Raw genomic sequence first — 112,344 nt, 5'->3', positions numbered from 1 at the left:
ATCATCATGCCCCCCACCGCCGTCCAGTCCGCCATCCATGGCAGTTGCAGGACCTGGCGCATGACCAGCCAGGCGGCCGATGCGCCCAGCAGGATGGCCGAGATGCCGGCCACCAGCCCCAGCAGCGTGAATTCGATCAGCCAGATCGTGCGGATCTGGCGCGGCCCCGCGCCCACGGCCTGAAGGATGGCGGCATTGGCGACCCGCTGGCGCCAGCCGGCGGCCAGCGTCGCCGCAAGGACCAGCGCACCCGACGCCATGATGATCGAGGCCGCGACGCTCAGCGCCGTGGCGATCTGCCCGGCCAGTGCGGTCAGCCGGGCCAGCACATCGGCGACACGGATACCGGTCACGCCGGGCAGCGTATCCGTGATGGCGGCCAGCGTGGCCGCATCCTGATCGGCGCGGCCGTCGGTGGCCAGCGTGGCCACGAATGTATGGGGCGCGTGCGACAGCAGGCCTGGCGAGACGACGAACGCGAAATTGAGCTGGAGTGATCGCCAGGCGACATTGCGCAGGTTCGCAACCCGGACGTCGATCGCGCGGCCCAGCACGTTCAGCCGGATGGTGGAACCGACCTGCACGCCCCACCCCTGCGCCAGCCCGGCATCCAGCGACAGCAGGGGTGGCCCGTCATAATCGGCCGGCCACCATGTGCCTTCGGCCAGTCTGGTGCCGGGTGGCGGCGTTGCCGCCACGGTCAGCCCGTGATCGCCGCGCAGGGCCCAGCGCGCCTGCGGCGTGGCGTTGACCCGTTCGGCCGGCACGCCGTCGACCGCGACGACACGCGTGCGCATCGAAGGCAGTTGCCGGACCGCGCGAACCGATGGCTGGGCCTTGGCCAGCCTGTCGAACCGGTCCAGGTCGCCGGGCTGGATATCGATGAAATAGAAGGCGGGGGCGTTATGCGACATCTGGTCGCGCAACTGTGCCATCATCGCGCCCTCGGTCAGCAGGATGGCGGCCATGGCCGCCAGTCCGGCCCCCAGTGCGGTCACCATGCGCGTGGTCGTCGCATTGCGATGGGCAGACAGCGCCAGCGCCAGCCTCGGCACGCCCCGCGCCGTATCCAGTCGCGCCAGCAGGGCGGACACACCCCAGCGCAGTATCGTGCCGGCCAGGACCAGGATGCCGGCGGCGAACAGGACGACGGCAAGGAAGCCTGCGGCGAAGAGCGGGCTGTCCGCCAGCCGGACCGTCAGTACCCCTGCCAGGATCACGCACAGGATCAATGCCGTACCGACGCGCCAGGACAGCACGCGCATTGTTCCCAAGGTCTGCTCGCGGAACAGGGAGGCCGGGCTGACGGCGCAGGCGCGGGCCAGCGGCACGATCACCGACAGCAGGGCGACCAGCATGCCGAACAGGCCGGCCGTCAGCACGGGCGGAAGCGGCGGCACCATTGTCGTTTCGATCGGCAGCAGGCCGCTCAGCATGCGTGCGGCCAACGGCGGCAGCAACAGGGCGGGCACCATGCCGGCACCGATGCCGATACCGCACAGGGCGGCGATCTGAAGGCCGAATGTGCGCCGGATCAGCGGCCCCGAGGCGCCCAGGCAGCGCAGGATGGCAATCGTCCGTCCCCGTCCCTCCAGCCAGGCGGTGACGCCGGTCGAAACCCCCAGGCCGCCCAGCAGCAGGGCGCATAATCCGATCAGCGCCAGGAAGCGGGCCATCTGGTCCACGGTGCGGGTCAAGGCGGGGGCCGCATCGGCCTCGCCGCGAATACGCCAGCCCTGGTCCGGGAAGCGGGCGGTGATCGCAGCGGCCAGTGCGTGGGCGCGGGCCGGCCGCCCTGCCGCCGGCCCATCCAGCGCCAGGCGCAGCGCGTGGTTGACCAGGGCGCCCGGCTGCATCAGTCCGGCTTCGTCCAGGGCCGAGCGGGTGGTCATGACCGTGGGCGCCAGCGTCACCGTGCCGGCACCGTCCGGGATGCGGTCCAGGCTGCCGGCGACATGGAAGCGGGCGGTGCCGATCCGCACGAGCGTGCCGACCTTCAGCGCCAGCCGGTCGATCACCAGCGGGTCGGCGAGCAGGGCGGGCAGGCCGTGATCCGGCGCCAGGGCTCGATTGAGAGGAGCCTGCGGCGTGAGCGCGATTGTGCCGACCAGCGGATAGGAATCATCGACCGCCGAGAGTTCGACCAGCATCCGGGCATCGGCCTGACCCGCACCGCGCGGCGCGTAGAGCATCGAGCGCATGCGTAGCACGCGCGACACCCGGGCCCCGTGCGCGGTCGCGAAATCGGCCAGTTCGGTGGGCAGCGGATCGCTGCTTTCGATCGACAGGTCGCCGCCCAGCAGGGTGCGCTGCTCGCCGGCGATGCCGTCGCGGATCATGTCGCGCAGGCCGCCCACCCCGCCGATGGTGGCCACCCCCAGCGCCAGGCAGGCCAGCACGATACGCATTCCGCCGATGCCGCCGCGCAGGTCGCGCCATGCCAGCCGGGCGGCCAGGTGCCACTGGCTCACGAGGTGGGCTCCCGCATCGGGTGGTCGGTGGTGACGTGTCCATCATCCACGCGCAGGCGGCGGTCGCAGCGTGCCGCCAGGGCCGGATCATGGGTGATCAGGACGAGCGTGGTGCCGTATCGCCGTTGCAGGCTGAACAGCAGGTCCATCACCGCCGCACCGGTGCGGCGGTCCAGATTGCCGGTCGGCTCGTCGGCCAGCAGCAGGCGCGGCCGGGCGACGAAGGCGCGGGCCAGCGCCACGCGCTGCTGTTCGCCGCCCGAGAGTTCGGCCGGCAGGTGATCCAGCCGGTGCCCCAGCCCCACCGCATCCAGTGCCGTGCGGGCGGCGGTGGCGCCGTCGGGGCGGCCGGCCAGTTCGAGCGGCACCAGCACGTTTTCCAGCGCCGTCATGGTGGGGATCAACTGGAAGGACTGGAAGACGATGCCCATCGTCTCGCGCCGGAAACGGGCCAATGCGTCTTCGTCCAAGTCGCCCAGCGTGGTGGCGGCGATGCGGATCGTGCCACGTGTCGGGCGCGCCAGCCCCGCCAGCAGCATCAGCAAGGATGTCTTGCCCGATCCGGAAGGCCCGATGATGCCCAGTGCCTCGCCTTCTGCCACGCGCAGGTTGACCCCGTGCAGGATCGTCAATGCCCCCTGCCCGGGCTCGCCGTTCCGGCGTGGATTGACCGCACTGGCACGGGCCGGCACTGTCAGCCACAGATCCTGTGCCTCGACCAGCGTCGTCCGTCCATTCGGGAGCCCGTCGCCGTCCATGCGTTTTCCTTCCCACAGGGTATGGTCCTGCCTGCACGCTACACGGCGCCGGCATGGGGCCCGAACGGTTTTTCCGCTTCTGCTGGCCTGCCTGTGGGCCGTCTCCGCCCCTCCCGGCCATGCGGCTGACCGCCCGGTGCGGATTCTGGCGCTGGGTGATTCCCTGACTGCCGGCTACGGGCTGGCGCATGCGGACGGCTTCGTGCCGCGTCTTCAGGCGGCGCTGGATGCGCGCGGCGATGCGATCACGATCCTGGATGGCGGCGTGTCGGGCGATACCAGCACCGATGCCCTGGCGCGGCTGGACTGGGCGCTGGGCGATAACCCTGACGCGGTGATCGTGGAACTGGGCGGCAATGACGGACTGCGCGGGCTGGACCCGGCACGGATGGAACAGAACCTGACGACGATCCTGGACCGGCTGCAGCAGGCCCATCTGCCGGTGCTGCTGTCGGGCATGTACGCGCCGCCCAATATGGGGGCGGGTTACAGCCAGTCCTTCCGCGCCGTGTTCGAGCGCCTGTCGCACCGGCCGGGTATACTGTGGGACCCGTTCTTCCTCGATGGCGTGGCGGCACATCCGGAGCTGGAACAGGCGGATCATATCCATCCCAACCCCGCCGGGGTTGCCGTTATCGTGGCGCGGATGGTGCCTTTGGTGGAGCGGCTGGCGCGTCGGCCGTGAGGGGTTTCTGTTCTTTTTTGCAAAAAAGAACCAAAAAACTCTGATTCATTCAGGAGTTTTGTGCTGGGGACAGACGATGGCCAGAACGACTCAAAGTCTTTTTTCTTCTTTTTCTGAAGAAAAAGAAGGGAAGACGCTTCGTTTTGTCCGGGATTTCCGAAGGCTCCATGGTGGGCGCACAAGGACTCGAACCTTGGACCCGCTGATTAAGAGTCAGCTGCTCTACCAACTGAGCTATGCGCCCATGGAGTGTCCCTCTCGGGTGACGCGCTTCTAACAGCGTCAGGGGATGAGGGCAAGCGGTTTTATCGAAAAAATGTCCTGCATTCTCAGCCGTTCAGACGTGCAAGCACGGTATCGAACTGATCCAGCGACTGATAGAGGATGCGGATGGCCCCGCCGCGCCCGTCAAACGAGATCTGGACCTTCAGGCCCAGCCGGGCCGTGAGGTCGCGTTCCAGAACCTGGATTTCGGGGTTCTTGCGTTCGGTATTCTCGGCCGGAGCGGGCTTTGCGGACTGGCGGACGGCTTTCTGGACCAGGGCTTCGGTCTGGCGGACATTCAGCCCCTGCTCCAGCACCGTCTTCAGGGCCGCGACTGGGTCGGGGTGGCCCAGCAGCGCGCGGGCGTGGCCGGCTGTCAGCCGGCCGTCGCGCAGGGCGGCGCGCACCGGCTGCGGCAGGTTGAGAAGCCGCACCATGTTGGCGACATGCGAGCGCGACTTGCCCAGCGCGCCCGCCAGTTCTTCCTGCGTCAGGCCGTAATCCTGCAGCAGCCGTTGCAGGCCCTCGGCCTCCTCCACGGCGTTCAGGTCGGCGCGTTGCAGGTTCTCGACCAGGGCGGCAGCCATGGCGTCGCCGTCATCCAGCGCGCGGATATGGACCGGCACCTCGTGCAGGGCCGCCATCTGCGCCGCGCGCCAGCGGCGTTCGCCGGCGATGATCTGGTAATGGCCTGCGCGCTCGGGATGCGGGCGGACCAGGATCGGTTGCAGGATGCCGCGCGTGCGGATGGAATCCGCCAGCTCGGCCAGGGCCTCGGGCTCCATCACCTGGCGCGGCTGGAACGGTCCGGGCGCCAGCTGGTCCACCCCCAGCGTGCCGGTGCGGTCCTGCTCCGTCCGGCCCGAAACGCGGGCGATGGCGGCGGGGGCCTGGTCGCCCAGCAGGGCCGCGAGGCCCCGGCCGAGGCGCGGACGTGTCTGGTCTTTCTTGGTGCTCATGCCCGCGCCTTTTTCTTTCTGGGGGTCTTCAGGCCATTCCGGGCGATCACCTCGTCCGCCAGGGCCTGATAGGCCATGGCACCGCTGGACCGGCCATCATAGGCCATGACCGAGCGCCCGTGGCTCTGGGCCTCGGAGATGCGGATATTGCGCGGAATCAGCGTTTCCATCACCTGTTCGCCGAAGAAGCTGCGCGCGTCGGCGGCGACCAGTTCCGACAGGTTGTTGCGCCGGTCGTACATCGTCAGCACGATGCCCGCGACATGCAGGTCGGAATTGAAGGCCCGGCGCACCCGGTCGACGGTGCGGACCAGTTGGCTGATGCCTTCGAGCGCAAAGAATTCGCATTGCAGCGGCACGATCACACCGTCGGACGCCACCAGCGCGTTCAGCGTCAGCAACCCCAGGCTGGGGGGACAGTCGATCAGGATCACGTCGAAACCGCTGGCGGCACGGGTGATGGCGTCGCGCAGGCGGAACTCGCGCCGGTCCATCATCACCAGTTCCAGCTCGGCGCCAGCCAGTTCGGTATCGGCGGCGATGATCTTCAGGCCGGGAATTTCGGTGTCCTGGGCCAGGTCGGCCATCGCGACATCGTCCATCAGCAGGGCATAGGTGCCCTGTCGCCTTGCGTCGTAACCGACGCCCAGGCCAGTCGAGGCATTGCCCTGCGGATCGAGATCGACCAGCAGGACGGACAGGCCGCGTTCGGCCAGCCCGGCGGCCAGATTGATGGCCGTGGTTGTTTTACCCACGCCGCCTTTCTGGTTGGCGAGGGCAAGAATGCAGGAAGCGCGCGCGGCGTCAGGGGCCCGTTGCGCGTTCTGAGTGTCTGGCACGCGTGATTTCACCCAGTTTGAGAATGGTACCGTCCGCGTTGGTGCGGCTTGGCAATCGGGATATTGCCATGTGCCAGTCGGCGGCGGCCGAGGTCAACTCATCGTCGACATTTCTGCCTTTCAGGAACAGGCAAAACCCGTCGGGCGCCAGCAGGCGGCTGCTCCATTCCAGCAATTGCGGCAGGGCCGCCAGCGCGCGGGCGGTCACGACCTGCACCGGCGGGATGTCGACCTCTTCGATCCGTCGCGCCAGCACGGTGACGCGAGCACCCGCTGCCCGCGCGGCCTCGCGCAGGAAGGCCGCCTTGCGCTGGTCGGATTCGATGAGCGTGACGTCGGCGTCGGTCGCGATTGCGATGATCAGGCCGGGGAACCCCCCGCCCGATCCCAGATCGGCCAGGCGTGCGCCGGGCGGGATCAGCGATGCCAGTTGCAGCGAGTCCGCGATATGGCGGTCCCACAGATGCGGCAGATCGCGGGGCGAGACCAGATTGATGCGGCCATTCCAGCGGGTCAGGATCTCGGCGAAACAGTCGAGCCGCGGGCCGAGATCGCCCGGCAGTTCGGTGACGGTTTCGGGTTTCACGTGAAACATCATGCCACCTGCCTGATATGGGCCAGCAGTGCCATCAGTGCCGACGGCGTGACACCGGGAATGCGCTGGGCGGCGCTGAAGCTGGCGGGTTTGGCCGAGGCCAGACGTTCCTGCATCTCACTGCTCAGGCCACCGATATGGCGGTAATCGAGATCGGGCGGCAGGGCGATGCGGGTTTCGGCTTCCAATTGCCGGATCTCGCGTGCCTGCCGGGTCAGATAGCCGCTATAGCGGGCTTCGGTTTCGACATGGCGGCGGACACGTGGGGAAAGGTCCGCGAACCATGGGGCGATCCGCGCCACCTGATCCGGCGTGGCGGCTGTGGCCAGCACGTCCAGCAATGTGCGCCGCCGCCCGTCGGCGGAGACCGCAATGCCTGCTTGCTGCAACCCGTCGGGCAGGAAGCTCTCCTGCCCCGCGCGCTGCATTGCCGCATCGATGGCAGTGCGGTCGGCCTCGAACAGGCGCGTGCGCTGGGCACCCACGCAGCCCCAGTCGATACCCAGGCCGGTCAGGCGCAGATCGGCATTGTCGGCCCGCAGGCTGAGTCGATATTCCGAGCGCGAGGTGAACATCCGATAGGGTTCGGACACGCCCTGGGTGGTCAGATCGTCGATCATCACGCCCAGATAGGCGGTGCCGCGATCGATGGTCACCCCCTGCCCGCCCCCGGCGCGGCGTGCCGCATTCAGCCCGGCCAGGATTCCCTGTGCGCCGGCTTCCTCATATCCGGTCGTGCCGTTGATCTGGCCGGCCAGGAACAGGCGCGGGAGTGCCGTCAGTTCCAGCGTCGGGCTCAGGGCGCGCGGATCGACATAATCATATTCCACCGCATAGCCGGGCCGCACGATGCGGCAATGTTCCAGGCCGGGGATGGAATGGATCATCCGCTCCTGGATGTCGGCCGGCAGGCTGGTCGAGATGCCGTTGGGATAGACCAGATCGCCGCCCGCATTCCCCGGCAGGGCCTCGGGTTCGAGGAAGATCTGGTGGCTGTCGCGTTCGGCGAACCGGACCACCTTGTCTTCGATCGAGGGACAGTAACGCGGGCCGCGCCCGGCAATGGCGCCGCCATAGACGGCCGAGAGGTGCAGATGTTCGCGGATCAGCGCATGGGTCTGCGCCGTGGTGGCGGTGATCCGGCATGAGAGTTGCGGGTTGTCGATCGCGCCGGTCAGGCGGCTGAACGGTTCGGGTTCGGCATCGCCCTTGTCTTCGGCCAGGCTGTCCCAGTCGATCGTGCTGCGGTCCAGCCGCGCCGGCGTGCCGGTCTTCAGCCGGCCCATCGGCAGGCCCAGCGCCTGCAACCGTTCGCCCAGTGCCTGGGCCGGCGCCTCGCCGACCCGGCCGGCCGGATGGCTGTCATGGCCGATATGGATCACGCCGCGCAGGAAGGTGCCGGCTGTCAGCACCACCGCGCCGGCCGCAATGCGGCGCCCGTCTTCGCACACCACGCCGGCCACCTGGCCAGCCTCATCGACGATCAGATCGCCTGCCCCGCCTTCCGCGATGTCGAGATTCGCGGTCTCGGCCAGCAGGTCCTGGATGGCGCGCCGATAGAGCGAGCGGTCGGCCTGTGCGCGCGGGCCATGGACGGCCGGCCCCTTGGAGCGGTTCAGCAGCTTGAAATGAATCCCCGCCTGGTCGGCGGCGCGGCCCATCAGCCCGTCCAGCGCATCGATCTCGCGCACCAGGTGGCCCTTGCCGATGCCGCCGATCGCGGGGTTGCAGGACATGGCGCCGATCGTGTCCCGCCGATGCGTCAGCAACAGCGTGCGCGCGCCGCACCGGGCCGAAGCCGCTGCGGCCTCGCACCCCGCATGCCCCCCGCCAATGACGATGACGTCATATTCGCCAGCCACCCTGCCCTGCTCCCTCACTTGCCGATGCAGAACTGGCCGAAGACGGTATCGAGCAGGTCCTCGACCCCGACCGCGCCCGTCAGGCGCCCCAGGGCGCGCATCGCCAGCCGCATTTCTTCGCCCCGCATCTCTGGCCAGTGCATATCCAGTGCGGCGGCCAGATGGCCAGCGCTTTCTTCAATCGCGGCCCGATGGCGTGCCCGCGTCAGCGGCGGCCCGGCTTGTGCCGCCGTCAGGGCACGGGCCCGATCGGCCAGTGAATTGGTCAGACTCTCGATCCCGATCCCTTCACGCACGCTGATGGCGATGGCGTCGGGTGGACCTTCGGCCAGAGGGTTCAGGTCGATCTTGTTGCGGACCAGGATGGCATTGGCGGGTAGATCGTCGGGCGGCGTGTCGCCGTCGAACATGCCGACTACGCAGTCCGCCTGTTTCACGTGAAACAGGGCGCGGCGCACGCCCTCGGCTTCGATCTCGTCCTTGGTCTCGCGCAGGCCGGCAGTGTCGATCAGGGTCACGGGCACATCGCCCAATACCACCCGCACCTCGATCGCATCGCGGGTGGTGCCGGCGCGGGGCGAGACGATGGCCACATCCCGTTCGGCCAGCCTGTTCAGCAGGCTGGACTTGCCGACATTGGGCGCGCCGACAATGGCAAACAGCAGGCCCCGCCGCAGGCGTTCGCCTCGCCCGCCATCGTCAAGATGGGCGCGCATTTCACCGGCCAGGTTGCGCAGTTCGTCCAGCAGCGCCTGTTCGATTTCGGGCGGTAGATCTTCGTCCGGGAAGTCGATCAGTGCTTCCTGATGGGCGAGCATCGTGCGCAGCCGTGTCGCCCATCCGTCATACAGGCGGCTCAGCGTGCCGTCGGCCTGCTCCAGCGCCTGGCGGCGCTGGGCTTCGGTTTCGGCGTCGATCAGGTCCGCAATGCCTTCCGCCTCGATCAGGTCGAGCCGGCCGCGCATGAAGGCCCGGCGGGTGAATTCGCCCGGTTCGGCCGGCCGGGCGCCGAGCGCCACCAGCGCGTCGGCTACGGCGGCGATCACGGCCGGACCGGCATGCAGGTGCAGCTCCGCGCTGTCCTCACCGGTATAGCTGTGCGGGCCGGGGAACCACAGCACCAGCGCCCGGTCCAGCAGGATGGGTGCGGCATCGCCCGCCCCGTGCCGCAATCCGCGCAGCCTGGCCCGGCGCGGTGCGGGCAGCGTGCCGCAGAGCCGGCGCAGGATCTCGCCGCATCCCGCACCGGTCAGGCGCATGACCGCGATGGCCGCGCGCCCTGCCCCGCTGGCCAGGGCGAAGATCGGCGCATCGGGTTCTGTCCGTGCCGGGAGCCGTTCGGAGGGCATCGTGTCTGTTCCTGTCGTCATGGGGCGTCTGCTGGCCGCTCTTGCATGTCGCAACCTGTGGCGGAAGAGTACAAAATACCAGACAGTCCCGATATGGTGCGGGATACAGGATCAAAGGGACGGACGACCGGTATGCCGCAGCTTTCGATGCACTCGCCCATCGGGGATCTGACCCTGACCGAGGAAGATGGCGCGATCGTCGCCCTGGATTGGGGCTGGGGGCGCGATCAGGACGAAACTCCGTTGCTGCGGCAGGCCTGCGATCGGCTCGACGCCTATTTCGACGGCGCGGCCGACGATTTCGCCGACCTGCCGCTGGCCCCGTATGGCACGCCATACCGTCAGGCCGTGTGGCAGGCGCTGCGTGCGATCCCGTTGGGCGAAACCCGCACCTATCGCGACCTGGCCCAGCAGGTCGGCGGTTCGCCCCGTTCCATCGGTCAGGCCAACGGGGCCAATCCGATTCCGATCCTGATCCCCTGCCATCGCGTTGTCTCCACCCAGGGGCTGGGCGGCTATTCCGGCGATGGCGGGTTGGCGGACAAGATCTATCTGCTGGAACTGGAGCGGGCCCCCATCCCCGCCCTGGCGGATGCGCATGCCTGATACGGCCGGACAGAACAGGAAGAGGGATACAGGCGATGTACAGGGCAATCCGCATCCACGGCTATGGTGGCCCCGAGGTTCTGCAACTGGAGACTCTGCCCACGCCCGTGCCCAGCCGGGGTGAGATCCTGATCCGGCAGGAGGCGATCGGCGTCAATTACATCGACATCTATTTCCGCACCGGCCTGTACAAGGTGCCCTCCCTGCCGGCCATCCTGGGGATGGAGGGTGCTGGTGTCGTCATGGCCACCGGCGCGGGGGTGACCGATTTCGTGCCCGGTGACCGGGTGGCCTATCCCACGGCCCTGGGCGGTTATGGCGAATGCCGCACCATCGCCGCCGATCGTGTCGTGCCGTTGCCGTCGGATATCCCGTTCGATATCGCGGCAGGTTGCATGTTGCGCGGCCTGACTGCCCATATGCTGTTGCGCGAGGTCCATGCCGTCCAACCTGGCGAGACGATTCTAGTTCATGCGGCAGCCGGTGGTGTGGGGCTGCTGGTATGCCAATGGGCGCGGCATATCGGCGCACGGGTGATCGGCGTGGTGTCGACCGAGGAAAAGGGCGAACTGGCGCGGCAGAACGGTGCGGCGGATATTCTGATCGGGCATGACGATCTGGCCGCGCGCGTGCGCAAGCTGACGGACGGCGCCATGGTGCCCGTGGTCTATGACAGCGTGGGCAAGGATACGTTCGTCGCCAGTCTCGATTGCCTCGCGCCGCGTGGGCTGATGGTCAGTTACGGCAATGCGTCCGGCGAGGTCACGGGCATTTCGGTCGGCATGCTGGCCACGCGCGGTAGCCTGTATCTGACGCGGCCGGGGTTGACGACTTATTTTGCCCAGCGTTCCGCGTTGCTGGCAGGGGCCAAGGAATTGTTCGATTTGATCATTCAGGGAGTGCTGACGGTGCGGATCGGGCAGCGTTTCGCTCTGGCTGATGCCGGGGCTGCGCAGACGGCGCTGGAATCGCGGGCGACGATCGGGAGTACGATCCTGTTGCCTTGATGGGGGAAGAGTTCTTTTTTTTCTGAAGAAAAAGAAGCAAAAAGACTTTTATTCGTTTGAGGTCCGTTGTGGTGGACGGTCTTCGCCTCAGAACGAGATCTAAAAGTTCAAAAGTTTTTTGGTTCTTTTTTTTAAAAAAGAACAGAAACATCCTCACCAACAAAAAACAGGGGTCGGATCGCTCCGGCCCCTGCTTCCTGGTCTTCAGGTATTCATCGCGTCGAAGAAATCCCTGTTGGTCTTGCTGTATTTCAGCTTGTCCAGCAGGAAGTCCATCGCATCCATGGTGCCCATCGGCGCAAGGATGCGGCGCAGGACCCACATTTTCGACAGTTCCGAGCGTTCGACCAGCAGCTCTTCCTTGCGGGTGCCGCTCTTGGTGATGTCGATGGCCGGGAAGGTGCGCTTGTCGGCCAGCTTGCGGTCGAGGATGAGTTCCGAGTTACCGGTGCCCTTGAATTCCTCGAAGATCACCTCGTCCATGCGGCTGCCGGTATCGATCAGCGCGGTGGCGATGATGGTCAGCGACCCGCCTTCCTCGATGTTGCGCGCCGCGCCGAAGAAACGCTTGGGGCGCTGCAGGGCGTTGGCGTCCACACCGCCGGTCAATACCTTGCCCGATGACGGGACCACGGTGTTGTAGGCGCGCGCCAGGCGGGTGATGGAATCCAGCAGGATGACCACGTCGCGCTTGTGCTCGACCAGCCGCTTGGCCTTCTCCAGCACCATTTCCGTCACCTGGACGTGCCGGGTCGCGGGCTCGTCGAAGGTCGAGGACACGACCTCGCCGCGCACCGAACGCGCCATGTCGGTCACTTCCTCGGGCCGCTCGTCGATCAGCAGCACGATCAGGAACACTTCCGGATGGTTGGCCGAAATGGATGAGGCGATGCTCTGCAGCATCACGGTCTTGCCAGTGCGCGGCGGGGCGACGATCAGGGCGCGCTGGCCCATGCCGATCGGCGAGACCAGGTCGATCACCCTGGGGGTGAAATCCTTGGTCTGGCCCTTGCCGCCTTTGCCGCCCTTGGTGCCCTTTTCGGGCTCGCCGCCCACCGCGTCGCTCTCGACTTCCATCTTCAGCCGGCGCTCGGGGTAGAGCGGCGTCAGATTGTCGAAATTGATGCGATGACGGACCGCCTCGGGCGGCTCGAAATTGATGGTGTTGACCTTCAGCAGCGCGAAATAGCGCTCACCGTCGCGCGGGGCGCGGATCTGCCCCTCGACCGTGTCGCCGGTCCGCAGGCCGAAGCGCCGCACCTGGCTGGGCGAGATATAGATATCGTCCGGCCCGGGCAGGTAATTGGCCTCGGGCGAGCGCAGGAAACCAAACCCGTCGGGCAGGATTTCCAGCGTCCCCTCGCCATGAATGGCCTGGTCGTTATCGGCGAGGGTCTTGAGGATGGCGAACATCATGTCCTGCTTGCGCAGGGACGATGCGTTCTCGATCTGCAGGCTTTCGGCGTACGCCAGAAGGTCCGCGGGGGTTTTGGCCTTGAGTTCGGCGAGATGCATTCAGGTTGCCTTGGATGGGCAGGTCATAGACGGGGGGGAAACGATCGGCCTGGAAGTGGCGCATCGGTGCGCCTGCCAGAAAAAACCGGACAAACCGGAAAAGTGGCCAGCAACGTTCCATACGGAGGGATCGTCCGGCAGACGAAAGCCCGCCGGCGACGGCCAAATCATAAGGAAATCGTCCCGAACGGTCAAGGCCGGGCGTCGGATCGCCGCCGGCAGGCATTGACGGGCAGGCTCTAGCGGCCTCGGGCCAGCCAGCCCCTCTGCCAGAACCACAGCAGCGGGATGATGATCGTCGCTGCCATCAGCGCCAGCGAATACCAGTAGCCGTATTTCCAGTTCAGCTCCGGAATATCGTGGAAATTCATGCCGTAGATCCCGGCAACCAGCGTGGGTGCGACCCCGATGAAGCTGACCACGGTCAGGATCTTCATGCCGTTGTTCTGCTCGATACTGATGAAGCCGAGCGTGGCATCCAGCAGGAATTGGACCTTGTTGGAGATCTGCGACACGAAATCGTTCAGCGACACGATGTCGCGCGCGACCGTGCTCATCCGGTCGCGCAGCTTTTCCGACAGATCGTGCTTCTTGTTCTCGCTGACGAAGATCGCGATCCGCTCCATGCCCAGCAGGCTGTCGCGCACCGACGATGCCAGGTCGCCCGACCGCCCCACCCGGCGCAGCAGCGACCGCAGCATCTGGTCGGCCCGGCCGGCCCGGCGCGGCTGGTCCGCCTGGAACACGTCGCGCGACAGCGTATCCAGCGCCTGGCCCAGATGCTCCAGAATATCAGCCATGCGGTCGACCACCGCCTCCAGCAGCAGCACCGAGACCTCGTCCCCGCTATAGGTCTCCTTGCTGGCGGTGATCTGCTTTGCGATGAGGTCGAACGACGAGAATTCGGTGAAGCGGATGGTCAGCAGCCGGTCACGCATCAGTACGAAGCCGACCGGCGAGACGAAGAAATCGTCCTGGATGCGCCGGACCAGCGGTGTCGACAGATAGACGGCATCGTCTTCCATGAACAGGCGCGAGGAACTCTCGATTTCCTCCAGGTCGGCGCGGGTCGGGATGCGCTGGCCGGTAATCCTGGCCGCCAGGGCCTGTTCATCCGGCGTCGGGTCCAGCAGATCCAGCCAGGCAACGCCAGTGGCGTCGGCATCGGTGACGATCGGCCGAGGTACCTGACCGGGACAATGGGCAACAAACATGGATGTTGTCTTTCTCCGCTTCCCCGCCTGGCCCCCGTATCGGGGGGCCTACGCTGCCTGTCAATTCACCCGGGCGTCGTCTGCCGGGTGGAGACGAGGCTGGTAATTTTCCGCCATGCGGTCCAGAACACCCGATATCCTGCATCTATATCGGGTCCGGAGAACGACGTGAGCGCAGCAGATACCAGCGGAGCGGAACGCGGCGTGGCAGAGGCGCTGCCCAACAGCCTGCGTGCCGGGCCGGACCCGCGCGGCCGCTTCGGCATCTTCGGCGGCCGGTTCGTGGCCGAGACGCTGATGCCTCTGGTCCTGGAACTGGATGCGGCCTATGCGGCGGCCAAGGCCGATCCCGCATTCCGCACGGAACTGGACTATTACCTGAAGGATTATGTGGGCCGCCCCAGTCCGCTCTGGTTCGCCCGCCGCCTGACCGAGGAACTGGGCGGCGCGCGCATCTACATGAAGCGCGAGGAACTGAACCATACCGGCTCGCACAAGCTCAACAATGTCATGGGCCAGATCCTGCTGGCCCGCCGCATGGGCCGCAGCCGCATCGTGGCCGAGACCGGGGCTGGCCAGCATGGCGTTGCCACAGCCACGGTGTGTGCGCTGTTCGGGCTGAAATGCACCATTTACATGGGTGCCACCGACGTCGAGCGGCAGAAGCCCAACGTGTTCCGCATGCGCCTGCTGGGTGCCGAGGTCGTGCCCGTGACCTCCGGCGCCGGCACGCTGAAGGATGCGATGAACGAGGCGATGCGCGACTGGGTGACCAATGTCCGCGACACCTATTTCCTCGTCGGCACCGTGGCCGGACCCCACCCTTACCCACAGATGGTCCGTGATTTCCAGTCCGTGATCGGGGAGGAAACCCGCACCCAGATGCAGGAGGCCGAAGGGCGCCTGCCGGATGTGATCGTGGCTGCCATCGGTGGCGGGTCGAACGCGATGGGCATCTTCCATCCTTTCCTCGATGATCCGTCAGTGCGTCTGATCGGGGTCGAGGCCGCAGGCCGGGGGCTGGACAGCGGCGAGACCGCGGCATCGATCCTGCGCGGGCGGCCGGGCGTGCTGCATGGCAACCGTACTTACCTGTTGCAGAACGAAGACGGGCAGATCGACGAGGCCCATTCGATCAGCGCCGGACTGGACTATCCCGGCATCGGGCCGGAACATTCCTGGCTGGCCGATATCGGGCGCGTGGAGTATGTCGGCGCGACCGATGACCAGGCGCTCGACGCCTTCCAGCTCTGCACGCGGACCGAGGGCATCATCCCGGCGCTGGAATCCGCCCATGCCCTGGCGCATGCGGCCGTCATCGCCCCCACGCTCAGCCCGGAGACGCTGCTGGTGGTAAATATCTCCGGCCGCGGGGACAAGGACATCTTCACCGTCGCCGCACATCTGGGAGTGACATTGTGAGCCGCATCGCCCGCCGCTTCGCGGCCCTGAAGGAACAGGGGCGCGGTGCCCTGATCCCGTACCTGCAGGCCTGCGATCCGGACTACGACACGTCTCTGGCGCTGCTGCGTGCCATGCCGGGAGCGGGGGCCGACCTGATCGAGATCGGCGTGCCGTTCAGCGATCCCAGCGCCGACGGCCCGACCATCCAGTTGGCGGCACGGCGGGGGCTGAAGGCGGGGTCCAGCATGGTGCGCGTGCTGGAGATGGTGGCCCGCTTTCGCGAGGACGATGCCGACACGCCGATCATCCTGATGGGCTATCTGAACCCGATCGAGGCCTACGGCCATGCCCGCTTCTGTGCCGATGCTGCGCGTGCCGGGGTGGACGGGCTGATCGTGGTCGACATGCCGCCCGAGGAAGCCGACCTGCTGGACGGGCCGGCGGTAGAAGCCGGGCTGGACATCATCCGCCTGGTGGCGCCTACCACCGACGATGTGCGCCTGCCCGTGGTCTGCGGCCATGCCTCTGGCTTTATCTATTATGTCAGCATTACCGGTGTGACCGGCACGCGCACCGCCAGCAGCGACGAACTGGCGGCGGCCCTGCCGCGCCTGCGCGCCGCGACCGACCTGCCGGTGGCGATCGGCTTCGGTATCCGCTCGCCCGAACAGGCCGCCGCTGCCGTCCGTGCTGCCGATGCCGCCGTGGTGGCCTCGGCCCTGATCGCTACGCTGGAAGATTCGCTGGACGAACAGGGCCGTGCGACGCCCGACACCCTGCCGCGTGTGCTGGCACAGCTTTCGGCGCTGGCTGAGGCCGTGCGCTCGGTACGGAAGGCGTGAAGAGTTTCTTGAGGATCGCACGATGACCCAGCCCTACGCCGCACAGCATTACGGCACCCGCGCCCCGGATTACGTGACCAGCGCCGTCCATGCCGAGGGAGCGGACCTGGAGGCGATCGAGCGGCTGGTCGCGGGCAAGGGATTGCGCCGCGTGCTGGATCTTGGCTGCGGCGGTGGCCATGTCAGTTACCGGCTGGCCCCGCATGTGGCGGAGGTCGTGGCCTGCGACCTGACCCAGCAGATGCTGGATGCCGTGACGCAGGAGGCGGCCCGGCGGGGCCTGTCGAATATCTCGACGGTGCGTGCCCCCGCCGAACGTCTGCCGTTCGAGGATGGCGGGTTCGACGCGGTGTTCTGCCGGTTCACGACCCATCACTGGATCGACGCGGCTGCCGGACTGTGCGAGGCGCGGCGTGTGCTGGCACCCTCGGGTGTCGCCCTGTTCATCGACGTGACGGCCCCTGCATCGGCGCGGGCTGATAGCTGGTTGCAGACACTGGAACTGCTGCGCGACGTGTCGCATGTGCGTGACTATGCAGTCGCGGAATGGGCGGCCTTGCTGGCCGGGGCGGGATTCGCCGTCCGGGAACTGGGCACGCATCGCCTGCGTATGGAATTCGCAAGCTGGGTGGCGCGGACGAAGACGCCGCCAGAGCGGGTCGCGGCCATCCGCTCGCTGCAGCAGGCGGCGCCGGAAGAGGTGATCCGGCAGTTCGGGGTGGAAGAAGACGGCAGCTTCATGCTGGATGTCGCGCGCTTCCTGGCTGAGCCGGCCTGAATTCTCCTCTTCACGCTTGCCTTGCTGTAACCAGAGAACCATCTGGCCTTTCCGGGACCCTGATTGTAAGAAGGCGGGTTTCCGGGGGCCCATGTGCGCCTCGTGTGATGGAGTGATGTGATGAGCTGGCTGACCGATTACGTCCGCCCCAAGATCCGCGGTCTGCTCAAGCGCGAGGTGCCGGACAATCTGTGGACCAACTGCGAATCCTGCAGCCAGATGATCCTGGTGAAGGACCTGCGGAAGGGCCTGAATGTCTGCCCGCATTGCGGCCATCATATGCGTGCGACGGTGGCCGAGCGGTTTGCCTGGACGTTCGACGAGGGTGCCTGCACGCGCATCGACCTGCCCAAGGTGGTGGTCGATCCGCTCTCGTTCCGCGACCGCAAGCGCTATACCGACCGGCTGAAGGACGAGCGCGCGAAGTCGCAGCTGGACGAGTCCATGGCCGTGGCCCACGGCAAGATCGGCGGGCATGACGCGGTGGTGGCTGTGATGGCATTCGAATTCATCGCCGGCACCATGGGGGCGGCGCTGGGCGAGGCTTTCGTGGCGGCGGCGCGGCTGGCGATCCTGCAGAAAGCGCCGCTGATCGTCTTCACCGCCTCGGGCGGCGCGCGCATGCAGGAGGGCATGATCAGCCTGATGCAGATGCCGCGCACCACGGTGGCGGTGCAGATGCTGCGCGATGCCGGCTTGCCCTACATCGTCGTGCTGACCAACCCCACCACGGGCGGCGTCACCGCCTCGTTCGCCATGCTGGGCGATGTTCAGATCAGCGAGCCCAATGCCCTGATCGGCTTCGCCGGCCCGCGCGTGATCGAGGATACGGTGCGCGAGAAGCTGCCCGAGGGCTTCCAGCGGGCGGAATATCTGCTGGATCACGGCATGATCGATATGGTGACCAAGCGCGCCGACCTGCCGGCCATGCTGGGCCGCCTGATCGGCCTGCTGAATCATCGGCAGGGTGCTACGCCGCTCCGTCCGGCGGCCTGATCCACGCCGATGACGACCTCGCCCACGGCGTTGGGGCCGGAATTCGTCGGTCGTGCCGGCGCGGTGCTGGAGCGGCTCAACCAGCTCTATCCGGCCCTGATCGACCTGTCGCTGGGCCGGCTGGAAGCCTTGCTCGCGCGGCTGGGCCATCCGGAACTGCATCTGCCGCCGGTGATCCATGTCGCCGGCACTAATGGCAAGGGCAGCACCTGCGCCAATCTGCGCGCCATCGGCGAGGCGGCCGGCTGGCCGGTGCATGTCATGACCTCGCCGCATCTGGTGGATGTGACGGAACGCTTCCGTGTTGCCGGCCGTATCGTCTCGACCGACGAACTGGTGGCGGTGCTGGAGGAGGTCGAGCGTGTCAATGACGGCGCGCCGATCACGGTATTCGAGGTTCTGACCGCCGCCGGCTTTGTTCTGTTCGCCCGCCACCCTGCCCGTCTGGCCGTGATCGAGGTCGGACTGGGTGGCCGTTTCGATGCCACCAATGTTCTCGCCCGGCCCGCCGCCTGCGCGATTGCGTCGATTTCGATGGATCACGAGGCTTTCCTGGGCAACAGCCTGGCTGCGATCGCTGCGGAGAAGGCCGGGATCATGAAGCCCGGCGTGCCGGCGGTGACCGGCTATCAGGCATCCGAGGCCATGGCGGTTCTGTGCGACCGGGCAACGGAATGTGGTGCGCGCCTGCTGGTGCGTGACGTGGACTGGGAGATCGCGCCGGCACCAGGCGGCCTGCGTTATGCGGACGCGCAGGGCATGCTGGACCTGCCGATTCCCGGTCTGCCGGGGCCGCATCAGGTAGATAATGCCGGGCTGGCGGTGGCGGCGCTGCGGGCCAGCGGGCTGGTGGTGCCGGATGCTGCCTGGGCAGGCATCGCCCGCACCGAATGGCCGGCCCGCCTGCAACGGCTGGACGGCGCGCTGGCTGCCCTGCTGCCGCCCGGCTGGGAACTGTGGCTGGATGGCGGGCATAATCCCGGTGCCGGCCATGCGCTGGCCGACATGCTGGCCGGCTGGTCCGATCGTCCGGTCCATCTGGTGGTTGGCATGAAGCAGACCAAGGATGCCACGGGCTTTCTCGCCCCCCTGCTGGAGCGGGCCGCCAGCGTCCAGGCGGTGGCCGAGCCCAGTCAGCATCTGGCATTGCCGGTCGAGGCGATCGTGTCGGCGTCTTCGGGCCGCGCCATTCCCGGCCCCACCGTGCGGGCCGCGCTGGCGCGTCTGGCCGAAGGGGCGGATGGTCCGGGGCGGGTGGTGATCTGCGGCAGCCTGTATCTGGCGGGGGTTGTCCTGGCGCAGGACGGTTGGGTCGCGCGTTGAGTTAAGGTCTTCTTTTTCTGGAGAAAAAGAAGCAAAAAGACTCTTATCCGTTCAGGAGCCTCGTGCTGGGCACATATGATGTCCCTGAACGAATCAGAGTTTTTTGGTTCTTTTTTGCAAAAAAGAACCTCCTTGAGGGGCTCCCCATGACACATCGGTACAAAGTCATCTTCGACACCGACCCTGGCGTGGACGACGCGATGGCGCTGTGTTTCCTGACGCGGCGGCAGGAATTCGACCTGCTGGGCGTGACCACGGTGCATGGCAATCTGGATATCGACACCGTCACGCGCAACGCGCTGTGGCTGGCCGAGCGGCTGGGGCTGGATGTGCCGGTGGGCAAGGGCGCGGCCACACCGCTGGTACGGCCGGCGGGGGCCGGGGTGCCGCATGTGCATGGACCGGGCGGGCTGGGCGACCTGATGCCGCCGGCGCAACTGGCCCGCGCGGTTGATCCGCGTCCTGCCTGGCAGGTGATCGTCGATCTGGTACGTGCCCATCCGCACGAGGTGACGCTGATCGCTATCGGGCCGCTGACCAATCTGGCGCTGGCCCTGCGGCACGATCCCGCCATTGCCGGGCTGGTGGCTGGCGTGAGTCTGATGGGCGGCGCGTTTGGCACACATGGTCATGGCGGCAATGTGTCTCCAGTGGCCGAAGCCAATATCCTGTCGGACCCGGAGGCGGCGGATCTGGTGATGACCGCGCCATGGAAGGTCACTGTCCTGGGGCTGGACGTGACGCAGCAGGTGGTGATGGACGCCGCCTATCTGGATCGGCTGGCGGAACGGGGCGGGCCGGATGGCGCTTTCCTGCGCGCTGTGTCGCGTTTTTATCAGGGTTTCCACGAACGTTCCCGCGGGCTGGCCGGCATTTTTGCCCATGACAGCCTGGCGGTGATCCAGGTTCTGGCGCCGCATCTGTTCACCCTGCGGCATGGGCCGGTCCGGGTGGTGTGCGGGGGGCTGGCCGATGGGCAGACGATCCAGAAGCCGGCCGGCCTGCCCGGACCACCCGCCCCGGCCTGGGATGACGCGCCGTCACGCGCGGTTGCGGTGGATGTCGATGTGGGCGGTGTGCTGGCGCTGTATGCGGAGACGTTCATCACATAAGGGTCCACGGTGGCATGTCACAAACCCGTCTCCTGTTTCGTCTTATGGCAAACAGCTTACAGGATGACGATCATGACCCCCCGACTGGACTATTTGGCGACCGCTCCCGCTCTTCTGGGCAAGATGCTGGAGCTTGAAGAGGCTCTCACATCCTCGGGTCTCGACCTCATGTTGATCGAACTGGTCAAGATGCGGGTTTCGCAGATCAATGGCTGTGCCTTCTGCCTCGATATGCATGCCGCGATCATGAAAAGCGGGCGAAGACACGCGGCGGGTCGCCCTGCTGCTGGCCTGGCGTGAAACGGCCTTCTATACGCGCCGGGAACGCGCGGCGCTGGGATGGGCCGAGGCTCTGATCCTGGTGGCCGAAACCCATGCGCCGGATGCGGATTTCGATGCTCTGTGCGGCCATTTTACGGATCAGGAGGTCGTCCAGCTTACGCTCGTCATCGGCATGATCAATCACTGGAACCGCATCGCCATCGGGTTCCGCTGGTTCTGTATCGGGGGCCCTTGGAGGATGATGGTCTGCCGCAGGTGACGAGCCTGACATGTCGTGAGGGGCACGTTATTGCCGTTTATGTCGTGCGCAATCCTGACAAGTTGCGGGGGATTCGCGCGGGATTATGATCTTCGTTCTTTTTTGGAAAAAAGAACCAAAAAACTTTTGATCTGTTCGGGAGTTTTTTGCCGGGCCATACGATGGCCCAAAATGAACGAAAGTCTTTTTGCTTCTTTTTCGGAAGACAAAAGAAGATCTTCTTTACCGCCTTTGTCCTGTGGCGCGCCGGATCTTCTCATAACGTGCCACCAGCCGATTGCGGCGCAGGGCGGAGAGGCGCTGGATCCAGAATATCCCGTCGAGCTGGTCGATTTCGTGCTGGTGGCAGATCGCGCGCAGGCCTTCGGACTCTTCGATATGCTCCTGGCCATCGAGATCCCGGTACCGTACGCGCACTTTGGCCGGGCGCTCGATCTGTTCGATGACGCCCGGCATGGAAACGCTGCCTTCTTCATGCCGGATCATCTCGTCGGACGTCGAGATGATCTCCGGATTGATATAGGTCCGGGGCCCCGATGTGTCGCGCAGGTCCAGTGCCACGACGCGCAGTGCCACGCCGATATGCGGCGCCGTGATGCCGATACCGGGGGCGGCGCGCATCGTGTCGAGCAGGTCGGCGGCCAGTGTGCGCAGCGCCGCGTCGAAGAGTGTAACCGGCTCCGCCGCCTGGCGCAGGCGCTGGTCCGGAAACATGACGATCGGGCGCGCGGTCATTCGGACGCCTCTTGGGATCAGATGAAGGCGGCAGCACGGACGCGGCCGACCGTCATTCCGTTCCAGTTGCGGATATCGTGGGTCGCCAGATCGCGCAGCACCGTGTGGTCGCGGGTCTCCGGGCCCAGGAAGCGCGTCAGCAGGGCGGCCATTGCGACTTCGGCCGCGCGGGGGGCGCCGTCATGGCATTTCACCGCGATGCCCAGCCCCTGCTCCGGCAGGCTGGCGGCCATGATGCCCTCCGCCCCCATCTTGCTGAACACGGCTGATCCCAGCGCCTGCATCAGCACGGTGTCGAAGCGCCCGCTGCCGCCGACCATGAAGGGGGCGCGGGCCACGGCGGTGCGCAGCCGTGCCGCCGCGCGCGCGCGTTCCGGGCCCAGACCGTGGCCGGTGCCGAAGCGTGCGAAGCCATGGGCCAGGGCGCGTAGCGGGATGGCGTAGGTGGGGATCGAACAGCCATCGATGCCGCGATTGTCCTCTCCATGGGCGGCATCCGTCACGTCGGCCAGCGCCGCCGTGACCTCGCGCATGATCGGGTGGGCCGGCTGGATGTAGCCTGCCAGATCCTCATCCCGGTCGCAGGCCAGACAGACGAAGCCGGCATGCTTGCCGGAGCAATTATTATGCAGGGCGTTGGGCGTGCCGCCCGAGCGGGCCAGCGCGTGCGCGGCATCGGCATGGGTCGGCCAGTGGGTGCCGCATTCCAGGCAGGCGACGTCGCGGCCCACCCGGCCCAGCATCCGCGCCGCGACTGCGACATGGGCCGGCTCGCCGTTATGCGAGGCACAGGCCAGCGCCAGTTCCTCGTTATCCAGGCCCAGCCGGTCGGCGGCGCCGCTCTCGACCAGCGGCAGGGCGAGGAAGGCCTTGACCGCCGAGCGCGGATAGGTCGGCTGCGCGATGTCGCCCAGCGCGAACAGCACGTCGCCATCGGCATCCACCACCACGGCGGTACCGGCATGGCGGGATTCGACGCGGCCGCCGCGTTCGATCTCGGCGATTGCTGTTTCCATGAGTGGGTGTCGTCCTTGGAGGTCAGGTGTTGCCGGTCAGGAAGTAGCTCGGGCTGCCCGAGCTGCGCGTCGAGTCCGGATCGTCCTCGATCAGATCGTCGATCATGAAGCGCTTCATGCGCAGCACGGCGATATCGGCTTCGCGGGCATCGTCGTCGTCAGCCACCAGGGACAGCCAGTAGGGCACGCCGCCCCGCTCGGTCAGCAGCAGAGGATGGCGGCGGCTCATGGCCAGGCCGTCGCGCAGCATGGCGTCGGCATTCTCTTCCGTCGTGATGTGGTACAGATAGCTGTCGGCGGGGTCGGACGCCTGAAGCCCGCGAAAATGGACGCGCGCCAGTTGCAGGGTCTCGGCATCCAGATGCGTGACCTGCCGCCGGGGTGGCGCAGGTTCGGCCCTTGGCGGGGCGGCAGGCGGCGGGCTGGTGGCGGCCGATGCGAACAAATCGTTCTGTCCGGCGTCTGCCGTGTCGCGTACCGGGCGCGGGGTGCGGGGCCGGCGGGTCGCGGGCTGTGTGGCGGCGCGGGGTGCTGGTGCGGGCAGCGGCAGTTCGGCGGTATCCGGGAGGATGCGTGCCATGTCGAAATTCCGTCGCAGGGTGGCTACGGGGTCAGGGTCGGGCAGGGCTTCGGCCATGATCTGCCGGCCGCGCCGTTGCCAGAACAGCATCAGGGCCTGGGCACCATCTTTCGCCGCGATCCGCGCGCGCGCCCGGCCCTGCATATCGTCTATCCGGAAGATCATGCGTTCCGAATTCCGGGTTGCCAGGCCGGTCGGCCTGACCCTGTAACCGTTTCTCACCATAATCCTCAGTCGTGCCGTTCGCCGTGAAGTCTGAAGTCGGCCGTCATTGGTGGCCGGTCCGCGCCTTATGCCGTTGCTGCGTCGCGGCAGGCGGCGCACAGGCCCTCTGCCTCGACGGTCGAATGGCGCACCGTGAAGCCGATATGCCGTGTGGCATCGACCAGCGCATGCAGGATGCCGTGATCGTCCAGTTCGGTCACCTGGCCGCAGCCGGTACAGATCAGAAATTGCGCCGCATGAGGATGGCCTGCCTCGGTATGGCTGCCATCCAGCGCATGCGTGCAGCCCACGAAAGCCGACAGGCGCTCGATCTTGTGGATCAGCCCCTCTTCCAGCAGAAAATCCAGTGCGCGGTAAACCGTGGGCGGGGCGGCGCCCTTCTTGTCGGCGCGCAATCCGTCCAGCAGGTCATAGGCGCCGACCGGGCGCGCGGCCTCCAGCACCAGGCCCAGCACCTGGCGCCGCAGATCGGTCAGCCGCGAACCATGCGCGGCGCACAAGCGCTCGGCATTATCCAGCCGTGTCTCGGTCTTTTCGGCGAAACTCGTCCCCGCCATACCTGCCGCGCCATGCCCCCCCGATCTGTTCAGAGATGCCGCCGAGCGGCTCCCTGGTTTCCATACGCCGGAAAGCGCGTTATATGAAGGCTTCAAATATGTTACATTATAACGTATTTTGACCTGCCAACCCTCCTGCTGACGGCCTGTCGCGTGTCTGCTGACCTTATATTGCCCCTTCGTCTCGCCCGGTCGGGCCTGGTTCGCCTGGTCTGCGCCTGGCTGATGGCTGTCATGCTGGCGGCATCGGTGGGGCGGCCGGCCCGTGCCGACAGTCCGATTGCCGTTGTTGCCGCCGAAGCGGTCTGGGGCGATATCGCGCGCCAGGTCGGGGGGGCCGATGTCGCCGTGAGCAGCATCCTGACCAATCCCGCCACCGACCCGCATGCGTTCGAGGCCAGTCCGATGGATGGGCGGCGGCTGGGCATGGCGCGGATCGTGATCGCCAATGGCGGGGGATATGACGGCTGGATCGATCGGCTGATGGAGGGGGGCGGTAGCGCCGACCGGCCGGTCGTGCTGACCGTCGCGGCACTGGTCGGGTGGCGGGACGGCGACAACGCCCATTTCTGGTACGACCTGTCGATGGTGCGCGTCGTCGCGACGGCATTCGCCGCCGATTGCGGCGCGATCCGCCCCGATCGCCGTGCGGCATTACAGGCCCGCCTGCAACGGTTTCTGGACACGCTGGTACCGCTTCAGCAGCGGATCGCGCAGTTGAGGGAGCGGTATCATGGGGTGCCGGTGGCCGCGTCCGAGCCGATCTTCGGCCTGATGACGCGGCAGATCGGTCTGACGATGCACGATACGGACTTCCAGCGCGCGGTCATGAACGGCACCGATCCCGGTCCCGCGGAGGTTGCCGGGTTCGAACAGGACCTGGCGGCGCGGCGGGTGCGGGTCCTGATCCTGAACGAACAGACGACCGGCCCGGCCACCGAACGGCTGGACCGTCTGGCGCGGGGGACGGGCATTGCCGTGCTGCGGGTCGGCGAAAGCCTGCCGCCGGGCACGCGCTATCAGGACTGGATCGGTGGGGTGCTGGACCGTCTGGAACAGGCCTTCGCCCAAGGATCGGCCCGGGGGCCCGCATGAGCGGTCATGATGGCCATGGGTGCTGCGGCGGACCGCCCGCGCCGGCGTCCCCTGCCATGCCGCCGGTCGACATGGCGCATGTCACGCTGCGCATCGGCGACCGCATTATCCTGTCCGATGTCGGGCTGACGGTGCCCGCCGGGGCCTTCGTCGGCATGCTGGGGCCCAACGGCGCGGGCAAGAGCAGCCTGATTCGCGCCATTCTGGGCGTGGTGCCGGCGGCGGCCGGGCGGATTTCGGTCTTCGGCCGGCCGGTGGGGCGGGGCAACCACGATATCGGCTATCTGCCGCAATTCCCGGCCCGCTCGGCGCCGCGCCTGGACGGGCGCAGCTTCATCGCCGCCGCCCTGCATGGCGAACGCTGGGGCCTGCCCTGCGACTGGCGCCCCGGCCGGCACCGCCGCCACGATGCGATGGAAATCGACCGGGTGCTGGATCTGGTGGGGGCCATGCATCTGGCACGCCGGCCGATCGACCATCTTTCGGGCGGCGAACGCCAGCGGCTGCTGCTGGCGCAGGCCCTGCTGGGGCGGCCCCGTCTGCTGCTGCTGGACGAACCGCTGGCCAGCCTCGACCCCCATCGCGCGCGGGAAGTCGTGGCGCTGGTGGATACGATCCGCCGCCAACTGGGCATTGCGGTGCTGTTTTCCACCCATGACCTCAACCCGCTGCTGGGGGTGATGGACCAGGTGCTGTATGTGGGGCGCGGGGCGGCGCGGCTGGGCACGGTGGACGAGGTCGTGACCGGCCCGGTGCTGAGCGCCCTGTATGGCATGCCGGTCGAGGTGATCCGGGCGAACGGGCGCATCTTCGTCGTTGCCGACGGGGTGGTGCAGTCGTGAGCGGGCGGGGGTAGCATCCGATCATGTTCGCCTTCGAATTCATGCGCCATGCCTTTGCCGCGACGGGTATCGTTGCGATCCTCTCCGGGCTGGTCGGTTATTTCATGGTGCTGCGGGGCGAGAGCTTTGCCGGCCACGCGCTGTCGCATGTCGGCTTTGCGGGGGCGACCGGTGCGCTGCTGGTGGGCATGCCGCCCTTCTGGGGGCTGATGGGCGCCACGGTCCTGGCCGGGGTGGCCATGGGGCTGGGTGGGCGCGGCACCACCCAGGGGCGGGATGTCACCATCGGGCTGGTCCTGTCCTGCATGCTGGGTTGTGGCCTTCTGTTCCTGCACTTCCTGACCACATCGGCCACCCGCGCCACGGCGTTGCTGTTCGGCAACGTGCTGGGGGTGGACCGGTCGATGCTGGGGTGGCTGCTGGTGCTGGGTGTGGGCTGCGTGCTGGCCATGGCGGCGCTGTCGCGGCCGCTGCTGTTCGCCAGCCTCCAGCCCGAGACGGCGGAGGCCCGCGGCGTAAAGCTGCGCATGGTATCCACCATCTTCCTGGCCATCGTCGCGGTCGTGACGGCGGAATGCGTGCAGATTACCGGTGTGCTGCTGGTCTTCGCGCTGATGGTCGGGCCGGCGGCGACGGCGCAGCGCCTGACGGCCACGCCGGGATGGGGGATCGTACTGTCGGTCCTGTGTGCGATCGGGGCGGGCTGGGGCGGGCTGGCCCTGTCCTGGTGGACCGATTGCCCGGCCTCGTTCTGGATCAGCGCGCTGAGTACGGGTTTTTACCTGGTCGCCGGCGCCTGGCGCTTCACCGGGCGGCGTGAACGCATCGATGCGGCCTGATGATCCTGCACGACGGGCCGAGGAACGGGCGGTTCAGGACGGCAGGGACCAGCACCACCATGCCATCAGGACCAGCACGGTGCCCAGCCCGGCATGCAGGGCAAGCAGCATCCGGCCGTCAATGACCGGCGGGTGTTCCAGGCGGCGGCGTGAAGGCATCGCGCGTATCTCCGGACAAGTGGAATCGGTAATCGGGGTCAGTGGTCGTGGCCGCCATGCGGCACGACGTGATAGGTGCGGTTGAAATAGACCAGGCCCCCCATCGGCGCGCCGATGCGGATGGCCTCGACCACACCGAACATGACGCTGTGGGTGCCGACCTCGACAATCCGGTCGATCCGGCAGTCGAAGGAAGCCACGGCCTCTTCCAATGCCGGCGCGCCGGTCACCATCGTCGTCCAGTGGCCGACCGTGAACCGTTCGTACATGTCCAGCGGCCCGGCGAAGGTGCCTGAAATGTCGCGCTGGCCGGCGGACAGGACATTGATGCAGATCGGCCCGCCGGTATGAAAGGCATCGCGCGCGCGTGACGCGCGGTTCATGCACACCAGCAGCGTGGGCGGGGCGTCGCTGACGGAACAGACGGCCGAAGCGGTGAAGCCCACCGGGTCGTCCAGCGTGCCGGTCGTGACCACATTCACTGCCGCGCCCAGCCGCGCCATCGCGTCCCGATAGGTCTGGGAGTCCACACTCATGCCCGCGCCCTTCCTGCCGTCGTCCATTCCTGTAGGGGCGGCATCTGCATCATCGATCATTCTGGCATAGTATCACGACAGGGAAAACGGAAGGAACTCATCATCATGCAGGCCGACGCGACGGACGATACGCTGCTGGTATCCCGCCAGGGCCGCCTGGGGCGGCTGACGGTCAATCGCCCCAAGGCGCTGAACGCGCTGGATATTACGCTCTATCGCGGGATCGCCGCGGTGCTCGCCGCATGGCGGGACGACCCGGCGGTCGAGACGGTGCTGATCGACAGTACCAGCCCCCGGGCGTTTTCGGCCGGCGGGGACCTGCGGGCCCTTTATACCCTGGCACGCGACGCGGGGCCCGATGCGGCGGCGCAGGTGTTCCGTGCGGGCTACCGGCTGGTCTCGGTCCTGGCGGGGTATCCCAAGCCGGTGGTGTCGTTCATGGACGGGATCACGATGGGGGGTGGGGTCGGGCTGGGTGCGCATGTCCGTCACCGGATCGTGACCGAACGCAGCGTGCTGGCCATGCCCGAGGTCGCGATCGGGCTGACGCCCGATGCGGGCGGGTCGTACCTGCTGTCCCGCGCGCCGGGGCTGTATGGGCTGCGCCTGGCCCTGACCGGCGGCCGGATGCAGGGCGGGCAGGCCGTGGTCGCGGGCTTTGCCGACCGGATGCTGGCGGCGTCGGACCTGCCGGAGCTTGCGGCCGCCCTCGCCCGGCGGCCGGCGGGTGAAGTGGTGGATCTGGCCCCTGCCGTCCCGCGCCCGGTTCAGGAGGAACTGGCGGCGATCAACGCGCTCTATGACGCGCCGGACCTGGAGACGATCCGCGACCGGCTGGCGTGCAGCGCCGAGCCGTGGGCGGCCGAAGACCGCGAGGCGATGGAGCAGGCCTCGCCCCTGTCGCTGCTTGTCACGTTCCGCGCCTGGCATGCCGCGCGCCGCCTGCCGGATCTGAACACGGTGCTGGAGCAGGAATATCGCCTGGTCGGCAACCTGATCCGCCTGCCCGATTTCACCGAGGGCGTGCGGGCCAAGATCGTCGACAAGGACAACGCGCCACGCTGGCTGGCGGGCGAGGCGCTGGGCGATGCGGCGATCGAAGCCTGTTTCGCCCCCCGCCCCGATACGCTGGGCCTGCCGGTCTTTCCCGAACCGGCGTGACCGCGCGCCGTTTCCCTCCACGCCCTTCGGGCCATCGCCCCACGCCCTCGATCCGAGGTTCCGATCCATGCCGTTCTCCGCCGCCTATCATCCCGCCCGTGAGCATCTGACGCTGGGCGATGCGTTCTACGACCCGGTGGAAGCGGCACGCTTTCCCGAACATATCCTGCGCTTCCGCAACCAGGACGCGGCGGCGCGGATCGGGCTGGATACGCTGACCGACGCGGAATGGATCGATCATCTGGGGCGCTTCGTCCCGCTGCCCGACGGGCTGCCGACGCCGCTGGCGCTGCGCTATCACGGGCATCAGTTCCGCCAGTACAATCCCGACCTGGGCGATGGGCGGGGCTTCCTGTTCGCGCAGATGCGGGACGCGCGCGACGGCAGGCTGCTGGACATTGGTACCAAGGGCAGCGGCCGCACGCCGTGGTCGCGCGGCGGGGACGGGCGCCTGACCCTGAAGGGCGGGGTGCGCGAGATCCTGGCCAGTGAAATGCTGGATGCGCTGGGCGTGAACACCTCGCGGACGCTGAGCGTGATCGAGACCGGAGAGCGGCTGCAGCGCGGGGACGAGCCGTCGCCCACCCGGTCGTGCGTGCTGGCGCGGCTGAGCCATTCGCACATCCGTGTGGGAACTTTCCAGCGCCTTGCCGCGCTGGAAGACCGGGCCAGCCTGACGCGGCTGGTGGACTATGTCATGGCCGCCTACTTCCCCGACACTCATGGCGGGGACAATGCGGCGACGTCGCTGTTCGACATTGCCTGCACCCGCATCGCGCGCCTGGCGGCCCAGTGGATGGGGGCGGGATTCGTGCATGGTGTGCTGAATACGGACAATATCAACATCACGGGCGAAAGCTTCGATTACGGCCCGTGGCGCTTCCTGCCCCGATACGACCCTGCGTTCGTCGCCGCCTATTTCGACCAGTCGGGCCTGTATGCGTTCGGGCGCCAGCCCGAGGCCGCGCTGTGGACCCTGGCGCGCCTGGCGGAATGCCTGATTCCCCAGACGGAAATCGAAGATCTTCAGAAGATCTTCGACGATTTCCCAAATCGTTATGAAGTGGAGATGAACTGCGTCATCGTGAAACGCCTTGGCTTGTCACCACTTTCCAGAAATGATGACCGTGAACTGTCGGCGGAGACATGGACGTTTCTGGAACGATCGGGAATAGGATTTGAAAATTTGTTCTTCGACTGGTATGGTGGAACGCAGAGCAGGCATCGGGCGCTCAACGGGCCCAATGCCCATTTCTATGCGGGTGCGGAGTTCGAGCCGCTGCGTCGGCGGATCGATGCCTATTCCCCGCGACCGGATCTGGATCTTTCCAGTCCGTATTTTTCCCGATCCGTCCCCTGCACCATGCTGATCGACGTAGTGGAGCGGATATGGCAGCCGATTGCGGACCAGGATGACTGGAGCATGCTCAATGACACGCTCGCGTCGATCCGGGACATGAAGGCCGCCCTCTCGCCCGCCGCCTGACGGCGGTACGGTTCGGGATACCGGCATGGCAATCCGGCCATCCGGTGGCGTCTGTGGAGCAAGGAGTTCCAGGACAGATCTTTCCGAACAGGGAGAACGGAATGCAGAATTTCTCACCGCAAGCGACAAGCCTGGCCCATGTGTCCGAATACGAGATTTCGGATAACGCGCGGCTGACCCTCTGGCTCGCAGCCGCCGTGGCCGCCATATGCGGCGGCCTCTACGGCTACGACACCGGCATCATTTCGGGTGCCCTGCTGCTGATCACGCGGGATTTTCATCTGGGCAGTACGGCGCAGGAGTTCGTGGCCTCGGCGATCCTGGCCGGCGCCGTGATCGGCGCGGTGGGCACCGGCTGGCTGTCCGAACGGTTCGGCCGCCGCACCACCGTCATGATCGTCACCGCCATCTTCGTGACGGGGGCGCTCGCCTGTTCGATGGCGCCCGATGTCGGCACGCTGATCGCGGCCCGTATCTATCTGGGCCTCGGCGTCGGCGGATCGACGCAGGTGGTGCCGATGTATATCTCGGAACTGGCGCCGGCGGCTAAGCGCGGGCGGCTGGTCACGCTGTTCAACGTGGCGATCGGGATCGGCATCTTCCTTGCCAATATCGTCGGTTTTGCGATGCGCGATGCATGGGGCTGGCGGCCGATGATCGCGATCGCGGCCGGGCCGGCGCTGTTCGTGTTCATTGCCATGTTCTTCCTGCCGCGCAGCCCGCGCTGGACGGCGGAGAACCGGGGGTTGAAGGCTGCGATCCGCGAACTGATCAAGGTTCGCACGAGTCATCGTGAAATCCATAAGGAAATCAAGAAGATTCACGCGGCTGCCGAAAATGTTTCCGACGATCAGCGGGGATGGCGCGGTCTTTCCCAGCCCTGGGTGCGGCCGGCCCTGATCGCGGCGTTCGGCGTGGCGTTCTTCACCCAGTGCGGCGGATTGGAGATGATGATCTATTACGCCCCCACCTTCCTGTCGGATGCCGGGTTCGGCCATTCGGCGGCGCTGCTGGCCAGCGTGGGCGTGGCGGTCGTCTATCTGGCGATGACGCTGACCGGCTCGCTGGTCGTCGATCGGGTCGGCCGTCGGCGGCTGATGCTGATCATGGGGCCGGGTTCGGTCCTCAGCCTGATCGGGCTGGGGCTGATGTTCATGCTCCATCCCGACAAGGGCAGTGTCGGCAGTTGGATGATCATTGCCTTCCTGCTGCTGTTCATGATGTTCAACTCGGGCGGCATTCAGGTCGTCGGCTGGCTGCTGGGGGCCGAGATGTTCCCGCTGCCGATGCGCGGCACCGCCACCAGCCTGCATGCCGCCACCCTGTGGGGCAGCAACCTGCTGGTGACCAGCACGGCGCTGACGCTAGTGCAGACGATCTCGCTGGGCGGGACGATGTGGTTCTATGCCGGGGTCAACCTGGCATCGGTCCTGTTCGTCTATTTCCTGGTTCCGGAAACGCGCGGTGCCTCGCTTGAGGATATCGAGAAGGCGCTGCGGGAAGGGCGTTTCCGGCCGCGTCGGGGACAGACGGCCATCGTGGCGCAATAGGGCGGCATCCTGCCCTGACGCCACGGCGGCCGGGTGGGATGGAGCGGGGTGTTATGCCTAGCGGCCATTCCACCCCGTCTCCGTAGGGCATCGGCGCAGACTCGCCGGTAGCAGGGCCGGCGTTGCGTTCGATCGATGGCCGGGTCGAGCGACTTCCTCAGCGTTGGAATAGCCGTCATCGGTCAAAACGTGGAGTTCGTCGACACTGAGGACGTGCCGCGTGCCCTTCGACATCGACGACGCGCACCAAAGCCTCGGGCGCCACATAGTCGTCAATGCAAGGGGGCAGGAGAGCGGCCTGCCCACGGTCCATGCCTTCCATAAAGCCCATTCGCGCCCCTCCCGCCGGAGCAGGAATAGTCATTTCAGTCGCATAGGAGTCGCATAGGAACAGTTCCGTACGCCTAAAACCCGGCGGGTTGGTGCATACCTGAGTCAGGATGTGCCAGGTGGACAATGGCTGCAAACGGAGAGATTTCCGCTCCGAGCTCTATCGAGAGCCCAAGCGCATGACTGCCGCCGGATTCCTGAAAACGATGATAAATCGGGGAACGCAGCGTTTTATGTGGCCAGCCCGCCAACGGGCCGGGCGAAGAGTATTGTGCGCTGGCCGTTTTGCCTTCAGCCAGAATATCCCCCCTCCGAATTCGGTGATGGCGTGAATCGCCATTCGGTTGGCGCATTATGCAAGTGAAAAGAACGCCGTGTGCTTTACGCTCTGGCGAGATGCACGAAAGGTTGGTCATGTTCACCAAAGGAAAGAAGACAGCCCTCGTCACCGGAGCCTCGTCCGGAATGGGAAAGGATATCGCCAAAAAGCTCATCCAAGACGGCTTCCAGGTCTATGTAGCCGCGCGAAGCGTCGAGAAGATGAACGATCTCGCCGCCCTCGGCGCGCAGCCGTTGCGGCTCGACGTGTCGAAGGACGATGAGATCAGGGCCGCCGTGGATACGATCCTCGCCCAAACCGGCGGCGTCGATGTGCTGGTCAACAATGCAGGCTTCGGCCTCTATGGCCCCGTCGAGGATGTCACGCTCGACGAGGCCCGCTATCAGTTCGAGGTGAACCTGTTCGGCGCCGCGCGGCTGACGCAGCTCCTGCTGCCGTCGATGCGGGCGAGGCGCGCCGGCACGATCGTCAACGTGACCTCCATGGGCGGCAAAATCTATTCGGTGCTGGGCGCGTGGTATCATGCGACGAAGCACGCCCTCGAAGGCTGGTCCGACTGCCTCCGGCTCGAGGTCGCCCAGTTCGGCATTCGCGTGGTCATCATCGAGCCCGGCGTGATCGAAACCGGCTTCGGCGATGCGGCGTCCAATAATCTTCTGAGGCGTTCGTCGGGTACACCCTATGCCGGTCTGGCACAGAAGGTCGCGAACTCCATCGCCAACACCTATGACAAGGGCACCGGAAGCCCCGGCACGGTCGTTGCCGATGCCGTTTCGCAGGCAGTGAAGGCCAAAAAGCCGAAGACGCGCTACGCCGTCGGCAAATACGCGAAGATGCTGCTCGGCATGCGCAAGTGGCTCAGTGACCGGGCTTTCGACAGCATCATCCTGAGCCAGACGAAATAGGCGCCGACCATGTCCGCTGAACAAGGTGATACCATACGATGAGTGGAATGCCGGCCGACCGCTGCAAGGTGCCGCAAGCTTTCTGGGGCGCGATCGAGCGGGCCGGCCTGCGGCCGCCTGCGGTTCTGCGCCAGGCCGGGCTTCCCGCGACCCTGCATTTGAACGGCCAGGGCCTCGTCACCACGGCGCAGTTCTTTGCGCTCTGGAAGGCGATCGAAGCCTTGGCCGATGATCCCGGCCTTGCCTTCCGGCTGGTGACGGATACCGAAACCGCCGTCCATCCCCCGTCGAGTCTCGCGGCTTTCCATGCCCGCGATTATCGCGACGGACTTTTCCGGCTGGCCCGGTTCAAGCGACTCTGCACGCCTGAGAAGCTGCATATCGTCGAGACGGACGGTGAATGCGCGATCAGCACCGAATGGCTGCACGCAACCGGAGCCGTTCCCGATATTGCCGTGGATGTGGACTTCGCCTCTCTGGTCGAGCTTGGCCGGCGCGGCACGGGGCAGCCCGTCACACCGCTGCGCGTCGAACTCGCGCGTCCTGCTGCCAAGGCGGAGGCGCACAGGGCGTTTTTCGGATGCCCTATCCGTTTCAATACAGCCAGCAACCTGCTGGTCCTGCGTTCGGCTGACCTCGACCGTCCCTTTCCCGGCCACAATCCGGAATTGCTCGACATGCTGACGCCGGTGCTCGCTTCGGCGCTGGGTGAGCTTCAGGCACGAAGCTCGCTGCGCGATCAGGTCAAGGTCATCGTGAAGCGAGGCCTGGCCAGCGGGCGGCCGGAGCTCGCCGATGTGGCCTACGACCTCGCCATGAGTGAGCGCAGCCTGCAGCGGCGCATCACCGAGGAAGGAACGACCTTTCGCGAGCTGGTGATGGAAGCGCGCCAGGAACTCGGCCGAACGCTGCTGTCCGACCCGCCGCCGATATCGACGAAGTTGCCTGTCTGCTCGGCTATCAGGACACCAGCTCGTTCTATCGCGCCTTCCGGGAATGGGAGGGCCTCACGCCGAACCAATGGCGCGAGAAACGGGCCGAACGGCTGCATTGAGGTTGGACGATGGCCCATCGCATTTTTCTCGCTGGCGGCACCGGACTGATCGGCAGAATGGTCGCCGAACGATTGTCGGCGCGCGATGACGTGCATCTCGCCGCTCCGTCGCGCAGGGACGCGAACGGGATCGACTATGAACGGCTGTGTAGCGATCCGGCCGACGAGATGCGCCGGTTCATCCCCGATGGCGTAGAGGTGGCGATCTCCTGTCTTGGCACCACCATTCGTCAGGCGCGATCGCAGGCGGCGATGTACCGGGTTGATCATGATTATGTCCTGGCCGTCGCGCGGGGCGCGCGGGCCCTCGGAGCGAAACGCTTCATCCTGATGACCGCGGCCGGCGCAGGCGGTCCCGGTTTCTACCTGCGCACCAAGGGCGAGATCGAGCGCGCCGTGGAAGCCCTGCGCTTCGAGCGGGTTGATCTGATCCGCCCCGGCTTCCTGCTGGGCGAGCGCACCGAGCACCGCCCGGTCGAAGCGATCGGACAGCGTCTTTTCGCGGCGCTGACGCCGCTGCTGCGCGGTCCATTATCACGCTGGGGTGCAATCCCGGCGGATACCGTCGCTGACGCCATCGCAACGCTGGCGCTCAAGGAAGCTTCGGGATGCTTTGTTCAGGAAAACCGCGATCTGCGGATGATCGCGCCGGCATGGACGCAGGCGGGGAACGACAGCCATATCGGTCGATCATAGTTCACCGCACGCGGCCAAGCACATCGTTGCCGTCGCCGCTTTTGGCGCGTTCCGCTACTTCATTGGCGCCTTGAGCAACAGATGAAAGCATCGGTGCCCGCTATGTTGGAATCAACAGAAGTTGCTTATCGCCGTTGTTTGGAGGCTCCCCATGTCAGGCAAGATTTGGTTCATTACGGGCGCGTCGCGTGGCTTCGGGCGTGTCTGGGTGGAAGCCGCGCTCGATCGCGGCGATAAGGTCGTGGCGACCGCGCGCAATCTCGCCAGCCTCGATTCCCTTGTCGAACGTTACGGCGAGGCCGTACTGCCGCTGGCCCTGGATGTGACGGTTCCCGATCAAACCGCGAAAGTCATTGCCGCCGCGCATGAGCATTTCGGCCGTCTGGATATCGTCATCAACAACGCCGGCTATGCCCTCGTCGGCGCGATCGAGGAAGCGGCGGAAGCCGATGTCCGGCAGGAATTCGACACCAACTTCTTCGGCGCGCTTCGCGTGATCCAGGCCGTTTTGCCATACCTGCGCGAGCAGGGAAGCGGCCATATTCTCGGCGTATCGAGCGTCGCTGGCATCGTCGCCCATCCAATCTCCGGTTTCTACAATGCCTCCAAATGGGCTTTCGAGGCACTGCATGAGAGCCTTGCACAGGAGATCGCGCCGTTCGGGATCAAGGTGACGCTGCTCGAACCGGGCGCCTATGCGACCGATTTCGCCAGCCAGGCCTCGCTGAAGATTTCGGCCGGCCTCGATGCCTATGCCACGCTGCGGCAGCAGGCCTTCGCGGCCGGGGCGCAGATGGAATTCGGCGATCCGCAGGCGACCGCAGCGGCCATCCTGAAGCTGGTGGACGTGGAGATGCCGCCGTTGCGCTTCTTCGTGGGCACGGAAGGGCTGCCGGTGGCACGCGCGGCCTATGCTGCGCGTCTCGCCACCTGGGAAGCATGGGAGGCTGATTCCAACGCCGCCCAAGGCACCGGCAAGAAGCACGCCATTGCGTCGCTGTAAGGGGCGCCTGCCTCAGTCGGCGATCGATGGCTGGCAAATATGCTTTCCGGACATCGGCTGTCGAAGCCCCTGATAGGGTGTAGCGGATAGTTTTCGCATAGCCTGAAGGGCGACGCCCGTGGCTTGTTCACATGCCGGACAGCACCACCCGCTCCGTTACATCCGGTACGGTAAACCCGAAGATCCGGCCGTAAAAATCCAGTTCCAGTTCCAGCGCGCGGCGTACCGTCTCCTCGCGCCGGAAGCCGTGGGCTTCGCCTTCGAACGTATAATGCGCGCAAGGCACCCCGCCGGAGGCCAGTGCATCGACCATGGCCTGGGCTTGGGCGGGGGGGACGACCGCGTCGGCGAGGCCGTGCAGGAACAGGACCGGCGTGCGGATGGCGTCGGCCCGGGTCAGGGGCGAGCGGGCCAGATAGGTGGCCTCGGCCTCGGGCCAGGGGCCGACCAGGCTGTCGAGATAGCGGGATTCGAATTTATGGGTTTCCTGCGCCAGGGCGCGCAGGTCGGTGACGCCGTACAGGCTGGCGCCGGCGGCGAACAGGTCGGACCCCGCCAGGGCCAGCAGCACGGTCAGGCCGCCGGCGCTGCTGCCGCGAATGGCGATGCGGGCGGGGTCGACGCGGCCGGTCGCGACCAGATGGCGGCAGGCGGCGATGCAGTCTTCCACGTCCGCCACGCCCCACTGCCCTTCCAACTGGCGGCGATAGGCGCGGCCGAAGCCGGTCGAGCCGCGATAATTGACGTCGACCACCGCGAAGCCCCTACTGGTCCACCATTGGACCTTGAAGGCGAAGGCGCTGGCGGCGCGGCCGGTTGGGCCGCCATGGGCCATGACGATCAGCGGCGGCTTTTCATCCGCGGGGCCGCGGAAGCGGCTGTTGGCGGGAGGATAGAAGAAGGCGTGGCCGGTATGCCGCCCGTCGGACGAGGGAAAGTCGGGCAAGGGGAAGCGGATCGTTTCGGCGCGGGCGATGTCGCCGGGGGCAAGGTCCAGCGTGGTGGCGGCGCGCAGCACGCGTGACGGCGCGCCCATGCGGCCATGGCGTACGGCGGGTGCGCCGTCCGGTGGGGTGTCGAGCCATGCCAGCGAGCCGTCGGCCAGCATGGTCGGGCATTGGGCGGGATGGCCCAGCGCCACCGGGCGGGCGACCGGTCCGGTGAGATGCAGGGTGCGGGCCTCGCCATGTTCGATGGCGATGGCCAGGATGGTGCCGTCGGGGAGAGGCTGGTAGCTGCGCAGGCCGAAGACCCAGTGCGGCAGGCCGATTTCGGCTTCCATCGGCGCGATGGCCTCCGGCTTTCCGTTCGGTACGGCCCAGCGTGTCAGGTTCCACCAGCCGTCACGGTCGGAGGCGGCCAGCAGCGTCGCGGGGCCGGCCCAGGCCGGTTCGATGACGGAGGCGCCGTCATCGGCCAGTGTGCGGATGTCGGCCAGTGCGGTGCCGGCATCGTCCGATGCCAGCCGGCCCAGGCGCAGCCGGGTGGCATCCCACGGCATGGCGGGGTGGTCCCATTCGATCCAGGCCAGCCAGGCGCCGTCGGGCGACGGACGGGGGGAACTGAGGAAATCGGGGCCGGAGACCAGCACCCGGCCGGCCTGCGTCGCCGGGTCGGCGTCGCCGTCGGTGGCGAAGGCGACCAGGGTGGAGACCGGTTCGCCGGGCGCGCGATGGTCCTCGCGCACGCAGAACAGCGTGGTGCCGTCGGGCGAGAAGGCGAAATCGGCGAAGCGCAGGCCGGGCACCGTGCCGAGGGCGCGGGGAGCCGCGCCGGGCGTGACGATCCAGACGCTGCCGTCCGGCCGGTGGCTGAAGGCGATGCGGCCGCCGGCCGCGACATAGGCGCCGCCGCCATATTCATGGGCGCGCGTGCCGATATCGAACGGCGCGGGCGTGATGTCGCGGATACCGTCGGCGCCGGTCCAGTGCACCAGAACGGTTCGCCCGGCTTCGGCCGGGCGTGTCTCCAGCCAGTAGACCGCCTCGCCGTCGGCCTGCACGCTGCCCAGCCCCAGGGTCTTGCCGGCCACCAATGCCGCCGTCACGGGGGATGGCCATGTGCCGTAGGGACGGATGGCGGGTTCGGGGCCGGTCCCGGCGGTCGGGTCGGTCATGCGGTACTCCTGTTCCGGGTGCCGGTGGCCGGCAGGCTTTCTCTTCCCGCCACACACCCATAAGTTGACGACACGGAACCCCAAGAGAACACGAGCGACAATGACGCAGCAACGGCACATCGGCGGACGAGCGAAGAACGGTACGGACGGGTCCTCGGCCGGTCCGGGATGGCTGGACGAGCAACTCTCCGAAGTGCAGGACGAGGCGATCCGCTGTCTCGCGCCCGGCAGGATCGACGACCTGATCGAGGACTGGATTCCCGACGCACGATCGGCCACCGACCTGCCGCCCGACGCCGCGCTGGCGCGCATGACGCTGGCCCTGGCCATGGCCACGACGCTGGCGCTGTTCACCCGATCGGGTAGCGGCCAGACCGCGTTCGATCGTCTCGCCCGGCAGCGCCGCGTCGCCGCGCCTCATCTGCCCGTACTGGACGCCCTGCGCCGGACGCGCTTTCGCGTCGTCAGGGTGGAGGTGCCGCACGGGGAGAACGCGGCGGATGTCCGGGACGTGGCGTCCGGCGAGGTGTTGCGGATCGTGGACGAGGGCATCATGCCGGAGACGGCCGGTCTTCGCCTTGCCGTATGGGTCGTTCCGGACAATGGCGGAGGAAATCGGTTCACCGGCCCCGTGGTTCCGCTCGACGATGACGCGTTCGCCGTCGTCGAGGGCTTTATCCGTCCCGGCCGTTCCGGCCTGGTCAATCCCCTGCGCTGCGCGGAGGCCGTCTATCGTCATGTCGTCCGCAATGGTCCCATGCATGTGCCGGGCTTCGATGGCGAGGTGGACGCTCTCTTCGCGGACGACGACGATCTCGCCATCCTCGCAGGGGAATGGTCGCGTGCCGACGGGGCGCGCGATCCGGAGGACGTCCTGTTCGTGCGCGCGCAAAGCGATCCCGATACGGTCGTCGGCGTGATGATCGCGATCGTCGGGGCCCGGTCGGCGGGCCGCGACCGGCTGGCTGGCGCGTGGGAGGAGATCGGCCGCCTCCAGATCGAGACGATCGACCGGCGTGCGCGGATTTCGCCTTCCGCCCTCACGCTCGAAGCCCTGGACAGCTTCGTGGCGCGGCTGATGGCGACGGGTGAGATTCCATCGTCGGTCCGGCAGGTTTTCATCGAGATGCGGCATGTCGTCGCCCGGCCGGGAAAAGACCGCCCCGCGGATGGTCGCGCCGATCCGGATGCCCTGATCGCCCGTATCCAGGCGCTGCGCGTCCGGACCGTGGAACGGGGCTGCACCGAGGAGGAGGCCCTGGCCGCCGCCGCGAAGGTCGCGGAATTGCTGGACCGCCATGGTCTCAGCCTGAGCGAGCTGGATGTCCGCAACCAGGCCTGCGAGAGCGCGATCGTGGAGACGACGCGCAAGCGCGCGGGGCCGCTCGACGACTGCATCCCCTCGATCGCGGCGTTCTTCGATTCCCGCGTCTGGGGCGAGACGAACGAACGGGGCATGTTGCGCTATGTGTTCTTCGGCCTGCCCGCCGATGTCGCGGCCGCCTGTTATCTTTACGAACTCGTGGAACGGGCGTTCGAGACGGAGGGCGCGCTGTTCAAGGCTGGTGAGACCTACCGTGCCATGCCGTCGACGCTGCGGCGTACGGCCACGCATTCGTTCCAGCACGGCCTGGCCCACGGCATCATGGAAAAGCTGCGCATACTCCGCGAATCCAGGGAAACCGCCCTGCGGGGAGGCGCGTCGGGGCGCGATCTCGTCGTCCTGAAAGCCGGTGTCGTTGATGAGGAAATGGCGGCGCTCGGACTGCGCCTGCGTGCGCGGACGCGCTCGGGAGGCCGGCGCGTGCTGCGGGACGTCTATGATCACGGCCACCAGACGGGGCTGGATTTCGACTATCGGCCCGGCCTCGGCAGAGCCGGGTGAGGGTCCTGTCGCCGATGGAGCGCCGGCGTAGCTCGGGCGGCATGTGGAAGAAGGAGCGATGGCGCGGCGCGGGGGCTCTTCCGCTTCTTGACTTGACAGCGCGCCGACCAGGCGGTTCCTCACCCTCTTGGCCTCACTGGACGGGTCTGGTCCGCTGCTTCATTCCTTCGAATCTCTTTTCGTGCAGTATGGTTATGGCGTGATCGCGGTCATCGTCATGCTGGAGAGCATGGGGCTGCCCCTGCCGGCCGAGACGCTGATCATTTCCTCGGCGCTCTATTGTGCCACGACGCATCGGCTGGAGATCGGCTGGGTGGCGGCGGCGGCGATCGCCGGGGCCATCATGGGCGACAATTTCGGCTATCTGATCGGCCATAGTTTCGGCCATCGGTTGCTGGAGCGCCATGGCGGCAAGGTGGGGCTGAACGAGCGGCGCCTGTTGCTGGGGCATTATCTGTTCCGCCGCCATGGCGGCAAGGTGGTGTTCTTCGGCCGCTTCATCGCCATCCTGCGCGTCTTCGTCGCCCTGCTGGCGGGGGCGAACCGGATGCCGTGGCATACGTTCCTGTTTTTCAATGCGTTGGGCGGTATCGGCTGGGCCGGCGGCTATGCGCTGGGGGCGTATTATCTGGGGCATGAGGTGCTCAACCTCTCCGGCCCGGTCGGTCTGGCGCTGGGAGGCGTCGCCACGCTCGTCCTGGGGGGCAGCTTCCTTTTCCTGAAGAAGAACGAACTGCGCCTGACCGAGGAAGCGACCCGTGCCGCCGAGCGGGAACAGAAAGGGGAATCCGTGCCATGAGCGCGAAATGGACCATCGATCGGGCACCGGACCTGACGGGCCGTACCGCCGTCGTGACCGGGGCGACGGGTGGCCTGGGCTACGAGACCGCGCTGGGCCTGGCGTCGCGCGGGGCAACCGTGCTGCTGACGGGGCGCGATCCGGCGCGCGGTGCGCGGGCGGTGGCGTCCCTGCGTGAGCAGGTGGCGGATGCGCGGGCGGAGTTCCTGCCGCTTGACCTGGCCTGCCTGCGGTCGGTCGCCGATTTCGCGCGGGACCTGACGCAACGGACCGATGCGCTCGACATCCTGGTGAACAATGCCGGGGTGATGGCCGCGCCCCGCCGGCAGGAGACGGCGGATGGGTTCGAAATGCAGTTCGGTACCAATTACCTGGGCCATTTCGCCCTGACCGGCCGTCTGCGTCCCCTGCTGCTGCGCGCGGCGGGCGGCGGACGGGTGGTCAGCGTCGCCAGCCTGGCGGCATGGCAGGGGCATATGGTCTTCGACGATCTTCAGGGCCGGCATCGCTACACGCCCTTCGGCGCCTATCAGCAGAGCAAGCTGGCCAACCTGATCTTCGCGCTGGAACTCAACCGCGTGGCGCAATCCGCCGGCTGGCGCCTGCATTCCATCGCCGCCCATCCCGGCTGGGCGCGGACCGACATCGCCGTCAGCCGTTCCTCGGCGCCGCAGGGGGTCGCCGAACGGCTGATGCGCCGCGTCGTCCGCCTGGGGTTCCGTTATCTGGGCCAGTCGGCCGCGGCCGGGGCGCGGCCGATCCTGTTCGCCGCCATGGCGCCCGAGGCGCGGGATGGCGGCTATTACGGCCCCGGCGGACGGGGCGAGCGGCGCGGCCGGGTGACGGAGGCGCGCATTCCGCCGCAGGCCCTCAGCCTGTCGGTGGCGCGGCGTCTGTGGAGTGTTTCGGAGCGCCTGACAGGGGTGGCGCTGTCCTGATCTCGGGGGCTTTGCCCCCGAACCCCCACCAAAGGGCAGTCGCCCTTTGGAAACCCGATCATGCGGTGCGTTTCCAAAGGCTCAGCCTTTGGCGGGGTGCGGGGCAGAGCCCCGCTCCTACCGGCGGATGAAGGTCCAGTACAGCGGCTGGCGGCCCGCTTTCAGCGCCTTGGCCTCGTAGCGCGTGGGCGGCCAGCCCTCGGGGCGGGTCGTGGCCGGCGGTGCGGTGTCGAACAGGTCCTGCGCGCCCATGACCTCTTCGACCCAGGCCTGGTAGGTCGGGTCGTCGCTGGCGACGCGCCAGATCGCGCCCTGTTTCAGCGCGCGGGCGACCAGGGCGATATTGGCCGGATGGACGAAGCGCCGCTTGGCGTGCCGGGCCTTGGGCCAGGGATCGGGGAACATCAGGAACATGCGGTCGAGCGACCGTTCGGGCAGCGCGCGCAGGAGGATGCGCGCGTCTTCGTCCCAGATCCGCAGCAGGTCGGGGACCGGGGCCGTGGCCTCCTGATCGTCGGGCACCAGGCGCGACAGCAGGGAACACAGGCCGTTTTCGAAGACTTCGCTGGCGATGTAGCCGACGTCGGGATGGGCTTGATGCTGCGCCAGCGAATGTTCGCCGCCGCCGAAACCGACCTCCAGCCAGATTTCGGCCGGTACGCGGCCGAAGGCGCGCGCGGGATCGTCCAGAAGGGTCTGGTCGAGGCGCAGGCGGGGCAGGGTTTCGTCCAGCAGGCGCTGCTGGCGCGGCCGCAGCGGGTGGCCGCGCTGGCGGCCATAGAGCCGGTCGGGGGACGCCTTGACGGCAATCGTGGGCGTCCCTGCCTCGTCAGCCGAGGCAGGGGTTTTCGTTTCGGATACCGTCACGGGGTCCCCGGTGTGATCAGCGGTTGAACGCACCACGCAGCGCGTCCACCAGATCGGTCTGTTCCCACGTGAAATTGTCGCGGGCGGCGTCGGGCGTGCGGCCGAAATGACCGTAGGCCGAGGTTTCGGTGTAGATCGGGCGGTTCAGGCGCAGATGCTTGCGGATGCCGCGCGGCGTCAGGTTCATGACCTCGCGCAGCACGCGGCCCAGCTTTTCCTCGTCCACGTCGCGGCCGGTGCCGTCCAGGTCCACATAGACCGAGAGCGGGTGCGACACGCCGATGGCGTAGGAAATCTGCAGCGTGCAGCGATCGGCCAGGCCGGCCGCGACCACGTTCTTGGCCAGGTAGCGGCAGGCATAGGCCGCCGAACGGTCCACCTTGGTCGGGTCCTTGCCCGAGAACGCGCCGCCGCCATGCGGGGCCGCGCCGCCGTATGTGTCGACGATGATCTTGCGGCCGGTCAGGCCGCAATCGCCATCGGGACCGCCGACGACGAAGACGCCGGTCGGGTTGGCGTAGAATTCGTCATCCGGGCACATCCAGCCTTCCGGCAGCACGTCCACCACGATCTCGCGCAGCGCCTCGCGGATCGCGGTCTGGCTGGCGCCTTCGTCATGCTGGGTCGAAATGACGACCGAGGTGGCACCCACCGGGCGGCCGTCGACATAGCGCAGCGTGACCTGGCTCTTGGCGTCGGGCTGCAGGTTGGCCACGCGCGCGTCGCCCGCCTTACGCAGGTCGCGGATGCGATGCAGAATGGCATGGGAATAGAACAGCGGCGCCGGCATCAGCGTCTCGGTCTCGCGGGTGGCGAAGCCGAACATGATGCCCTGGTCGCCCGCGCCTTCGTCCTTGTCGCCGGCGCTGTCGACGCCGACGGCGATGTCGGCGGACTGCGCGTGCAGGTAGGATTCGATCGTCGCGTTCTTCCACGAGAAGCCGGACTGGTCATAGCCGATGTCGCGGATCGCGGCGCGCGCGCCTTCGATCAGCGCCTCGGTGGTGACGGAGGCCGGGCCACGGACTTCGCCGGCCAGGATCACGCGATTGGTGGTGACCAGGGTCTCGCACGCAACACGGGATTCGCCATCGGCCGCCAGATAGGCGTCCAGCACCGTATCGCTGATCCGGTCGGCAACCTTGTCGGGATGGCCTTCGGATACCGATTCCGATGTGAACAGAAAATCACCTTTGTTACGCATGATGGTCCTGTCTGTCTCGTACGGGGATAGGGAATGACACCGCCACGCATGCGGGGTCCGGGCGGGTCCGTTTGGCGGAGTACCTACAAATCGTCAAGTATTTTTGCGGGATACCACGTTCCCGCAAGGGAATTGCCGTGACGGATCGTTTCGGGCCGCGAAACTGTTCAGCGAAGTCCCAGAACGTCTTCCATGGTGTACAGGCCCGGCGGGCGGCCCCGCAGCCACAGCGCGGCCCGCACCGCGCCGGTGGCGAAGACGCGCCGGTCGAACGCGCGATGCGTCAGGGCGATCTGTTCGCTGGCCGAGGTGAAGGTCAGCGTATGTTCCCCCACGATCTGCCCGCCGCGCAGGGATGCGAAACCGATCGCGTCGGCCTGGCGCGGACCGGTATGGCCGGTGCGCCCGGATTCCATATGGCTGGACAGGTCGATGCCCCGCCCGTCGGCCACCGCCTGGCCGATCGCAAGCGCGGTGCCGGATGGTGCGTCGACTTTCTGCCGGTGATGCATTTCCAGGATTTCGGCATCGTAGACCGCAGCGGGCAGCACTTCGGCCATCTGGCGTGCCAGGCGCGTGACCAGGGTGACGCCCGGTGAGTAATTCGCGGCCTGGACCACGGGGATGGTGCGGGCGGCCGTGGCGACGGCTTCCTGGTCGATGTCCGACAGGCCGGTCGTGCCCAGCACCCAGGCCACGCCTGCTTTCGCCAGGGCGGCGGCGTGCGCGCGGACGGTGACGGCATGGGTGAAGTCGATCACCGCATCGCACAGCGGGGCCAGATCGTCGAGCGTGGCGAACAGGCCCTCGGACCTGTCGGCATGCGGATCGCGGCTGGTACCGCCGGCCAGGGTGGCGCCGGCCGCCGTGACCTCTTCGCGCAGAAGGCGCCCGACGCGCCCGTTGATGCCGGCGATGCCGATCCGCATCCTGTCTGTCGTCATGTTCTGGGTCCGGAAAACGGGTGGCGGCGCGACCGGGGGATCGCGCCGCCTGGATTATCCATGGTGCGAGTTGGGGGGATCACCATGGATAAGCGGATTTTCTACCCCCAACCAAAAGGGCGTTCAACAGCGCGTATCGTCGGCGGCGGCGCCGATCGTCAGAGCTTGCCTTCGAAGAAATCGCGGACCTTGCTGAAGAAGCCCGTATTCTCCGGATTGGCGCGCGCATGGTCGTCGGCCTCGGCTTCGAACTCCTCCAGCAATTCGCGCTGACGCTTGGTCAGGTGGTGCGGTGTCTCGACCGAGACCTGGATATACATGTCGCCCCGCGCGGAGGAGCGCAGGACCGAGAATCCCTTGCCGCGCAGGCGGAAATTCTCGCCGGTCTGGGTGCCGGCGGGCACCTTCACCTTGGCGCGGGACCCGTCGACGACCGGGACCTCGACCTCGGTGCCCAGGGCGGCCTGGGTCATGCGCAGCGGCACCCGGCAATAGATGTTCGCCCCGTCGCGCTGGAAGATCGGGTGCGGTTCGACCGCGATATGGACATAGAGGTCGCCCGGCTGGGCGCCCTTGCCGCCGGCCTCGCCCTCGCCCGACAGGCGGATGCGGGTGCCGTCCTCGACCCCGGCCGGGATCGCGATTTCCAGCGTCCGGTCGCGCTCGACCGTGCCGGTGCCGCGGCAGGCGGTGCAGGGGTTGCGCACCACCTTGCCCGCGCCATGGCAGGTCGGGCAGGCGCGCTCGACCAGGAAGAAGCCCTGCTGCGCGCGCACCTTGCCCGCGCCGTGGCAGGTCGGGCAGGTCTCGGCCCCCTGGTCGCGGTCGGCCGAGCCGGTGCCGTCGCAGGATTCACATGCCACGCGCGTCGGCACCGTGATGGGCTTCTTGACGCCCGAAAATGCCTCGGTGAAGGAAATCGAGACCTGGACCTGGATGTCGCTGCCCGACCGGCGGCCACCGCGACGCCCGCCCATCATGTCGCCGAACATCTGCTCGAAGATGTCGCCCAGCCCGCCGCCGAAATCGAAGCCGCCGGCACCGGGGCCGCCGCCTTCGAACGCCGCGTGGCCGAACCGGTCGTAGGCGGCGCGCTTCTGCTCGTCCTTCAGGACATCATAGGCTTCGTTGATGTCCTTGAACCGGGACTCGGCCGACGCGTCGCCGGGATTGCGGTCCGGATGGTACTGCATGGCCAGCCTGCGATACGCCTTCTTCAGCTCGTCGCCATTCGCATCGCGGGAGACTTCAAGTACGGCGTAGTAATCAAGCTTGGTGGCCATCATGGTCCTCATTGGCGGGACCGCTTCGCGACAGACCGGAGCATCGTTGCACCGGCCGGAATGCGGCCCTGTCAGTCATGCAATGGAAAAGCGCCCACCTTCAGGGAAGGGGGCGCCTCGCTTGGGGCAAGGCACCGGCCCGAAGACCGGTGCGTGCCGCGCGGTAAACGCCGGCCTGTCTGGCCGACTGCTTACTTCTTGTCGTCCACGTCTTCGAAATCGGCGTCGACGACCTTCTCGCCATTCGGGCCGGTGGCACCGGTGCCGGCGGCACCCGCCCCGGCGGCGCCGGCCTGCTCGGCCTTGTAGACGGCCTCGCCGATCTTCATCGCGGCCTTCGACAGCGTCTCGGAGGCGCTGTTCAGCGCGGCCGCATCGCTGCCTTCCAGGGCCTTGCGCACCGAAGCGATCGCGGCTTCGGCCTCGGCCTTGTCGGCGGCGGGAACCTTGTCACCGGCTTCGGCCAGCGACTTCTCGACCTGATGCGCCAGGCTTTCGGCCTGGTTGCGGGCCTCGACCAGTTCCTTCTTGGCCTTGTCGGCCGTGGCATTCGCCTCGGCGTCCTTGACCATCTTCTCGATGTCGGACTCGGACAGACCGCCCGAGGCCTGGATCTTGATCTGCTGTTCCTTGCCGTTCGCCTTGTCCTTGGCCGACACGGAGACGATGCCGTTGGCGTCGATGTCGAACGTCACCTCGATCTGCGGCACGCCGCGCGGGGCGGGGGCGATGCCGGTCAGGTCGAAATTGCCCAGCAGCTTGTTGTCGGCCGCCATTTCGCGTTCGCCCTGATAGACCTTGATGGTCACGGCGCCCTGATTGTCCTCGGCGGTCGAGAAGGTCTGGCTCTTCTTGGTCGGGATCGTGGTGTTGCGGTCGATCAGGCGGGTGAACACGCCACCCAGCGTCTCGATGCCCAGCGACAGCGGGGTCACGTCCAGCAGCAGCACGTCCTTGACGTCGCCCTTCAGCACCGCGCCCTGCACCGCGGCGCCGATGGCCACGACTTCGTCAGGGTTCACGTTGCGGGCCGGTTCCTTGCCGAAGAACTGCTTCACCGCCTCGATGACCTTGGGCATGCGGGTCATGCCGCCGACCAGGATCACTTCCTCGATTTCCGCGGCCGAGACCGACGCGTCCTTCAGGGCGGCGCGGCAGGGCTCCAGCGTACGCTGGATCAGGTCGTCGACCAGGCTTTCCAGCTTGGCGCGGCTCAGCTTCAGCACCAGATGCTTCGGGCCCGAGGCATCGGCGGTGATGAAGGGCAGGTTGATCTCGGTCTCCTTGGAGGAGGACAGCTCGATCTTCGCCTTTTCCGCCGCTTCCTTCAGGCGCTGCAGGGCCAGCTTGTCGGCGCGCAGGTCGATGCCCTGCTCGCGCTTGAACTCGTCGGCCAGGTAGCTGATGATCCGCGCGTCGAAATCCTCGCCGCCCAGGAAGGTGTCGCCGTTGGTCGACTTCACCTCGATCACGCCGTCGGAGATTTCCAGCACCGACACGTCGAACGTGCCGCCGCCGAGGTCATAGACCGCGATCGTGCCGCTATTCTTCTTCTGCAGGCCGTAAGCCAGGGCCGCGGCCGTCGGCTCGTTGATGATGCGCAGCACTTCCAGGCCCGCGATGCGGCCGGCATCCTTGGTCGCCTGGCGCTGCGCGTCGTTGAAGTAGGCCGGAACCGTGATCACGGCCTGCGTCACCGTCTCGCCCAGATAGGACTCGGCGGTTTCCTTCATCTTGCCCAGCACGAAGGCGGCGATCTGCGAGGGGGCGTATTTCTTGCCCTGTGCCTCGACCCACGCGTCGCCATTGTCGCCGGGGACGATGTTGTAGGGGACCAGCCCCTTGTCCTTGGTGACGGTCGGGTCGTCATAGCGGCGGCCGATCAGGCGCTTGACCGCGTACAGCGTGTTGGACGGGTTGGTCACCGCCTGGCGCTTCGCGGCCTGGCCGACCAGCATTTCGCCGCTGTCGGTAAAGGCGACCATCGACGGGGTGGTGCGTGCGCCTTCGCTGTTCTCGATGACGCGGGTCTCGTCCCCTTCGCGGATCGCGACGCACGAATTGGTCGTGCCGAGGTCGATGCCGATAACCTTGCTCATGTATCTTCTCTCCTGTCAGCGGCCCGGACCGGCCCGAAGCACCGGAATGGACCCTAGAAAATCTGCCGTGTGGCGGAATGACTGGACTGTTTTACCACATCCGCCCGTGCCGCCATGGCCGTGTTCAGCATGTATTCAGCCATGGCGTTCGTTTCAAGAGGGCGCTATCGCCGAGCGGCGACGGCCCTCCTGCCTGACGGTTTCAGACCGCCGGCTTGTCCGCCGCCGGGGTGGCGCCCTTGGAGACGACGACCATCGCCGGCTTCAGCAGGCGGCCATGCAGCGTCCAGGCCGGTGTCCAGGCCTGGATCACGGTGCCATGCGCGTGCTCGTCGCTATGCTGTTCGGCCATCGCCTGGTGATGGTTGGCGTCGAACGGATGCCCGGCCGGATCGGTGGCGGAAATGCCGTTGCGCTCCAGGATGCCGAGGAACGACCGCTCGGTGCTCTCGATCCCCTCGCGCATGCGGGTGATCAGCGCGTCCTCGCCTTCGGTGGCCGGGGGCAGGCTGCCCAGGGCGCGCTTCAGGTTTTCCGCCGCCTCGACGACATCGCGGGCGAATTTCTGCGTGGCATATTGCCGCGCATCCTCCACCTCGCGCTTGGTGCGGGTGCGCAGGTTCTGCATCTCCGCCTCGGAGCGCAGCCATTTCTCGCGCATGTCCTCCAGCGCCGTTTCCAGCTCCTGGATGCGGGGGTGAGTGGCCTCGGCCTGGCCGCTTTCCGGCTGGACCGTGTCCTGATCGTTACCGGGGTGTTGGCCCGGCGCGGACGCCCCGGTCTCTCCGCTCGGAGAGTCGGCGACGTGGGTGGGGTCTGTATCGTGGCTCATGCCCTCTGAAGTAGGTGAGCCCGCGCCCTTGGACAAGGCGTAACGACCAGCATCAACGTGATGTTCATGCGGCGTTCCGGTCCGTGCGGGGCAGGAATGCGTGAGGCGAAGATGGATGGATCGTCATGAGCAGGCAGTCATGACATCGGCACATGGCCGGGTCTAAGATGTTGCCCGGACTGTGAGGGGCCGCACCACAGCCCCGGCCGGACATGAGGAAGGCCGACCCCGGCCTGGAAGGGAGCGAGAACGCCGCGATGGAGCCGACGAAACATACGATTGCCCTGGTCGATGACGACCGGAATATCCTGGCGTCGGTCCAGATGACGCTGGAGGCCGAAGGGTTCAACGTCCGCACCTATACCGACGGCGAAAGCGCGCTGCACGGGCTGATGAGCCGCCCGGTCGACCTGGCGGTGCTGGACATCAAGATGCCACGCATGGATGGCATGGAACTGTTGCAGCGCCTGCGGGCGCGCTCGCAACTGCCGGTCATCTTCCTGTCCTCGAAGGACGAGGAGGTGGACCAGCTGATGGGCCTGCGCCTGGGGGCCGACGATTACATCACCAAGCCGTTCTCGCAGCGGCTGCTGCTGGAGCGCATCCGCGCGCTGCTGCGCCGCAACGAGGTCAACCGGGTCGAGGCCGGTGGCCCGGCCGCCGGCGGCAGCCTGGTGCGCGGCGACCTGTCGCTGGATGAAACCCGGCATCAGTGCCTGTGGCGTGGCAAGGATATCCAGTTGACGGTGACGGAGTTCCTGCTGGTCAAGGCGCTTGCGGCGCGGCCCGGACTGGTCAAGTCGCGCGACCAGTTGATCGACGCCGCCTATGGCGAGAACATCTATGTCGACGACCGGACCATCGACAGCCACATCAAGCGCGTGCGCAAGAAGTTCCGCCAGGTGGATGAGGATTTCAACCAGATCGAGACGCTCTACGGCATCGGCTACCGGTACAAGGAAGACTGATGCCGGTGCGCGGCGGGGCGGAAAGAGTGCCGCCGTCCGGGCTGCTGGCGCAGGCCCGGCGGGCGATGACGTCATGGGCCGAGATCCAGACCCATGATGCCGCATCGGCCTTCCATGAGTATCGGACGCGCCTCGTCTCGCCGCTGATGCGGCGCATCCTGCTGGTCAACGCGCTGCCGCTGATGCTGCTGGCGCTGACCCTGGTCTATCTGAACCAGTTCCAGAACAGCCTGCTGGAAGCCGAGGTCATGGCGCTGCGCGAACAGGCGCGCATCTATGCCGGCGCGCTGGGGCAGAATGCCGTGACTTCCGGTCGCGCGGCGGACCCGGTGCTGGATGCCGGCCAGGCGCGGCCGCTGCTGCTGCGCCTGACCGAGCCCAGCCCCAGCGCCCATGCGCGGCTGTTCGCCCCTGACGGGCAATTGGTGGCGGACAGCCGGGTCGAGGCGGCGGCGGTCCGGCATCGCCGGGTGCGCGGCCAGATCGATGCCCAGCCCCTGCCCTCGCCCGTCGCGGGTGATGACGGCGATGACCGGGTTGTCGACAGCGCGGCCAAATTGGGGTTTGTCGAGCGGTTCTACGACCGGCTGCTGTCGATGCTGCCGACCCTGTCGGGCACGCGGATCATCACGCTGGACACGCCCGATACCGACCCTTCCGTGCAGCCCGTGGCGGGCGGCGGGCAGGCCGCGCCGGAAATGCCGCCCTATATCCGCCGCACCGCCAACCGCCACCTGATCGTGACCGTGGCCGAGCCGGTGATGCATGAGGGCCAGACGGTCGGCATCATCCAGTTGACGCGCCAGGCGCGCGATGTCGACCGATCGCTGTTCGCGGTGCGGTCGTCGATCCTGTCGCTGGTGCTGGTGGCGCTGGCCCTGACCGTGCTGCTGTCGTGGTACCTGTCGCTGACCATCGCCCGGCCGCTGCTGCGGCTGGCGGCGTCGGCCCATGTCATCCGCGAAGCGTCGGGCCGGTCGGACAGCGTGCCGCCGCGCCTGCTGGCCCGCCGGGATGAGATCGGCGAGGTGGCGCGGGCCCTGCAGGACAGCGCCCGGGCGCTGTGGGCGCGCATGGATGCGATCGAACGCTTCGCCGCCGATGTCAGCCACGAGATCAAGAACCCCCTGTCCTCGATCCGCTCGGCGATCGAAACCCTGCTGCGGATCGAGGACCTGAACCGCCAGCGCCGGCTGCTGTCGATCATCAATGACGATGTGCGCCGGCTGGACCGGCTGATCACCGATATTTCCGATGCCAGCCGGGTGGATGCCGAACTGTCGCGCGCGCGGGCCGAGCCGGTGGCGGTGGTGCCGATGCTGTCGGTGCTGGCCGAAATCCATCAGGCGACGCGCAATCCCGGCCAGCCGATCCTCAGCGTCAGCAGTGCGGCCTCGCCCGACAGGCCGCTGACCGTGATGGCGGTCGAGGACCGGCTGGTGCAGGTGCTGCGCAACCTGATCGGCAATGCGATCTCGTTTTCTCCGCCGGATGGCCAGATCGTGCTCAGTGCGGCATCGGTGCCGGGCGGGATGGTCGAAATCGCGGTGACCGACCAGGGGCCGGGCATTCCGGCCGCCAAGCTGGGCAGCATTTTCGACCGGTTCTATTCCGAACGGCCGACCAGCGAGAATTTCGGCCAGCATTCGGGCCTGGGCCTGTCCATCAGCCGCCAGATCGTCGAGGCGCTGCGCGGCACGATCCGTGCCGAGAACCGCCTGGGGCCGGACGGGCAGGTGCTGGGCGCGCGCTTCGTCGTCACCCTGCCGCGCGGCGGTGGGGAGGGAGCGGCGCCCGCCACGCGGCGTCCGGTCCAGAAATGACGGGCCGCGCTATGGCGCGTGCCCGACCTGGAGATGGGCGTCGAGAAAGCGCAGGGTCCACAGATAGGCGGTGAGCCAGTCCTGCGTGCGGAGAAAGGCGTGGCGCTCGCCAGGGAAGGCGTGATCCTCGAACGGCACGCCGCGCGCCGTCAGCAGGCTTGCCAGCAGGACGGATTGTTCGAATTCCACATTATGGTCGTCATCCCCGTGGATCAGCAGCACGGGCGCGCGCCAGTGCGCGATATCGGCGGCCGGTGACGATCGCCATTCGGACTCCAGCGCCTGCCGCTTTTCCACGGGCGACAGGCCGGGATGGTCGGGTTCGGTCAGGTCGTGCACGCCGTGGAAATCGGCGCCGGCCGCGAACAGGCTGCTGTCGCGGGCCAGGGCCAGCGCCGTGAGGTAGCCGCCCCAGCTTCCGCCCCAGATGCCGATCCGGTCCGGTATCACGTCGGGGCGTGCGCGCAGGTAAAGGCCGGTCGCACGCACATCGCCATATTCGCTGGCTCCGGCCCGCCCGATGCCGGGCGCGTCGCGGAAGGCCAGGCCATAGCCGGTTCCGCTGCGATAATTCACCGACAGGACGACGTAGCCGCGTGCCGCCAGCACCTGGTTCATGATGTAGGCGTTGGAATAATAGCCCATCGGGTGGAAGGCCGGCAGCATCTGCCGCTCCGGCCCGCCATGGACGAAGACGAGTGCCGGGTGCGGACCGGGTGTCGTGGCGGGCGGCAGGAACAATTGCCCATGGATGTCCCGTCCGTCCTCGCTGCGAACATGGACGATCCGGGGGGTGGTGAATGTGAACCCGGTGGGGGGGAGCGGGGCGGCCGGCACGCGGGGTGCGCCATTCTGCAGCACCACCGGATGGGCGGGTCTGTCGACGCTTGTGGCCATGACCGCGACGGCCGGGCCGGCGGTCGTCACGTCCATGACCTGCGCGTCCTCGCCCGTCAGGGGGCTGGCGGGGCCGCCGTCGAGCGGCTGCGACCAGGCGCGCCAATGGTCCACGTCGCCGGCATTCGCCGTATAGAGCAGGCGCGTGCCGTCCGCCGATAGGCGATAGGACGCGATTTCGGCGCCGTCCGGCGTCAGGCAGCGTGGTTCCGCCGGCGCGGCGGCGATCGTGAGCGCGCACAGGCGCAGCCAGCCGCTGCCCTCCCACGGGAAGAGCAGCCGCCCGTCGCCGGTCCATGCCAGTCCAACGCCTTCCGGCGCCCAGAAGCGGCTCCCCGCCCCTTCCGGCGCTGTCCAGAGCGTGCGTTCCGCGCCGGTCGCGATGTCATAGACCTGTATCGACCAGAAGCTCCCTTTTCCGCGTTCCGCCGTCGGCAGGGGCTTGCGTACCCGCAGGAAGGCGATGGAGCGCCCGTCCGGGGAGAAGGCCGGCATCTGGTCATGAGCCAGGGCGGCGGGCAGGAAGACGGGCGCGCCATCGCCGGACTTCTCCTGCCACAAGGCGATCACATCATGCGATCCGCGATCGATTTCGATCGCCAGCCGCGCGCCGTCCGGCGACCAGTGCAGGGCGGTGATCGCGCCCCGCGTCGTCAGCACCGCCCTGGCGACGCCGCCGGCCCTGCCGACCAGCAATGTGCCGCCATGCGCGAAGGCCAGCAGGCGGCCGTCCGGCGAGAAGGCGGGCGCATGCCCTTCTCCCGCCGCGACGATCCGCCCGTCGGGCAGGACGACGCGCACCGTCTGCTTTCCGGGGATCGGCGCATTGCCGGCATTGGGTGGTGCATCGTCGGGATATTCCGCGTCGCCTCCCTCGACGAAGGCGAGCATCCGTCCGTCGGGGCTGAGGGAGAGCCCCCACAGGTCGGTCCCGTCATCCTTCGTGTACGCCGTCACCCGGCGGGGCGCCGCGCCGCCGTCCGAGACCAGGATATTGCGCACGCCGTCCCGGCGCTCCACCCAGGCGATGCGCGGCGTGCCGGCGGCGCCGGTCAGGCCGTTGGCATAGGGCATCGCCAGCAGGCCGGCCAGGCGGGTTCCGTCCTCTGCTGGTGCTGCGCGTGCCGGGAAGATGGTGGCGGCGAGCAGTATCGTGCCGGCAAGAAGGGGGGCGGCCAGAAGAGAGGATCGGACGGTCATGCGGGCGCGCGGCGGGTTCATCGCTGTTGCTCCGGTTGAAGGGTCAGGCGCCGGACGGCGGCGGCGTCGACGCTGTGCGGGCTGAAGGCCAGTGTCTGCATCGCGCCCCGCAGCCAGACGGGCAGGAAATCGGCGTAATGCGGCGAATGCGGGTCGGCCGACTGGCCGGGGAAATTGAGGAACAGGGACCGGTCCCACTCCCCGACATCGCACACCATCAGATAGCTTGCCCCGCCGGTTGCGGCATAGGCGTGTGCCCCGCCCGCCATCGGGCTGTACCAGCGGGCCATGACGGTGTAAGGGTCGCCGCCGCTTTCGGCGGCCGGGCCGCCAATGGCGGGGAAGGCCGCTGCCACGGCCGGGACGCTGGCCAGCGGATGGCGCAGGGTGATGGTGTGCAGCGCGCCCCATCGCCAGGCGGCCGGCAGGGGACCCAGCCGCTCACGCAGTTCGGCCACCGCCGCGCCGAACGTCTCGGCCAGCATCCTGTCCCGTGCCTGCACCGGGTCTGCCCCGAACCGGGAATCGGGCGACTGGAACAGGGCAAGCTGCACCGTGGCGCCGACCGGGCCGGGCAGCAGGTCGTGCAGGGACGGAGGGATGATCAAGGCGTGCAGCGCGCGTTCCAGCCGCGTCCACCAGACTTCGTACAGCGCCGCCGCCGCGCTGCCGGCGTCGATGCGGCCGTTCCATGCGCGCAGCAGCGCGGCCTCGGCGGCCAAGGCGGGCGGCATGTCGGGCAGCAGCCGCACCATCTGCAATGCCAGCACCGACAGCGTGTCATGTTGCAGCGCCACGCTGTCCGCCAGGGTCGCGCGGGGTGTGGCGTCCAGCATCTGGGCCACGCGCTCGTGGCGGAACCGGTCGCGCCATTCGAAGCTGACGCGCCGTTCCTCCGCCGGGTAATCGGGGGGCAGGTTCATCTCGTTCGAGGTGCCGAACCAGCCCAGCGCGGGGTTGAAGCTGCTGGGCAGCGCCTCCAGCGGTTGCAGCCCCTGCCAGTCGTACCGCCCGTCGCCCGGCGCGGGCATCAGCCCGTCATGGCCGTCGGCGCGATGGGGCAGGCCGCCGGCGGCCTGCCAGCCGATATTTCCGTCGATATCGGCATAGGTGAAGTTGGTGGGGCTGGTATGGACCCGCAGCGCCTCGCGGAAGCTCGCCCAGTCATGGGCGAGGTTGATCCCGATATTGGCCAGCAGGCCGTTGGCGCCGGGGGCCAGCCAGGTGGCCGAAACCGCCGTTGCGCGATGGTGTGCCGCGTCCCGCGCCACCACCGGCCCCTGCACGGAATAGAACAGGCTCACCACCCGATCGGCCTCGCCGCGCACCGCGATCCGCGTTTCGACCTGCTCCATCCGCTTCCAGCCGCCCTGGTGGGCGTAGCGCAGCGGATCGTCCGGATCGGTGCGCAGGATGAACAGATCTTCCTGGTCGATATGGAAGTTGGTGCGGCCGAAGGCGATCCGTGCATTGTGGCCCTGCATGACGCCCGGCATGCCCGCCGAGCCGCCGCCGATCACATCCAGCCCCGGTGCCGTGAGATGCACGACATGGCGCGGGCCCGGCGCGCCGAATTCCAGATGCGGATCGTTCGCCAGGATCGGCCGCCGGGTCGCGGTGCGGGTGGGGGCGATGACCCAGGCATTGCTGCCCTCGTTCCGCCGCCTTGTCTCGTCATTGGCCACCGCATGCAGGCCGTGCAGCGGCAATGGCGCCTGCAACACGCCGAACAGTCCGAGATCGGCCTCGGTCACCGCCGCCACATCCAGCCCGTCCGGCACATGCAGCGCATGGGCGGGTTCCAGCGGCGTCATGATCGTGTCGTAGGCCAGCGCGCCCCGTGCCGCCAGGCGGGCCCGGCGGATCTCGGCGCGGGTATTGCCCGTCACTTCGGCGCGCATGCGGATCAGGTCCAGCACATCCCATTTCAGCGGCATACAGGCGAAGATCGCGAATTCCGGCGGGAGCAGCGACGGCGTGGCCGCCACTTCGGCGATCCGTGCGTTGATCCCGGCGACATAGGCGCGGGCGCAGTCCTGTACCAGCGGTGGGAAGGCGGCCAGTTCCCGGCCGGCATCACCCCGGAACAGCACCAGCCGGTTGGCGGTGTCGGAGGGCACGAACGCCGCGCCGAAAATTTCGGCCAGCCGGCCCAGCGACCGGCGATGGCCGAAATCCAGCTCCCACAGCCGATCCCGCGCCGCCAGATACCCGTCCGCGAAGAAGGCATCCGGAATGGTCCGGGCCCGTACATGCGGCACGCCCCAGCGATCTTCCAGAATCTCGACCGGCTCAGCGAGTCCGGCGAGGCTCGTCGGCACGGGGGAGGCCCCGGCCCGGCGCATCGGAAGGGACAGGGTCGCGGCGACGCCGCCAAGAAGAACCGCGCGACGGGTCGCCTGCATCAAGACCGCTCCTTCCTTACCCGATGGCCCGGGCATCGGCCCCGGCCACGATCTGTTTCAGCCGCAGTGCCGAACCGACCGACAATGTGAAGCCGAGGGCACCATGCCCGACATTGAGCAGCAGATTGGCATACCGGGTGCGCCCGATGACCGGAACACCGGTTGGCGTCGCGGGGCGCAGCCCGGCCCAGGGCGCGTCCTCGCCGCCTCCGAAGGCGCCCGGCAGCGTTTCCGCCACCAATGCGCGCAGTGCGGCCAGGCGTCGGGGGGCTGGCACCGTGTCTTCCGCCCCGATATCGACCATCGCGGCCACTCGCAGCCGGTCGCCCAGCCCGGCATAGACCACGCGATTGTCGTAATCCGTCACGCTGACCGAAGGCAGGATGCCGGGTTGCGGCCGCGTGGTGAGGCTGTAGCCCTTCAGGCCGTAAAGCGGCAGGTCGATCCCCAGCGGACGTGCCAGCGCGCGGGAGGCGATGCCCGCCGCGAGGATGACGAGATCGGCCTCGAACGGCCTGCCATCGACAGCGAGGGCGCAGCGGTCGCCCGGGCCGGGACGGAGTTCGGCCTGCCCGCGCACCAGGCGGAAATCCGGTTCCGCCGCCAGTGCCTTGTGCAGCGCCGTGCAGAACAGGAAACAGTCTCCGACCTCGTCCTCTGGCGAGAAGATCCCGCCCGCGAGGCGCGATTGCAGGCTGGCGAATGCGGGTTCGATCGCCGTGCATTCGGCGGGCGACAGCGTGCGTTGCCGCTCCGGGTCGGTGACGGCATGCGCCGCTTTGCGGAATTTGGAAGGATTGCGATACAGAACCAGCTTTCCGGGACGGCGCCACAGGAAATCGTCCAGTCCGGCAGCGCGCCATGTCTGGAGTGCCGCCTGGCCGCTCAGGGCAAGATCGAGCAGGATGGCGGCATTTTTGCGATTCGTGCGCCGGTTGCATGCGCCCAGAAAGCCGAGCAGCCAGCGCCACTGATGCGGATCGGCCCGCAGCCGCAGCGAAATCGGCGCGTGCGGGCGCAACAGCCAGCCCAGGGCGTCGCGCGCTACGCCGGCATCGGCCAGCGGGCTGACATAATGGTAGCTGAGCTGCCCGCCATTCGCGAAACTGGCTTCCTGCCCGATATCCTCGCGGCGTTCGATCAGCGTGACGCCGTGCCCCTCCCGGACCAGGGCATAGGCGGCGGCGAGACCGATGACGCCCCCGCCGATGATGGTGATGCTCCGTCTGCCGGCCATGGGGTTCCCGCGTCTCGATAGGCAATGGAGCAAGCCTAGAAGTGGGGGACCGTTCCAGCCAATGCAAAGAGGCCATCCTTTCATAACCTGTGGTTAAGGTTTTGTTCTTTTATCATAATGAACTTGTGAGTGGCGGGGCGGTGGTTTCTGTTCTTTTTTGAAAAAAAGAACCAAAAAACTTTTGATTCGTTCGGGAGCCTTGTGTTGGGGCGTGTGATGTCCCTGAATGGGCTAACGTCCTTTTGCTTCTTTTTCTCCGGAAAAAGAAGAACTCACTTTCTTCGGATGCAGGTCCTGTGCATCGAAGCTGAAATCGGACCCGATCAGGCGCATGCTCATCCCGACCACCTTGCCCGAGACATCGCGTTCGAACTGCACATAGGCATCGTCGGAGCCGTCCTGCCCGCGATCGTCCCATCGGACCACGAACAGATCGTGCGGCAGGGCCGAGAGTGTTCCACTCAGGCCGTCGGCGTGGCTGAACGCCATCCGCAGGTCCTGCCCCCGCCGGCTTATGGTGATCGGGCCGCGCCAATCGTCGCGATAGGTGCCGACATAATCCTGCTGCGCGCTTTCGGACAGTGTGATGAAGGGACGCGCGGGGGAGCCGGGGCCGGTGCTGGCGGCTGCCTTTGCCTCTGCCGCGTGTTCGACGTTCTCGGCGTCGCGCCAGTGGGCGATCCAGTCCGCGCTGGTGCCGGTCGCGGCATAGGCGCTCAGCGTGGTCGCGATGGAATAGGTCGCGTTGTGGTCGTCATGATTGGTCAGGATGACGATGCCGGTCTTCAGCTCCGGCAGGAAGGTCATGTAGCTGACCATCCCGTCGATGGTCCCGGTATGCCAGACGCGCTTGTAGCCGAAGAAATCTTCCATGAACCAGCCATAGCCATAGGCGCGGAAATGGGTCCTGGTCGCCTCCGCCGTATCGGGCAGGGGCAGCAGCGCGTGCGGTGCCCATAGCGCGTCGCGGCTGGCCTGGCTGAAGACCTGTCTGCCGTCCGGCGTGCGGCCGCCATCGAGATAGGTCTGGGCCCAGCGGGCCATGCCGTCCACGCTGCACCAGATGCCGCCGGCGGGGGCCACGCCGGGCAGCAGGCGCGATGCCCTGTCGGGCAGGATGCCGCTTTCGCCCTCGCCGGTGGCCACGTTCGCCTGGCCCTTGACGGGCGGCGTGCTCTGGCAGGCGGGGAGGCCCGCCGCGTCGATCAGGCGCTTCTGGACCACATCTTCCCAGCTTTGCCCCGTCAGCCGTTCGACCAGCGCGCCGGCCACGACATAGAGCAGGTTGTTATAGGCGTACCGGGTGCGGAAGGGCGCGGTGAAGGGCATGAAGGGCAGGCCGGCGAGGATTTCCGGCCGCGTCAGCGTGCTGTGCGAGAACAGCATCAGGTCGCCGGCGCCCAGACCCATGCCGCTATGATGGGTCAGCAGGTCCGACACGCGGAAATCCCGGGTGATCGACGGGTCGGCGACGCGAAAATCCGGCATATGGTCGATGACGCGGTCATCCCAGCCCAGCTTGCCCTGCTCGACCAGAAGCGCCAGCGCCGTCGCGGTGAATTCCTTGGTGTTGGAGCCGATGGCGAACAGGGTGCGTCCGTCGACCGGCGCGCTGGCCTTGTCCTCTGCCCGGCGTCCATAGCCGTGGCTGAATACGATCTGGCCGTCATGCACCACCGCCACCGCGATGCCGGGCACGTCGAAGGCCTGCCGGGCGCGTTCGACCGTCGTGTCGATGGCCTGCTCCGTCAGCCCCGGCGGCAACGATGCCGCGTGGGTGGCGTACGGCGCGGACAGAAGAGCGATCGCCGAGGCGGCCATCATGCATGAATGTCGGAAGCGCTGGATCATCGATGGTCCTGAATGCGAAGTTCCGGCCCCGGATGATGGACGGGCCGCGAGGGAAATCGTTCCATTAAGAGCACGAAACGTTCGGCTCGTCCCCTCCTCAGATGCACGTCTCCCTTAACCTGGGGTAATCGCCCCGACGCGTCATGCCGCCAGGGCGGCCAGATCGATTTCCAGTTCGCTCCGCAACAAGGCAAGAATACTCTGCGAGATATGCGACAGCGCGTGGTCGGCACGGAAGAGGACGGTGCAGGTCACGCTCAGCGGCGGAGACAGCGGGCGCGGCCGGGGCAGGCCCGGGTGATGCAGCGCGGTCAGGGCGTCCACGATGGCGCAGCCCCCGCCGAGGCGCACGAGTTCGGCCGCCATGAAATGGGTGCGTACCCGCACCGGCGCCGCGGTCGGAATCCCTGCCTCGTCCAGCGCCATGTCGAGCAGGCGGGCCGTGGGATCGTTCTCGCTCAGGCCGATATAGCGCGTCGGATCGATCGCGGCGAGGTTGACGGGACCCTCCCCGCCCTGGCCGTCGATCATCAGCAGCGGAATATCGGCGATATGCAGCGCGGTCAGCCCGTCGCGCGTGTAATCGCCGAACACGATCCCGAGGTCGAGATCATGGTTGAGGATACGCGACACGATTTCGGTGCCGTGCAGCGCGTCGATCGTCAGTTCCATGCCCGGGTGGTCGGTGCGGTAGCGTTGCACCACGCGCGGCACCAGGCTCAACCCCAGGCTCGGCACGCAGCCGATGCTGATCGAATGCCCGTCGCGCGCATAGCGCAGATTGTCGGTCAGGCGTTTGAGGTCCGACAGTTTTTCGAAAATGGCATTCACATGCGGCAGCATGATCCGCGCCTCGCGCGTCGGCACCAGCCGGCCGCCTGCCCGCTCGAACAGCGCAAACCCCAGCGATTGTTCGGCGTAGCGCAGCACCTTGCTCGCGGCTGGCTGCGAGACATGCAGAACTTCGGCGGCACGTCGTAGCGAGCCCGTCGTCATGATCGCGTAGAAGACTTCGATCTGGCGCAGGCGCATGGCGGTCTGGACTCCCTTGGGTGGGTTTCTGTTCTTTTTTGAAAAAAAGAAGAGAACATAAAACCCGGCTCTACGATGGACAGGCCAGCGCCTTCCTCGGCCCCACGCGCACGGTCCTGCCCTGCGGGAGGTTGTTCGCCTCCAGCAGGAACGCGACGATCGCCCGTGTATCGTCCGGCGACAATGTGCCCGGCGCCATCAGCGGCATGGCCCGATGGACATAGGCCTCAAGCGCCGAGACCGGTGCGCCGGCCCAGTTGGCGACAAAGCGGCCGGTCAGTGCCGGGGTTTGGAAATTCCCATCCAGATGTGCGCCATGGCACATCGCGCAGGCTGCGCGATAGAGGTCCGCGCCGTGCGCCAGTTCGGTGCAGGCCGTGCTGGCGGCAGGCGGCCGTGCCGGGGCCGGGCCGGGCAGAAGGGCGAGGCCGAGCGCGCATGTGGCGATGCCGCGGGTTATCATGTCTTTGGTCCGCATCATCAGGTTATCCGCCCACTATTGGCATGCGCGCGAACAGGTCGGCGAATATGCCGATGGCGCGTGCGGCCTCCGTCGGGTCGGGATGTTCGAAGGAATTGCCCACGCCCGTCATCTCGCCCAGCCCGTCGAGATCGACGGCCTGGATCATCACGCCGTCGGTCTTCGACAGCAGGGCCGCGCCCCGGTAATCGAGGCCGTAGGGTGCCTCAGGGCGCGGCGGCAGCCACGCCGTCTGGCCCCGGACGGGGATCAGGCTGTCATCGCGCCACCAGTCCCGCGCCGCGTAGCCGGGGCAGTTGATGATCACCTTCTCCGGCAGCGATGTCAGGTCCTGCGGGCTGTGGAATTCGCGGATGACGATGCGGCCGCCGGCCTGATGGAACTCCGACAGCAGCAGATGGCCATAGGCGCCGAAATTGTAGATCATCAGCGACTGGCGCCGCGCGTGCGGCGCGGCGAACGGGTTTTCCGCTTCGGGAATATCCTCGACCGCCGGGACGATGTCGCGGATCCTGCTTTCATAGGTTGCGAAATCTTCCGTTGCGCGCGGCATCCTTCCGGGTGCGCCGGCGGGCGGGGCTGGTGGCGGCTTGTCGTCGAAGGGTTTGTCCGAGAGGATGTAATTATCCTGGAACATGATCGGCGCGCCGGACAGGCCGAGATAGGTCCGGTAGGTGGCCCATGAAAACCGCGCCATCTGCTCCCACTGGTCGGCGAAGGCGGGACCGGCGGTCTGGGTCAGCGCGATCCGGGAATCCGGCGTCCAGCTTCCGTTGGCGCGGACCGAGCGTGTGTGCGGCAGCAGGTCGCGCGTATAGATCGTCACGTCGAAGCCCGCGCGCTGCGCCGTCAGCGCGGCCGTCAGCCCGACGATGCCGCAGCCGATGACGGCGACCCTGCGATTCAGCGTGGCCGCCACCTTGCCGACCACCAGATTGGCCGAACCCCAGGACAGGGACCAGCCGCTGCCGCCATGGCCGTAATTATGGAAGATCGTCCTGTCTCCGATCCGCTCGACATCCAGCCTTGGGCCGGCGGCGCGAAACGGCCGGATACAGACCTTGATGTCGGTGATCTGATCCACGCGCGGATGCAGCGATGCCAGCCGGGGCCGGTGCTGTGGGGCCAGGGCATCCCCCGCCGATGCGGCATGCGGCAGCAGCACGCGTTCGCCCGCCATCATCGTGACCGCGCCCAGGGCGGCTCCGCCTGCGAACACGCCTCGGCGCGAAAGAATCCTGCCTGTATCCATGACCGCGCCGCACCGCCCTGCTGCTTTATCGACCGCTCCATCCTCCTTCGCCGATCGCGGCTCGCTTAGGAAGGCCAAATTTTTCCACAGGTCATAACCCAAGGCTAACCCGCAGGAACCTCGATGAATTGGTATGGTAGGGAAACGAAGATTATAACCTTTTCATAACGAGGCGAATTTGCCGGCGAGGAGATCGAGCATGCCGCTATCCGGAATGCGTTTTCTGACATGCGGTGGCGCCGCCCTGTGCGCGCTGGCTTTTCTGGTCGCGGCGGCCCGGCCGGCCGGCGCGGAGGCTCTGGCGGATTCGGTCGCGCGGATTGCGGCGGGTCAGCCGGGGACATTTGCCGTCTATGCCGCGCCGTCGGGGCAGGCGCCGGATGTGTGCCTGCGCTGTGACGAACCCATCAATGCCGCCAGCACCATCAAGCTCCTTGTCCTCGATGCCGCCTATGCTGCCTTCCGCGACGGTACGCTGAAGCCGGACGAAGCGGTTACCGTCCATAACCGCTTCCATTCGCTGGTCGGTACGCGCAGCTTTTCGCTGGACCAGAAGGAGGATTCCTACGATCCGCTTTATGCCCAGGCCGGCAGGCCCGTCACCGTGACCGAACTGCTGCGGGTGATGATCCAGTACAGCAGCAACCTCGCCACCAATCTGATGATCGAGCGGCTGGGGGTGATGCCGATCCGTGCCGTCGTCGCGCGGCAGGGGCTGGAGGGCATTGTCTTCGGCCGCATGATCGAGGATTTCGATGCCGACGCGGAGGGGATTCGCAATCGGGTCACCGCGCGCGGGCTGGGTGGGTTCCTGCAGAAGCTCGACCATGGTGCCATCGTCGGCCCTGCCGAGAGCCGGGAGATGATCGGCGTCATGCTCGGCCAGACCTTCAACGACATCATCCCGCCCGGCCTGCCCGCAGGCACGCCGGTGGCCCACAAGACCGGGTGGGTCCATGGCGTGCGCAACGATGCCGCGATCGTCTTCCTGCCGAACGGGGCGCACTATATCCTGGTGGAGCTGAGCCGCGACCTGCCTGACGAAGCGGCGGGCATCAAGGTGCTGAACGCCATTTCGGAGACCGTCTTCGCGGCCTATCATCGCCGGGCCGCGCCTTATCCCGACCGCAACGGCGTCAATCGGGCTGCGAGGTAGAGCCGGTTCATCAGGCGCAGTTCGGCCGGCGCGCCCGGCGATGTCGGCACGGTCTTCCGGACCATGCCCAGCATCGTCTTCATGTTGTTGAGCACGACGGTCGCGATATCGTCGGCCTCCTGCCGGTCCAGCTTCGGCGCGCAGGCGACCAGCGCGGCGGAAATGCCGGCCAGCGCCTTGGTCCGCGACTGCCGGCTGAGTTCGGTCCGGTCGGTGCGGACATCCATCAGGGCGGGAAGCGATTTCACGCGCGGGTAGAGCGTGGTCAGCAGATCGATCAGGAGATCGGCCAGTTCCTCGGGCGTGGCGCCGGCCGCGCGCTGGCCGAGCGCGTCATATGCTGCGCGCAGTATGTCGAGATGCTGGTGCAGCAGGGTATCGGCGATCGCCTCCTTGTTCGGGAAAAAGCGATAGAGCGACCCGATCCGGGCGCCCGCCCGTTTCGCGATCGCGGCCATGGTCGTTGCCTCGTATCCGTGTTCGGCGATCAGGTCGGATGCCGCTGCCAGCAGGTCCGCCACCCGCTGGCGGCCGACCGCGCGCTGGGGCTGCAACGCGGTGCGATGGGTCCTTGACGAAGTTGAGCACATGCTCAAATAATGCCTCTGCTTGAGTTTATCCTCAAATTCTACCGACTCCCGCCCGAGCCGGCAACGCGCCGGGGAGGGGAACGAGCGCAACGATATCGGAGCCGCATCATGATATCCCTTCCCGCTTCCCGGACCGCCCTGGTGTTGATCGACCTCCAGAAAGGCATCGTCGGCCGCGCCCTGGCGCCTTACGCGGGGGACGACGTGGTGGCGCGCGGCAGGCGCCTGGCTGGTCGTTTCCGTGCGGCCGGTGCGCCGGTGGTGCTGGTCAATGTCGCCTTCGCGCCCGATTTCGCCGATGCGCTACGTACACCGGTCGATCGGCCGTTTTCCCCGCCGCCGGGTGGCTTTGCCGAGGATTGGACCGAACTGGTGGACGGTCTGGCCGAACCGGGCGACCTGATGGTCACGAAGCGCCAATGGGGCGCCTTCTACGGCACGGATCTGGACCTGCAACTGCGCCGGCGCGGTATCACGACGATCGTACTCGGCGGGATTGCGACCAATATGGGCGTGGAATCCACCGCCCGGGCGGCGCATGAGCATGGTTATGCGGTGGTGGTGGCGGAGGACGCGACGTCCGGCCTGTCGGTGGAGATGCATCGTTTTGCCTTCGACCATATCTTTCCGATGCTCGGCCGGGTGACGGCCACCGATGCCGTCGAACTGACGGCCTGAACCGCCGCCGCATGTCCAGCCCCGGCTTTTCAGCATGAGCCGCGTCCCGGAGACGGACGCGCCCGCCTCGCCGGGGGAAAGCGACCGCCTGCCGCCCGGCATCTGGAAAATTGCCAGTGTCGCGGCCATCGGTTCGTTCATGTCGCAGCTCGACGCCACGATCGTGAACGTCTCGCTGCCGGGGCTGGCGGGCACGCTGCATGCGACGTTTCCGACCATCCAGTGGATCATGAGCGGGTATCTCCTGGCGCTGGCGCTCACATTGCCGCTCAATGGCTGGCTGGTCGATCGCATCGGTGCCAGGGCGCTGTATCTGTGGTGTTTCGCCGCATTCACCCTGGCATCGGGCCTGTGCGGACTGGCATGGTCGGCACCATCGCTGATCGGTTTTCGCGTGTTGCAGGGCATGGCGGGCGGCCTGCTGGCGCCCATGGCGCAGATGCTGGTCGCGCGCGCCGCCGGCCGGCATATGCCGCGCGTGGCCAGCATGGTGGTGATGCCGGTCCTGCTGGCGCCGCTTCTGGGGCCGGTCGTCGCGGGCGGGATTCTGACATTTGCCTCCTGGCGTTGGATCTTTCTCTTCAACCTGCCGGTCGGCCTCCTGGCTTTTGTACTCGCGTGGCATTTCCTGCCCGATGACAGGCAGCAGACGCGCCCGCGCGTGCTCGACCTGACCGGTCTGGCGCTGCTTTCGCCGGCTCTTGTGTTCTTTCTTTATGGCATCGATCGTCTTGGCCAGCGCATGGGCGGCGCGCTGGCCTGCTGTGGGCTGTTGCTCTTCGCGCTGTATGGCGCGTGGGCGCATCGGAAGGGTGATGGGGCCCTGATCGACCTGCGGCTGTTCGGGGGGCGGGTCTTTTCCGCTTCGGTGATCACCCTGTTCCTGCTGAACGGCGCCCTGTTCGCGGGGCAGATGCTCGTGCCGGTCTGGCTGATCCATGGATGTGGCCTGTCGCCCGACCGGGTTGGCTGGCTGATGACGCCGATGGGGCTGGGCATGATGTGCGCCTATCCGCTGATGGGGCGGCTCACGGACCGGTTCGGTATCCGCAAACTGACGAATTGCGGTGCGCTGGCGGCGTTTGCGGGTACTCTGCTGCTTGTGTTTCTTGCCCAGCACGGTCTCGCTTTTTCAATCCTGGCCGGCGCGCTGTTTCTGCGGGGGGCCGGGATGGGCGCGATCGGCATTCCGTCGATGAGCGCGGGATATGCCGCGGTGAAGCGGGAGGAACTGCCGGTGGCGACGACGGCGCTGAATATCGTGCAGAGGCTGGGAGGGCCGATCTGGACGACGCTGTGCGCGATGGCCCTGGGCGGACAGGCATCCGCCAGCCCCTTCATGACCTCGCGGGTCTTTGTCATGGGGCTCGGTCTGTTGTGCGTACTGCATGCCGTGCTGCTGCTGACAACCCGCCTGCTGCCGGTACGGCTGGCCGGACGGGGGGCGGGAAAGGCACCGGGTGTTTCGAATTGACGAAAATTATCCCGGATCTCTAGGTTGACGGAGGCGGCACAGGATTTGCGGGTGGGACAAGATGCGCGGAACCGTTCTCGATTATGACCCCAGGAATGGAGAAGGATTGATCAGCGGGGACGATAATAATCGGTACACATTCAAGGGAACGAGCGTAAGATCCGATTTTTCTTCCCTGAAGAAAGGCGCGAAAGTCGATTTCGACCAGAGCAATGGCGAGGCGCTCTCGATATTCGTCATGCCTGATCCGCCAATGGGCGGCATCAATATAGAGATCAGCGCGTCAGGGGAAAAGTCGAAGGTCGTTGCGGGTCTGCTGGCGTTTTTTCTGGGCGGGTTCGGTATCCATAAATTCTATCTGGGGTACAACAAGGCCGGTATCGTAATGCTTCTTGTTACGATGTTCGGCTTTATCTTTTTTGGGATACCCGGTGCGGTTATCTGGCTGATCGCCTTTATCGAGGGCATTATTTACATCTCGAAGTCCGATCAGGATTTCTACGAGACGTACGTTGCCCATCAGAAAGAATGGTTCTGAGCGGATGCGCTCGCTCCCCCATGACCGGGTTTGGTCATGGGGGAGCCGTGACGGCGGCAAGGTGAGAGCGATCAGGACCGTTCCGGTTGGGATGGCCTGAAAAGCAGGATGGCGACGAGCATCATCGGATACTGCGTGCCGATGCCCTCAGCCCGGCGCGTTGCCGTAGCGGCGGTAGACCAGGGGCGGCGGTGTTTCGGGCAGGTCGGCCAGGATCTTGCTGATCCGGGCGTGGTCGGGCGAGCGGGTGCAGACCGGGTCGGTTGCCGCGGCGTCGCCCAGCAGGGCCAGGGCCTGGCAGCGGCAGCCGCCCCAATCCTGTTCGCGCTGGTCGCAGCCGCGACAGGGTTCGGGCATCCAGTCCGTGCCGCGAAACAGGCGGAAGAGCGGTGCGTCGGCCCAGATCGCGCCCAGGCTGTCGGTGCGGATGTCGGGGATGGGTACGCTCTTGATCGTCTCGGCGGCGTGGCAGGGCAGGACGTGCCCGGTGGGCGAGACATTGACGAAGCGCCGGCCCCAGCCGCCCATGCAGGGCTTGGGCTGGTCGGCATAGTAATCGGGGGTGACGTAGTCGATCGCGAGCTTGCCGGCCAGCCGTGTGCGGGCCTCGTCCACCGCCCGGGTCGCTTCTTCAAGCTGGGCGCGGCTGGGCATCAGGGCGGCGCGGTTGACCAGCCCCCAGCCGTAATATTGGGTGTGCGCGATCTCGGCGCGGCGCGCGCCCAGGTCCACCGCCAGGTCCAGCATGCGGCCGATGCGGCCGACATTGCCGCGATGGATGACGAAATTCGTCGTCAGCGGCATGCCCTCGGCCACGATCAGGCGCGCGGCCGCCAGTTTCTTCGCCTGCGCGCCCGGCATGCCGCCCATGGTCTCGGCCGGGACGGTATCGACGTCCTGGAACGAGAGCTGCACATGGTCCAGCCCGGCCCCGGCCAGTTGCGCCAGGGTGGCTTCGGTCAGCAGCACGCCGGAGGTGATGAGGTTGCTGTACAGTCCCAGCGAGGCTGCGTGACGCACCAGTTGCGGCAGGTCGCGGCGGGCCATCGGCTCGCCGCCCGAAAAATGGACCTGCAACACGCCCAGTTCCGCCGCCTGGTCCAGCACGCGGAGCCAGTCTTCCGTCGCCAGCTCGCCTTCCCGCCCGTCCAGTGCCAGCGGGTTGGAGCAGTACGGGCATTGCAGCGGACAGCGGTGCGTCAGCTCGGCCAGCAGGCTCATCGGTGGCAGGACGGGGGTGTCGGTCATGCGGTCAGTACCTGCCGCTGGGCCAGGCTGGCGATCATCTCCAGCACGTCATGGGCGATGACCGGGCGGGGGGCGGCGAACCGTTCGGCCAGGATGTCGATGATGGCGGCGACCGGCCGCGTGCCGTCCACCAGGCGCAGGATCTCGGCGGCGACCGGATCGGCGATGAAGGCGCGTTCCGGCGCCTGGATCACCCACTGGTCGCGCACCCGGTCGTGCTGCAGCCTGGTCCCGCGCAGGAAGCGCACGACACTGTCTTCGGCGACCGGCGGGGTGGGGGTGTCGGTCATGCGGGTTCGGGCGTGAAGGCGCCGGGCGGGATGCGGCCGGGGACGACATAGGCGTAATCCAGCGCGTCCAGCATCGACCACAGCACGGCGCATTTGAAGGTCAGCGCGTCCAGCACCGCTTTCTGCTCGGCAATGGTGCGGGCATGTTCGCGGACATAGGCCAGGGCGAAGTCGGAATCGCGCGGGGCCTGGGTCAGCCGGGGCTGGAAATAGGCCAGCGTTTCCGGGGTGACGAAATCATAATGGTGCAGCATGCCCGCCACGCGCTCGCTGATGATGGTGGGCGAGAACAGTTCGGTCAGCGATGAGGCGATGGCTTCCAGGATCGAGCGGTCGCGCACGAAATCCACATAGGCATCGACCGCGAAGCGCGTGGCGGGCAGCAGCCCTTCCAGCGACTCGACATAGGCGCGGTCCAGCCCCACGCCATCGGTGAGCTTCAGCCAGCGGGCGACGCCGCCGGTGCCCGGGGCGTCGCCGTCATGATCGACCAGCCGCCGCCGCCATTCGCGGCGCAGCTCCGCCGTCGGCAGCCGGGCCAGCAGGGTCGCGTCCTTGGCGGGGATGCGGCACTGGTAATAATAGCGGTTCAGCGCCCAGGCCTGGACCTGGCCCTTCGTCAGGCGCCCGTCATGCAGCGCCCGGTGGAACGGGTGCAGATTGTGGTAGCGCTCGGCGCCGATGGCGCGCAGCGCGGCCTCCAGTTCGTCAGGGGAGAGTGGAAGGCCCGTCATACCGTCATCCTCATACCGTCGAAGGCCACGTCCCATCCCGCCGCGCGGGCTGCCGCGCGCTCGGGGCTGTCGGCCAGCAGGACGGGGTTGGAATTGTTGATGTGGATCAGAATCCTGTGCCCGATGTCCAGATCGGCCAGGGCGCTGATGGTGCCGTCCGTGCCGCTGACCGACATATGGCCCATGCGCTGCCCGGTCTTCTGCCCCACCCCGGCGCGCAGCATTTCGTCGTCGGTCCAGAGCGTGCCGTCGAAGAACACGATATCCGCCCCCCGCAGGCGTGCCCGCAGCGCGCCGGTCATGCGCGCGCAGCCGGGAATGAAGAAGACATGGCGTGTGCCGTCGGTGATCGCCAGCCCCACGGTCTCGCCATTCTCGACGATGGCGGCGGGATCGGGGCCGGTTTCGGCATAGAGCGGCACCTTGCCCGGCACCGCGAAGGGGGTGATCGTCAGCCCGGCCGGTTTTCCATCGGGCAGGGTCAGCGCATGGGGTGCGTCCAGCGCCAGGGCCAGGCGCGGCACGATGGCGCGGTCCAGCGCCTCGAAGATCGGGTTGGCGTCCAGCAGGTCCAGCACCGGGCGGGTGCCCAGCAGGGTGAAGGGCTGGCGCTCGCGCAGGGTCAGCAGGCCGGTCACGGTATCGACCTCGCCCCCGGTCAGGATCACCCCGGCGATGGGGGTCGAGCGCAGGCCCTCATGCGGGTGCAGCGCCGGCGTCTGGCCGATCTGCGTGCGCAGGTCCGGGGAGGCATTGACGACGAACCAGTGGGCGCCATCGCCGCTGATGGCGATCGAGGCCTGGGTCCTGGGCAGGGCATCAGGGTCGCCCGCCCGGGCGCGCCGGCATCCGGGTGCGTTGGAATTCCATTGCGGAAAGCCGCCGCCAGCGGCCGCGCCGAGAACGATGATGTCGATCATGGCGCAGATATCTAGAACAGAAACGCCGCCCGCACGAGGCTGGGCGGCGTCTCATGCGGCTTATTTCTTCTGGCCGCAGACGTAGCTGTTGATTTCCGCGCCCAGCGGAACTTCGGTGATCTTCGGAGCAGTCCAGGCCATGTGATCCTCCATCATTCAGGTCATGAAGGCGGGGCTCCCGCTTTCAAGGTGGATGTGACGCCCGATGGCGCCGGCTTTCAAGTCTTGATCTCGGCATTTTCCGGACCATTGCCGCCGCGATCACTCACGTTTCTGTGAATTCGGGCTGCCGGAGAGGCCTCCATGCACCGCGCCCGATGCGCGGCACCAATGCTGATACGCGTTATGCCTTGCGTCGGCGCGGACGGGGGACTACGCCACCTGCCATGGCGGTTGGGACGGGTCCTGTCCGCCGGTTGCCGTTGGCGAGGCTGGGGCATGCAACTGGCTCCCGAGAGCGAAGAAGCCGATACGTTCGAGGCGCGCCAGCAGCAGCGGGCCAGGGAGGTCGTGCGCCGCAGCCGCTTCAGCGCGCAGACCATCTGCCTGCTGATCCTGACGGTGCTGGCGGTCTTCTACACATTGTATTTCGCGGCGGCGATCATCCTGCCGATCGTGCTGGCGCTGGTCGCCAACCTGCTGCTGTCCGCGCCGATGCGCGTGCTGAATACGCGGTTGCGGCTGCCCAAGACGCTGGCGGCGCTGTTCCTGATCCTGTGCCTGTTCGGGGTGGTGGGGGCGATCGGCACCGCCATTTCGGTGCCCGCCGCCGGCTGGATCAGCCGTGCGCCGCAGACCATGGCCGCGATCCAGACCCATATGGCGGTCCTGGGCGGGCCGCTGCGGATGATCCAGGCCGCCAACGAACGGATCGAGAATTTTCTGGCCGTGGTCAGCGGCCGGAGCGGCCATGGCGGTGGGCATGTCGCGCTGCTGGCGCCGTCCGCGCCGTCGGCCGATGGGGGGCTGGGCACCTTTGGTTCCAGCGTGCTGCTGGGGACGCGGGCATTCGTGGGCCAGCTCTTTACCATGATGCTGATGCTGTTCTTCCTGCTGGCGCAGGGCGACAGCCTGCTGCGGCGCTTCGTGGAGATCATGCCGACCTTCGCCGACAAGCGCCGCGCGGTGCAGATCGCCTACCAGATCGAACGCAACGTCTCGCTGTACCTGACGACGATCACGATCATCAACGTGCTGGTCGGGCTGGCGAACATGCTGCAATGCTGGGCGTTCGGCCTGCCCAACCCGCTGCTGTGGGGCGTGCTGGCCTTTCTGCTGAACTACATCCCCATCATCGGTCCGCTGACCGGGATCGTGATCTATTTCGTCATCAGCCTGTTCGTCTTTCCCTCGGTCCTTCAGGCGCTGCTGCCGCCGATGGTCTATCTGTGCATCCATCTGATGGAAGGCGAGACGATCACCCCGATGGTCCTGGCCCGGCGCTTCACGCTCAATCCCGTGCTGGTCATGGGGTCGCTGATGTTCTGGGACTGGCTGTGGGGGGTCTGGGGGGCCTTCCTGTCGGTGCCGATGCTCGCGGTCTTCAAGATCATCTGCGACCATGTCGAGGTGCTGACCCCGATCGGCCACATTGTCGGCGGCCCCACGCGCGGCCCGAAGGCGCATCCGCCTGCCGTTATTCCAGAGCCGAGCCCCGAAGCCGATTAAGTACGAGGCCGATTAAGGACGACGCTGCCTGAAAAGTGCCGATGCCGAGCGGGAGCGGTCCGATGGGCCGTGAGCACCGACGCGCAGGAAACGCGCGTCGGATCGCCGGCAGCGGCGCTTTTCAGGCAGCGTCGCCGGCGGCGAGGGTTTGCAGGCGTTCCATGGCGACGATGCGCACGGTGTGGCCCTTGCCGATCGCGACCAGCCGTTCGGTACGCATCCAGCTCAGCGTCCGGCTTACGGTCTCGATCGTCAGGCCCAGATAATCGGCCATGTCCGACCGGGTCATCGGCAGCGGCACGTCCTCGGCCGGGTCCTGGGCTTCGCGCATGCGTTCCAGCAGGAAGCTGGCCACCCGCTCGCGCGCCGTCTTGCGGCCCAGCAGCAGCATCTGGTTCTGCGCCGCCACCAGTTCGTTCGACGCTTCCGCCAGCAACCGGCGTTCCAGCCGGGGGAAATCGTCCATCAACTGCCGCATGCGCGGCCGCGAAAACCGGCACAGCCGCACCGTGTCGATCGCTTCGGCGCCGAAGGCATACTGGTCCGACACCGCAAGGCCCAGGAAATGCCCGGTGGTGGCGAAGCCCGTGATCTGCCGCCGCCCGTCGGGCAGTGCCTTGAACAGTTTCACGCTGCCCGAGGTGATATTGTAGAAATCGGTGGCCGCGGCGCCTTCCTCGATGAAGGTGCGGCCGGGCAGGACCAGCGTCTCGACCGCCGTTTCGGCCAGTCGGGCGATGTCGTCATCGTCGATGACGCTGCATACGCTCTGGGCCCGGATGCCGCAGGTCAGGCAATAGCCGGGCTGCCGGTGGGCTCCGGCCAGGATCAGGCGGCGCGGGCGGGCATCGCGCCGGCAGGTGGTCTGGTCAGACATATCGTCCGGGTTCCTCCCGGTTCAGGCCCGCCGGAGAGCGGGCCGGTCGTTTCGGCACAGGCGGCCATCCGTCCGCTTGGGCCGAACATAGGACAGAATGCGGGCTGAATTGATCTGAATCAATGCCTTTTACTTCATCGGACCCAAGCGTGCAGGCATGGATGGCCTCTGCCGCTCCCGATCATGAACCCTGACACCGGCTTTGTCGTCGGTCTTCTGCGGCCCGAGGACGTCGCGCTGGCCTATCCGCTGGTGCGCACGGCCTATCCCGCGATGGCGCGCGGAACGTGGATGCGCCTGGCGCGGCGCGCCATGCGCACGGGCCCGCATGGCCGGCAGGGCATCCTTGTGGCGCGCCACGGCCCCGCCTGCCGGCCGTGCGGACTGATATCCTTCCACTGCGATCCTGATATGCGCCACGGGCGGGTCCTGACGGCGGAACATTTCGTCGCGCTGACCTTCGGCGAGGCCGGGTCGGTGCTGGATGCCTTTCTGCCCGCATTGGAAAATATGGCATGCGAGGCCGGGTGCGGCAGCGCGCGCGTCGTTCTGCCCGGGGACCAGCCTGCGCTGCTGGCACGCATGGCGACGCGGGGGCGGGATATGGCCCACCCGATGCCGTTTCGGACGCTGATCGAGATATCGCAGAATATGGCTTGATTTATGTCAAGGCGATGACAGGCGGTGCGTGATCAATGCACTCCACACGATGTGATTCATCGCTGAAAGTTGAAAGGCGTACACGATGAAATTGACCCGTAGCCTCGTCGTCCCGGCCCTGGCCGGCCTGTTGGCGCTGGTGCCGGGCGCGGGACGTGCCCAGACGGCGACGCCGTCGGCCTATGTCAATGCGCCTGTTACCTCCGATGCCGTCCCGCCGCCGCCCTCGCGCGGCGGCCATTGTGGCCTGTTCGAGACCTGCGCCAGCACGAAGATCGGCCTGGGCAAAGGCGATTTCCTGATCCGCCTGTCCGCGCTGGGCGTGCTGCCCGAAGACCGCGACAGCAAGCTGTGGATCAACAACGCGGCGGTGCCGGGCCGGATCAAGACCACGCGCCAGGTCACGCCGGAACTGACGTTCGAATATTTCTTCACCGACAATCTGTCGGTGGACCTGATCGCCGCCAGCTCGCGGCATGAGGTTGCGGCCGAGGGCGTCGGCGGGGCGGCCCATGTCGATGTCGGCAGCGCCTGGGTGCTGCCGCCCACCGTGACCTTTGCGTGGCATTTCCGGCCGCACAAGCGCTTCAACCCCTATGTGGGTGTCGGCGGCACGATGGCCTGGTTCCACAATGTCTCGCCGGCCGGTGGCCTGGTGCAGAAGCTGAATGTCGGCTTTACCGGTGGCCCGTCGGTCAATGCGGGCTTCGATTATCAGCTGGTGGGCAACTGGTTCTTCAATTTCGACGTCAAGCAGATGTTCATGCGGATGCATGCCTGGGCCAACGATCGCGGCACCAGCAGCCCCTTCATCAAGGCGCATGACTCGCTCGACCCGACCGTGGTCGGCGCCGGTATCGAATACCGGTTCTGACCCTGATGGACGGATTGCCTCCTCCCGACGTTCTGGTTCGGTATGGGGGCAATCTGCCGCGCTATACCAGCTACCCGACCGCTGCGCAGTTCGACGCCACGGTCGGTGCCGCCGAAGCCGATGCATGGCTTCGCGCGGTTCCGGCGGGCACGCCGGTCTCGCTTTACCTGCATGTCCCGTTCTGCGACGTGCTGTGCCTGTTCTGCGGGTGCAATACCTCGGTGGTACGCGATGCCGGCCTTCGGGCCGGCTATGCCGACCTGCTGATCGACGAATTGCAACGGGTGGCGGCGCGGCTCGGCCCCGGTCGTCCGGTCCGGCATGTGCAGTGGGGCGGCGGTACGCCGACGACCCTGCCGCCCGAGAGCATGCGCGCGGTGATGGAAACGATCCGTCGCCTGTTCGCCGTGGAGGCGGACGCCGAAATCGCGATCGAACTCGATCCCCGTTTCCTGCCGGCCGACTATCCGCCGCTGCTGGGGGCGCTGGGATTCAACCGGGCCAGCCTCGGGGTCCAGGATCTCGATCCGGCCGTGCAGGCGGCCAGCGGCCGGATACAGAGCCTGGAACAGACCGAGGATTGCGTGCGACGGATGCGCGCGGCGGGAATCGGCTCGATCAATGTCGACCTGATCTATGGCCTGCCCTACCAGACGGTCGAAGGGGCGGGCGACACCGCGCTGACGGTCGCCGACATGCTGCGGCCGGACCGGCTGGCGGTATTCGGCTATGCCCATGTGCCGTGGAAGCAGAAGCGCCAGGCCCTGCTGTCCGAAGGCGCGCTGCCGCCGCCGGCCGAGCGGCTGGCCCAGCGGGCGCGCATCGATGCGGCCCTGCGGAGTGCCGGGTATCGCGCCATCGGGCTGGACCATTACGCCTTGCCGGGTGACGCGCTGTGCCATGCCGCCGAAACCGGGACGCTGCGCCGCAATTTCCAGGGCTATACGGTCGATCCCGCGCCGGTGCTGGTCGGTGTCGGCGCCTCGGCGATCTCCAGCTTTCCCCAGGGCATGACGCAGAACGTGCCGGCGCAGGCATTTTACGCGCGGGCGATGGAGGCCTCGCCCGACAGCCTGCCGGCGGTGCGCGGCGTGTGCCGGAGCGATGACGACCGGCTGCGGGGCGCGGTGATCGAACGGCTGATGTGCGACCTGCGGGTGGACCCGGTGGCCATGGGCCTGCGCCATGGCGCCCCGGCCTCCTGGTATGACAGCGCACGGCCGGCGCTGCGCCAGGCCGAGGCGGACGGGCTGGTGGTGCTGGACGGTTCCCTGATCCGCGTGACCGAGGAGGGGCGCCCCTTCCTGCGCAATATCGCGGCGATGTTCGATGGGCATCATGCGCCCGCCGGCGTCAGGCGCCATGCCGGCGCGCTGTAGGCCCGCCGGGGCGGACATGAGCGGTGCCGTGCCCAATCAGGCGTCCGTGTCGGTACGGGGGGCGCAGGCCCGGACGTGGCCGTTTGCGCACTGGCTGCTGGACGACGTCCTGCCGCCATCGGCCCGTGCCGCGCTGCTGGCCTGGGACCCGGGGGCGGACGCCCATGGCGGCGATACCGGCGGCCGGCGCGATGCCCGCAATGGCCGGCGCGTCTTCGTCACGCCCCGGGCGCGCCGCGATCCGGGGCTGGACCTGCTGGCCCGCATGTTCGACGCGGCGGAGGCCCGGGACGCCATTGCCGCGTGCTGCGGCGCCCGGCTGGCCGGTACCGCGCTGCGGCTGGAACTGTGCCTGGACACGGACGGATTCTGGCTGGAGCCGCATACCGATATCGGGGCCAAGAAGCTGACCCTGCTGGTCTCGCTCTCCACCGGCCCGGGGGCGGCGGACTGGGGGACGGACCTGATGACGGCGGATGGCAGGCCGGTCGCGCGGGCCAGCGGCGCGTTCAATTCCGGCCTGATGTTCGTGCCCGGCGAGGAGAGCTGGCACGGGTTCGTGCGCCGGCCGATCCTGGGCCTGCGCCGGTCGCTGATCGTCAATTTCGTTTCGTCCGAATGGCGCGCGACCGGAGAGCTGGCGTTCGGCCCCGGGGACTGACCGCTCCGCCGGTTTTGCGTTCCGGCCCCGTTCGGTTCTAGGAAGGCATAAATCTTCCACCCAGGCCGTGGCGTTCATGGCGCAGCAGGACGAGGCGAGAAAGGCAATGACCGAACACGCGCGCGAGACGATGGAATTCGATATTGTCATTGTCGGTGGCGGCCCGTCCGGTCTGGCGGCGGCGATCCGCCTGCGGCAGATCCTGCCGCAGGCCACGGTGTGCCTGATCGAGAAGGGCAGCGAGATCGGGGCCCATATCCTCTCCGGCGCGGTGATCGAACCGCGCGCGCTGGACGAATTGCTGCCCGACTGGCGCGAAACCGGCGCCCCGCTGAATACGCCGGTGACGGAAGAGGCGATGCTCTTCCTGACCGAAAGCCGGGGTTATGCCGTGCCGATGCTGGACCGGGTGATGCCGCACATGCGCAACCACGGCAATTACATCGTCAGCCTGGGCGATGTCTGCCGCTGGATGGCCGCGCGGGCCGAGGAGATGGGGGTGGAGATCTATCCCGGCTTCGCCGGGGCCGACGTGCTGGTCGAGGACGGGCGCGTCGTGGGGGTGGTGACGGGTGACATGGGTATCGGCCGCGATGGCGAGCCCGGCCCGAACTACGCGCCGGGCATGGAGCTGCGCGCGAAATATACCCTGTTCGCCGAAGGGTGCCGGGGCTCGCTGACCAAGCGGCTGATGGCGATGTACAATCTGCGCAAGGGCGTGGACCCGCAGACCTACGGGCTGGGCATCAAGGAATTGTGGGAGGTCCCGGCCGAACAGCATCGTCCCGGCCTGGTGCAGCACAGTTTCGGCTGGCCGCTGGACAACCGGACCTATGGCGGCGCCTGGATGTATCATTTCGGCGAGAACCTGGTCTCGTACGGCTTCGTGGTCGGGCTGGACTATCCCAACACCTGGCTGTCGCCGTTCGACGAGATGCAGCGCCTGAAGCTGCACCCGTCCTTCCGCAGCACGTTCGAGGGCGGGCGCCGCATCGCCTATGGCGCGCGGGCGCTGTCGGAAGGCGGCATCCAGTCGATCCCGCGCCTGACCTTCCCCGGTGGCGCGCTGATCGGCGATACGGCCGGCTTCCTCAACGTGCCCAAGATCAAGGGCACCCATACCGCGATGAAGTCCGGCATGCTGGCGGCCGAGGCGGTGGCCGAGGCGATGGAGGGCGGCCGGGCCGAACCGACATCCTATACCGCCCGCGTGCGCAAATCCTGGCTGTGGGAGGAACTGCGCGCGGTCCGCAATGTCCGCCCCGCCTTCTCGCGCTTCGGCATGAAGGGTGGCGCCCTCTATTCGGGCATCGACGCCATGCTGCTGCGGGGCCGGGCGCCGTGGACCCTGCATCACCGCCATGCGGATAACGAGGTCCTGGAATCGGCCAGCATGTCGCCGCCGGTCGCCTATCCCAAGCCGGACGGCAAGATCACGTTCGACAGGCTGTCCTCGGTCTTCCTGTCCGCGACCAATCACGAGGAAGACCAGCCCGTTCACCTGAAGCTGCGCAGCGACGCGCTGTGGAAGACGGTGAACTGGGATGTGTTCCGCGCCCCCGAGAGCCGCTACTGCCCGGCCGGGGTCTATGAAGTGGCGGATGCCGAGACCGCGCCGCGCCTGCAGATCAACGCCCAGAACTGCGTGCATTGCAAGACATGCGACATCAAGGACCCGGCGCAGAACATCGACTGGGCGACGCCCGAGGGCGCCGGCGGACCCAACTATCCGGGCGGGATGTGATTTTCCGGCGAAATGGGCTATTGGGGGCGCCCTCCCTGGGGTGAGTGCTCCACATTCCCGCTGACAGACAGGCGAAGAGGTCCATGAAGGTTCTTGTTCCCGTAAAGCGCGTGATCGATTTCAACATCAAGCCGCGCGTGAAGGCGGACGGCACGGGTGTCGAGACCGCCGGTGTGAAGATGTCGATGAATCCGTTCGACGAGATCGCGGTCGAGGAAGCCGTGCGTCTGAAGGAAAAGGGCATCGCGACCGAAGTGGTGGCGGTGTCGGTCGGCGTGCAGCAGGCGCAGGACACGCTGCGCACCGCGATGGCGATGGGCGCGGATCGCGCCATCCTGGTCCTGACCGATGTGGCGGTGGAACCGCTGGGCGTCGCCAAGATCCTCAGGGCGCTGGTGGCCAAGGAAAGCCCGGACCTGGTGCTGCTGGGCAAGCAGGCGATCGACGACGACATGAATGCCACCGGCCAGATGCTGGCCGGGCTGCTGGGCTGGGCTCAGGGCACGTTTGCCAGCAGGATCGAGATCGCGGACGGCAAGGCGACCGTGACGCGTGAGATCGATGGCGGGCTGGAGACGCTGACCCTGACGCTGCCGGCCATCGTGACGGCCGACCTGCGCCTGAACGAGCCGCGCTATGCCTCGCTGCCCAACATCATGAAGGCGCGCAAGAAGCCGCTGGAGACGATCGCGCCCGCCGATCTGGGCGTGGATGTGACGCCGCGCCTGACCATCGTCTCGGTCGCCGAGCCGCCGGCGCGCCAGCAGGGCATCACGGTCGAATCCGCCGCCGATCTGGTGGCGCGTCTGCGCAACGAAGCGAAGGTGATCTGATCATGGCCGTACTCGTTTTCCTGGATCATGAGTCCGGAATCATCCGCCAGGCGTCGCGTTCGGCCGTGACCGCCGCACGCGCGCTGGGCGAAGTGCATGCGCTGGTGACGGGCGACGCTTCGGTGGCCGAGGCGGCGGCGCGGATCGACGGCGTGGCCAAGGTGCTGCGCGCGGCCGGTGCGGCGGCCGCCCATGAACTGGCCGAGCCGCTGGCGGCGGTGATCGCCGACCTCGCCCCCGCCTACACCCACATCGTCGCGGCCTCCGGCGCCAGCGGGAAGAACGTGCTGCCGCGTGCCGCCGCCCTGCTGGATGTGCAGCCGATCCCCGACGTGGTGTCGATCGTCGATGCCGACAATTTCGTGCGCCCGATCTATGCCGGCAGCGCGCTGGCGACGGTGAGATCGTCGGATGCGAAGAAGGTGCTGACGGTGCGTGCCTCGTCCTTCGATCCGGCCCCGGCCGAGGGTGGCGCGGCCCCGATCGAGCAGGTGACGGTGCCGGACGGACCGGCGCTGTCGGCATTCGTCTCGATCGCGCTGTCGCAGTCCGAACGCCCCGAGCTGGAATCGGCGCGGGTCATCGTCTCGGGCGGTCGCGGCATGCAGAACGAGGAAAACTTCAAGCTGCTGAACCCGCTGGCCGACCGGCTGGGGGCGGCCATCGGTGCTTCGCGCGCCGCTGTCGATGCCGGCTTCGTGCCCAACGATTACCAGGTCGGGCAGACCGGTAAGATCGTGGCGCCGGAACTGTATATCGCCGTCGGCATTTCCGGCGCGATCCAGCACCTGGCCGGCATGAAGGACAGCAAGATCATCGTCGCGATCAACAAGGACCCCGAGGCCCCGATCTTCCAGGTGGCCGATTACGGATTGGTCGGCGACCTGTTCGATATCCTGCCGCAGGTCGAAGCCGCGTTGGACAAGGCGGGCTGATTGCCTCCGGGTCTCGCCCGGCGCCTTCGAGCCTGATTTTTTTTCCAGCGGCCTGTTTGTCCCTGCAATCCATCCTGTCGATTGCGGAGGCGAACGGGCCGCTCATTTATCGCGGCCTGTCGGGGCGACGCCTTCAGTCTTCGCCCAGTACCGCGCGCGCCCGGCGCACGACCGTCTCGTACTCGGTCGGGCTCAGATAGCCTTCGTGGAGCATGGCGCTTGCCCTGGTCAGCGCGTCGCGCGCATGGGCCGCGTCATGGATCGGGTAGCGCCGTCCGGGCAGGGCGAAGGCCTCGTCCGGCAGGGCGTTCCGTTCTTCCTCGGTCAGTCTGGACATCGCTTCGGTCCTTTCCCTCTGTCCCCTCGCCGGTGCGAAGGGTCATGCCCGTGCCGACTGGTCGGTCATGTCGTCGGCGATCTGTTCTTCCTCGTCCAGTTCGTTCAGCTCGGCCATCGCGCTCTTGGCGGTCCGTCCCGGCAGTTCGGCGGCCAGGCCGAGCGCCACCCGTCCGGGCTTGAGGTTGCGTACGACCGAGAAGGCCGTGAGTACGGCCCAGGCGCCGAAGACGACGCTGCCCAGCACCTGCCCCACCTGCACCCCGCAGGGGCCGAAGCGCATGCCGATCCAGACGAACGGAATGGTGCCCAGCGTCGCCCGCCCCCAGTTGAACAGGGTCGAATAGAGCGGGAAGCCCAGATTGTTGAACGCCGTGTTGGCGACGAACAGCATGCCGATGAACAGATAGCCGCCGACGGTCCAGGTGCAGAACAGGCGGATCAGGTCCGCGGTCGCGCCCTGGGCGGCGAAGGCGCGCACCACCAGATCCTGCGCCGGCAGCAGGATCGCCCATGTCAGGGCGACACAGATCGCCACCAGCTTGAGCGACGCGACCAGCGTCTGGCGTACGCGGTCCAGATGGCCCGCGCCCTGGTTCTGCGACATGATCGGCCCCACCGATCCGGTCAGCGCGAAGACGAAGGCGAAGGCGACGGGCACGATCCGGTCGATCGTCGCCTGCCCGGCCACCGCCGCCAGGCCGAAACTGGCCATGGCGTGGGTGACGAACAGGCCGCCGATCGGGGTGGCCAGGTTGGTCAGGATCGCCGGCATTGCCACGCCGCCGACCAGTTTGGCGTCGTGCAGGACATAGCGCGTGGAGGGCATGGTCAGCAGGTCGTGCTGCCGCACGGCCAGATAGCCCAGAACGGCGACCAGCCCACGGGACAGGATGGTGCTGATGGCGGCCCCTTCCAGCCCCAGATGCAGCCAGAAGATCAGCAGCGGGTCGAGCATGGCCGAGGCCAGCGCGCCGATCAGGGTGACGTTCATCGATTGTTTGGCGTCACCCACCGCGCGCAGCAGGCTGGAGCAGCCCATGCCTGTTGCGACAAGCCACAAGGCGGGTGAGACAATGCGGATATACTGGCCGGCCTGTTCCGCCACCCGCCCCGTTGCGCCGAACAGATGCAGGATCGGCGTTGAGAAGAAGGCCGTTGCCAGCCCCAGGGTGGCCATGACGATCGTCATGACCAGCAGGAAGGACGAGGCGATGCGTCGCGCCCGGTTGTGCCGCCCGGCGCCGATCTGGCGGGCCGTGACCGCGCCCAGTCCGATCGACATGCCGATCGAGACCGCGATCTGGACATAGCCGACCGCGCCGGTAAAGCCGATCGCCGCCGTGAGTGCCGGATCGTTCAGCCGCGAAATATAGAACAGGTTCAGCAGGTCGACGGCGAACACGGCCATCAGCCCGATTGCCCCGGTACCGGCCATGACCACCACATGGCGCATGATGTCGCCAGAGCAGAAACGGGCGGGACGGCAGGGCCTCACGGGGGCCGCGTCCTTGCCCGGCCCGGCTGCGCGTCCGGCCGCGCCGCCGGTGCCGCGCGCGGCCCTGCCTGAGGGTCCTGGAATCATTGTCCGGATGATAGCCTCTTTCCTGCCGCGCGAAAGCCCGATCGTGCATGTGCCGCGCGGACGGTGGCCCGTTGCAGGCACATGACTCAGGCACATGACTATGGCCGAAGAACGATGGCCGACGATGGTGGCGGAAAGGCGGCGGTCAGGGATGGGCCGGTTCGATGGCCTTCAGGCCGGTCAGGAAGATGCGGACCCAGCGGCGGATATTGGCCTCGATCTCGTCCGGGGTCACCAGGTCGCGGGAATGGAACAGTTCCCCGAGGATCAGCTTGCCCACCGTCATGTTGAACAGGCCGATTCCCAGATCCTCGACATCGTCGATGGGCCAGGTTCCGGCCTGCTGCTGCCGCTCCAGCCACTTTTCGATCTGGTTGCAGTTTCCGCACAGTTCGATGCTCTGCATGATGCGGCGGATCTCGGCGGAATCCCGGATCTCGCCGACGATGGCACGGACCAGGCACATCCGCTCGGGCGCCAGCACCTGCATCGCGATCGCCATCAGGATATGGACCAGCTCGGCTTCGGGCGTGATGCCGGCCGGGCAATGGACCGACAGATGCTTGATGTCGAACAGCCGCTCGCTGATCAGGGTGCGGAACAGGTCCTCCTTGGATGCAAACATCTGGTAGATCGTCTTCTTGGACATGCCCGACAACTGGGCCAGCTTGTCCATCGACGCATTATGATAGCCGTGATTGTCCAGAACCTGGCAGGCCGCGTTCAGGATCAGTTCCCGCCGTTCGCCACCTTCCAGCACGGGGGGGCGGCCCGCGCATCGCTTCTCCGGGCACAGTTCCTCGGGCTCGCGGGGGCGGGGAAGCACAAGATCCGACATCGTCGCCCCGATAGCGGGCATTCCGGCAATTCCTTCCTGTCTCGAGGGGGGCCCTGGCTGGGCGAGCATTGACCGAAGTTTAGAAACGAAATAGTTTCCGATCAAGAAAACCATTCGGTTTCCATATGCCGGCACTGCATGGGACGGTTTCGCGAGGCCGCAGGCGTTGCGTTGCCGTTTCTCGGCCAGGGCCGGCGACCTATGTTTCCGCAGGGCTCAATCACGCAATGACGTACCCCCGTCCCCATCGCGCCGTCCTTCTTGCCGCCTGCGCGTCTCTGGCGCTGGCCGGATGCAAGCGCCAGGCAGCGCCTCCCGCCCCACCTCCGCAGCAGGTCGGTGTCCTGACCCTGCGCGCGGCGCCGTTCAGCGTCACCACGGACCTGCCGGGCCGGACCGAGGCGATCGAGATCGCCCAGGTCCGTCCGCAGGTGAACGGGGTGATCCAGAAGCGCCTGTTCGTCGAAGGCTCCGACGTCACGGTGGGCCAGCAGCTCTACCAGATTGACCCGTCGGCCTATCAGGCGACCTATGACGCGGCCAAGGCGCAGCTTCTGCACGCGCAGGCCGCAAAGGTGACCGCCCAGGCGAAGCTGGACCGGTATGGCCCGCTGGTGCGTGCCCATGCCGTCAGCCGGCAGGATTATGACGATGCCCTGGCCGCCGCGCGCGAGGCCGATGCCGACATCGCGCAGGCCCGTGCGAATGTGGAAAGTGCGACGGTCAACCTGAACTATACCCGCGTGCTGTCGCCGATTTCCGGCCGGATCGGCCGGTCGCTGATGACGGTCGGTGCGCTGGCCACGGTCGGGCAGAGCAGCAACCTGTCGATCGTCACCCGGCTCGACCCGATCTATGTGGATGTGAACTTGCCGGCGACAAGGCTGCTGGAACTGCGGCGTGAGTTGGAGCAGGGGCGGTTGCAGCGCGCGGGGCAGGACGCCGCCACCGTCACCCTGACGCTGGAGGATGGCAGCACCTACGAGCAGCCGGGCCGGCTGGAATTCTCGGAAGTGAATGTGGACGAGACGACGGCCACCGTGGTGGTCCGTGCGGTGATGCCGAATGCGGCGCATATGCTGCTGCCCGGCATGTATGTGCATGCAAGGCTGGAAGAAGGTGTCGATCCCGCGGCGCTGCGCGTGCCGCAGGATGCGGTGACGCGCAATTCGCACGGCGACCCGACGGTCATGGTCGTGAGCGCGGACAACAAGGTCGCCATTCGCGGCATCACGACCGGGCCGGCGGCAGGAAGCGACTGGATCGTCACCGCCGGGCTGAAGCCGGGCGAGCGGGTCGTGGTCAGCGGCCTGCAGAAGATCCACCCCGGAGACACCGTCTCCCCCACCGAGGCGGCCCAGCCCGCCCCGCAGGGCAAGGCGGGATAAGAACCCATGTCGCGCTTTTTCATTGACCGGCCCGTCTTCGCATGGGTCATCGGGCTGGTGATCATGCTGGTGGGGGCGGTCTCGATCTTCCGCCTGCCGATCGCCCAGTATCCTTCCATCGCGCCGCCGCAGATCGCGATCAGCGTGACCTATCCGGGGGCCTCGGCCGAGACGGTGAACAACACCGTGGTGCGGCCGATCCTGCAGCAGATGTACGGGCTGGACCATCTGGAATATGTCTCGGCGCAGTCCTATGCCAGCGGACAGATGGAAATCGACCTGACGTTCGAGCAGGGGACCAATCCCGACATCGCGCAGGTCCAGGTGCAGAACAAGCTGCAGCTGGCCCAGCCGCGCCTGCCCACCGAAGTCACGGCCCAGGGCCTGACCGTGACCAAGGCGGTCAGGAACTTCATGCTGGTGCTGGCCTTCATTTCCACCGACGGCAGCATGTCGGGCTTCGATATCGCCGATTATGTGGCGTCGAACGTGTCCGACCCGATCAGCCGCGTTTCGGGCGTGGGCGACCACACGCTGTTCGGCTCCGAATATGCCATGCGCATCTGGCTGGACCCGGGCAAGCTGTTCAAATACGGAATGACGATCAGCGACGTGCAGACGGCGCTGCAGGAGCAGAACATCCAGATCTCCTCGGGTGAAATCGGCGGCCTGCCGGCCAGCCCGGGCGCGCGGATGGATGCCACCATCATCGGCCCGACGCGCCTGACCTCGCCCGAGGAATTCGGCAACATTCTGCTGCGTGTGGCCCAGGGCGGCTCGCAGGTGCGTATCCGCGATGTCGCACGGGTCGAGCTGGGGCCGCAGACCTACAACATCAGTTCGTTCTACAACAACAAGCCGACCGTCGGCATGGCGCTGAAGCTGGCCCCGGGCGCGAACCAGCTGACGACCGAAGCCGCCGTCCGCGCCGAAATGGCGCAGCTCGAGAAATTCTTTCCGCCGGGACTGAAGATCGTCTATCCGCTGGATACCGAGCCCTTCATCGTCCTGTCGATCAAGGAAGTCGTCATCACCCTGGCGGAAGCGATCGCTCTCGTCTTCGTGGTGATGCTGATCTTCCTGCAGAATTTCCGCGCGACCCTGATCCCGACGATTGCCGTGCCGGTCGTGCTGCTCGGCACGTTCGGTATTCTCGCGGCGCTCGGGTTCTCGATCAACACGCTGACCATGCTGGCCATGGTGCTGGCGGTGGGCCTGCTGGTCGACGACGCCATCGTGGTGGTCGAAAACGTCGAGCGCGTGATGTCGGAAAAGAAACTCTCGCCGAAGGAAGCCGCGCGCGTCTCGATGGACGAGATTTCCGGCGCGCTGGTCGGCATCGTGCTGGTGCTGACGGCGGTGTTCCTGCCGATGGCGGCCTTCGGCGGCTCGACCGGCGTGATCTATCGCCAGTTCTCCATCACCATCGTCGCCGCGATGTGGCTGTCGGTGCTGGTGGCGATGATTATGACGCCCGCCCTGTGCGCCACGATGCTCAAGCCCGGCACGCATGAGAAGACGCGCGGCCCGGCGGGCTGGTTCAACCGCACCTTCGCCCGCATCAACACGGGCTATCAGTCCGGCGTGCGCTGGATGCTGGGGCGCAGCGCGGTGTCGCTGGTGCTGTATGTGCTGCTGACCGGCCTGGTGGTCTTCCTGTTCGCCCGCCTGCCCCAGGGCTTCCTGCCGGACGAGGACCAGGGCCTGATCTTCGGCCAGGTGACGATGCCGCCCGGCGCGACCAAGGAGCAGACGGCGGCCGTCAATCACAAGATCACCGACTACATCCTGAAAAGCGAAAGCGACAATGTGGTGTCGGTCTTCGCGATGAACGGGTTCAACTTTGCCGGGCAGGGCCAGAATGCCGGTGCCTTCTTCATCCGGCTGAAGGATTGGGATCTGCGCCCCGGCGCCGCGCGCTCGTCTTCGGCCATCGCGATGCGGGTGATGATGCATTTCTGGGGCGATCCCGAGGCCCAGATCTTCGCCATCAATCCGCCCGCGGTGCTGGAACTGGGCAATGCGACCGGTTTCGACCTGGAACTGGAGGATCGCGGCCATGTGGGGCATGAGAAGCTGCTGGCCGCGCGCAACCAGATCCTGATGGCGGCGGCGAAGGACCCGCGCCTGATGGCGGTGCGCCCCAACGGGCTGGAGGACGCCCCGCAATACAAGCTGGATATCGACCGCGAGAAGGCGAATGCGCTGGGTGTTACGAATGCCGAGATCAACACCATGGTCGAAGGCGCGCTGGGCTCGATCTACGTCAACCAGTTCATGCGCGATGACCGTGTGAAGCAGGTCTATATCCAGGGCGAGCCCGACGCGCGCATGCTGCCGCAGGATCTGGATAAATGGTACCTGCGCAACGTGGCCAACGGGCTGGTGCCCTTCAATGCCATTGCCTCCGGCCACTGGGTCGTGGGCCCGCAGAAGGTCGAGGATTATAATGGGCTGAACGCATACGAAATCCTGGGCCAGCCCTCGGCGGGCTACAGCACCGGCACCGCGATGGTGGCGATCCAGGAGGCGCTGGCCAAGCTGCCGCCCGGAATCGGCTATGAATGGACCGGCCTGTCGTTCGAACAGATGGCATCCGGCGGCTCGACCGGCCCGCTCTACGCGCTGGCCGGGACGGTGATCCTGCTCTGCCTGGCCGCGCTGTATGAAAGCTGGGCGGTGCCTTTCGCGGTGATGCTGGTCATTCCGCTGGGCGTGCTGGGGGCGCTGACGGCCACGCTGTGGCGGGGCCTGGCCAACGACGTCTATTTCCAGGTGGGGCTGCTGACCACGGTGGGGCTGGCGGTGAAGAACGCGATCCTGATCGTGGAATTCGCCAAGGCCTTCTTCGAATCCGGCGACAGCCTGCTGGACTCGGTGGTCAAGGCGGGGCGCGAGCGCCTGCGGCCGATCCTGATGACCTCGATCGCCTTCGTCTGCGGCGTGTTTCCGCTGGCGATCGCGACCGGGGCCGGGTCGGGCGCGCGGGTGGCGATCGGCACCGCCGTGGCGGGCGGCATGCTGTCGGCCACCCTGCTGGCCATCTATTTCGTGCCGCTGTTCTTCGTGCTGGTGCTGCGGCTGTTCCGGGTCCGCCGGGTGAAGGACCGCGTGGACCCGCATGCCGATCTATCCCGTCCCGCCGGGCCGTCCGGTCAGGAGAGCTGAGTTCATGAACGGGTTTCTTTCTCCGCGCCGCGCCGGGCTGATGGTCCTGGCGGCGCTGTCGGGATGCACGATGATCCCCGACTACAAGCGGCCGGCCCTGCCGGTCGCATCGACCTGGCCGCAGGGGCCGGCCTATCACGCCGGCGCCCCTGGGCAGATCGGCACGGCGGCTTCGGACCTGGGCTGGCGCGAATTCTTCGTCGACAAGCGGTTGCAGGCGCTGATCGCGCTGGCGGTGCGGGACAATCGCGACCTGCGTTCGGCGGCCTATGCCGTGGTGCAGGCTCAGGGCCAGTACCGGGTGCAGCATGCCTCGCTGTTTCCGCAGATCGGATCGACCGGGCAGGCGGTCTACCAGGCGCCGTCGAGCCATGCGGGCTTCAGCTTCGCGCCGGGCCTCGGTGCCGGCAGGAGCGGCGCGGCCTATGGCGATGGCCGCGTCTTCAAATTCTACCAGGCGGGCATCGGCTTCTCGTCATACGAGATCGACCTGTTCGGCCGCATTCGCAGCCTGTCGCGCGAGGCGGCGGACCAGGTTCTCAGCCAGGCGGCCAGCGAGCGCAGCCTGCTGATCAGCGTCATCTCGCAGGTGGCGACGACCTATGTGGCGTGGCTGGCCGATACCGAGCAACTGAAGGTGACCGACCAGACGCTGGCGTCGCAGAAGGAGACGCTGCGCCTGACCCAGGCCGGCTTCGATCACGGTGAGGCCAACCAGCTCACTCTGCGTCAGGTCGAGACCCAGGTGGAACAGGCGGCGGCCAACCACGCCCAGTACCAGCGCCAGGTGGCGCAGGACGAGAACCAACTGGCGCTGCTGGTGGGGGCGCCGCTGCCCGCCAACCTGCCGGCTCCCGCGCCGTTCGGGAAGCAGACGGTCCTGGCCGACCTGCCGGCCGGACTGCCCTCCGACCTGCTGGACCGGCGGCCGGATATCCAGTCCGCCGAATTCGCGTTGCTGTCGGCCAATGACGATATCGGCGCGGCGCGGGCCGCCTTCTTCCCGCGCCTGACCCTGACGGCATCGGACGGCGTGTCCAGCCTGCAGTTCCGCAACCTGTTCACCCAGGGCGCCACCACGTTCGGGGTCAATCCCCAGATCCAGATCCCGCTGCTGACCTGGGGCCAGAACGAGGGCACGCTCCAGGCTTCCAAGGCCCTGCGCAACCAGCGCATGGCTGCGTATGAAAAGGCGATCCAGACCGCTTTCCACGAGGTTTCGGATGCGCTGGCCGCGCGGGCGACCTATCTGGACCAGGCGCGCCAGCTCGATGCGCTGGTGGACTCCTCGGCCGATGCCTACCGGCTGGCGCGGATGCGCTTCGATGCCGGCGTGGATTCGTACCTGAATACGCTGGACGCGCAGCGTACGCTGTATGGCGCGCAGCAGAGCCGGATTTCGGTACATGAGGCGCGCTACCAGAATCTGATCACGGTCTATCGCGCCCTGGGCGGCGGATGGACGGAACGGAGCGTGCCGCCGGGGCAGGTCGCCGCGGCGGCGACGCAGAAAGGCTGAAGGGCCCGGTAAGGGTCAGTCTGCAGGGCGGGTCCTTCGGGGCCCGCCTTTTTTGTATCTGCACGAAAATTCAGCACCGGCATGAAATAACAGTGAATGGAACGTGATCGTTTATTGTGCGTTGCAATGTATTGTGCGCTGCAACAAAATCATCAAACGGCATTTATTTGCATATTTCGTTTGACCGGTAGAAAAAAACCCGTCATGAAAGCTTCATCAGAGTGAGAAGACCGGAATGGCCCACTCCTGAAAACAAGAAACCTGCGGCGATACGATCGCGGGACTTAAAAAAGGGGGATCGAACCCTCGGACTGACCTTAAAAAAGGTGCATCTTTCACGATGCACCTTTTTTTATTGGCCTGCCTGCGATATGCGCGGTGCCTCGTTTCTGAGGACAGGCCTGGATTGAAACCGATTTCCCCCGACCCAAGGCTGGTTATTGTCGTCATCATGGTCACCGTCGCCATGGGGGCATTGGATGCCATTTCGCTGACCCATCTGAAGGTCTTCACCGGCTACATGACCGCGACCGTCATCCTGATCGCGGTGCATCTGACATCGGGGGAATCCATTGCCGGGCCGGGCGTGGTGGCGATTACCGCCTATCTGGCCGGGGCGGCGATGGGTGGCCGCCTGGTCCGGCGCTCTCATTCGCGCCGGCGCACGGTGGCGGACCTGCTGATGGCGGTGGGCGCGCTGGTGCTGGTGGCGGCCCTGGTCTGGTGGCAGGACGCGGCCTGGCGGTACTATGCCACGCTGGTCGTGCTGGCCGTTGCCATGGGGTTGCAGACCTCGGCCACCCGTCACGCCCAGGTCACGGACCTGACATTGCCGGCCGCCACCATGCTGCTGCATGGGCTGATGCATGACAGTCGGCTGGCCGGCGGCCCGGCGAAAGGAGCCTGGCGGCGGGTGGTGGCGATTTTCGCCCTGTTCGGCGGTGCGGTGCTGGGCGCGCTGATGTCCAGCGTGTCGGTGCCGGTCTCGATCGGTCTGGTGGGGCTGCTGATCGGCAGCGCCGGGTGTCTGCTGTATGTGGGCGACCATCCGCTGCTGGAACGGCTGGAAACACTCGGCCCGTCCTGAACTCCAGGGCGCTGCCCTGGAACCCGGCAAGGGCCGGCGGCCTTTGCCGGGGTCAAGGGGCGGAGCCCCTTGGACGCTTACGGCACCTTGGCAACGCGCAGCGTATTGGTGCTGCCCGCCACGCCGAAGGGCAGGCCCGCCGCGATCACGATCCGGTCGCCCGAGCGGGCCAGGCCGCTGGCGACGGCGGCCTCGATCGCCTGGTCCACCACGTTTTCGACCGTGCGTACCGGCGTTTCCTGCCCGACCGACTGGGCGGTGACGCCCCACACGACGCACAGGCGGCGGGCGATCTCGTCGTTCGGTGTCAGGCCGATGATCGGGCAGGAGGGCCGCTCGCGCGAGATGCGCAGGGCGGTCGCCCCCGCCAGGGTAAAGGCGACGATCGCGCGCGCATCCACCGTGGTGGCGATCTGGCCCGATGCGGCGGCGATGGCGTCGGCGACGAAGCCTTCCGGCGCCGGGCAACTGGCCTGCATCAGCGACTGCCAGACCGCGTCTTCCTCGACCCGGCTGACGATGCGGCTCATGATGCCGACCGCTTCCAGCGGAAACTGTCCGGCTGCCGTTTCGGCCGACAGCATCACGGCATCGGCGCCGTCGAACACGGCGGTCGCCACGTCCGACGCCTCGGCGCGGGTGGGGGTGGGGGTGCTGATCATGCTTTCCAGCATCTGGGTCGCGACCACCACCGGCTTGCCCAACTGTCGGCACAGGCGGATGATGTGCTTCTGCGCCAGCGGCACCGCCTCGGGCGGCAGTTCGACACCCAGGTCGCCGCGGGCGACCATCACCGCGTCGGATAGGCGGACGATCTGGTCCAGATTGTCCATCGCCTGCGGCTTTTCGATCTTGGTCATGATCCAGGCGCGGCCCCCGGCGATGGCGCGGGCCTCCTGCACATCCTCGGGGCGCTGGACGAAGGACAGGCCGATATAATCGACGCCGAGCTCCAGGGCGAAATCCAGGTCGCTGCGGTCCTTCTCGGTCAGGGCCGGGATCGGCAGCACGATGTCGGGCACGTTCACGCCCTTGCGGTCGGACAGCACGCCGCCGACGGCGACGATGGTGTCCAGATGGTCCACGCCCACCTCGCGCACCACCAGGCGCAGCTTGCCGTCATCCAGCAGCAGGTTGCTGCCCACGGTCGCGGCGTGGATGATCTCGGGGTGCGGCAGGCGGACCCGCTGTTCGGTGCCCGGCGCATCGTCCAGGTCCAGGCGGAAGAACGCCCCCGTCCGCAACGTGACCTTGCCCTGCTCGAACGTGCCCACGCGCAGCTTGGGGCCCTGGACATCGGCCAGGACGCCGATCGGCCGGCCCAGCTCGGCCTCGACCGCGCGGATGATCTCGTAGCGGGCGGCATGGTCGGCATGCGTGCCGTGCGAGAAATTCAGGCGGAACACGTCGGCCCCGGCCTCGGCCAGCGCGCGGATGATGTCGCGGGTGGACGAGGCCGGCCCCAGTGTCGATACGATCTTGGTGCGGCGGGGGTGCAAGGCGATGGCGGAGGGCATGGGCGTTTTCTCCTTCTGGATTCTGTCCGCGACCAGTTTGCTCCGTTCTGCCCCGGCGGGTGCGGTCGTCTTCGGTCCGCGCGGTTTTCAGGACGGTTGAATGGTCTCCTGCGGCAGCAGGCCCCAGACCGCATTGCGGTCCAGCCAGCCCGAATAATGTTGTACGCTGACGCGGCACCAGCTGGTGCCGGCCGCGCAGGTACGAAGGATGCCGACCGTGCCGGGCTTCAGTACCGCGACAAGGGCCGAACCGGCATCCGGGGCCGAGCGCAGCATGACCGCTCCGGGGATGGACGCGGCCGCGCCTGGGTCCGCCAGGCGTCCGACCTCCCGGCTATCGAAATGGCCGGACGGCGGATTGGTTGCCTGCTGGGCGGCGGGCGGCGTGGCGGGCGCGCCGGCGGATGGAGCCGGAGGCGTCGCCTGGGCCGGATCGACCGGCGGCAGGCCGGGGATGACGAAGCTGCGCGTGCCCACCAGCGTCGCCTGGTGCACCCAGCCCTTCTGGCCGTCGGAATCCTCGACCAGGCGCCAGACGTCGAACTCACGCTCGATTTTCACCGGCAGGTCCCGGCGGTGATAGACCCATTCGATCGGGTAACGCTGCCCGGGGCCGGAGCGCATGTTCACCTCGTCCGCGCGCAGCGCCGCGAAGCGGGGCAGCGGCAGGCCGGTGATCGCGCCCTTGTCGGCCGGGGCCGGTGGCTCGGCGGGCGTCGCGGGCGGGGGAATGGCGACAGCCGCCCCGCCGGTGGAGGCTGCCGCTGCCCCCACCCCTGCCGCGACGGGTGCCGCCACGACCGCCGCATGGCGGGCATGTGTCGCATGGGGTGCGATCGCCGCGTGGTGACGGGAGGCGGGACCGGCATGGGCGGGCGCGTGCGCGGCGGCCGCATGGCCATGATGGTGCGCCGTGGCCACGCCGGAGGATGCTGCCGGATGATGCCGCTTGTGGTGCGCGGTGCCGGCGGCCGTGGCCTTGGCGGCGGCGTGGCGATGATGATGGTGTGCCGTCTTGGACGACTCCGGCGTGGCTGCCGCCGCGGCATGGGGCGCAAGCGGAACCAGCAGCGTCGCGCAGAGCATCCAGCCGGAGCATGCGCGCGCGTTGGCGCTGCGCGGCGCGGGGGAGAGGGCGAGGAAGGAAGAGGGCGTCATGGCTGCATCCCTGCCAAGGCGCGCGCCGCACGGCAAGGGGATTTGCGGCCCCTTGGGCATGGCGGAATCGGCCGCCCCGTCACAGGCTGATGACCTGCCGCCCGCGCGCGGCATCGAGAAAGGCGGGAACGCCGGCCACAACCGCCTGCGGCAGCAGGGCATCGGCTGGCAGACCGGTCAGGCGCAGGCCGGATTCGCAGGCCATCAGCGTGCCGTCCAGGGCCAGCACGGCGTCGCGCAGCACGTCGAATCCCGCCACGCCGCTGGCCTGGACCGTGTCGTCGGTGCCGGCATCGCGCAGCCCGTGCCAGTCCCGCGCCAGGGCATGGACCCCATGGCCGGCGGCGAACAGCAGCACGGGCCTGTCCACGGCCAGCGCGCCGGCGGCCAGGACCAGGGCATAATGCGCCCGTTCATAGCTGCCATCGAGCAGCAGGATCGCCAGTCCCTGGCGCGGATCGTCAGCCGGCATGGATCGCACAGGCTCCGCCCGGTGCGTGGCCTGCCGCATGGGCCGACAGGTCGTGGATGGTGGGATGCGTGCCGCACAGGGGGCAGTCCGGGTCGGGGGGCAGGCGGATGGTATGAAAGCGCGCCGCCAGCGCGTCCCAGACCATCAGCCGGCCGGCCAGGCTCTCGCCGATATCCAGGATCTCTTTCAGGGCCTCGGTGGCCTGCAGGGTGCCCATGACACCGGTCACTGCGCCGAAGACCCCGGCCTCGGCGCAGGACGGTACCGCGCCGTCGCGCGGCGGCGCGGGATAAAGGCAGCGATAGCATGGGCCGCCGCGATGCGGGCGGAAGGTCGAAAGCTGCCCCTCGAAGCGCAGGACGGCGGCCGAGACCAGGGTTCGCCGTTCCAGCGCGCAGGCATCGGCGAGCAGGTAGCGGGTGCGGAAATTGTCGCTGCCGTCGCAGACCAGGTCGTAGCTGCCGACCAGTGCCCGGGCATTGCCGGCATCCAGCCGCGTCGCATGCGCGTCGACGCGGACCAGCGGATTGACCGCCCGCATGGCCTCGGCCGCCGATTCGACCTTGGGCCGGCCGATCCGGCCGGTGGTATGGGCGATCTGGCGCTGGAGGTTGGACAGATCCACCAGATCGTCATCGACCAGGCCGATCCGGCCGACCCCCGCCGCCGCCAGATAGAGGCCCAGCGGCGAGCCCAGGCCCCCCGCGCCGATGATCAGCACGCTGGCGGCGCGCAGCGCGGCCTGCCCCGTGCCGCCGATTTCGGGCAGCAGGATATGGCGCGCATAACGCTGGATTTCGGTCTCGGAAAACTCAGGAATCATGCATCCTGCCCTGTCTCGGCGTTCTTGATGCGCCCTGCATGCGGCTGTGGAAATGGGCTGTGGGAATGGGGCGCGTGGCCTGACTTTTTATAACAATTTATTTCATATGGCATGAAACGCATGCATGGCCGATATGTTTATCGTATGATGCGGGAGCAAGACAGGGGCGTTTTTTCTGATGAACCGTTTCATGCGTCTGATGCCAGCCGGTCACATGGTCGCCGTTCGGCGGCAGCAGGCGCGCCGCATCTGCGCGGTGACTCTGGTCATGTCCCTCTCGCTGTTCGTGGCCTCGCCCTTCGTGACGCTCTGGTCCGTTTCGGCGGCCATTCAGGGCCATGACACCCGCACGCTCGGCACGTTCCTGAACTGGCGTGCCGTCCAGGCCAGTCTGAAATCGCAGATCATCGGCGGCATCGTCGGCAATCAGCAGGCCAGTGACGACGACCTGCCGGAATTCGGTTCGTCCTTTGCCGCGACGGCGGTGTCCCGGGCGGTTGACGTGCATGTGAATGCCGCCAACCTCGATACGCTGATGGGGCAGGTCATGCCGGCGGCGCAGCCTGTGTCCGCCATCTCCCCCGCCGCGATGCTGCATCATGTGCGCATCCGCTTCCTGCGCCCCGACATGTTCGAGGCCCGCGCCGTGTTGCCGGGCCACGAGCGGGACACGCCGCTGCGCCTGCAGATGCGGATCCAGGGCTGGCGGTGGAAGATCACCGAGGTCGAGCTGCCGGCCAGCCGGTCCGATCGCCCGGTGATCGAGGCTTCGGCCACGCCGGCTCAGGTTGCCCTGCTGTCGCGCTGACAGCGTGCCTGCCGCCATGGGCTCCCTGGGTGCGTTTTTGGTGGGCGGATTTTCGCCCATCATGCCCTGCCGCTCCGCCCGGGTCATGCAGACCGGGGCAGGAGGGGCGAGCGGTTCAGCGGCCCGCGCGGGTGGCCGTCTCGGCCGGCAGGTCTTCTTCCAGGATCGTGATGTGCAGGGCGTAGGAAATCTCGCCCTCATCTTCGTCCCGGTGAACGGTGCCGATGATCTCGCCCTTCACGGCGACCTCGACCGAAAGACCGGCGCGCGGCGGCGGGTTGACCGTCAGCTCGGGCGAACCCAGCAGGCGGCGCAGGCATACCTGTAGGCGGGCGATTTCGGAGGCGGACATGCTGCTCATGGAATGCTCTCTGTCGGAAAGGGTGGGCCGATGGCGGCCCCTGGTGACGGGGCGGACGCCGTCCGTGCCCGATCTGATGCTGCTCGCTATAGGCATTCGACGCCCTGCCCGCAACAGCGCCGCGTCGCGGAAAAGCCCCCTTCCCGCCTCAATCGTCTGATTTTCGTGTTCCGCCAGCATCCTGTTCCGGAGGTCCTTTTGTTGATCCGCCGCCCCCTGCTCGCCCGCCTGTTCACGCCGCTGCGCCTTGCCCTGCTGCTGACGAGCATGGTGCTGACTTTCCCCGCCGTCGGCGCGGAGGCAGTCACCACGGCTTTCGGCCCGCTGGAAGCAGCGCAGCCGCTGACGGCGCGTGGGCTGGCCGAGCGGATCAGGCAGGACGGCGCGCATGAAGTGGCGCGGATACTGACCCGCGATCGCGAATGGGCGCGCGTGCGCCGTGCGGTGGCCGCGGGATGGGAGAACTGGATCGCGCTGCTGCCCGACCTGATGCCGGCCGCCGATCCGGCGACGGGCCGTTCGCTTCAGGTTGCGTTGCGTCGGGCATTGCCCCGCAATCCGCGCGCGGTCCTGTCGATCCTGGACCGGAAAAACAGTAACCAGCTCGGTGGCCGGACGATCTGCGCGCCGGCGGCCGAGCCCGCGTCCTGGCGCCCCCGGGCGCTCACGGCGATCCGGGCGGTGCATGACATCCATCTGATCGATCAGGGGGCCGATTGCATGCGCGCGCTGGAAGAGCAATCCTGATCCTGCCAGCCCTGGCGAGCCAGGATGGCGCGGATATGGTCGGGAGGGGGCGCGACGGCGGAGACCGGCGGCTCCAGCGGTAGCGAGAGGGCGCGGCTCATCAGGTGCAGCCTGTGCGCCTCCGGGCCCGTCGCGTCGCCATAGACCGCGTCGCCCAGCACCGGGCAGCCCAGACTGGCGCAATGGAGCCGGGCCTGGTGGGTGCGCCCGGTCAGCAGGCGGAGTTCCAGCCAGCTCACATGTCCGTCGCTGGCCAGTAGCCGCCATTCGGTCCGCGAATCCTGTCCCGTCGCGGCTTGGACCATGCGCCAGCCCCGCGTGTCCGACTGTTTGGCCATCGTCATCGCCACCGTGCCGCCGTCGGCGGCGGGGCGGCCGCGCACCATGGCCCAGTAGGTCTTGCGTGCATGCCCGTTGGCGAAGGCCGCCTGCGCGGCCAGCAGCGGCTGCTTGCGCAGCGCGATCAGCAGGCAGCCCGACGTGTCGCGATCCAGCCGGTGGGCCAGCCATGGTCCGTCCGCCCGCCGCGACAGGAGCGGGAACGCATCTTCGACCGACGGGCCGCCGGCGGGACCGGCATGCACCGGCAGGCCGGGCGGCTTGTCGATGACCAGGAAGCGGGCATCACGAAACAGGACCGGAAACGGATCGACCCCGCTGCCCGGGGCAGGCAGGGCCGGGCGGGCAGCCGGCGGGGGCGGAGGACGGCGCGTTCGCCGGGTCATTCGTCGTCGTCGGTGCGGCGCAGCAGGACCTCGCGCCGGCCGACATGGTTGGCCGGGCTGACGATGCCCTCCTTTTCCATCTGCTCGATGATCTTGGCCGCCCGGTTGTAGCCGATCGACAGGTGGCGCTGGATGAAGGAGGTGGAGGCCTTGCCCTCGCGCGCCACGACGGCGACCGCCTGGTCGAACAGGCTGGTTTCATCGTCATAGCTGCCGTTCAGCCCGTTGCCGGACGATTTGCCGCCGCCGGCGCTGCCCGCGCCGTCCTCGTCCTGGGACGAGATCACGTCGTCATCATAGATCGGCTCGCCCTGGCTGCGGAGGAAGCGCACGACTTCCTCGACCTCGCCGTCGGCGACGAAGGGGCCATGGACGCGGGTGATCCGCCCGCCGCCCTGCATGTAGAGCATGTCGCCCTGGCCCAGAAGCTGCTCGGCCCCCTGCTCGCCCAGGATGGTGCGGCTGTCGAACTTGCTGATGACCTGGAACGAGATGCGGGTCGGGAAATTGGCCTTGATGGTGCCGGTGATCACGTCCACCGACGGGCGCTGCGTCGCCATGATGACATGGATGCCCGCCGCGCGGGCCTTCTGTGCCAGGCGCTGCACCGCCATTTCGATCTCCTTGCCCGCGACCATCATCAGGTCCGCCATCTCGTCGATCACCACGACGATATAGGGAAGGGATTCCAGGGCGAGCTGCTGTTCCTCGAAGGTCGGGCGCCCGGTCTCGGGGTCGTAGCCGGTCTGTACGCGGCGCGAGACGACTTCGCCGCGCCGCCTCGCATCGGCCACCCGGTCGTTGTAGCCGCCGATATTGCGTACCTGCAGGTGGGACATGGCGCGATAGCGGCGATCCATTTCCCGCACCGTCCATTTCAGGGCGGCGACCGCCTTGGCCGGTTCGGTCACCACCGGCGTCATCAGATGCGGGATGCCCTCGTAGATCGACAGTTCCAGGATCTTGGGGTCGATCATGATCAGGCGGCATTCCTCGGGCGACATGCGGAACAGCAGCGAGAGGATCATGGCGTTGACGCCGACCGATTTGCCCGATCCGGTGGTGCCGGCGATCAGCAGATGCGGCATGCGCGCCAGGTCGCCATAGATCGGCATCCCCGAAATATCCTTGCCCAGCGCCAGGCAGAGCTTCGACGACGCATGGTGCCAGGCATCGTCGGTGAACAGTTCGGACAGGTACACCGTCTCGCGCCTTGCATTGGGCACTTCGATGCCGATCACGTTGCGGCCCGGCACGGTGGCGATGCGCACGCTCAGCACCGACAGCGACCGCGCCACGTCGTCCGCCAGGCCGATCACGCGGGCCGAGCGGATGCCCGGCGCGGGCTCCAGCTCGTACAGGGTGACCACCGGCCCGGCATGGATCTGCCCGATCTGTCCCTGCACGCCGTAATCCGACAGCACGGTTTCCAGCAGCCGCGCATTGGCCTGCAGCGCGTCCTGCGACGGCCCGGTCTGGGCATGCGAGGGGGCGGGTTTCAGCAGGTCCAGCGGCGGCAGGCGCCACGGGTCGCGCCCGTCGGAGCGGGGCGGTGCGGCATAGGCCTGGCTGCTGGGGGTTGCGCGGGGGGCGGTGGATGGCGGATCGACCGGGTCGGGGCGGCTGCCGAACAGCCGGCCCATCAGCGACGGGCGCGGGGCCTCGGCCGTCGGCGCGGGCGGGGGGGTGGGGGAATGGGCGGGTTCCGGCACATGCCGGGGGGCCAGTTCCTGCGTCGCGGGCCCTCCCAGCAGCAGGGGCGGGGCGTCGTCGTCGGTGTCGCTCTCCATGCCGGGGGGCTGGACCCAGCCCGTGCCCAGCGATGGCCGGGCGGGTGGCCGGGCCGCCGGTCGGGTGGACGCCGGCTGGATGGCGGAACGCGCTTCCGGCGCCGGGCGCTCGGCGCGGGGCGTGCGCGGCGGCTCGGGGGCGCGGGCCTGGGCGGAGAGGTCCGGGCGGGGCGGCGGCACCATGCCGTCCAGCGAGCCGTTCCAGCGCCCCGTCATGTCGGCGGCGGGGTGGTCATTGGGGGCGGGACGCGCCGGCATGCGGCGGGCCAGCCGCATCGGCTGCCGGGCGACGGTGCGCAGGCCCCGGCCGATGGCCGCCCATTCGGTGAAGGACAGGCCGATCCCCAGCGGCACCAGCAGGACGGTCAGCAGCAGCCCCAGCACCCATACGGCCAGCCGCCCGGCCGGGCCCAGCAGCGACGCGCCCGCCTGGATGGCGGTGTGGGCGATCGACAGGCCGAACGCCCCGCCGAGACCGGATTCGGTGGGCCAATGCGGCGTCGGCAGGATCGGGAGCAGCATCGGCAGGGCCGCCAGCAGCGCGCCCATGACGGGCATGGCGCACAGCACGGCCACCGCCCGCAGCAGGATCGACCCCATGGCCGTATGGCGGATGACCCGCCAGCCCCATGCCATCATCGCCAGGATCGGCAGGGCGCAGGTAATGCCGACATTCTGCAACAGCACGTCCGCCAGATAGGAACCGGCCATGCCCAGCAGGTTGGTGGGCGGCTGGGTGCTGGCCGTGTTCATCGACGGGTCGAGCGGATTGTAGCTCCATAGCGACGCGGCCAGTGCCAGGGCCAGAAGCCACAGCACCATGCCTCCCATCTCGGCCAGCCTCTGCCTTGCGGCGGACCGGATGCGCGGCGCGTTCAGGGAGGCAGGAATGTAGCGGCCAAAGCTCGGCAAATGTTCGGGTCCTGTACGCTGGGCCCTCATCGCGCGGAACGGGTGGTTCCGCCACGATGGCAGGCACGATGAAGCGGACGGCCCCGCCGGGAGGCGGCCGGGCCCGGGTCCGGAGGCGGCAGGAAGTATAGCCCGGCCTTTCGGGAATAAAGAAGGCGGTTCAGCCGTTATTCCGGCCTGTCGTCGGCCGCCCGCCAGATCGAAAGCCGGGCCGCGCCGTGCCGCCGCTCGGCCAGCGGCGCGTGGGGCAGGATCGGGGTGGCCGGCAGGGCCTCGTCGGCGCCGGTTTCGATCACGATCAGGGCGCCGGGAGCGATCCAGCCTGTCCGGGCCAGCGCCGCCAGGGCCCGTTCCGGCAGTCCCTGCCCGTAGGGCGGGTCCAGCAGCAGCAGGCCGCAGGCATGGGCGGCGGCGGGCGGCCGGGTTACGTCGCCGGCGCGCACCGTCGCGCGGTCATGCGCCCCGCAGGCCGCGATATTGGCGCGCAGGGCGGCCAGGGCGGTGCGGTCGGTCTCGAAGAACGTACAGTGGGCCGCGCCGCGCGACAGGGCCTCCAGCCCCAGGGCGCCCGTCCCGGCGAAGCCGTCCAGCACCCGTGCCTCTTCCATCAGGTCATAGCCGCCCCAGGGCGCATGCAGCAGCATGTCGAACAGGGCCTGGCGCACCCGGTCGGCGGTGGGGCGGGTGGTGCGCCCCGGCGGTGCCGCCAGCGCGCGGCCGCGCCATTGGCCGGCGACGATCCGCATCGGCCGGTCAGGACCGGCGCGACGGACGCGGGGCCGGCCCCAGTCCCGGAATCTGCTCGCGCAGGACCTTCCCCGGCACTTCCTCCAGCTCCGACCGTTGCAGGGTGCCCAGTTGGAACGGGCCGTAGGCGGTGCGGATCAGCCGGCTGACATGCAGGTTCAGGCCACGCATGACCTTGCGCACTTCGCGGTTCTTGCCCTCGCGCAGTGCCACGGTCAGCCAGGCATTGTCGCCCTTGCGCGAATCCAGCCCGGCTTCGATCGGCCCATAGCGCACGCCTTCGAAGACGCTGCCCTCGGCCAGCCCTTTCAGCCGGGCCTCGTCCACCACGCCGAAGACGCGCACGCGATAGCGGCGCAGCCAGCCATTGGACGGCAGTTCCAGCCGCCGGGCCAGCTCGCCGTCATTGGTCAGCAGCAGCAGGCCCTCGCTGTTCAGGTCCAGCCGGCCGATGCTGATGACGCGCGGCATGCCCTCGGGCAGCGAGGCGAAGACGGTCGGCCGCCCCTCGGGATCGCGGTGGGTGGTCACCAGCCCGTCGGGCTTGTGATAGCGCCACAGCCGGGTGCGCTCGGGGCTTTCGACCACCGCGCCGTCCACCTGCACGGTGTCGCCGGCCACGACGAAGGTGGCCGGATGGGCCACGACCTCGCCGTTCAGGCGTACGCGCCCTTCCTCGACCATGCGTTCGGCGTCGCGGCGGCTGGCGATGCCGGAGCGTGCCAGCCATTTGGCGATCCGTTCGCCGCGCTCGGGCCGGCTGGTGTCGTCGCGCTTTGTCATCTCGATCCCGAAGCCTCTATCAGGGCGGAAAAAATATGTCTGTCGGCCATGGATATGGCGAATTCCGGATGCCATTGCACGCCCAGGCAGAAGGGATGGTCCGGATATTCGATGGCCTCGGCCACGCCGTCGGGTGCCACGGCGCTGATGACGGCCCGGCCCGGGTCGCGCACGGCCTGATGGTGGGCGGAATTGACGGCGATCCGTGCGGCGCCGGTCACGCGCGCCAGCAGCGTGCCGGGCAGAATGTCCACATCATGGCCGGCCTCGTTGCGCGGATTGGGTTGCTCGTGCGCCAGCGCGCCGGCCACGGCGTCGGGAATATGCTGGATCAGCGTGCCGCCCAGGGCGACGGCCAGCAATTGCTGCCCGCCGCAGATGCCCAGCAGCGGGAGCCCCGATGCGATGGCGCCCCGTGCCAGCGCGAGTTCGGCCCCGGTGCGATCGGTCTTGAGGGTGACGCTGTCATGGCGCTGGTCCGCGCCGTACAGGGCCGGGTCGACGTCGAAGGCGCCGCCGGTGATCACCAGCCCGTCCAGCCGCGCCAGCAGGGCGGGGGCCAGATCGGCCCCATGAGGCAGTGCGACCGGCAGTCCGCCCGCGTCGGCGATGGCATCCATGTAATTGCAGCGCAGCGCGTACCACGGAAAGCGCGAATAGCCGCGCCCGTCTTGGCTGCCGGCCTCGCTGTCCAGGGTCACGCCGATCAGGGGGCGGGAGCGGGTCATTCCGCCTGACCTAGAGGAATATTGCCTCCAGGGAAATCCGCTATGCGCGGAAGGACCCGCCGTCGGCGACAGGCGCCGTTCCGGCCCGGACCGTCAGCCCGGGACCCGGGAAAGGCAATGCCGGCCGGCCGGTCCGTGCCGTCAGCCGTCGGAGACCATCGAATGCAGGCTCGCGGTCATGGCATGGCGGCCCATCAGTTCGGGTTCGCAGGCGGAAAAGCCGATGACGATTGCAGCGGCGGCCAGGATCAACGTGAGCGTATTCATCGTCTGCCTCCTGTTTCATATCGGTCCCGATTGTTTCAGGAACCGTTACCGGCGATTTCGTTACACTGTCACTCGCAACCCAGGCTGTCCATTAAAATCAACATTTTTTCCCGGATCGCGCGGTTGGGCTCGCCCCGGGCACGGCGTAATCCTGTAATATCTTGTGAACGCCGTGTCCTCCCCGGTCGCCGTCATATGGGGCGCGTTGACGGGGGTGTGACGCGAACGCGGCCGACGAGGACGGAGTTTCATGACCGGGCGAAGACAGGATCTGGGTTTCTGCGGTTTTTTCGCATATTCCGGCTGGGTGCCGTGCCATGCCGGCTGACGCCCGCCCCGCCGACCCGATGGGAATGGCGCTGGACGAGGCGCGTGCCGCCGCCGCGCGGGGCGAGGTTCCGGTGGGCGCGGTGCTGCTGGGGCCCGATGGCAGCGTGCTGGCCCGCGACGGCAACCGGGTCGAGGCCGGGCATGATGCGGGTGCCCATGCCGAAATGCTGGTCATGCGGGCTGCCGCCCGGCGGCTGGGCAGTCCGCGCCTGACCGGCTGCACGCTGGTCGTGACGCTGGAACCCTGCCCGATGTGCGCGGCGGCCGCGGTGCATTTCCGGGTCGGGCGCATCCTGTTCGGCGCCTATGACCCCAAGGGGGGAGGAGTCGAGCACGGGCCGCGCCTGCTGGCCCGCCCGGACTGCCTGCACCGGCCCGAATGGGTGGGCGGCGTGCGCGAGCGCGAGGCGGCGGATCTGCTGCGCGGGTTCTTCCAGGCATTGCGGGGGTGAGAATTTGCGGGAAACGCTTAGATAACGCATCCTTCATCGACAGGTACGGGACAGGTTCGGTCGGTCCCCGTACTCTGCCGGACGATACCTCAGGAGGGGGCGGCGTCTTGCCCGGTCGCCCCCGCAACAATCAGGAATGCTATGACTGACGAGTTTCAGCCGATGATGTCTTTCCGCCCTCGCCGGACGCGGGGCAGGGTTTTGGCCGCGCTGGTCGCCACGACCATGCTGGGCGGCGCGGCGCAGGCCGTGATGGTGGACACGGCACGGGCTGACGAGACGGGGGTCATCCGGCCGGAAGCGCAGACCCAGACGCTGCCCAATTTCGTCAACCTGGTGAAGCAGGTCCGGCCTGCGGTGGTCTCGATCACGTCCAACATCCGCGCGGACGACCTGGATGAAGAGGGCGGGATGCAGGGCCAGCAGCAGATGCCCTTTCCCTTCCCGTTCCCGTTCCAGATGATGCCGCAGCAGCAGCAGCGCCGCACGGTCGAGGCGCGGGGCTCGGGCTTCATCATCTCGGCGGACGGCTTTGTCGTCACCAACAACCATGTGGTCAAGGGCGCGACCAAGGTGACGGTGACGCTCGACGACGGCACCACCCTGCCCGCCAAGATCATCGGGCGCGACCCCAAGACCGATCTGGCGCTGCTGAAGGTCTCTACCCAGAGCAAGCTGCGCTTCATCGAGCTGGGCGATTCCGACAAGGTGGAGCCCGGTGAATGGGTGGTCGCGGTCGGCAATCCCTTCGGGCTGGGCGGTACGGTGACGGCGGGCATCGTCTCGGCGCGGGGCCGCGATATCGGCGACGGGCCCTATGATTCGTTCATCCAGGTCGATGCGCCGATCAATCGCGGCAATTCGGGCGGGCCGCTCTTTACCCAGGACGGCAAGGTCGTGGGCGTGAACACCGCCATCCTGTCGCCTTCGGGCGGTTCGATCGGCATCGGGTTCGCCATTCCGTCCGACGTGGTCAAGAACGTCGTTTCCCAGTTGCAGAAGACCGGCCACGTGACGCGCGGCTATCTGGGGGTGGTCGCGCAGGTGATCACGCCGGCCATGGCCAAGGCGCTGGGCCTGAAGCCCGCCACCGATGGCGCCCCGCCCACGGGTGCGCTGATCGCCAGCGTCAGCAACAGCAGCCCGGCCGAAAAGGCGGGCCTGAAGGCCGGCGATGTGATCACGACGCTGAACGGGCAGAAGATCGACAGCCCGCATGACCTGGCGGTCAAGGTCGCATCGCTGCCGCCGGGCACCTCGGCGACGGTGGCCTATCTGCGCAACAATGCGGCGCAGAGCGCCACGGTGAAGATCGCCAACCTGTCCGGCGCGCCGTCGCCCGACGGCGCGGTCGGTGACAGGAACACGGTCGGCGGCCCGCGCCTGGGTGTCTCGCTGTCGCCCCTCACCACCGAGCTGCGCCAGCAGCTTGGGCTGGATGCATCGGTGCGCGGTGTCGTGGTCAGCGATGTTCAGGCGGGTTCGGTGGCCGAGCAGGCGGGTATCCATGCCGGCGACGTGATCCAGGCCGTCGGCAACAGCCCGGTCGACAATCCCGGCGCCACGGTCACCGCCGTGCGCGCGGCCCTGAAAGCCAATCAGTCGGTGCTGCTGCGTGTCCTGCGCAACGGGCAGAGCATCTTTATCGCCGTGACGCCGGGTTCGTCCGACAATGGCGAGAATGCGGGCGGCAACGAAGACGATAACGATTGATTGCCGCTTGCCGACCGCCGCCACTCTTTCCATGAAGGAATGGCGGCGGTCGGCGTTGGGCCTCATTCATCGCGGCCGGATACAGTGCGAGGATGCATCATCGCTTTGCGATCCGGCCGCGGAGTGCACATCTTTTGCCGGATCAGTATCCAGTGCCTGTCGGCGATGCCGGCAATGCCGATGTCCTCGGCGCGGGCGCAATCCGCATGATCGTCGGGCCGATCGCGGTCACGACCTCGCGTGCGTCATAGGCGTAGGGATCATTGGCCGGCTTGATGCCCCGATACAGCACGATATCGGCGATCGCGTCATAGCTGTTGACCGGTTCCGTGTAATTCATGCCGGTGCCTCCCCATGGGCCAAAACCGGCCCCGCCGTGGCGCCATCCCCAGCCGCCGCCCCAGCCCCATGCGAGATTGTCGCCATAGCCCTCATAGGCCGTGTTCTTGTCGACGGCCCTGTTCACGATCACGAAGTAATTATAGCCGTTCTCCAAGGTGACCTCGGCACAGCGATAGAGCATGTAGGTGTCCACGGTCTGTCGTGACGTGACCGAGTTGCCCTGGAAGGATACGCGGAACCGGTTGGTTTCGATCTGCTGCGTCGTATATCCTTCCCCCTCCTCCGTCGCGGGTTGGTATGGTGTTGGGTTCGTGCAGGCTGCGACCAGCCCCAACAAGGCGATCGCGGCGATCTGGCGGACCTGCATACGGGTCCTGGACATATCCTGTCTCCCCGGTTTCGGGCTCCTAACCCGACAAGCGCGACACAGGTCTCGAAGCGGCTCAGGCTGAGCCGTTCCTGCTTTATCTTGTTATTTTGGAGCCTGATGGTCTCAGGTTGTTTTTTCCTGGGACCGTCAGGCTTCAATCACCCCTGTCCGTCCGTGCGGGCGCCCCGATCGGCCGGCTTCCATGCGCCTTCGCCCTTTTCGGACGGGAATGGCGCCATGGGGGGCCGCAGCCGGCGGTCCATCGTAAATGTGTGCCACCCTGCCGGGTTCAACGCATGATCGGGGAATTTTTTGTGCCTCCCGGGCATGGCGGCCCATGCCGGCGACCCTGGCGAAGGGGATTTTCGGCGTGTCGTCCCAAACCCGCGTCCCGGCTCGCGCTTCAGCGGAGGATGGAGGATGAAGCCGGTATCAGACTGCCGCCAGCGTCTCCAAAAGCGCATCGACGTCCGCGACGCGCGTGTAATAGCTGGTGACCAGCCGGATGACGGTGCCGTCCACGCCCGGCGGGGTGTGCCAGTCATGGAAGGTGAAGCCCGCCGCGCGCAGATGGGTGATGGCCCGGTGTGGCAAGGCGACGAAGATTTCGTTGGCCTCGGTGGCGTAAAGCAGCCGTGCGCCGGGGTGGCGGAACAGCCCGCCGGCCAGCCGCTGTGCCATCGCATTGGCCTGTCGGGCGTTGTTCAGCCACAGATCGTCTTCCAGGCAGGCCAGGATCTGCGCGCTGAGGAACCGCTGCTTGGACCAGACATGGCCCGCGCGCTTGCGGCGCCGGGCGAATTGTTCGGCCAGGGCGGGATTGAAGAAGATCACGGCTTCGGCCGCCATGGCCCCGGTCTTGGTCATGCCCAGCGACAATATGTCGATGCCGGCCTTCCAGGTCGTCTCGGCCGGACTGCACCCGAGGTGGGCGATGGCATTGGCCAGCCGCGCGGCGTCCATATGTACCGCCATGCCGCGTGCGTGGGCCAACTGCGCCAGTTCGGCGATCCGCGCCGGGGGGTAGACGGTGCCCCATTCCGTCGCCTGAGTCAGGCTCAGCGCCGTCGGGAGGGGGTTCTGCACGCTGTCGGCGGGCAGGCGGTCCAGCATGTAGGACAGGGCGTCCGGTGCCATGCGCCCGTCCTCGGACGGGATGGAGACCAGCCGGGCGCCGCCGGTGAAGAAGTCCGGCGCCCCGCATTCGGATTGTACGATATGCGCGCTGTCGTCGCACAGGATCGCGCCATAGGGTGGCGCGATGGCGGCCAATGCCAGCGCGTTTGCCGCGGTGCCGGTGGCGACGGGAAAGACCTTGGCGGGGTGTTCGAAAATGTCCGCCACCACGGTATCCAGGCGCGCCGTCCAGGCATCGCCGCCATAGGCGGGGGCGGCGTCCGCATTGGCGGCGACCAGGGCGGACATCACGGCGGGACAGGCCGGAACGACATTGTCGCTGCTGAAGTTCTTGCGTATCTGCTCTACCACGCTATCCCCCTGCTCTTTTCCGTTCCCGTTGTCCGGAGTGCCGCATGACCGAACCAGCTTCCGCCGAAACCGCGTCCGTTCGCAACCCGTCCGCGCGCCTGATCGACGGCAAGGCGTTCGCGGCGAACCTGACGCAGACGATCGCACATGAGGTCCGCGCGTTCCATGACCGCCATCAGGTCACGCCCGGCCTGGCGGTGGTACTGGTGGGCAACGATCCGGCCAGCGAGGTCTATGTGCGCAACAAGGCGCTGCAGACCCATCGCGCGGGCATGCGCTCGTTCATGCACATGCTGCCCGAAACCACGTCGCAGGCCGAGCTTCTTGCGCTGATCGGGCGACTGAATCACGATCCGGAAATTCACGGCATCCTGGTGCAGCTACCGCTGCCCGCCGGGCTGGACCCGGTGGCGATCACCAATGCCATCCATCCCGACAAGGATGTGGACGGGCTGGGCGAGGTCAATGCCGGGCGGCTGGCGCTGGGCCAGCCGGGCATCGTGCCCTGTACGCCGCTGGGCTGCCTGATGCTGCTGAAGTCGGAACTGGGCGACCTGCGCGGCCTGCATGCCGTGATCATCGGCGCGTCCAACCTGGTCGGCCGGCCGATGGCGCGCCTGCTGCTGGCCGAGGGCTGCACCGTGACGGTGGCGCATATCGACACGCGCGATACCGCCGCCCTGGCCCGGCAGGGCGATATCCTGGTGGTGGCGACCGGCTGCCACGGATTGGTGCGCGGCGACTGGATCAAGCCCGGCGCGGCCGTGATCGACGTGGGCATTACCCGGATCTCGCTGCCCAGCGGCAAGACGCGCCTGGTCGGCGACGTGGCGTTCGACGAGGCGGTGACCCGCGCCGGGCGGATCACCCCGGTGCCCGGCGGTGTCGGGCCGATGACCATCGCCTGCCTGCTGAACAATACCCTGGCCGCCGCCCGGCGCATTGTCGGCGGCGCGGGCTGAGGGCGGCGGGGCGATGACGGCGCGCCTGTCGGTCGAGCTGATCCCGCGCGACGCCGAAACGTTGCTGCGCGATGCGGGGCAGATCCGCGCGCATTTCCCGCTGGCCGATACGCTGAACGTGCCCAGCCTGATGCGTTTTCCCATGCAGGGCTGGGACGCGGTGCCGCTGCTGCAGCCGGTCGTGCCGCGTGTCGTGCCGCATATCCGGGCCATCGATATCGATCCCGATGGCCCGCTGCCGGGTGCTGATGTGCCGGGGTTGACGGAAATCCTGGTGGTGCGGGGCGATCCGCCGGCGGATCTCAGCCGCCGGACCTTTCCCAATTCGTCGGAAAGCGTGATCCGCCGCTATCGGCGCGAGGCCCCGCATCTGACGGTCTATGCGGCCTTCGACCCCTGGCGCCATGCTCCCTGGCGCGAGATGGAGGCGGTGGCACGCAAGAAGGAGGCCGGGGCTGCCGGTTTCTTCACCCAGCCGGTGTTCGACATGCGGATGCTCGACCTCTGCATGGGCTGGCTGGCGGGCGAGACCGTGTTCTGGGGGATTTCGCCGGTCATCGGCCCGAAATCCCGTTCGTACTGGGAGACGACGAATCACGTTGTCTTCCCCCATGGGTTCGACCTGACGCTGGAGGCCAATATCGCCTTCGCGGTTCGGGCGATCCGTGCCGTCCGGGCGGCCGGGGGGCATGTCTATCTGATGCCGCTGCGGGTGAATCTGCCCGCCTATCTGGGGCCGATCCAGCAGGCGCTCGGCTGATACGGAGCGGGGGTGGGACGGCTTACCTCCGCCCCGCAATTCCGTTAGCCTTGGGGAAAGAGTCCGTTCCCCGAGAGGTTATGACCGTGCCGCATCATCGTCCATGTCCACGCCTGTCCGCCGGGCCAGGGTTTCAGCCGGGGATTGCCGGCTCCATGACCGCGATCGGGCTGGTTCTGGGCGCTGCCCTGCTGATCGTGGGCGGAACGGCGCCCGCGCACGCCGCCGAGGAGGGCCCACCGACCCCGGCGCCCGCCGCCGCGCCCGCCATGCCGTCGCCCGATCCTGCCCGCATCTTTGCCCCCCTCGCCTATCCGATGCCGGCGGGCAGCACGCGTTCGGCCGGTGGCGTGCCCGGGGGCGCCTATTGGCAGAACGGCGCCGATTACGAGATCAAGGCGGCGATCGACCCCACCAACCGCCTGCTTTCGGGCAGCGAGATCATCACCTACGCCAATAACAGCCCCGACGCGCTGGACGTGCTGTGGGTGCAGCTCGACCAGAACATCTATCGTGACGGTTCGCGCGGCAATTTCGTCAATCCGCAGCGCCATGCCGAGCACACGGATGGCGACGTGATCGAAAGCGTGTCGATCGAGCAGGACGGCAAGAGCATCCCGGTCACGCCCGTTATCTCCGACGCGCGGATGCAGGTGCCCCTGCCCACGGCGCTGGAGGGCAAGGGCGGCAAGATCCGGCTGAAGATCGTCTGGCATTACACGATCCCGGGCACGTGGGGCGGGCGCACCGCCGTCAGTACCACCCGCAACGGCGATGTCTACGAAGTCGCGCAATGGTTCCCCCGCATGGCCGTCTATGACGATGTCCGGGGCTGGGATACCGCGCCCTATCTGGGGCAGGAATTCTTCCTGGACTATGGCGATATCGATTACAGCATCACGGTGCCGTGGAACTTCACCGTCGTCGGGTCGGGCGCGCTGCTCAACCAGGCCGAGGTGCTGACCCAGACCGAGCGCGATCGGCTGGCCCAGGCGGCCAAGAGCGACGAACGGGTGATGATCCGTACCGAGGTCGACATCCACGACCCCAAGAGCCATGTGGCCCAGACCGGCACCAAGACCTGGCATTTCCGCATGAACAACACGCGCGACGTGGCGTTCGCGGCCTCGCCGGCCTTCCTGTGGGATGCGGCGCGGCTGAACCTGCCGCCGGTGGTGGTCGAGCCGGGCCACGCGCCGGTGCCGCGCCTGGCGATGTCGGCCTATCCGGTCGAAGCGGTCGGGCCGCATCAGTGGGATCGGTCCACCGCCTATGTGAAATACGCGATCGAGTATTTCTCGCGTCGCTGGTACCCCTATCCGTGGCCGAACGCGATCAATCTGGGCGGGTATGGCGCGGCGATGGAATATCCCGGCATCGTCTTCGACGGCATGCATGACAAGGACCCGGAACTGTTCTGGGTCACGGCGCATGAGCTGGGCCATGGCTGGTTCCCGATGATCGTGGGTTCCAACGAGCGCCGGCATGCCTTCATGGACGAAGGGTTCAACACCTTCATCGACACCTATGCGTCGGACGATTTCAATTCCGGCGAGTTCGCGCCCAAGCGCGATGTCGAATTCGCTCCCGCCACCGGCAAGCCGGCCGAAGATATCCTGTCGGTGCTGCGCGACCCGGCCGCGCCCCGCCTGATGACGCCCTCGGACCTGATCCCCGAGAGCTATCGGCATCCGGTGACCTACTTCAAGGCGGCCTATGGGCTGAAGCTGCTGCGCGAGCAGATCCTGGGCCCGGAGCGGTTCGACCGCGCCTTCCGCCGCTACATCGCGGTGTGGGCCTATCGCCATCCCACGCCCTCGGATTTCTTCCGCCTGATGGACAGCGAGACGGGCGAGGACCTGTCCTGGTTCTGGCGGGGCTGGTATTTCAACAATTGGGGGCCGGACTATGCGGTGAAATCCGCCACGCCCACGGGCGAGGGTGCGGCCCATGGGCTGGTGGTGACGGTCGACAACAAGGGCTGGCTGCCGCTGCCGGTGACGTTGCAGGTCAGCTATACGGACGGCACCAGCGCGCGCCTGACCATTCCGACCGAGGCCTGGTACCTGCGCAACGAGATCGAACTGACGATCCCGGGCGCCCGCACCCCGCAGGCGGTGACCCTGGACCCGGGGCATGACATCCCGGACCTGAACCGCGCCGACAATGCGCTGACCCTGGCGGCCCCGCCCGCCCAGCCGGCGACGCCCCCCGCGCATTAGCGCGGGGGAATGCCGGGCCGCGCTATAACCAGCCGCGCGCCTTGACCAGGGCCAGCGCGGCCAGGGTGACCATGCAGGTGATCTCGCCCGCGCGGATCATCCGTTCCATCTCGGCCAGCGGCATCGTGTGGCTGGTCATGTCCGCCTCGGTCGCCTCCAGCCGGGGCAGGCCCTGCGTCAGGCCCGTGGCCAGATAGACATGGCCGCGCTGGGTCGAATAGCCGGCGCCCTGGTACAGGGTGCCGGCATGGCGCAGCCGTTCGGCGCGCAGGCCGGTTTCCTCTTCCAGTTCGCCCCGTGCCACCGTTTCGGGATCGGCGTCGGGCCGATGTTCCCACATGCCCATCGGCAGTTCCCACAGCCTCGCCCGCACCGGGTAGCGATACTGGCGCACCAGCGTAACGGTTGGGCCGTCCGGCCCCTGGCCCAGCGGCAGGATGACGACGAATTCCCCGCGCTCGACCACGCCGTAGAGCCCTTCGCCGCCGTCCGGCCGCCGGATGATATCCTCGCGCACGCGGGTCCATGGGTTCTCGTAGGCGATCCGCGAGGACAGCGTGACGAAGCCGCCCGAATCGTCCGGGGCATCGGCGGCAGGGGCTGGGATGTCGGCGGTCATGCGTGCTGGTTCCTTTCGCGCTGGTGGCCGATCATGGCGCGCCGCCCTCAATGCTTGGCTAACGGCGCCGGGGGTCGTTATGTTATCCGGATAACGGAGTGTGCGCCTCGTCATGACTGTCTTACGGAGCGGGCCGGCCAACCCGACGCTGCGAATTCTCGCCGTCGTTCTGTTCAACCTGATCTGCTACGTCGATATCGGCCTGCCGCTGGCGGTCATTCCGCTCTTCGTGCATGGCACGCTCGGCTATAATACCGTCGTCGCGGGTCTGGCCGTGTCGCTGCAATATCTGGCCACCTTCGCCTCCCGGGCGCAGGCGGGCCGGTTCGTGGACGAGCGGGGCGCGAAGCCGGCCGTGGTGATCGGGCTTGCGATCTGCGTACTCGCGGGGCTGGCGCTGATGCTGGCCGGGCTGTGCGCGCAGCGGGCCGTCCTCGCCATGCTGCTGCTGGTTGCCAGCCGGATTCTGATGGGGGTCGGCGAAAGCTGGACCGCGACCGGGGCCATCCTGTGGAATATCGGGCGCGTTGGCGCGGAGCGGACCGCCCAGGTGATTTCCTGGAACGGTATCACCTCCTATGGCGGCATCGCCTTCGGGGCGCCGGTGGGCGCGGTTCTGGCGCAGGCTCATGGGGCGCTGGGCGGGCTGGTGGGGGTTGGGATACTCTCGGCGCTGCTGCCCGCGCTGGGGCTGGCGCTGGCCACGCGCTACGCCGCCGTGCCGCCGATCGCCAAGGGCGGCGAGGTGATGCCGTTCTCCCAGGTTTTCTGGCGCGTTCTGCCCTACGGCATCGTACTGGCCTGCGGGTCGGTCGGGTTCGGGGCCATTTCGGCCTGCCTGTCGCTGTATTTCGCAGACCGGCATTGGGATGGCGCGGCGCTGGGGCTGATGGTGTTCGGCCTGGTCTTCGTTCTGGTGCGGCTGCTCTTCTCGCGCCAGATCGGCCTGCGTGGCGGGATGAAGGTGGCGGTGGTCTCGCTGCTGGTCGAGGTCGGGGGGCTGCTGCTGCTCTGGCGGAGTGCGGACGTGCCGTCGGCCGACCTGGGCGCGGCGCTGACAGGGGCGGGGTTTTCGCTGGTCTTTCCGGCGCTTGGGGTGGAGGCGGTGACACGCGCCGGGCCGCAGAACCGGGGCGCGGCGCTGGGCGCCTTCAGCGTCTTTCTCGATATCGGCATCGGCCTCTCCGGCCCGATGCTGGGGCTGGTGATCCACAGTCTGGGCTATGGTCCGATGTTTCTGGTCTCTGCCCTGTTTACCGGGGCCGGGGTCGGTGCCACCCTGCTGCTGCGGGAACAGGCCCGCCCGGACGCGGCCCGACGGTAGCCGCCTCGGCGGAATCGGGCGGGCCGGTCGCGCGCATGACCCACCTTCTGGAGGATAACGATCCATGTCCGCTGCTGCCGTCGCTGTATTCTGCGGGTCGCGTTTCGGGGCCCGGCCCGTGTTTCAGGAGGCCGCGCGCGAAATGGGGCACCGGCTCGGCCAGGCCGGCATGCGGCTGGTCTATGGCGGTGGTGATGTCGGGCTGATGGGCACGGTGGCGGATGCGGCGCTGGAGGCCGGCGGTGCGGTGTCCGGGGTGATTCCCACCTTTCTCGAGGCGCGTGAGGTGATGCATCGGGGCGTAACCGACCTGACGGTGACCGACTCGATGCACAGTCGCAAGCAGTTGATGTTCGCCCGTGCCGACGCCTTCGTCGTGCTGCCCGGAGGGCTGGGCACGTT

The 112,344-nt window shown here is 67.5% G+C and carries 104 protein-coding genes and 1 tRNA gene (2 of these 105 only partly in view); 51 read left to right on the top strand and 54 right to left on the bottom strand.

What is annotated here, in order from left to right:
* Window positions 1-2,471, bottom strand: the 5' portion of a protein-coding gene (locus tag HLH36_RS02555) for an FtsX-like permease family protein (RefSeq protein ID WP_182984879.1). It extends 82 nt beyond the left edge of the window; the window shows 2,471 of its 2,553 coding nt (coding positions 1-2,471); it begins with the start codon at window positions 2,469-2,471; the stop codon falls past the left edge of the window.
* Entirely contained in the window at window positions 2,468-3,229 is a 762-nt protein-coding gene (locus HLH36_RS02550; protein WP_182984878.1) for an ABC transporter ATP-binding protein, read from the bottom strand. Before HLH36_RS02550 ends, HLH36_RS02555 begins: the two co-directional genes overlap by 4 nt.
* On the opposite strand from HLH36_RS02550, the gene HLH36_RS02545 reads away from it, so the two are divergent.
* Entirely contained in the window at window positions 3,228-3,914 is a 687-nt protein-coding gene (locus tag HLH36_RS02545) for an arylesterase (RefSeq protein ID WP_182984877.1), read from the top strand. The genes HLH36_RS02550 and HLH36_RS02545 overlap by 2 nt on opposite strands.
* Before the next feature lie 168 nt (window positions 3,915-4,082).
* On the opposite strand, the gene HLH36_RS02540 is transcribed toward HLH36_RS02545, so the two are convergent.
* From HLH36_RS02540 to mnmE, 6 genes are all read right to left on the bottom strand, one after another.
* Window positions 4,083-4,158, bottom strand: a tRNA-Lys gene (locus tag HLH36_RS02540).
* An 85-nt stretch (window positions 4,159-4,243) separates the two neighbouring features.
* Window positions 4,244-5,137, bottom strand: coding sequence for a ParB/RepB/Spo0J family partition protein (locus HLH36_RS02535; RefSeq protein ID WP_182966308.1), 894 nt, complete (start codon window positions 5,135-5,137; stop codon window positions 4,244-4,246).
* Window positions 5,134-5,976 carry a ParA family protein gene (locus tag HLH36_RS02530; RefSeq protein WP_408871829.1) on the bottom strand — a complete coding sequence of 281 codons (843 nt, stop codon included), beginning with the start codon at window positions 5,974-5,976 and terminating at the stop codon, window positions 5,134-5,136. Before HLH36_RS02530 ends, HLH36_RS02535 begins: the two co-directional genes overlap by 4 nt.
* On the bottom strand, window positions 5,942-6,574 hold the full coding sequence (rsmG, locus tag HLH36_RS02525; RefSeq protein ID WP_182984876.1) for a 16S rRNA (guanine(527)-N(7))-methyltransferase RsmG: 633 nt from the start codon (window positions 6,572-6,574) through the stop codon (window positions 5,942-5,944). The genes HLH36_RS02530 and rsmG overlap by 35 nt, the downstream gene beginning before the upstream one ends.
* The gene (gene mnmG, locus HLH36_RS02520; protein ID WP_182984875.1) at window positions 6,571-8,433 is read right to left on the bottom strand and encodes a tRNA uridine-5-carboxymethylaminomethyl(34) synthesis enzyme MnmG; all 1,863 of its coding nucleotides are present in this window, start codon (window positions 8,431-8,433) and stop codon (window positions 6,571-6,573) included. The genes rsmG and mnmG overlap by 4 nt, the downstream gene beginning before the upstream one ends.
* A gap of 14 nt (window positions 8,434-8,447) precedes the next feature.
* Window positions 8,448-9,782, bottom strand: coding sequence for a tRNA uridine-5-carboxymethylaminomethyl(34) synthesis GTPase MnmE (mnmE, locus tag HLH36_RS02515; protein WP_182984874.1), 1,335 nt, complete (start codon window positions 9,780-9,782; stop codon window positions 8,448-8,450).
* 132 nt (window positions 9,783-9,914) lie between these two features.
* Between mnmE and HLH36_RS02510 the strand changes: the two genes are divergently transcribed.
* Both HLH36_RS02510 and HLH36_RS02505 read left to right on the top strand, forming a co-directional pair.
* A complete protein-coding gene (locus HLH36_RS02510) occupies window positions 9,915-10,388 on the top strand; it encodes a methylated-DNA--[protein]-cysteine S-methyltransferase (RefSeq protein ID WP_182966316.1) in 474 nt (157 codons plus the stop codon).
* 35 nt (window positions 10,389-10,423) lie between these two features.
* Entirely contained in the window at window positions 10,424-11,395 is a 972-nt protein-coding gene (locus HLH36_RS02505) for a quinone oxidoreductase family protein (RefSeq protein ID WP_182984873.1), read from the top strand.
* A 204-nt stretch (window positions 11,396-11,599) separates the two neighbouring features.
* Here HLH36_RS02505 and rho read toward each other — a convergent pair whose 3' ends face one another.
* Both rho and corA read right to left on the bottom strand, forming a co-directional pair.
* Window positions 11,600-12,910 (bottom strand): transcription termination factor Rho, encoded by a 1,311-nt coding sequence (gene rho, locus HLH36_RS02500; RefSeq protein ID WP_182984872.1) that lies wholly within the window; start codon window positions 12,908-12,910, stop codon window positions 11,600-11,602.
* A 239-nt stretch (window positions 12,911-13,149) separates the two neighbouring features.
* Window positions 13,150-14,124 (bottom strand): magnesium/cobalt transporter CorA, encoded by a 975-nt coding sequence (corA, locus tag HLH36_RS02495; protein WP_182984871.1) that lies wholly within the window; start codon window positions 14,122-14,124, stop codon window positions 13,150-13,152.
* A 168-nt stretch (window positions 14,125-14,292) separates the two neighbouring features.
* On the opposite strand from corA, the gene trpB reads away from it, so the two are divergent.
* From trpB to HLH36_RS19675, 8 genes are all read left to right on the top strand, one after another.
* Complete coding sequence (gene trpB / locus HLH36_RS02490; RefSeq protein ID WP_338030374.1) at window positions 14,293-15,546, top strand: tryptophan synthase subunit beta; 1,254 nt, start codon at window positions 14,293-14,295, stop codon at window positions 15,544-15,546.
* The gene (gene trpA / locus HLH36_RS02485; protein ID WP_182984870.1) at window positions 15,543-16,370 is read left to right on the top strand and encodes a tryptophan synthase subunit alpha; all 828 of its coding nucleotides are present in this window, start codon (window positions 15,543-15,545) and stop codon (window positions 16,368-16,370) included. Before trpB ends, trpA begins: the two co-directional genes overlap by 4 nt.
* Before the next feature lie 22 nt (window positions 16,371-16,392).
* Window positions 16,393-17,148: a class I SAM-dependent methyltransferase gene (locus HLH36_RS02480; protein ID WP_182984869.1), complete on the top strand. Its 756-nt coding sequence runs from the start codon at window positions 16,393-16,395 to the stop codon at window positions 17,146-17,148.
* 120 nt (window positions 17,149-17,268) lie between these two features.
* Window positions 17,269-18,144 carry an acetyl-CoA carboxylase, carboxyltransferase subunit beta gene (gene accD / locus HLH36_RS02475; protein WP_182984868.1) on the top strand — a complete coding sequence of 292 codons (876 nt, stop codon included), beginning with the start codon at window positions 17,269-17,271 and terminating at the stop codon, window positions 18,142-18,144.
* A 9-nt stretch (window positions 18,145-18,153) separates the two neighbouring features.
* The gene (locus HLH36_RS02470; protein ID WP_182984867.1) at window positions 18,154-19,467 is read left to right on the top strand and encodes a bifunctional folylpolyglutamate synthase/dihydrofolate synthase; all 1,314 of its coding nucleotides are present in this window, start codon (window positions 18,154-18,156) and stop codon (window positions 19,465-19,467) included.
* A 146-nt stretch (window positions 19,468-19,613) separates the two neighbouring features.
* Window positions 19,614-20,579: a nucleoside hydrolase gene (locus HLH36_RS02465; protein ID WP_182984866.1), complete on the top strand. Its 966-nt coding sequence runs from the start codon at window positions 19,614-19,616 to the stop codon at window positions 20,577-20,579.
* Window positions 20,580-20,651: 72 nt separating this feature from the next.
* The gene (locus HLH36_RS19680; protein WP_246376309.1) at window positions 20,652-20,879 is read left to right on the top strand and encodes a carboxymuconolactone decarboxylase family protein; all 228 of its coding nucleotides are present in this window, start codon (window positions 20,652-20,654) and stop codon (window positions 20,877-20,879) included.
* Between the two features lie 61 nt (window positions 20,880-20,940).
* A complete protein-coding gene (locus HLH36_RS19675; protein WP_246376307.1) occupies window positions 20,941-21,120 on the top strand; it encodes a carboxymuconolactone decarboxylase family protein in 180 nt (59 codons plus the stop codon).
* 222 nt (window positions 21,121-21,342) lie between these two features.
* Here the strand turns inward: HLH36_RS19675 and HLH36_RS02455 are convergent, their stop codons facing one another.
* From HLH36_RS02455 to HLH36_RS02440, 4 genes are all read right to left on the bottom strand, one after another.
* Entirely contained in the window at window positions 21,343-21,855 is a 513-nt protein-coding gene (locus HLH36_RS02455; protein WP_182984865.1) for a peptide deformylase, read from the bottom strand.
* 17 nt (window positions 21,856-21,872) lie between these two features.
* A complete protein-coding gene (locus tag HLH36_RS02450) occupies window positions 21,873-22,871 on the bottom strand; it encodes an asparaginase (RefSeq protein WP_182984864.1) in 999 nt (332 codons plus the stop codon).
* Between the two features lie 22 nt (window positions 22,872-22,893).
* Window positions 22,894-23,616 carry a hypothetical protein gene (locus HLH36_RS02445; RefSeq protein ID WP_246376306.1) on the bottom strand — a complete coding sequence of 241 codons (723 nt, stop codon included), beginning with the start codon at window positions 23,614-23,616 and terminating at the stop codon, window positions 22,894-22,896.
* 125 nt (window positions 23,617-23,741) lie between these two features.
* Entirely contained in the window at window positions 23,742-24,233 is a 492-nt protein-coding gene (locus HLH36_RS02440) for a transcriptional repressor (protein ID WP_182984862.1), read from the bottom strand.
* Between the two features lie 171 nt (window positions 24,234-24,404).
* On the opposite strand from HLH36_RS02440, the gene HLH36_RS02435 reads away from it, so the two are divergent.
* The 3 genes from HLH36_RS02435 to HLH36_RS02425 are packed head-to-tail and all read left to right on the top strand — an operon-like array spanning window position 24,405 to window position 27,009.
* The gene (locus tag HLH36_RS02435) at window positions 24,405-25,328 is read left to right on the top strand and encodes a metal ABC transporter solute-binding protein, Zn/Mn family (protein WP_246376304.1); all 924 of its coding nucleotides are present in this window, start codon (window positions 24,405-24,407) and stop codon (window positions 25,326-25,328) included.
* Window positions 25,325-26,170 (top strand): metal ABC transporter ATP-binding protein, encoded by an 846-nt coding sequence (locus HLH36_RS02430; protein ID WP_246376302.1) that lies wholly within the window; start codon window positions 25,325-25,327, stop codon window positions 26,168-26,170. The genes HLH36_RS02435 and HLH36_RS02430 overlap by 4 nt, the downstream gene beginning before the upstream one ends.
* A 23-nt stretch (window positions 26,171-26,193) precedes the next feature.
* Window positions 26,194-27,009, top strand: coding sequence for a metal ABC transporter permease (locus HLH36_RS02425; protein ID WP_182984861.1), 816 nt, complete (start codon window positions 26,194-26,196; stop codon window positions 27,007-27,009).
* 33 nt (window positions 27,010-27,042) lie between these two features.
* Here HLH36_RS02425 and HLH36_RS20000 read toward each other — a convergent pair whose 3' ends face one another.
* Window positions 27,043-27,168, bottom strand: coding sequence for a hypothetical protein (locus HLH36_RS20000; RefSeq protein ID WP_275943746.1), 126 nt, complete (start codon window positions 27,166-27,168; stop codon window positions 27,043-27,045).
* Between the two features lie 38 nt (window positions 27,169-27,206).
* A complete protein-coding gene (locus HLH36_RS02420) occupies window positions 27,207-27,704 on the bottom strand; it encodes a flavin reductase (protein WP_182966351.1) in 498 nt (165 codons plus the stop codon).
* A gap of 105 nt (window positions 27,705-27,809) precedes the next feature.
* Here HLH36_RS02420 and HLH36_RS02415 point away from each other — a divergent pair, with 105 nt between their 5' ends.
* From HLH36_RS02415 to HLH36_RS02385, 7 genes are all read left to right on the top strand, one after another.
* Window positions 27,810-28,865 (top strand): enoyl-CoA hydratase/isomerase family protein, encoded by a 1,056-nt coding sequence (locus tag HLH36_RS02415; RefSeq protein WP_182984860.1) that lies wholly within the window; start codon window positions 27,810-27,812, stop codon window positions 28,863-28,865.
* 67 nt (window positions 28,866-28,932) lie between these two features.
* Window positions 28,933-30,351, top strand: a complete 1,419-nt coding sequence (locus HLH36_RS02410; protein ID WP_182984859.1) for a protein adenylyltransferase SelO — start codon at window positions 28,933-28,935, stop codon at window positions 30,349-30,351.
* A gap of 101 nt (window positions 30,352-30,452) precedes the next feature.
* The gene (locus HLH36_RS02405; protein ID WP_182984858.1) at window positions 30,453-31,901 is read left to right on the top strand and encodes a sugar porter family MFS transporter; all 1,449 of its coding nucleotides are present in this window, start codon (window positions 30,453-30,455) and stop codon (window positions 31,899-31,901) included.
* A 744-nt stretch (window positions 31,902-32,645) separates the two neighbouring features.
* Entirely contained in the window at window positions 32,646-33,476 is an 831-nt protein-coding gene (locus tag HLH36_RS02400; RefSeq protein WP_182984857.1) for an oxidoreductase, read from the top strand.
* 38 nt (window positions 33,477-33,514) lie between these two features.
* Window positions 33,515-34,579, top strand: coding sequence for an AraC family transcriptional regulator (locus tag HLH36_RS20315; protein ID WP_220792660.1), 1,065 nt, complete (start codon window positions 33,515-33,517; stop codon window positions 34,577-34,579).
* Between the two features lie 8 nt (window positions 34,580-34,587).
* Window positions 34,588-35,226 (top strand): Rossmann-fold NAD(P)-binding domain-containing protein, encoded by a 639-nt coding sequence (locus tag HLH36_RS02390; protein ID WP_246376300.1) that lies wholly within the window; start codon window positions 34,588-34,590, stop codon window positions 35,224-35,226.
* Window positions 35,227-35,377: 151 nt separating this feature from the next.
* The gene (locus HLH36_RS02385; RefSeq protein ID WP_182984969.1) at window positions 35,378-36,229 is read left to right on the top strand and encodes an SDR family NAD(P)-dependent oxidoreductase; all 852 of its coding nucleotides are present in this window, start codon (window positions 35,378-35,380) and stop codon (window positions 36,227-36,229) included.
* A 127-nt stretch (window positions 36,230-36,356) separates the two neighbouring features.
* On the opposite strand, the gene HLH36_RS02380 is transcribed toward HLH36_RS02385, so the two are convergent.
* A complete protein-coding gene (locus tag HLH36_RS02380) occupies window positions 36,357-38,345 on the bottom strand; it encodes a S9 family peptidase (protein ID WP_182984855.1) in 1,989 nt (662 codons plus the stop codon).
* A 100-nt stretch (window positions 38,346-38,445) separates the two neighbouring features.
* On the opposite strand from HLH36_RS02380, the gene HLH36_RS02375 reads away from it, so the two are divergent.
* The 3 genes from HLH36_RS02375 to HLH36_RS02365 all read left to right on the top strand — a co-directional run bounded on the left by HLH36_RS02375 (window position 38,446) and on the right by HLH36_RS02365 (window position 41,967).
* Window positions 38,446-40,230: a DUF7168 domain-containing protein gene (locus HLH36_RS02375; protein WP_182984854.1), complete on the top strand. Its 1,785-nt coding sequence runs from the start codon at window positions 38,446-38,448 to the stop codon at window positions 40,228-40,230.
* A 217-nt stretch (window positions 40,231-40,447) separates the two neighbouring features.
* On the top strand, window positions 40,448-41,029 hold the full coding sequence (locus HLH36_RS02370) for a DedA family protein (protein WP_182984968.1): 582 nt from the start codon (window positions 40,448-40,450) through the stop codon (window positions 41,027-41,029).
* Complete coding sequence (locus tag HLH36_RS02365; RefSeq protein ID WP_182984853.1) at window positions 41,026-41,967, top strand: SDR family oxidoreductase; 942 nt, start codon at window positions 41,026-41,028, stop codon at window positions 41,965-41,967. Before HLH36_RS02370 ends, HLH36_RS02365 begins: the two co-directional genes overlap by 4 nt.
* A gap of 117 nt (window positions 41,968-42,084) precedes the next feature.
* Here the strand turns inward: HLH36_RS02365 and trmB are convergent, their stop codons facing one another.
* The 6 genes from trmB to HLH36_RS02335 form a co-directional block, all read right to left on the bottom strand.
* Complete coding sequence (gene trmB / locus HLH36_RS02360) at window positions 42,085-42,777, bottom strand: class I SAM-dependent methyltransferase (RefSeq protein ID WP_182984967.1); 693 nt, start codon at window positions 42,775-42,777, stop codon at window positions 42,085-42,087.
* Window positions 42,778-42,850: 73 nt separating this feature from the next.
* Window positions 42,851-44,038 (bottom strand): methionine adenosyltransferase, encoded by a 1,188-nt coding sequence (metK, locus tag HLH36_RS02355; RefSeq protein WP_182984852.1) that lies wholly within the window; start codon window positions 44,036-44,038, stop codon window positions 42,851-42,853.
* Window positions 44,039-44,205: 167 nt separating this feature from the next.
* Window positions 44,206-44,982: a 4-hydroxy-tetrahydrodipicolinate reductase gene (dapB, locus tag HLH36_RS02350; protein WP_182984851.1), complete on the bottom strand. Its 777-nt coding sequence runs from the start codon at window positions 44,980-44,982 to the stop codon at window positions 44,206-44,208.
* A gap of 158 nt (window positions 44,983-45,140) precedes the next feature.
* On the bottom strand, window positions 45,141-46,265 hold the full coding sequence (gene dnaJ / locus HLH36_RS02345; protein ID WP_182984966.1) for a molecular chaperone DnaJ: 1,125 nt from the start codon (window positions 46,263-46,265) through the stop codon (window positions 45,141-45,143).
* A 191-nt stretch (window positions 46,266-46,456) separates the two neighbouring features.
* Window positions 46,457-48,364, bottom strand: a complete 1,908-nt coding sequence (dnaK, locus tag HLH36_RS02340) for a molecular chaperone DnaK (RefSeq protein WP_182984850.1) — start codon at window positions 48,362-48,364, stop codon at window positions 46,457-46,459.
* Window positions 48,365-48,566: 202 nt separating this feature from the next.
* The gene (locus HLH36_RS02335; RefSeq protein ID WP_182984849.1) at window positions 48,567-49,196 is read right to left on the bottom strand and encodes a nucleotide exchange factor GrpE; all 630 of its coding nucleotides are present in this window, start codon (window positions 49,194-49,196) and stop codon (window positions 48,567-48,569) included.
* Between the two features lie 257 nt (window positions 49,197-49,453).
* Between HLH36_RS02335 and HLH36_RS02330 the strand changes: the two genes are divergently transcribed.
* Together HLH36_RS02330 and HLH36_RS02325 are read left to right on the top strand one after the other, a co-directional pair.
* Window positions 49,454-50,164, top strand: a complete 711-nt coding sequence (locus HLH36_RS02330) for a response regulator transcription factor (RefSeq protein ID WP_182984965.1) — start codon at window positions 49,454-49,456, stop codon at window positions 50,162-50,164.
* Between the two features lie 65 nt (window positions 50,165-50,229).
* Window positions 50,230-51,987 carry a stimulus-sensing domain-containing protein gene (locus HLH36_RS02325; RefSeq protein WP_246376358.1) on the top strand — a complete coding sequence of 586 codons (1,758 nt, stop codon included), beginning with the start codon at window positions 50,230-50,232 and terminating at the stop codon, window positions 51,985-51,987.
* Between the two features lie 9 nt (window positions 51,988-51,996).
* Here the strand turns inward: HLH36_RS02325 and HLH36_RS02320 are convergent, their stop codons facing one another.
* From HLH36_RS02320 to HLH36_RS02290, 7 genes are all read right to left on the bottom strand, one after another.
* Window positions 51,997-54,105 (bottom strand): S9 family peptidase, encoded by a 2,109-nt coding sequence (locus HLH36_RS02320; protein ID WP_182984847.1) that lies wholly within the window; start codon window positions 54,103-54,105, stop codon window positions 51,997-51,999.
* Window positions 54,102-56,489, bottom strand: a complete 2,388-nt coding sequence (locus HLH36_RS02315; protein WP_182984846.1) for a penicillin acylase family protein — start codon at window positions 56,487-56,489, stop codon at window positions 54,102-54,104. Before HLH36_RS02315 ends, HLH36_RS02320 begins: the two co-directional genes overlap by 4 nt.
* A 16-nt stretch (window positions 56,490-56,505) precedes the next feature.
* The gene (locus tag HLH36_RS02310) at window positions 56,506-57,726 is read right to left on the bottom strand and encodes an FAD-dependent oxidoreductase (protein WP_182984845.1); all 1,221 of its coding nucleotides are present in this window, start codon (window positions 57,724-57,726) and stop codon (window positions 56,506-56,508) included.
* 231 nt (window positions 57,727-57,957) lie between these two features.
* Window positions 57,958-59,577, bottom strand: coding sequence for a serine hydrolase (locus HLH36_RS02305; protein WP_182984844.1), 1,620 nt, complete (start codon window positions 59,575-59,577; stop codon window positions 57,958-57,960).
* A gap of 141 nt (window positions 59,578-59,718) precedes the next feature.
* Window positions 59,719-60,609, bottom strand: a complete 891-nt coding sequence (locus HLH36_RS02300) for a LysR family transcriptional regulator (protein WP_182984843.1) — start codon at window positions 60,607-60,609, stop codon at window positions 59,719-59,721.
* Window positions 60,610-60,679: 70 nt separating this feature from the next.
* Window positions 60,680-61,090 (bottom strand): c-type cytochrome, encoded by a 411-nt coding sequence (locus HLH36_RS02295; RefSeq protein WP_182984842.1) that lies wholly within the window; start codon window positions 61,088-61,090, stop codon window positions 60,680-60,682.
* Between the two features lie 4 nt (window positions 61,091-61,094).
* Window positions 61,095-62,342, bottom strand: a complete 1,248-nt coding sequence (locus tag HLH36_RS02290; protein ID WP_182984841.1) for an FAD-dependent oxidoreductase — start codon at window positions 62,340-62,342, stop codon at window positions 61,095-61,097.
* Window positions 62,343-62,541: 199 nt separating this feature from the next.
* Here HLH36_RS02290 and HLH36_RS02285 point away from each other — a divergent pair, with 199 nt between their 5' ends.
* Window positions 62,542-63,498 (top strand): serine hydrolase, encoded by a 957-nt coding sequence (locus HLH36_RS02285; RefSeq protein ID WP_182984840.1) that lies wholly within the window; start codon window positions 62,542-62,544, stop codon window positions 63,496-63,498.
* On the opposite strand, the gene HLH36_RS02280 is transcribed toward HLH36_RS02285, so the two are convergent.
* The gene (locus tag HLH36_RS02280) at window positions 63,459-64,088 is read right to left on the bottom strand and encodes a TetR/AcrR family transcriptional regulator (protein ID WP_182984839.1); all 630 of its coding nucleotides are present in this window, start codon (window positions 64,086-64,088) and stop codon (window positions 63,459-63,461) included. The two genes, HLH36_RS02285 and HLH36_RS02280, sit on opposite strands and share 40 nt — an antisense overlap.
* A gap of 108 nt (window positions 64,089-64,196) precedes the next feature.
* Between HLH36_RS02280 and HLH36_RS02275 the strand changes: the two genes are divergently transcribed.
* The 3 genes from HLH36_RS02275 to HLH36_RS02265 all read left to right on the top strand — a co-directional run bounded on the left by HLH36_RS02275 (window position 64,197) and on the right by HLH36_RS02265 (window position 66,778).
* The gene (locus HLH36_RS02275; protein ID WP_182984838.1) at window positions 64,197-64,766 is read left to right on the top strand and encodes a hydrolase; all 570 of its coding nucleotides are present in this window, start codon (window positions 64,197-64,199) and stop codon (window positions 64,764-64,766) included.
* A gap of 34 nt (window positions 64,767-64,800) precedes the next feature.
* Window positions 64,801-66,240: a DHA2 family efflux MFS transporter permease subunit gene (locus HLH36_RS02270; protein WP_182984837.1), complete on the top strand. Its 1,440-nt coding sequence runs from the start codon at window positions 64,801-64,803 to the stop codon at window positions 66,238-66,240.
* A 61-nt stretch (window positions 66,241-66,301) separates the two neighbouring features.
* Window positions 66,302-66,778: a TM2 domain-containing protein gene (locus HLH36_RS02265; RefSeq protein WP_182984836.1), complete on the top strand. Its 477-nt coding sequence runs from the start codon at window positions 66,302-66,304 to the stop codon at window positions 66,776-66,778.
* A 147-nt stretch (window positions 66,779-66,925) separates the two neighbouring features.
* Here the strand turns inward: HLH36_RS02265 and pqqE are convergent, their stop codons facing one another.
* Genes pqqE through pqqA form a run of 5 tightly spaced genes read right to left on the bottom strand, consistent with a single transcriptional unit; the run spans window position 66,926 to window position 70,111 of the window.
* A complete protein-coding gene (pqqE, locus tag HLH36_RS02260; RefSeq protein ID WP_182984835.1) occupies window positions 66,926-68,026 on the bottom strand; it encodes a pyrroloquinoline quinone biosynthesis protein PqqE in 1,101 nt (366 codons plus the stop codon).
* A complete protein-coding gene (pqqD, locus tag HLH36_RS02255) occupies window positions 68,023-68,316 on the bottom strand; it encodes a pyrroloquinoline quinone biosynthesis peptide chaperone PqqD (protein ID WP_182984834.1) in 294 nt (97 codons plus the stop codon). Before pqqD ends, pqqE begins: the two co-directional genes overlap by 4 nt.
* The gene (pqqC, locus tag HLH36_RS02250; RefSeq protein ID WP_182977814.1) at window positions 68,313-69,050 is read right to left on the bottom strand and encodes a pyrroloquinoline-quinone synthase PqqC; all 738 of its coding nucleotides are present in this window, start codon (window positions 69,048-69,050) and stop codon (window positions 68,313-68,315) included. Before pqqC ends, pqqD begins: the two co-directional genes overlap by 4 nt.
* On the bottom strand, window positions 69,047-69,970 hold the full coding sequence (gene pqqB, locus HLH36_RS02245) for a pyrroloquinoline quinone biosynthesis protein PqqB (protein ID WP_182984833.1): 924 nt from the start codon (window positions 69,968-69,970) through the stop codon (window positions 69,047-69,049). The genes pqqC and pqqB overlap by 4 nt, the downstream gene beginning before the upstream one ends.
* 60 nt (window positions 69,971-70,030) lie before the next feature.
* Window positions 70,031-70,111: a pyrroloquinoline quinone precursor peptide PqqA gene (pqqA, locus tag HLH36_RS02240; RefSeq protein ID WP_012224451.1), complete on the bottom strand. Its 81-nt coding sequence runs from the start codon at window positions 70,109-70,111 to the stop codon at window positions 70,031-70,033.
* A 297-nt stretch (window positions 70,112-70,408) separates the two neighbouring features.
* On the opposite strand from pqqA, the gene HLH36_RS02235 reads away from it, so the two are divergent.
* Window positions 70,409-71,638, top strand: coding sequence for an AI-2E family transporter (locus tag HLH36_RS02235; protein WP_182984832.1), 1,230 nt, complete (start codon window positions 70,409-70,411; stop codon window positions 71,636-71,638).
* A 121-nt stretch (window positions 71,639-71,759) separates the two neighbouring features.
* On the opposite strand, the gene HLH36_RS02230 is transcribed toward HLH36_RS02235, so the two are convergent.
* Window positions 71,760-72,515 carry a Crp/Fnr family transcriptional regulator gene (locus HLH36_RS02230; RefSeq protein WP_182984831.1) on the bottom strand — a complete coding sequence of 252 codons (756 nt, stop codon included), beginning with the start codon at window positions 72,513-72,515 and terminating at the stop codon, window positions 71,760-71,762.
* Between the two features lie 183 nt (window positions 72,516-72,698).
* On the opposite strand from HLH36_RS02230, the gene HLH36_RS02225 reads away from it, so the two are divergent.
* The 7 genes from HLH36_RS02225 (at window position 72,699) to HLH36_RS02195 (ending at window position 79,601) form a co-directional block, all read left to right on the top strand.
* Window positions 72,699-73,175, top strand: coding sequence for a hypothetical protein (locus HLH36_RS02225; RefSeq protein WP_182984830.1), 477 nt, complete (start codon window positions 72,699-72,701; stop codon window positions 73,173-73,175).
* A gap of 85 nt (window positions 73,176-73,260) precedes the next feature.
* Complete coding sequence (locus HLH36_RS02220; protein WP_182984829.1) at window positions 73,261-74,049, top strand: OmpW/AlkL family protein; 789 nt, start codon at window positions 73,261-73,263, stop codon at window positions 74,047-74,049.
* A gap of 5 nt (window positions 74,050-74,054) precedes the next feature.
* Window positions 74,055-75,428: an oxygen-independent coproporphyrinogen III oxidase gene (gene hemN / locus HLH36_RS02215; protein WP_182984828.1), complete on the top strand. Its 1,374-nt coding sequence runs from the start codon at window positions 74,055-74,057 to the stop codon at window positions 75,426-75,428.
* Window positions 75,429-75,444: 16 nt separating this feature from the next.
* The gene (locus HLH36_RS02210; RefSeq protein ID WP_182984827.1) at window positions 75,445-76,089 is read left to right on the top strand and encodes a 2OG-Fe(II) oxygenase; all 645 of its coding nucleotides are present in this window, start codon (window positions 75,445-75,447) and stop codon (window positions 76,087-76,089) included.
* A 106-nt stretch (window positions 76,090-76,195) separates the two neighbouring features.
* A complete protein-coding gene (locus tag HLH36_RS02205; protein WP_182984826.1) occupies window positions 76,196-77,833 on the top strand; it encodes an electron transfer flavoprotein-ubiquinone oxidoreductase in 1,638 nt (545 codons plus the stop codon).
* Between the two features lie 83 nt (window positions 77,834-77,916).
* Window positions 77,917-78,666, top strand: a complete 750-nt coding sequence (locus HLH36_RS02200; RefSeq protein ID WP_182984825.1) for an electron transfer flavoprotein subunit beta/FixA family protein — start codon at window positions 77,917-77,919, stop codon at window positions 78,664-78,666.
* A gap of 2 nt (window positions 78,667-78,668) precedes the next feature.
* On the top strand, window positions 78,669-79,601 hold the full coding sequence (locus tag HLH36_RS02195; protein WP_182984824.1) for an electron transfer flavoprotein subunit alpha/FixB family protein: 933 nt from the start codon (window positions 78,669-78,671) through the stop codon (window positions 79,599-79,601).
* Between the two features lie 133 nt (window positions 79,602-79,734).
* On the opposite strand, the gene HLH36_RS02190 is transcribed toward HLH36_RS02195, so the two are convergent.
* The 3 genes from HLH36_RS02190 to HLH36_RS02180 all read right to left on the bottom strand — a co-directional run bounded on the left by HLH36_RS02190 (window position 79,735) and on the right by HLH36_RS02180 (window position 82,381).
* Complete coding sequence (locus tag HLH36_RS02190) at window positions 79,735-79,938, bottom strand: hypothetical protein (RefSeq protein WP_182964708.1); 204 nt, start codon at window positions 79,936-79,938, stop codon at window positions 79,735-79,737.
* A 42-nt stretch (window positions 79,939-79,980) separates the two neighbouring features.
* Entirely contained in the window at window positions 79,981-81,393 is a 1,413-nt protein-coding gene (locus tag HLH36_RS02185) for an MATE family efflux transporter (RefSeq protein WP_182984964.1), read from the bottom strand.
* A gap of 274 nt (window positions 81,394-81,667) precedes the next feature.
* Window positions 81,668-82,381: a TetR/AcrR family transcriptional regulator gene (locus HLH36_RS02180; RefSeq protein ID WP_246376299.1), complete on the bottom strand. Its 714-nt coding sequence runs from the start codon at window positions 82,379-82,381 to the stop codon at window positions 81,668-81,670.
* A 206-nt stretch (window positions 82,382-82,587) separates the two neighbouring features.
* On the opposite strand from HLH36_RS02180, the gene HLH36_RS02175 reads away from it, so the two are divergent.
* The 4 genes from HLH36_RS02175 (at window position 82,588) to HLH36_RS02160 (ending at window position 89,522) form a co-directional block, all read left to right on the top strand.
* Window positions 82,588-83,748, top strand: coding sequence for an efflux RND transporter periplasmic adaptor subunit (locus HLH36_RS02175; RefSeq protein ID WP_182984823.1), 1,161 nt, complete (start codon window positions 82,588-82,590; stop codon window positions 83,746-83,748).
* Between the two features lie 6 nt (window positions 83,749-83,754).
* Window positions 83,755-86,916 carry an efflux RND transporter permease subunit gene (locus HLH36_RS02170; RefSeq protein ID WP_182984822.1) on the top strand — a complete coding sequence of 1,054 codons (3,162 nt, stop codon included), beginning with the start codon at window positions 83,755-83,757 and terminating at the stop codon, window positions 86,914-86,916.
* A 4-nt stretch (window positions 86,917-86,920) separates the two neighbouring features.
* Entirely contained in the window at window positions 86,921-88,435 is a 1,515-nt protein-coding gene (locus tag HLH36_RS02165; RefSeq protein ID WP_182984821.1) for an efflux transporter outer membrane subunit, read from the top strand.
* Window positions 88,436-88,841: 406 nt separating this feature from the next.
* Window positions 88,842-89,522 (top strand): YoaK family protein, encoded by a 681-nt coding sequence (locus HLH36_RS02160; protein WP_182964712.1) that lies wholly within the window; start codon window positions 88,842-88,844, stop codon window positions 89,520-89,522.
* Window positions 89,523-89,599: 77 nt separating this feature from the next.
* On the opposite strand, the gene pyk is transcribed toward HLH36_RS02160, so the two are convergent.
* The 4 genes from pyk to HLH36_RS02140 form a co-directional block, all read right to left on the bottom strand.
* Window positions 89,600-91,039, bottom strand: coding sequence for a pyruvate kinase (gene pyk / locus HLH36_RS02155; protein ID WP_182984820.1), 1,440 nt, complete (start codon window positions 91,037-91,039; stop codon window positions 89,600-89,602).
* Between the two features lie 87 nt (window positions 91,040-91,126).
* Window positions 91,127-92,197, bottom strand: a complete 1,071-nt coding sequence (locus tag HLH36_RS02150) for an SH3 domain-containing protein (protein WP_182984819.1) — start codon at window positions 92,195-92,197, stop codon at window positions 91,127-91,129.
* Between the two features lie 79 nt (window positions 92,198-92,276).
* Window positions 92,277-92,669 (bottom strand): DsrE family protein, encoded by a 393-nt coding sequence (locus tag HLH36_RS02145; RefSeq protein ID WP_182984818.1) that lies wholly within the window; start codon window positions 92,667-92,669, stop codon window positions 92,277-92,279.
* Window positions 92,659-93,492, bottom strand: a complete 834-nt coding sequence (locus HLH36_RS02140) for a HesA/MoeB/ThiF family protein (RefSeq protein WP_182984817.1) — start codon at window positions 93,490-93,492, stop codon at window positions 92,659-92,661. The genes HLH36_RS02145 and HLH36_RS02140 overlap by 11 nt, the downstream gene beginning before the upstream one ends.
* Before the next feature lie 190 nt (window positions 93,493-93,682).
* Here HLH36_RS02140 and HLH36_RS02135 point away from each other — a divergent pair, with 190 nt between their 5' ends.
* Window positions 93,683-94,300 carry a DUF2939 domain-containing protein gene (locus tag HLH36_RS02135; protein ID WP_246376298.1) on the top strand — a complete coding sequence of 206 codons (618 nt, stop codon included), beginning with the start codon at window positions 93,683-93,685 and terminating at the stop codon, window positions 94,298-94,300.
* A 115-nt stretch (window positions 94,301-94,415) separates the two neighbouring features.
* Here the strand turns inward: HLH36_RS02135 and HLH36_RS02130 are convergent, their stop codons facing one another.
* A complete protein-coding gene (locus HLH36_RS02130; RefSeq protein WP_182964717.1) occupies window positions 94,416-94,661 on the bottom strand; it encodes a DUF3126 family protein in 246 nt (81 codons plus the stop codon).
* A gap of 201 nt (window positions 94,662-94,862) precedes the next feature.
* On the opposite strand from HLH36_RS02130, the gene HLH36_RS02125 reads away from it, so the two are divergent.
* On the top strand, window positions 94,863-95,408 hold the full coding sequence (locus HLH36_RS02125; RefSeq protein WP_182984815.1) for a hypothetical protein: 546 nt from the start codon (window positions 94,863-94,865) through the stop codon (window positions 95,406-95,408).
* Here the strand turns inward: HLH36_RS02125 and HLH36_RS02120 are convergent.
* The 6 genes from HLH36_RS02120 to HLH36_RS19995 form a co-directional block, all read right to left on the bottom strand.
* A complete protein-coding gene (locus HLH36_RS02120) occupies window positions 95,366-96,133 on the bottom strand; it encodes an RluA family pseudouridine synthase (protein WP_182984814.1) in 768 nt (255 codons plus the stop codon). The two genes, HLH36_RS02125 and HLH36_RS02120, sit on opposite strands and share 43 nt — an antisense overlap.
* Window positions 96,130-98,835, bottom strand: a complete 2,706-nt coding sequence (locus HLH36_RS02115) for an FtsK/SpoIIIE family DNA translocase (RefSeq protein WP_182984813.1) — start codon at window positions 98,833-98,835, stop codon at window positions 96,130-96,132. Before HLH36_RS02115 ends, HLH36_RS02120 begins: the two co-directional genes overlap by 4 nt.
* Before the next feature lie 167 nt (window positions 98,836-99,002).
* Window positions 99,003-99,581: a 16S rRNA (guanine(966)-N(2))-methyltransferase RsmD gene (gene rsmD, locus HLH36_RS02110; protein WP_182984812.1), complete on the bottom strand. Its 579-nt coding sequence runs from the start codon at window positions 99,579-99,581 to the stop codon at window positions 99,003-99,005.
* A gap of 7 nt (window positions 99,582-99,588) precedes the next feature.
* A complete protein-coding gene (locus HLH36_RS02105) occupies window positions 99,589-100,365 on the bottom strand; it encodes a pseudouridine synthase (protein ID WP_182984811.1) in 777 nt (258 codons plus the stop codon).
* Window positions 100,362-101,093, bottom strand: a complete 732-nt coding sequence (locus tag HLH36_RS02100; protein ID WP_182984810.1) for a gamma-glutamyl-gamma-aminobutyrate hydrolase family protein — start codon at window positions 101,091-101,093, stop codon at window positions 100,362-100,364. The genes HLH36_RS02105 and HLH36_RS02100 overlap by 4 nt, the downstream gene beginning before the upstream one ends.
* Before the next feature lie 141 nt (window positions 101,094-101,234).
* Window positions 101,235-101,360 (bottom strand): hypothetical protein, encoded by a 126-nt coding sequence (locus HLH36_RS19995; RefSeq protein ID WP_275943745.1) that lies wholly within the window; start codon window positions 101,358-101,360, stop codon window positions 101,235-101,237.
* A 317-nt stretch (window positions 101,361-101,677) separates the two neighbouring features.
* On the opposite strand from HLH36_RS19995, the gene HLH36_RS02095 reads away from it, so the two are divergent.
* Together HLH36_RS02095 and HLH36_RS02090 are read left to right on the top strand one after the other, a co-directional pair.
* A complete protein-coding gene (locus tag HLH36_RS02095; RefSeq protein WP_182964724.1) occupies window positions 101,678-102,142 on the top strand; it encodes a nucleoside deaminase in 465 nt (154 codons plus the stop codon).
* 141 nt (window positions 102,143-102,283) lie between these two features.
* On the top strand, window positions 102,284-103,855 hold the full coding sequence (locus tag HLH36_RS02090) for a Do family serine endopeptidase (protein WP_182984809.1): 1,572 nt from the start codon (window positions 102,284-102,286) through the stop codon (window positions 103,853-103,855).
* Between the two features lie 142 nt (window positions 103,856-103,997).
* Here the strand turns inward: HLH36_RS02090 and HLH36_RS02085 are convergent, their stop codons facing one another.
* Both HLH36_RS02085 and HLH36_RS02080 read right to left on the bottom strand, forming a co-directional pair.
* The gene (locus HLH36_RS02085) at window positions 103,998-104,579 is read right to left on the bottom strand and encodes a CC0125/CC1285 family lipoprotein (protein WP_182984808.1); all 582 of its coding nucleotides are present in this window, start codon (window positions 104,577-104,579) and stop codon (window positions 103,998-104,000) included.
* Window positions 104,580-104,999: 420 nt separating this feature from the next.
* Window positions 105,000-106,055: a beta-eliminating lyase-related protein gene (locus tag HLH36_RS02080; RefSeq protein WP_182984807.1), complete on the bottom strand. Its 1,056-nt coding sequence runs from the start codon at window positions 106,053-106,055 to the stop codon at window positions 105,000-105,002.
* A 44-nt stretch (window positions 106,056-106,099) separates the two neighbouring features.
* On the opposite strand from HLH36_RS02080, the gene folD reads away from it, so the two are divergent.
* From folD to HLH36_RS02065, 3 genes are all read left to right on the top strand, one after another.
* Window positions 106,100-107,017, top strand: a complete 918-nt coding sequence (folD, locus tag HLH36_RS02075; protein WP_182984806.1) for a bifunctional methylenetetrahydrofolate dehydrogenase/methenyltetrahydrofolate cyclohydrolase FolD — start codon at window positions 106,100-106,102, stop codon at window positions 107,015-107,017.
* Window positions 107,018-107,030: 13 nt separating this feature from the next.
* Window positions 107,031-107,777, top strand: coding sequence for a methylenetetrahydrofolate reductase (locus HLH36_RS02070; RefSeq protein ID WP_182984805.1), 747 nt, complete (start codon window positions 107,031-107,033; stop codon window positions 107,775-107,777).
* A 155-nt stretch (window positions 107,778-107,932) separates the two neighbouring features.
* Complete coding sequence (locus tag HLH36_RS02065) at window positions 107,933-109,999, top strand: M1 family metallopeptidase (RefSeq protein WP_246376297.1); 2,067 nt, start codon at window positions 107,933-107,935, stop codon at window positions 109,997-109,999.
* 22 nt (window positions 110,000-110,021) lie between these two features.
* On the opposite strand, the gene HLH36_RS02060 is transcribed toward HLH36_RS02065, so the two are convergent.
* Window positions 110,022-110,618, bottom strand: coding sequence for an NUDIX domain-containing protein (locus HLH36_RS02060; protein ID WP_182984804.1), 597 nt, complete (start codon window positions 110,616-110,618; stop codon window positions 110,022-110,024).
* Between the two features lie 112 nt (window positions 110,619-110,730).
* Between HLH36_RS02060 and HLH36_RS02055 the strand changes: the two genes are divergently transcribed.
* Together HLH36_RS02055 and HLH36_RS02050 are read left to right on the top strand one after the other, a co-directional pair.
* Window positions 110,731-111,942: an MFS transporter gene (locus HLH36_RS02055; RefSeq protein WP_182984803.1), complete on the top strand. Its 1,212-nt coding sequence runs from the start codon at window positions 110,731-110,733 to the stop codon at window positions 111,940-111,942.
* A gap of 64 nt (window positions 111,943-112,006) precedes the next feature.
* Window positions 112,007-112,344, top strand: the 5' portion of a protein-coding gene (locus tag HLH36_RS02050; RefSeq protein WP_182984802.1) for an LOG family protein. The gene runs 244 nt beyond the window's last position; the window shows 338 of its 582 coding nt (coding positions 1-338); its start codon is at window positions 112,007-112,009; its stop codon lies beyond the right edge, outside the window.

The sequence above is a fragment of the Gluconacetobacter aggeris genome, from assembly GCF_014174395.1.
Lineage (GTDB): Bacteria > Pseudomonadota > Alphaproteobacteria > Acetobacterales > Acetobacteraceae > Gluconacetobacter > Gluconacetobacter aggeris.
This window is presented reverse-complemented; position numbering and strand designations above follow the sequence as displayed.

Excerpts from the sequence above, each read along its gene's own strand:
- HLH36_RS02545 (WP_182984877.1), top strand. The coding sequence starts at position 3,228 with ATGCGTTTTCCTTCCCACAGGGTATGGTCCTGCCTGCACGCTACACGG.
- HLH36_RS02550 (WP_182984878.1), bottom strand. The coding sequence starts at position 3,229 with ATGGACGGCGACGGGCTCCCGAATGGACGGACGACGCTGGTCGAGGCA.
- HLH36_RS02535 (WP_182966308.1), bottom strand. The coding sequence starts at position 5,137 with ATGAGCACCAAGAAAGACCAGACACGTCCGCGCCTCGGCCGGGGCCTC.
- rsmG (WP_182984876.1), bottom strand. The coding sequence starts at position 6,574 with ATGATGTTTCACGTGAAACCCGAAACCGTCACCGAACTGCCGGGCGAT.
- mnmE (WP_182984874.1), bottom strand. The coding sequence starts at position 9,782 with ATGCCCTCCGAACGGCTCCCGGCACGGACAGAACCCGATGCGCCGATC.
- HLH36_RS02510 (WP_182966316.1), top strand. The coding sequence starts at position 9,915 with ATGCCGCAGCTTTCGATGCACTCGCCCATCGGGGATCTGACCCTGACC.
- HLH36_RS02505 (WP_182984873.1), top strand. The coding sequence starts at position 10,424 with ATGTACAGGGCAATCCGCATCCACGGCTATGGTGGCCCCGAGGTTCTG.
- rho (WP_182984872.1), bottom strand. The coding sequence starts at position 12,910 with ATGCATCTCGCCGAACTCAAGGCCAAAACCCCCGCGGACCTTCTGGCG.
- corA (WP_182984871.1), bottom strand. The coding sequence starts at position 14,124 with ATGTTTGTTGCCCATTGTCCCGGTCAGGTACCTCGGCCGATCGTCACC.
- HLH36_RS02480 (WP_182984869.1), top strand. The coding sequence starts at position 16,393 with ATGACCCAGCCCTACGCCGCACAGCATTACGGCACCCGCGCCCCGGAT.
- accD (WP_182984868.1), top strand. The coding sequence starts at position 17,269 with ATGAGCTGGCTGACCGATTACGTCCGCCCCAAGATCCGCGGTCTGCTC.
- HLH36_RS02470 (WP_182984867.1), top strand. The coding sequence starts at position 18,154 with ATGACGACCTCGCCCACGGCGTTGGGGCCGGAATTCGTCGGTCGTGCC.
- HLH36_RS02465 (WP_182984866.1), top strand. The coding sequence starts at position 19,614 with ATGACACATCGGTACAAAGTCATCTTCGACACCGACCCTGGCGTGGAC.
- HLH36_RS19680 (WP_246376309.1), top strand. The coding sequence starts at position 20,652 with ATGACCCCCCGACTGGACTATTTGGCGACCGCTCCCGCTCTTCTGGGC.
- HLH36_RS02455 (WP_182984865.1), bottom strand. The coding sequence starts at position 21,855 with ATGACCGCGCGCCCGATCGTCATGTTTCCGGACCAGCGCCTGCGCCAG.
- HLH36_RS02450 (WP_182984864.1), bottom strand. The coding sequence starts at position 22,871 with ATGGAAACAGCAATCGCCGAGATCGAACGCGGCGGCCGCGTCGAATCC.
- HLH36_RS02445 (WP_246376306.1), bottom strand. The coding sequence starts at position 23,616 with ATGATCTTCCGGATAGACGATATGCAGGGCCGGGCGCGCGCGCGGATC.
- HLH36_RS02440 (WP_182984862.1), bottom strand. The coding sequence starts at position 24,233 with ATGGCGGGGACGAGTTTCGCCGAAAAGACCGAGACACGGCTGGATAAT.
- HLH36_RS02430 (WP_246376302.1), top strand. The coding sequence starts at position 25,325 with ATGAGCGGTCATGATGGCCATGGGTGCTGCGGCGGACCGCCCGCGCCG.
- HLH36_RS02425 (WP_182984861.1), top strand. The coding sequence starts at position 26,194 with ATGTTCGCCTTCGAATTCATGCGCCATGCCTTTGCCGCGACGGGTATC.
- HLH36_RS20000 (WP_275943746.1), bottom strand. The coding sequence starts at position 27,168 with ATGCCTTCACGCCGCCGCCTGGAACACCCGCCGGTCATTGACGGCCGG.
- HLH36_RS02420 (WP_182966351.1), bottom strand. The coding sequence starts at position 27,704 with ATGAGTGTGGACTCCCAGACCTATCGGGACGCGATGGCGCGGCTGGGC.
- HLH36_RS02415 (WP_182984860.1), top strand. The coding sequence starts at position 27,810 with ATGCAGGCCGACGCGACGGACGATACGCTGCTGGTATCCCGCCAGGGC.
- HLH36_RS02410 (WP_182984859.1), top strand. The coding sequence starts at position 28,933 with ATGCCGTTCTCCGCCGCCTATCATCCCGCCCGTGAGCATCTGACGCTG.
- HLH36_RS02405 (WP_182984858.1), top strand. The coding sequence starts at position 30,453 with ATGCAGAATTTCTCACCGCAAGCGACAAGCCTGGCCCATGTGTCCGAA.
- HLH36_RS02400 (WP_182984857.1), top strand. The coding sequence starts at position 32,646 with ATGTTCACCAAAGGAAAGAAGACAGCCCTCGTCACCGGAGCCTCGTCC.
- HLH36_RS20315 (WP_220792660.1), top strand. The coding sequence starts at position 33,515 with ATGAGTGGAATGCCGGCCGACCGCTGCAAGGTGCCGCAAGCTTTCTGG.
- HLH36_RS02390 (WP_246376300.1), top strand. The coding sequence starts at position 34,588 with ATGGTCGCCGAACGATTGTCGGCGCGCGATGACGTGCATCTCGCCGCT.
- HLH36_RS02385 (WP_182984969.1), top strand. The coding sequence starts at position 35,378 with ATGTCAGGCAAGATTTGGTTCATTACGGGCGCGTCGCGTGGCTTCGGG.
- HLH36_RS02380 (WP_182984855.1), bottom strand. The coding sequence starts at position 38,345 with ATGACCGACCCGACCGCCGGGACCGGCCCCGAACCCGCCATCCGTCCC.
- HLH36_RS02375 (WP_182984854.1), top strand. The coding sequence starts at position 38,446 with ATGACGCAGCAACGGCACATCGGCGGACGAGCGAAGAACGGTACGGAC.
- HLH36_RS02370 (WP_182984968.1), top strand. The coding sequence starts at position 40,448 with ATGCTGGAGAGCATGGGGCTGCCCCTGCCGGCCGAGACGCTGATCATT.
- HLH36_RS02365 (WP_182984853.1), top strand. The coding sequence starts at position 41,026 with ATGAGCGCGAAATGGACCATCGATCGGGCACCGGACCTGACGGGCCGT.
- metK (WP_182984852.1), bottom strand. The coding sequence starts at position 44,038 with ATGCGTAACAAAGGTGATTTTCTGTTCACATCGGAATCGGTATCCGAA.
- dapB (WP_182984851.1), bottom strand. The coding sequence starts at position 44,982 with ATGACGACAGACAGGATGCGGATCGGCATCGCCGGCATCAACGGGCGC.
- dnaJ (WP_182984966.1), bottom strand. The coding sequence starts at position 46,265 with ATGGCCACCAAGCTTGATTACTACGCCGTACTTGAAGTCTCCCGCGAT.
- dnaK (WP_182984850.1), bottom strand. The coding sequence starts at position 48,364 with ATGAGCAAGGTTATCGGCATCGACCTCGGCACGACCAATTCGTGCGTC.
- HLH36_RS02335 (WP_182984849.1), bottom strand. The coding sequence starts at position 49,196 with ATGAGCCACGATACAGACCCCACCCACGTCGCCGACTCTCCGAGCGGA.
- HLH36_RS02330 (WP_182984965.1), top strand. The coding sequence starts at position 49,454 with ATGGAGCCGACGAAACATACGATTGCCCTGGTCGATGACGACCGGAAT.
- HLH36_RS02325 (WP_246376358.1), top strand. The coding sequence starts at position 50,230 with ATGACGTCATGGGCCGAGATCCAGACCCATGATGCCGCATCGGCCTTC.
- HLH36_RS02320 (WP_182984847.1), bottom strand. The coding sequence starts at position 54,105 with ATGAACCCGCCGCGCGCCCGCATGACCGTCCGATCCTCTCTTCTGGCC.
- HLH36_RS02315 (WP_182984846.1), bottom strand. The coding sequence starts at position 56,489 with ATGCAGGCGACCCGTCGCGCGGTTCTTCTTGGCGGCGTCGCCGCGACC.
- HLH36_RS02310 (WP_182984845.1), bottom strand. The coding sequence starts at position 57,726 with ATGGCCGGCAGACGGAGCATCACCATCATCGGCGGGGGCGTCATCGGT.
- HLH36_RS02305 (WP_182984844.1), bottom strand. The coding sequence starts at position 59,577 with ATGATCCAGCGCTTCCGACATTCATGCATGATGGCCGCCTCGGCGATC.
- HLH36_RS02300 (WP_182984843.1), bottom strand. The coding sequence starts at position 60,609 with ATGCGCCTGCGCCAGATCGAAGTCTTCTACGCGATCATGACGACGGGC.
- HLH36_RS02295 (WP_182984842.1), bottom strand. The coding sequence starts at position 61,090 with ATGATGCGGACCAAAGACATGATAACCCGCGGCATCGCCACATGCGCG.
- HLH36_RS02290 (WP_182984841.1), bottom strand. The coding sequence starts at position 62,342 with ATGGATACAGGCAGGATTCTTTCGCGCCGAGGCGTGTTCGCAGGCGGA.
- HLH36_RS02285 (WP_182984840.1), top strand. The coding sequence starts at position 62,542 with ATGCCGCTATCCGGAATGCGTTTTCTGACATGCGGTGGCGCCGCCCTG.
- HLH36_RS02280 (WP_182984839.1), bottom strand. The coding sequence starts at position 64,088 with ATGTGCTCAACTTCGTCAAGGACCCATCGCACCGCGTTGCAGCCCCAG.
- HLH36_RS02275 (WP_182984838.1), top strand. The coding sequence starts at position 64,197 with ATGATATCCCTTCCCGCTTCCCGGACCGCCCTGGTGTTGATCGACCTC.
- HLH36_RS02270 (WP_182984837.1), top strand. The coding sequence starts at position 64,801 with ATGAGCCGCGTCCCGGAGACGGACGCGCCCGCCTCGCCGGGGGAAAGC.
- HLH36_RS02265 (WP_182984836.1), top strand. The coding sequence starts at position 66,302 with ATGCGCGGAACCGTTCTCGATTATGACCCCAGGAATGGAGAAGGATTG.
- pqqE (WP_182984835.1), bottom strand. The coding sequence starts at position 68,026 with ATGACCGACACCCCCGTCCTGCCACCGATGAGCCTGCTGGCCGAGCTG.
- pqqD (WP_182984834.1), bottom strand. The coding sequence starts at position 68,316 with ATGACCGACACCCCCACCCCGCCGGTCGCCGAAGACAGTGTCGTGCGC.
- pqqC (WP_182977814.1), bottom strand. The coding sequence starts at position 69,050 with ATGACGGGCCTTCCACTCTCCCCTGACGAACTGGAGGCCGCGCTGCGC.
- pqqB (WP_182984833.1), bottom strand. The coding sequence starts at position 69,970 with ATGATCGACATCATCGTTCTCGGCGCGGCCGCTGGCGGCGGCTTTCCG.
- pqqA (WP_012224451.1), bottom strand. The coding sequence starts at position 70,111 with ATGGCCTGGACTGCTCCGAAGATCACCGAAGTTCCGCTGGGCGCGGAA.
- HLH36_RS02235 (WP_182984832.1), top strand. The coding sequence starts at position 70,409 with ATGCAACTGGCTCCCGAGAGCGAAGAAGCCGATACGTTCGAGGCGCGC.
- HLH36_RS02230 (WP_182984831.1), bottom strand. The coding sequence starts at position 72,515 with ATGTCTGACCAGACCACCTGCCGGCGCGATGCCCGCCCGCGCCGCCTG.
- HLH36_RS02225 (WP_182984830.1), top strand. The coding sequence starts at position 72,699 with ATGAACCCTGACACCGGCTTTGTCGTCGGTCTTCTGCGGCCCGAGGAC.
- HLH36_RS02220 (WP_182984829.1), top strand. The coding sequence starts at position 73,261 with ATGAAATTGACCCGTAGCCTCGTCGTCCCGGCCCTGGCCGGCCTGTTG.
- hemN (WP_182984828.1), top strand. The coding sequence starts at position 74,055 with ATGGACGGATTGCCTCCTCCCGACGTTCTGGTTCGGTATGGGGGCAAT.
- HLH36_RS02210 (WP_182984827.1), top strand. The coding sequence starts at position 75,445 with ATGAGCGGTGCCGTGCCCAATCAGGCGTCCGTGTCGGTACGGGGGGCG.
- HLH36_RS02205 (WP_182984826.1), top strand. The coding sequence starts at position 76,196 with ATGACCGAACACGCGCGCGAGACGATGGAATTCGATATTGTCATTGTC.
- HLH36_RS02200 (WP_182984825.1), top strand. The coding sequence starts at position 77,917 with ATGAAGGTTCTTGTTCCCGTAAAGCGCGTGATCGATTTCAACATCAAG.
- HLH36_RS02195 (WP_182984824.1), top strand. The coding sequence starts at position 78,669 with ATGGCCGTACTCGTTTTCCTGGATCATGAGTCCGGAATCATCCGCCAG.
- HLH36_RS02190 (WP_182964708.1), bottom strand. The coding sequence starts at position 79,938 with ATGTCCAGACTGACCGAGGAAGAACGGAACGCCCTGCCGGACGAGGCC.
- HLH36_RS02185 (WP_182984964.1), bottom strand. The coding sequence starts at position 81,393 with ATGCGCCATGTGGTGGTCATGGCCGGTACCGGGGCAATCGGGCTGATG.
- HLH36_RS02180 (WP_246376299.1), bottom strand. The coding sequence starts at position 82,381 with ATGCCCGCTATCGGGGCGACGATGTCGGATCTTGTGCTTCCCCGCCCC.
- HLH36_RS02175 (WP_182984823.1), top strand. The coding sequence starts at position 82,588 with ATGACGTACCCCCGTCCCCATCGCGCCGTCCTTCTTGCCGCCTGCGCG.
- HLH36_RS02170 (WP_182984822.1), top strand. The coding sequence starts at position 83,755 with ATGTCGCGCTTTTTCATTGACCGGCCCGTCTTCGCATGGGTCATCGGG.
- HLH36_RS02165 (WP_182984821.1), top strand. The coding sequence starts at position 86,921 with ATGAACGGGTTTCTTTCTCCGCGCCGCGCCGGGCTGATGGTCCTGGCG.
- pyk (WP_182984820.1), bottom strand. The coding sequence starts at position 91,039 with ATGCCCTCCGCCATCGCCTTGCACCCCCGCCGCACCAAGATCGTATCG.
- HLH36_RS02150 (WP_182984819.1), bottom strand. The coding sequence starts at position 92,197 with ATGACGCCCTCTTCCTTCCTCGCCCTCTCCCCCGCGCCGCGCAGCGCC.
- HLH36_RS02145 (WP_182984818.1), bottom strand. The coding sequence starts at position 92,669 with ATGCCGGCTGACGATCCGCGCCAGGGACTGGCGATCCTGCTGCTCGAT.
- HLH36_RS02140 (WP_182984817.1), bottom strand. The coding sequence starts at position 93,492 with ATGATTCCTGAGTTTTCCGAGACCGAAATCCAGCGTTATGCGCGCCAT.
- HLH36_RS02135 (WP_246376298.1), top strand. The coding sequence starts at position 93,683 with ATGCGTCTGATGCCAGCCGGTCACATGGTCGCCGTTCGGCGGCAGCAG.
- HLH36_RS02130 (WP_182964717.1), bottom strand. The coding sequence starts at position 94,661 with ATGAGCAGCATGTCCGCCTCCGAAATCGCCCGCCTACAGGTATGCCTG.
- HLH36_RS02120 (WP_182984814.1), bottom strand. The coding sequence starts at position 96,133 with ATGACCCGGCGAACGCGCCGTCCTCCGCCCCCGCCGGCTGCCCGCCCG.
- rsmD (WP_182984812.1), bottom strand. The coding sequence starts at position 99,581 with ATGCGGATCGTCGCCGGCCAATGGCGCGGCCGCGCGCTGGCGGCACCG.
- HLH36_RS02105 (WP_182984811.1), bottom strand. The coding sequence starts at position 100,365 with ATGACAAAGCGCGACGACACCAGCCGGCCCGAGCGCGGCGAACGGATC.
- HLH36_RS02100 (WP_182984810.1), bottom strand. The coding sequence starts at position 101,093 with ATGACCCGCTCCCGCCCCCTGATCGGCGTGACCCTGGACAGCGAGGCC.
- HLH36_RS19995 (WP_275943745.1), bottom strand. The coding sequence starts at position 101,360 with ATGAATACGCTCACGTTGATCCTGGCCGCCGCTGCAATCGTCATCGGC.
- HLH36_RS02095 (WP_182964724.1), top strand. The coding sequence starts at position 101,678 with ATGCCGGCTGACGCCCGCCCCGCCGACCCGATGGGAATGGCGCTGGAC.
- HLH36_RS02090 (WP_182984809.1), top strand. The coding sequence starts at position 102,284 with ATGACTGACGAGTTTCAGCCGATGATGTCTTTCCGCCCTCGCCGGACG.
- HLH36_RS02085 (WP_182984808.1), bottom strand. The coding sequence starts at position 104,579 with ATGTCCAGGACCCGTATGCAGGTCCGCCAGATCGCCGCGATCGCCTTG.
- folD (WP_182984806.1), top strand. The coding sequence starts at position 106,100 with ATGACCGAACCAGCTTCCGCCGAAACCGCGTCCGTTCGCAACCCGTCC.
- HLH36_RS02070 (WP_182984805.1), top strand. The coding sequence starts at position 107,031 with ATGACGGCGCGCCTGTCGGTCGAGCTGATCCCGCGCGACGCCGAAACG.
- HLH36_RS02065 (WP_246376297.1), top strand. The coding sequence starts at position 107,933 with ATGACCGCGATCGGGCTGGTTCTGGGCGCTGCCCTGCTGATCGTGGGC.
- HLH36_RS02060 (WP_182984804.1), bottom strand. The coding sequence starts at position 110,618 with ATGACCGCCGACATCCCAGCCCCTGCCGCCGATGCCCCGGACGATTCG.
- HLH36_RS02055 (WP_182984803.1), top strand. The coding sequence starts at position 110,731 with ATGACTGTCTTACGGAGCGGGCCGGCCAACCCGACGCTGCGAATTCTC.